Below are 115,343 nucleotides of genomic sequence, written 5' to 3'. Positions count from 1 at the left end.
GGGCGAAAACCTTGAAATCCCATCCTTTGGAGAAAAAGATTTCTGATCTGCCTAAAATTTTCGATAATCGTGACAAAAACGTGAAAATAGGAGAAATAGAGAGATTGAACATCAAGAAAGCGCTACCTGATATGAAAAGGGTTTTCTTTATGCATTATTTTGGCATCCTTGACGTTTTACAAGAATTCCTGCGCGAGAGTATGATTACATCTGTTTCAACCACAACCGAATAGTTGATCCGCTTAATTTCCGTCAAGGAAAGCGGGGGAACCAACAATCGGCAGCCGATGTGAGAGTCGGAGCCGGTTATGGGGTGAATCCTGTATGGATGCGTCAAATGTGCATCTGTGCGGGTAGGGCGACTCTCACCGCCCGAATCCGACAGCTAACCTCGTAAGCGTATGTAGAGAGGATGAGTGCAATGTGACCGTTAGCGAGCCACAGAGGTAATCCTTTGTGGTTTTTTGCTGTGCTTTTATAAGCAAAACGCTTGTAAGGCAGCGTCTGGTGACGTGACACAGCCACAGATGGCTGTGCCCGAAAATGACGATAGGTCATGATCCTTTCGGAGATTTTCGTTGCCTCCTTGTTGTTGTACTAGAGCAGGAGGAGATAAGAGATATGGCGGATCAGATAGAATATGTGCTGGTATGCGCACCGACAAAAGCCGGAGAGCATTTTATCAAGATTTTAAAATTTAGAGGCATCCCTGTAGCAGGGTTGACGAACAATCAGGAGGAGAAGGAGCGTTTAGAGGAACTGGGAGTTGAGAACACTATTCTTGTAGATACCCGTCACCAGAAAACGTGGTTTCGTCCATCTTTTCCAGTAAGCCGTGTCTATCTGTTCGAGAGCAGCTTTACGCTGTGCTGCCGTTACATCCAGATGTGCCGGGCCTGGACCACACAGCCCATCTTTGTCATCACATCCTCCTTGAATCCCAGATTGGTCTATAAAAGACTGGGTGCAAGTTATGTCATCTATTCCCATAGCGGGGATGCCGTTTTTTTGGCGGATAAATCATCCCGTGATCAGGGATAAACAAAGGGGCTGGAAACAATGCTGGACCTGTATATGATTGCTGCGCTGGCCGTTACGTACGGCTTATTCTATGGATTTGTACAATGGTGTTCGAATGTAGCCCGGGATGCAGGGGGGCATGAGCGGTGATTGTGATTATTGCTGTGACTTTGCTGCTGTTCATCTATCTGGTATATGCGCTGATTCACCCGGAGAAATTTTAGCTACATCTAACGCTAGGAATGGGAACAGAAATAGAAGTCTTGCTAAGGAGGGACATTCATGGGCACTCTGCAAATGGTCGTAGTTATCTTAATCCTGCTGCTTCTGGTGAAGCCAGTGGGCACCTATGTGTATCATGTATTTTCGGGTGAGCCGAATCGCACAGACCGATGGTTTGGTCGTACAGAGAATGGCATCTACCGCCTGATAGGGCTGAAGCAGCGCGAAGGGATGTCCTGGAAGAAATACGCGCTAAGCTTCATTTTAACGAATATCGTGCTGGTAGCCTTTAGTTATATCATTCTGCGAGTGCAGCGGGGACTGCCGCTTAATCCAAATGGGATAGGAGATATGGAGCAGACGCTCACGTTCAACACGGTAATCAGTTTTATGACAAATACGAATCTTCAGCATTACAGCGGAGAGACTGGTTTGTCCTATTTCTCGCAAATGGCTGTGATTACGATGATGATGTTCACCTCTGCTGCCAGCGGCTTCTCCGTGGCGATAGCGTTTGTCAGAGGAATCACCGGGCGGGAATCGTTGGGGAATTTTTTTGAAGACTTTGTAAAAGCACATGTGCGGATCTTTCTGCCGCTGGCATTATTGGTAACGCTGATTCTGGTGGGCTTGCATGTGCCGCAGACACTGAAGCCTACGCTTGACGTCACAACACTTGAGGGCCAGACGCAACACATTGCGATAGGGCCTGTGGCTTCACTGGAATCGATCAAACATCTCGGAACAAACGGTGGCGGGTTCTTCGGGGCCAACTCGGCGCATCCGTTCGAGAATCCAAGTCCGCTTACGAATGTGCTGGAGATTCTTTCGATGTGGATGCTGCCCGCAGCGCTTCCGTACACGTACGGCATGTTTGCCAAAAACAAACGCCAGGGCTGGGTGATTTTCACCGCGATGATGACGCTCTTCGTGCTGCTGCTGGGGCTGAACTATTATGCGGAAACCCGTGGGAATCCGGCGATCAACGCCTTGGGCATCGAATCCTCACAGGGCAGCATGGAAGGCAAAGAAGTTCGCTTCGGGATTCCACAGTCCTCCCTGTTCACAACGGTAACAACCGCGGCGACCACAGGCAGTGTGAACAATATGCATGACACGCTGACACCGCTTGGTGAGATTACGCCGCTGGCGCTTATGATGCTGAACAATGTGTTTGGCGGTAAGGGTGTAGGGCTGATTAATATGCTGATGTATGCGATTATGGGTGTTTTCCTGTGCGGACTCATGGTCGGCAGAACCCCGGAATTCCTTGGAAGGAAGATCGAAGCCAGGGAGATGAAGCTGATCGCCATTGCGATCCTGATTCACCCGCTCATTATCCTGGTACCGACCGCGGGGGCCTTCCTGACAGAGCTCGGCAAAGGTTCAATTACCAATCCGGGCTTTCACGGGATGACTCAAGTGTTATATGAATATGTCTCCTCGGCCGCCAATAACGGCTCCGGCTTTGAGGGACTGGCGGATAATACCTCCTTCTGGAATATAACGACCGGGATCGTCATGCTGCTGGGCCGATACGTCTCCGTTATCGCTATGCTGGCGGTTGCCGGGTCCTTGCTCCGCAAGAACACCGTGCCGGAGACTACCGGAACCTTCCGTACAGACAACGGCTTATTCACCGGTATTCTGATCGGTACTGTTCTGATCATCGGTGCGCTGACCTTTTTGCCAGTCATTGTGCTGGGGCCGGTTGCCGAGTACTTGACTTTGCGGTAAGCAGTGGCTGTTCATGGCAAGCTTTGCTTAAGCAAAGCTTAGAAAGAGAGGGCGAACAAGATGAGTACTGCGAAAAGAAAAAAGCTGCTGACCGGACCGATACTCCTCAGCGCTGTGAAAGATAGTTTTGTGAAGCTGAACCCGGTGACTCTGCTGAAAAATCCGGTAATGTTCGTAGTCGAGATTGGTACCATCATCGTTCTGCTTATGGTGCTGGCACCCGGATACTTTCATGCTGAGCAGTCGATAGGTTTTAACATTACGGTATTCTGTATTTTGCTCTTTACCGTTCTGTTCGCTAATTTTGCCGAAGCGCTTGCCGAGGGTCGCGGGAAGGCCCAGGCCGATTCGCTGAAGAAGACCAAACAGGATATTACAGCTAATAAACTGGTCGGAACGGCAATAAAGACCGTTTCTTCCTCTGAGCTGCGTAAAGGCGATATCGTGGTCGTCAGCCAAGGGGAACTGATCCCGGGTGACGGTGAGGTGATTGAGGGATTGGCTTCAGTGGATGAATCGGCCATTACCGGCGAGTCGGCACCGGTTATCAAGGAAGCAGGCGGCGATTTTGGCTCCGTTACCGGGGGCACCCGGGTCGTCAGTGATGAGATCAAGGTACGGATTACGAGTGATCCCGGCGAATCATTCCTGGACCGTATGATCTCCCTTGTAGAAGGGGCCAAACGTCAGAAAACGCCGAACGAGATTGCGCTGAACACTCTCTTAATCAGTCTGACGATTATCTTTCTAATCGTTGTTGTTACCCTGCGGCCGATTGCCGGATACTTGGGCATTGCGCTCGATATTCCGGTCATGATTGCCCTGCTGGTCTGTCTGATCCCGACAACCATCGGCGGGCTGCTCTCGGCGATCGGTATTGCGGGTATGGACCGGGTCACCCAGTTCAACGTGCTGGCTATGTCAGGGAAAGCAGTTGAGGCTGCCGGGGATATCAATACGATGATTCTGGATAAAACCGGAACCATTACCTTCGGGAACCGGATGGCAAGTGAATTTGTGCCGGTGGGTCAAGAAACCGAATCGGATCTAACGGCGTGGGCTGCGATCAGTTCCCTGAAGGATGAGACACCTGAGGGGCGGTCCGTGATTGAACTCGCCAAGAAGCTGGAACGCAGCTATGACAGCAGCCTCGGGGACGGCGGTGAATTTGTGGAATTCAAGGCAGAGACCCGGATGAGTGGTATCGACCTTCGTGACGGACGCAGTGTGCGCAAGGGAGCCGTTGATTCCGTGAAAAAATGGGTATTGTCGAAGGGTGGGCAGATTCCGGGTGATCTGGACAGCCGCTCCGATGATATAGCCCGCCTGGGGGGCACTCCCCTTGCGGTTGCCGTAGACAACCGCATCTATGGACTCATCTACCTGAAGGACACTGTTAAGCCTGGCATGAAGGAACGGTTCGAAGAGCTACGGCAGATGGGGATTAAGACAATTATGTGTACTGGCGATAATCCGCTGACCGCTGCCACCATTGCCCGTGAAGCCGGCGTGGATGATTTTATTGCCGAGAGCACACCGGAGGACAAAATTGAGGTGATTCGCCGTGAACAGGCACAAGGAAAACTGGTGGCTATGACTGGTGATGGAACAAATGATGCGCCCGCACTGGCTCAGGCAGACGTCGGGCTGGCGATGAACAGCGGTACCACAGCAGCCAAGGAAGCGGCCAATATGGTTGATCTGGACTCCGATCCTTCCAAAATCATTGAGGTGGTCGCGATTGGGAAGCAATTGCTGATGACACGCGGGGCGTTGACGACGTTCAGTATCGCGAACGATATCGCCAAGTATTTTGCCATTATTCCGGCGATGTTCACCCTGGCAATCCCGGAGATGGAGGTCCTTAATGTTATGGGACTTGGCTCGCCAAGCTCGGCCATTATCTCTGCACTGATCTTCAATGCGATCATCATTCCGCTGTTGATTCCTCTTGCTATGCGGGGGGTGTCGTACAAACCAATGAGCTCGTCCCGACTACTCGGCCGCAACCTGTTTATCTACGGCTTCGGTGGCGTGGTTGTACCGTTCGTAGGTATTAAGCTGATTGATATGGTTGTAAGTATATGGATCTGACGGCTGATTAAATCAGGAAAAGGGTGAGGATGTCATGAAAAACTCTAATTTCTTTATCATTGTACGGCTTGCTCTGGTATTCATTGTTCTATGCGGGGTAGTTTATCCGCTGGCTACGACAGCTATTGCCCAGGTGCTCATGCCTTCTCAAGCTAACGGCAGTCTGATTAAAAATGAAGCTGGAGCTGTTGTTGGCTCGGAGCTGATCGGTCAGAACTTTACAGACCCGCGTCTGTTCCACAGCCGGGTGTCGAGCATCGAGTATAAAGCGGAGGCTTCCGGCTCGAACAACTACGGACCCTCCAACCCGGATATGCTAAAGCGTACGAAGGATTTCATCGCACAGTGGCAGAAAGACAACCCCGATGTCGCCCTGAACAAGCTGCCCGTGGATTTGGTCACCAACTCGGGATCAGGGCTTGATCCCCACATCTCCCCGGCTGCGGCGGCTGTACAGATTCCGCGAATTAGCAAGCTGACGGGAATTCCGGCGGCGGAGCTGGAGCAGCTCGTATCTGCGCATACACAAGGGCGTGATTTGGGGTTGTTCGGCGAAGAACGTGTGAATGTGCTCGAGCTGAATTTGGATGTGCAGAAAGTGATGAAGCCATAGAGTGAAGTCAGAAGTCAGCATCCCTGCCCGAGGTCTGTAATTGGGCAGGGATGCCTGTGCTATGCAAGGGAGAGGATCTGCATGGGAACATTCCGGAGAAAAACACCGGAGGAGCTGCTGTTGTCCTTATATGAGCTGCATCGCGGCCGTCTGAAGATTTATATCGGCCCGGCAAGCGGGTCGGGCAAGACGTATCAGATGCTGCGCGAAGGGCAGATGCTTAAAGCGCAGGGGATTGATGTGGTGACCTGCGCGGTCTCCACCCATCAAAGCCCGGAGACGCTGGATCAGCTCCGCGATCTGGAGCGGATTCCCAGCATCCATTGGCACAAGAAGGGGATAGAGAAGAAAGATCTGGACATGGAAGCCATCTTGCAGCGTAACCCGGAGGTTGTGCTCACGGACGGCGCGGCACACCGGAATCGGGAGGGAGCCGAGCGGGCAGGGCGGCTGGAGGATATCCAGTTCCTGCTGAGCCATGGCATCAGTGTCATCACTACAGTGAATGTCTATGAAGTGGAGGGAGCTGCAGAGCTGGCCCGGCAATGGACGGGGATGAAGGTGGAACATTTTGTTCCGGTGAATGTACTTGCTCTGGCCGATGAGCTGGTACTTGTGGATGTGACCCCAGAGAAGATTCTCCAGCGCTTGTCCGAGGGCCATCTGGGCGGAGAAGCCAGCACTCGCCTGTTTAATAAGGGCAATCTGGGCAAGCTGCGGGAGCTGGCCCTCCGTCTTGTAGCTGAGGATGTGAATCACTCCTTGGAGAAGCATAGGGAGGAGCAGGGCCTTCAGGGCGGAGCCGGCATCGCTGAAAAAGTATTGGTTTCCGCACAGTACTACTGGAATGGCTCGATTCATATCCGCCGCGGGCAGCAGATTGCCAAGCGTCTGAATGCAGAACTGGAAGTGGTGTCGTTCTGGAAGGAGGGGCTTACTATGCCCTCCAACGCAGCCACCTTTAAGCGTTCGTTATGGAAGCTGACCGATAAAATTGGTGCTTCCATCAAGGAGATTCCCTTCCGCTCGAGGAGAGAGATTCCTCTTCTTCTAGTGCAGTATGCGACAAAGAACAAGGTTACCCGAATCGTCATGGGCCACTCCAAACAAACAGCGTGGCAGGATTTTTGGAAAGGCTCGATCGCGAGCACGCTGTTGAAGCAGATCCGCAATGTGGATGTGTTCTTTGTGGCAGATCGTGCGGAAGTGGAGGGGCAGCGGGTGCTTCCGACCCGGCAGATCCGCAGCGGAGAACAGGAGGCGCATGCTTACCACAGATTGAGCAATCAGGAAGTGATGGAGAAAATCGAGGATTTTCGGCGCGGTACCTTCAAGGTGTACATTGGCGCGGCCCCGGGTGTAGGGAAGACCTACAAAATGCTGCGCGAGGGAAATGACCTTTTAAAGAGAGGAATCGATGTTGTTATCGGGCTGCTGGAAACCCATGGCCGTAAGGAAACACTGGCACAAGTCGCCGATCTGGATACTATCCCCCGTCTGCAGATGGATTACCGGGGAACGGTGCTGGAGGAAATGGACACGGAGGCGATCATCCGGCGTAACCCTGAGGTGGTGCTGGTTGATGAACTGGCACATACCAATGTGCCGGGCAGCAAGCATAGAAAGCGTTATATGGATGTTCTGGAATTGCTGAATGCAGGGATTTCGGTCATTTCGACCGTAAATGTACAGCATCTGGAGAGCCTGAATGATTCTATTGAGCAAATCACGGGTGTCCGGGTAAGGGAGACAGTGCCCGATAGCATTCTTCAACAGGCCAGTGAAGTAGAGCTGATTGATGTGACGCCCGGAACGCTGCAAGAGCGGATGAAGGAGGGCAAGATTTATGATATGGCCAAGGTGGATCAGGCGCTGGGGAATTTCTTCAAAATTGGCAACCTGATCGCCCTTCGTGAACTGGCCCTGCGGGAGATTGCCGACGATGTTGATGAACGTCTGGAGGCTTGGGAGCGTGACGGATCGCTGCGGGGGCCTTGGCGGCGCAAGGAAGCTATTTATGTCTGCATTACCCTGGGACATCAGGCCGAGCGGCTCATCCGCCGTGGCTTCCGAATTGCTTATAGGCTTAAGGCTTGCTGGTACGTTACGTATGTTCAGGAATTCAAGCAGGGGAGTGAGGCTCAGGAGGAGCGCATCCGTAAACTCAAGGAATTGACGGAAAGTCTCGGGGGTATTTTCAAAATAATACCGGGTACGGCGCGTGGCCGCGTGGCGGCTCTGCTGCTAGAGAGGTCGCAGGCTCTTCAAAGCACACAGATCATCATCGGGCAATCAAGCCGTTCATGGTTTCGCAAATGGATGCGGGGTGATGTGACCAAGCAAATCCTGCGTTCCGCCCGGCATGTCGATGTTCTGGTTGCGGCCGATTACAGGCCCGAAACTTCGCCTCCGGTAAAATAAAAAGGGGATCTCTGCAGCCTGATGGCTTGAGAGATCCCCTTTTGTATAAAGTACATAATGCTTAATGTATTAAATTATTTAGCAGCTGATTCAATCAGCGATTTAAGTTCCTCGTGGTTGAACCCTTTGACTGCGTGTGTACCGGATACGGTCACTGGAATGCCCATGAAGCCCAATTTCTCAACTTCTTCTTGATAAGTAGCGCTGGTCATGATGTCTCTTACTTCAAAGGGAACGCCTTGTTCAGTAAGGAATTGCTTGACCAGGTTGCAGTCGCTGCAGCCCGATGTGGAATAGACAATCACTTGTTCGCTCATTGGTTTACAGCCTCTTTGATAGCGTCTTTAGTGATCTTCCAATGGGAGGTATTCCAGCGGACCTCGCTGTCTTCAAGAAGGAAGAGCTGTGGCGATTCATGTTTAATGCCAAAATCTTCAGCAATTTGATTGGAGACCGGGCGATCTTCAATGACATGAACGATGGCTGCTGTAGTGTCCGAGTCTTTAAGGAAGGCTTGGAACTCTTCATGCGCTTTGGCGCTGATCGGGCAGGTTGTGCTGTGTTTGAAGAGCAGCTTCTTGCCTGGCTGCCCAACATATTGTTGTAGATCATCCAGTGTATGCAGTTGTTGAATAGACAAATGGATCACCTTCCTGTACGTTTTTTTATTTAAATTTAAGGCATTATCAGGGCGATTGGCAACCTGTAATCATGATTGTAACATAGTTAAAAATTAAAGCAAAAAAATTATTATCCGTGTTTATAATGGCTGCTCCGGCGGATGGTCCGGCAGGTATTGAAAAATCTATTTTCGCATGCTAAGGTGAGGGGGTTAATGAAATAATTACCATTCGACGGGAGTGACCAAAGCAATGAATAAGGTTGCTTGTATTACCGGTGCGGACCGGGGACTTGGACTGTTTCTTACCCGCTGGCTGCTGGAGAATCAGTATCAGGTATTTGCCGGTCAATACTTGGAAGATTCTAATTTTTTGAAAGCGCTTAAGGATCAATACCCCAATCAATTGAATCTGGTTCCGCTTGATATTGGGGACACTGACAGCGTCAAGAGAGCGGCAAGAATGATCGCCAGCAGAACTAGACATGTTGATATCATCATTAATAATGCAGGGATTATTCAATCCTCCGATTATGCTTCGATACTGGTGGATATGGACATTGAAGCGATGCAGCGTATCTATAATGTCAATACACTTGGATCGCTAAGAGTCAGTAACGCACTGATGGGGCTTCTGCTCCAGAGCGAGCAGAAGTTAATTGTCAACATCTCGTCGGAGGCTGGCAGTGTTAGCCGCAATAAGCGCACTAACATGTATGGTTACTGTATGTCCAAGTCGGCGCTCAATATGCAGTCCTCGCTGCTGCACAATCATCTGAAGGAGCTGGGCGGACAGGTGATGATCTTCCATCCAGGCTGGCTCCAGACCTACATGGGTGGGAAGATCGATGAGAATGCGACTACAACGCCAGAAGAGTCGGCCTACAAAATTATGGCGCTGGTACAGAATCATAAGCAGTATTTGAGCGAAGAGCCTGCGTATCTGGATCTGGATGGCCAACCTTGGCCTTGGTAGGCTGTAGTGAAGAGGTAAATATTCTAACTTAAGGATGTGTACAAATGACTACAATAAAAGCACTAGCCCTGGGCAGCTACTCCAATGTAAAGTATCACCCGTTCAAGGATGTAGATCGTGAATTTGAAGATATCTTCAGAGGTGAGGTGGAGGTGCATTGCACCGAGGACCTAGATTCTCTGAATCCCGAGACGCTGGCTGGCTATGAACTTATCATTTCCTATACCGAATTCTCGGATCAGCCGCTTTCTCCACAGCAAACTGCGGCTCTGATTTCTTTTGTCGCCGGAGGAGGCGGACTCCTTGTTGTACATAACGGAATCTCCATGCAGCGTACGCAGGAGCTTGGCACGGTGCTGGGCGGATATTTCACCCACCATCCAGAATATACGACGCTCCAAATCGAATTCCCGCAGCCGGATCATCCGATTGTGCAGGGCATCGAGGCATTCGCTATTGACGATGAGCCGTATTATTTTGAAATGCAGCCGCATTTCAAGACAACGGTGCTGGCGCAGTATCTCCATGAAGGAGCTACGAGAGAAGCGGCTTGGTGTCATGGATTCGGTCAAGGGCGCGTGGTCTATCTCATGCCTGGACATCATCTGCCATCCTTCTCGGTAGAGCCGTTCCGCCAATTGATCCTGCGGAGCGGATTATGGGCTGCGGCCCGGCTATAGTTATCCTACGGTTATAAGATAGTATGACCCTGGAAAGAGTCCAGCTGTGGAATCCCCGCAGACTGGACTCTTTTTGTATGTGTGCATGAATAATCCTGCTTTGGTGAAAATATGGCTACAGCTCTTAAGCAGGAGGCGGTAATGATGTGGAGCGTGATCACGGGGTGGTTCCCCGGCTGGAGCGTCATGTTCCAGGGACTTATTCTTCTGATTGTCCCCATAGTTATCACACTGACAGTGGATTGGATCAGAACATTTGAGGGGAAAGTCAGCAAACGGGGCCAGAAAGCTAAAGCCGCCTTAAACAAGGATGGTGGAGCAACTTCTTTAAAAGGCACAAAAGGTGCAGAAGGTACGAAGTCGAACAAAACTACATTCATTGCAGGAAAAGATGACAGTGGTGGATCTGGAAATAATGATGAACAAGAGAATCCAGACCAATCCTATACAGGCAATGTTGACAAGGACCTTCGGTTATTCAAGGAGATCAGCAGCGATATGGCGGATGTAAATATCAGAGAGCTACGTATCGGAGCTCTACAGATCAAGGCTGTGCTGCTGTTCGTGGATGGCTTGACGGACAAGGACAGCATGGACCGCAACATCCTGAGGCCATTGATGAATGCGGTTCTACCCTTTGAAGGGATGACCGAGGCACCAGAAGCGGAGGAACTGAAACGGATTATTGTTGAGCGAATCATTCATGTCTCGGAGATTGAGTACACTATTGATCCGGTAAAATCACTGAAAAAGGTACTGTTTGGTTCTGCTGTGCTGATGGTGGACGGCATGAAGGAATTGTTCGTGCTGGGCACGCCCAAAGGCAGAACAAGAGGCGGGGAAGAGCCGGTATCTGAAGCGCTACTGCGCGGTTCGCGTATTGGCTTTAATGAGACGCTCAGTGATAATACGGCCATGCTGAGAAGGCATGGGCAGAACACGGAACTGGCAATGATTTCTTTTACCGTAGGCAAAAGAGTGGAGAAGGAGCTTGTTCTCACCTATATCCGGGATATAGCCAATGAGGCACTGGTGGAGGAGATCAAACGCAGGCTGCTCACGATAGATATTGATGATGTACAAGAGTCCGGTTTTGTAGAGCAACTGATCGAGGATGACTTTCTTAGTCCCTTTCAACAGATTCAGAATACCGAACGACCTGACCGTGTAATGGCTGCCATGCTGGAGGGAAGAGCTGCGATCTTGCTGGATGGGACCCCATTTGCCTTGATTATGCCGGTGACGTTCGGGATGCTGCTGCAATCGCCCGAAGATTATTTTGACCGCTGGATGGCAGGGTCTCTGCTACGGACATTGCGGTTCTTCGCGGCATTAGTCTCTTTGTTTGCCCCGGCTTTGTATATATCCTTTCTTTCTTTTCATCCCGGTCTAATTCCGACCAAGCTGGTGATATCTATCATCAGTTCCCGTCAGGGCGTCCCCTTTCCCTCGTTAATTGAGGCGCTGATTATGGAGGTATCCATTGAAATCCTAAGGGAGGCGGGTCTGCGGCTGCCCAAGCCGATTGGCCCGGCAATGGGGATCGTCGGCGGTCTGATCATCGGTCAGGCTGCGGTAGAGGCGGGAATTGTCAGCCCTATTCTCGTAATCGTCGTTGCAGTTACAGCCATCTCTTCCTTCGCCATGCCGATGTACAGTGCGGGTATCACTCTGCGGTTGCTGCGCTTCGTGGCGATGTTCTTCGCAGCGGTGTTCGGGATGTACGGTGTTATCATGTTCTTTCTGCTACTGAGCAGTCATTTAATCAGGCTGAAGAGCTTTGGGGTACCTTATTTGGGGTTGATGGTGCCGTCTCATCTAAGGGACTGGAAGGATTTTATTATCAGGCTGCCTCTGCATCTGCTTAAGCGCCGCCCTGCACTATTGAAGCCGAAAGACCCGATCCGGAAAGGCTAAGCAAGCTTAATCAAAGCAACGGAGGTGAAAGGCTTAAATATGGAAACGAGGGACCGGATAACAACGACCGAGTTAATCATTATTGTGGTGAACTATGTACTTGCAGCAGGTGTGTTTACCCTTCCTCGGACCACTGTTGAGCGGGCAGGAACCCCTGATGTCTGGATTTCTGTAATCCTTGGAGGGCTACTCTCCATGATTACAGGACTGATCATTGCCAGACTCAGCCAGCGCTTCCCTGGGCAGACCATTTATCAATACAGTGGGAAGATTATCGGTCGTCCGCTGGCAATCCTGCTGGGAGTGGTGCTCATTGGTTACTTTGTATGTATTGGCAGCTATGAGATGCGTAATGTGCAGGAAGTGACTGTCTTTATTCTGCTGGAAGGAACACCTGGTTGGGCTATTGCCGGTATCTTCATGTGGGTCGCCCTTTATCTATGCAGGGGAGGGATCAATGCGATCTCTCGCATGTGCCGATTGATGATTCCCATTACCTGGACCGTGTTTTTTGGCGTGAGTCTGCTCAGTCTGCAGGTCTTCGATATCAACAATTTGCGCCCTGTACTGGGGCAGGGCATGAGTCCGGTTTGGCGGTCTATTAAGCCAACGGCCCTGACCTTTACCTCTGGGGAAGCCCTACTCTTTCTGGTTGCTTTTATGGATAAGCCGAAAAAGACGATGAAGGTAGTTGTTTCTGCTACACTAATCGCTATGGTTTTTTACATTGTGGCAGTTGTACTTTGTATCGGAGCCTTTTCTGTAGATGGTGTGGTTACCCGGACATGGCCTTTCATTGACCTTATCCGCAGCTTTGAAGTGAACTATCTGGTGTTCGAGCGTTTCGAATCCTTATGGCTGACCATCTGGATTATGCAGATTTTTTGCACCTTCTGCATTGCCTTCTATGGAGCAGCACTCGGGTTGTCACAATTGACGAAGATCCCTCTGAACCACTGTTTATTTGCCCTGCTTCCCGTTATATATATCGTGACAGAAATTCCTCGTAGTCTGAATGGGCTATTTGCCTTTGGTGCAGGGATTGGCAACTGGTCATTCTTTCTGTTCGGGGTGCTGCCGCTGCCGCTATTAATCATTGCACGTCTTAGGGGGGCACGCTCATGAAGCATTTGTTGAAGCAAGGCAGTAGTCTGAGTCTGCTGATCGTTGCTTGTCTGCTGCTCTCTTCCTGTTGGAGTAGCTCGCCGATTGAGGATGTTAACCTGGAAGCTGGAGTCGCTCTGGATGTCGCGGAAGAAACGGAGACTGAGCAGGATCTTGCGCAGAAAGGCGGAGAATACCCGAAGCGAAATAAAGTTTCCTGTACCTATCAATTTCTCATTCCTCAAGGTGCTATCGGTTCCAAGAAGGAGGGAGCCCAGTCCAAAAACTACTATAATGCTACGCAGACTGGCGATTCTATCTTTGAGGCAGTACGTGAGCTCTCTCTGCGATCCAATCGCCTTCCCATCGGCCATCATTTGAAGACCATTGTCATTGGAGAAGAGCTTGCACGGACAACGAAGCTCTCCGAACTCATTGAATTCTTCAGCAGAGATAACGATATTCGGCCAAGTGTGCTGCTGTTCATCAGTAAAGGCAAGGCGCGAGAGGTCTTTCGCGATTCGCTCCCGGGTCAGACCCCTGCTTTTGTGCTGAATGGAACCTTCAATAACCGGAGGAGGATCACAAGGATATGGGAGCCTGTATCGATGGCGAAGGTGGTAGGTCCGCTGCACGGTCATACCAGCTTTGCCCTGCAAAATGTGGTTGTATCGGGCAAGGAAACCAAGTTTTCGGGAGTAGCGGTTATCAAGGGATCTACCGGAAAGCTCGGCGGTTTCCTGGACGAAGCGGAACTGGATGGATTGGTCTGGCTAACAGGAAAAGGGGAGGGCGGTTCCGTCAAAACCTACAGTTCTGACAATAACAAGCTCGTCACGTATGAGATTACAGGGATGGACAGCAAGATCAAGGCCAGCGTAAATGGAGACAAGATCGCCTTCCACGTCCTCATAGAATCGAAAGGCAGAATTGCCGAGGCTTACTTTGCCGGCGGAGAGAGGCTGGTGGGTGGAACCATACGGAAGGCGAGAGAGACACTGGAGAAGAAGGTGCAGGATATGGTCAAGACCACTGTGCGCAAAATGCAGCATGAACTCCAGGCAGATGTTGCCGGATTCGGTAAGAGTCTGCAGATTCAGCATCCGTCCGTATGGAACAAAGTGAAGACGAACTGGGATACGGTCTTCAGTAGTGTGCCGATTACTTATGAGGTAAAGCTGAATATTGAAGATTATGGGGCCTCAAGCACAACATCGGATTAGGAGGTCTCTTTTCAAAAAAATAGATTGACCCTCACACTGATGTGAGGGTTTATACTATGTGTAGACCATTTCTCATGAACCCGGGGAGAATGCCATGAAAATAGGTGAGCTTGCACGCCAGACGGGCGTTAGTGTCCGTTCATTACGTTATTATGAAAGTCAGGGCTTAATTGCACCGGTCCGTCAGGCCAACGGTTACCGGGAATATTCGCCGCTTGCTATAGAGACTGTGGAGAGCATCAAGTTGTATTTGAATCTTGGATTGTCCACGGAGGAGATCGCCGGTTTCCTGAATTGTGTACTGAAGAACAAAGAGTCCTTCTGTGTGGAAGTGATGCCGGTGTACCAAAGTAAACTGGAAGAGATTGAAAAGCAGATCCTGCAATTGAACCAGATCAAGCTGAATCTGGAACAGCGGATATCTTCGATTTTAGAAGAACAGCAAGATCAGGATATCCTTATAGATAAGGAATATGGGAGGGATTAAATATGGCTATTCTCGATGTAGAGCAAGCTGATAGTCTGCGGTCAAAACTGAGCGGTGAGGGCATAGTTCTAGTAGATTATGGAGCGCCCTGGTGCCCACCTTGCAAGGTTTTGCTACCATTGCTGGAGGAACTGGACGGAGAGTATGGGGAAGAGGTAACCATCGCCAAGGTCAATTGTGATCATCTGCCGGAGCTGGCTTCGGAAGCTAGCGTGATGGGGCTGCCGACGGTAATTGTCTACAAGGACGGTCAGCCGATGGAAAAGCTGGTCGGCCTTCAGCCGAAAGCTGTCTACCAAGGCGTGTTGAATAAATATAGCGGTGCGAAAGCAAATCATTAAACTAAGTTAGAGGCGTGAAGGACAGGATGATAGTCTGTCTTTCACGCCTTTTTTGAAATCCAGGTAATACGTTTATTTGCTGCTATCCCCGACAGGAAGCACACGATTATGCTGCAATGCCTCCAGCACCTCTGCCTGCAGTTCAGCCGTGAAAGCCTCCCAAGTTTTTTTACCAACATCAAGTTTTTTTCGGCCAATCGTATTCAAGGTCTGTAACCAGATCCGCTTATCGTTGATCTCCCCCAGCTGTGCCTGAACGTCTTTATAGATGCCCTCATCGGCCTGAAACTTCGGGTCCAGTGTAAAAGCTGCCGCTCCGGCTGTATACCGCAGTTCCTTAGCAGCAATCCGCAGCTTGTGGAGTGTCTCGAAAGCCTCTTCTGATGGAGAAGACAGGTCTTTGAAAAGGCCTTTACAGGCTTGTTTCCTCTGCTCAAAAGCTACCTCCAGCTCACGCATCACCACATTGGCATCTCTTCTTGCGACCATGCTCTCTAATTGCGTGCTCAGGAAAACCGCCCATCGCTCGTCCAGGGCAGAATTGGCCAGCTTCGGCAGATCCTGGGTCAGTTGTTCACGGTACTTTTTCCGCATGTGTTTTTGATGCTTGATGACAGCTGTTAGCAGTTTGACCGTCTTGGGCTTGCCATCGGCCTCGGCCTGCTGTCTTCTTTCCTTGAACGACTGGATTAGCACATCGGCATCCCGGACCTTACCTAGCCGTTTCTGGGCTTTTTTGAATATAGGGTACAGGCCAGAAGAATGCTCCGGATCAAGTATGGCTAACAGAGTCAGCAGCTTGCGACAGTTCACTCTGGCCTGATGGATATCCTCGTCATCAAATTTGCGGAGCGCTTCCTTGCTATAATCTTGAAAGTTGAAATACAGCAGATTCAGCGCGTGCTCCCATTGCTCTGTTTGGCTTGCCGGCCTGCCCTTACGAGCCTGTTCGGCTGTCATGCGGCACCACTCCTGAAGGTTATTAGTTGTTTGATATAGTATTACCCAAAAGTCAACATAATTAGATTCCTAAGGTTGAGTCAGATTCAGGGATTTGTGATTTAAACTTGATGGTTAAGGATAGCGTGATTGAAGGCTCTTTTCAAGCTTCGCGAGGGCAGGCAAATGGGTTACAATGAGATTATGATTACGGCAGGATATAGCAGCATATAACTGCGCTCGGGGGTTATTCATGAACAGGATACCATTGGATGAGAAAAATGAAGGGGAAGGAAGCCCGCTTCCACCGGTTATGGGTCTGTTTGAGCATTTGCTCGAAGAAGAAAATAACGGAGGAGGCGGGTATCCGGTCTCCGCGCTAAGTGGCGATTTGTTGCTCCCGTTCGCCTTTGAAGAGATGTTATGCCGGGATGTGGGCGCGGGTCTGGTTCTTCCCTCTCTGCATCTCTGGAGCCATACCGGCGGGGTAGCTCTGGGGCTACGGGACAGCAAGCTGCCTGGGGCTGTTAGGACAATGGACAAGCTGGAGAGCCGTGGCATCCGCACGGCTGTCCGGCATTCTGGCGGCGCGGCTGTACCATTGGACGCCGGAATTGTGAACGTGTCCCTGATCCTGCCCAAAAGCCACGGCAAGCAGGACTTTCATGACGATTTCCGGCTACTGGCGGCAATAATTACGGAAGCCGTAGCCGTAAGTCATCCTGAGGCAGCGACACAGATTGTGGCGAAGGAGGTCGTAGGCTCCTATTGTCCGGGGGATTTCGACCTCTCCATTGGCGGCCGCAAATTCTGCGGGATTGCCCAGCGCAGACAGAGTCAGGCCTACTTCGTGCATGCCTTTGTCGTAGTCTCCGGCTCGGGACAGGAGCGAGGCGAACTAATTCGCAGCTTCTATGAGGACGCAGCCGCAGGGGAGCACGGATTATCTTATCCGCAGGTGCGCCCGGAGACCATCGCCGGGCTGGGTGAGCTGGGCGGACCAACGACCACCGCGGCTTTCTGTAGCGGGATCAGAGAGGCCTTGGCTCGCAGGGCGACAGAGCTAATCCCTTCCGGCAGGCTAGAGCGGGAGACGGGATATAAGCTGGAATACAGCGACCAGCGTGTTAAAGATACCGCACAAATGCTGCGGGAACGTTATTCTCAGTTGTAGATATGATAAATTACAGAGTACACAGGAAGGGCGTTACGGAGGATTGGTTAGAAACCAGTGCTCGTAACGCCCTTCCTGTATGTATGCAACATGGGTTGCTTTAGAATTTAGACGTATAGATCAGGCCGTCTGTCCGAGAACACCGGGATCTGCGCCCGTACCTCACGCACCTTCTGCCAGTCAATCACACCGCTGACGATCTCCTCACCTTCAGCAGCTTCGCAGACGACCTCACCCCAAGGATCAATGATCATGGAATGTCCTGCAAAGGTATTCGCCGGATCACTTCCGGCCCGGTTGCAGGCAACGACGTAACATTGGTTCTCGATTGCGCGGCTGATCAGCAGCGCTCGCCAGTGGGACAGGCGCGGCAACGGCCATTCGGCGCTGATGAAGAGTATCTCGGCGCCTTGCACGGTGTGGGCGCGAATCCATTCGGGGAAGCGAATATCGTAGCAGATCAGTCCGGCACAGGATGCTCCGTCCAAGGTGAACAAGCCCTTGGCTTCCCCCGGCTGAAGATAGAGATGCTCATCCATCAGCCGGAACAGATGGAGTTTGCTGTATTCCCCCGCCAGCTCTCCCTGACGGTTAAAAATGAACATACTATTGGTTACACCGCCGCCGGGATGTCTGTTAGCCACAGAACCCGCCACAATATTAATGCTGTATTGCTTGGCAAGTGCGGATATGAATGCCTTGGTAATGCGTCCCTCCGGATCGGCGATTTCTCCAAGCCGGGTCAGGTCATATCCTGTCGTCCATAGCTCGGGGAGAATCAGGCAGTCAGGCCTGTCCGCCGCAGCCTCCCGGATTTTACGTTCTGCCGCAGCATAATTAGCCTCTGGATTACCAAATGCTATATCGAGTTGAATAAGGGCTATCTTCATTCACAGATCCTCCTCCTTAGTTCAAGACTATAGAATTCCCTGTCGATAAAAGCAACCCTATTTTTGGTGTGTGATCTTATTAGTTGACAGGTCAATGAATTATGAGTAATATAATTATCGTCTGATTGATTGTGCACAATTCAATGGAATGGGGAGGTATATTTTGCCTGAACAATACCCCGAGGAAGAGCAGATTTTCGAGCTGCTGCAAAGCCTCAGCAAAGCTATTAGTCCAAAGTTTGAGCGGTTGGTGAACATTAGTCCGACCCGGCTTCGCCTTCTTCATGAGTTGTACGATGGCGATGAGATTAGCCAGTCTTTCCTGCAAAAGGAAGTGGATATAGATGGGGCCGCTGTTACCCGCCACCTGAAAGGGCTGGAGGAGTGCGGCATGATTACTAGGCGCAACAATCCTGAAGATAACAGGGTTACCCTGGTGTCCCTCACAGAGGCAGGACGGGGGAGAATTGCCTCGTTATGCGAAGAAAAGAAGAATTTTATCAGTAACTTATTCAGCAGCATCACACCGGAGGAGCGAACCGCACTTATCGATATGCTGACCCGGATGCAGCAGAATATTAAGCAACTGTAGATCACATCCTATATCAATCAAAGGAGATTCATCACATGAACAATACACAACTTAACGATTTTAAAGCCATTATCACTGGCCGCCGCTCTATTCGCAAGTATGATCCTTCGGTCAAAATCAGCAAGGAAGAGATGACGCAAATTTTGACCGAAGCGACGCTTGCACCATCCTCAGTCAATTTGCAGCCTTGGCGTTTTCTTGTCATTGAGAGTGAAGAAGGCAAAGCCACTCTGGCACCTCTGGCTAAATTCAACCAATCCCAGGTAGAGACTTCGGCAGCTGTGATTGCCGTCTTTGGGGATTTGAATAACTTTGATTACGCGGAGGAGATTTTCAGCGCTGCCGTGGAGCGTGGCTTCATGCCAGCAGAAGTAAAAGAAAGACAAATGGGTGTCCTGAGTAACTATTTCCCAACGCTGCCCCGTGAAGTTAAAAAAGATACCGTGCTGATTGATGGCGGACTCGTGTCCATGCAATTGATGCTGGTGGCACATGCACATGGCTATGACACCAATCCTATCGGTGGTTATGAGAAAGACAAAATTGCTGAAGCTTTCGGACTTGATAAAGAACGTTATGTTCCAGTTATGCTGATCTCTATCGGTAAAGCTGCGGATGCAGGTTATGCTTCGGTTCGTCTGCCTATTGAAAAAGTTGCCCAGTGGAAATAAGAAGGAGCTGACAGAAGATGATTATTATTCATGCTGTTTTTCATGTGAAGCCTGAGCGCCGCGAGCAGTTCCTGACAGAGGTTAAGCCTCTGATTGCCTCTTCACAGACAGAAGAAGGCAACCTCGCCTACGAGTTGTACGAGCAGTCCGGACAGGATAATGTATTCATCATGGTGGAAACCTGGCGCGATGCCGAGGCCGTAGCAGCCCATAATGCCAGCAGTCATTTCACAGGATTTGCCGGTCAGGCTGGCGAATTCCTGTCCGCACCGCTGGATGTTAAGGTCTACAACGCGGAGCAGGTCAGATAAAAGATTACGAATCAAGGGGTGTCCCATGCTGCCATTGCGGGGACATCCCTTTTCTATACCAAGAATCCCCTTCGTTCCAAGGCTCATGTATAATAATGTTGAATACTTATACGGATGGAGATTATGAAATGAGAATAACAGTGGCCCGGAACGGGCTCAGGAAGAATGAAATTTTCTTCACTTCAGCATACGGAGAAGGCCGGGGGATTTGGCATGGTGCACATGCATCACCGCTGGAAGAGATCGACGTGGAGTTCGAGCTGACCCAGCTTTTCATGCGATGGGTGGATATCGTTCCTGCCGACAAGGGGGAGTCTGGGATTGCCATGGATGGGGACAGGGTTGTCTTTACCGGTGTTCTGGAGGATATCGACGAGGACGGAACGGGCTATCTGCGGCTTGGTGAGAGTGTACTCATGTTCGAGAGTCTGGGCGAACCGATGGCCTTGGGGATCTTTGTTAGTATTTCAGTGAAAGAACCGGGCATTTATCCGATTGTTGTTTAGCTGAAAGAGGGAGATAGAATAAACCACATTTCGGGGCCGGTAGTTTATGACACGATAAGGCTATGCTATGATAGCATTAGATTTCAGAAGTAATGCTATTCGAGGAGAAAATGTCTATGAACTACGAAATTCAGCAATTTAAGACGGAGTTTTTCAAGGCGCTGGCCCATCCGATGCGTATCCGCATTCTGGAGCTTCTGAGTGAAGGCGAGAAGAATGTGAACGAATTGCAAGCCATTCTGGGTTCGGAAGGTTCTGCTGTATCCCAGCAGCTAGCCGTTCTGCGTGCGAAGAATGTAGTCGTCAGTGTGAAGGAAGGCACCTCCGTGATTTACTCTCTTCGTGACCCTCTGATTAAGGATCTTTTGGCTGTAGCGAGGCAAATTTTCGATAACCATCTGGTCAATGCGATCTCCCTTCTGGAAGGCATGCGCGGTGAATAGCAGTGTAATAAATGAACATGATATCTGCGGTGACGATCATAACAAAAGGACTGTTTCAAGCCACTGTGGCCTCGGGAGCAGTCCTTTTTGGCATAGACTACCCCGTGCCAAATCTGTACAATGTAGGGTAATTGAACATTCGATCTAGAAGATAAGGAGATTGTGCCTTATGAAGGAACTGAATTATTCAAAAGTATTCTTGCTGTTGGCAGGCCTGTCAGTGGCTACACTTGGGGTATACCGTGTGGTATCGCTTCAGACCGACTCGTTCTATGCTTTTCTGATCTGGAATCTGTTCCTGGCCTGGATTCCCTTTCTGTTCTCAATGGCTGCCCATGAGCTGGATAAGCGGAGGATCGGGGGAATATTGCTGCTTCCGCTGGGAGTGGCCTGGCTGCTGTTTTTCCCGAATGCGCCTTATTTGATGACTGATCTTGTACACTTGACGGCCCAGAAGGGAAGATATATTGTCCACGGAGTGATTCAGAACCGGTATTGGTATGATATGGTCATGCTGCTGCTGTTCACCTGGAGTGGCTGGCTGACAGGCTTCTTCTCACTATATCAATTCCAGGCGGTAATCTACCGCAAAAGCAATTTGCTGATGTCCTGGATATTCGTTCTCGCGGCCTGTGTGCTGGGCGGATACGGAGTTCTGCTTGGCAGGGTGTACCGGCTCAACAGCTGGGATGTGCTTACCGACAGGCACCAGCTTTATCAACTCGTGCTCGATAGCCTGAACCGACAATCGGTCTTTTTCAGTCTGTTCATAGCGCTGGTGCTACTGGTGATTTATGCGACAATGTATTGTTTGCTGAATGTGCTAGGGAATGGGGCAGGACAGCAGCGTTCCAGAGGCCGGGGTTAATTCTGAATCTCCACAGGCTGGTATTGAAACTGCTCAAGGTTGATGACACCTTTAATGTCGAACAGGATTCCTTCATCCTCCAGATAAAGTCGCTGCATCGTCCCAGCCTCATCTTCGGTGAGGGCAATCATGCCCTTGGCATTAACCACTCGGTGCCAGGGTAGCTTATATTTGCGGCTCATGGAATGGAGGATGCGGACGACCTGTCTCGCAGCTCTAGGGCTGCCAGCAGCGCGGGCTACCCCTCCATAGGTCATGACCTTGCCCTCAGGGATGGACTGTATAACTTCTATGACCTGTTTGGTGAATGGTGTCATTATCAAAACTCCTCCAATGAAATAATACATAATTAATATTTATTATATCTTATTAGATCATATTGCTATGGTCGAGGGGTCGCTGCGGCGGCTTTTTTTTGTGGAAATCCGGGTTTGGCTGTTCTATGAAAGTATAATTTTGGTGCATAGGATAAAGAGCCTCAGGGGATAATTTCAACAAAAGCACTGACAGGAGTGACTGGCGTGAAGAGCTCGAAATCCGATGACAACCGTAACTCAGCGTTGCCCCATTCTTCGACTACTGCTGTGTCCGAACAGGAACTAGGCCAGTCGCTCGACGAGACATTGGCTCGGCTGCGGCAGATATTCAGCAATGACGGAACCCTCCGTATCAGAGTGATGGAGAACAAGCAATTTGGAAGAGTCCGATTCGGACTTGTATATATTGACGGTATGATTGACCGTGAACTGATTCAGGATGGAATTATCAGACCCGTAACAGAAGCGCTTTTTACTGGGGCTGAGCATTATAGTCCGGAGCATCTGATGGAGAATATCCGAACACAGGTTATACAGATCAGTGATGTAGTTGTTGCATTGAAGCTGGATGAGCTAATTAGTGCAATTGTAGCAGGCAAGACGCTTTTTCTGTTGGATGGTTGTGCAGGCGCACTTAATATTAACGCTCAAGGGTGGGAGACCCGGGCGATTACCGAGCCGCTGACGGAGAAGGGGGTAAGGGGGCCGCGGGAAGGCTTTACAGAGTCGCTGCTGGTGAACCTGACACTGATTCGAAGAAGGGTGCAGAATGCGGATTTGAAATTTATATTTTGTGAGATCGGAACACGCTCCAAAACACAGACCTGTCTCTGCTATATGGAAAGTCTGGCTTCGCCAGATATTCTTAAGGAGCTTCAAGAGAGGCTTGCCCGTGTAGAGATTGACCATATCCTGGACACAGGCTATCTCGCAGAGTTAATCAGGGATGAGCCGTATTCTCCATTCGAGATGCTTGGCAGCACCGAACGCCCGGATGCCGTAGTCAGCAAAATTATGGAGGGACGGTTCGCGATAATGATAGAGGGCAGCCCGTTCGCCCTGACCCTGCCCTATGTGTTTGTAGAGAACTTTCAGGCAAGTGAGGATTATTATCTCAATTATTATTTTACCTCGTTTAACCGGATTCTGCGGATATTGGGTGCTTTTATGTCTATCAGTATCCCGGCAGTGTATGTAGCTTTGGTTACGTTCAGTCAGGAGATGCTGCCCACACAATTGCTCCTTAGTATTGCCACTGCACGATTGTCCGTTCCTTTTCCCAGCATTGTTGAGGCGCTGATTATGTTGACGATATTCGAGATTCTGCGCGAGGCAGGAGCCAGAATTCCCACATCCATTGGACAGGCAGTCAGCATTGTAGGAGCGCTGGTACTGGGTCAGGCAGCGGTAGATGCCCGAATTGTGAGTGCACCGATGGTTATTGTAGTGGGTCTGACCGGCATAACGACACTATTGAATCCCAGGCTCACCGGGCCGCTAATCGTGGTCAGAGTAGTGCTGCTGCTGATGTCCTTTTTTCTGGGGATATACGGTTATTTCTTCGGGTTACTTGGTCTTGTGATCCACCTAATGAGCATGCGTTCCTTCGGAGTGTCCTATATGCTCGGGGTAGGCTCGATCCGGGCGCAAGACATTAAAGATACCATTATTCGGGCGCCGTGGTGGGATATGTACCTGCGTCCGGCTATGATCGGGGCACGTAATATGCGCAGAAAGCCAATGGACAAAAAAGGAAAGAGGTCATGATCAGACTTGGACGTGTGCTATTTATTCTGCTGTCGCTCTTGCCTCTTCTCAGTCTCTTCGGCTGCTGGAACTACAAGGAAGTGGATGACATGTCTATCGTTGCGGGCGTGGCTCTGGACAAGGATGAGAAGAGCGGAAAACTGCTGCTTACAGTAGAGATGGTGGACACAAAGGGCGGACTTCAACAGACACAGGCAGGTTTCAAAATTCTTACGCTTGCCGGAGATACGATGTTCGACATTGTCAGGAATATGATCAGCATGACTGGTAAAAAGCTGTTCTGGAGCCATGCCAAGGTCATTATTCTCAGTGAGGAGATTGCCCGGGAAGGGATGGTCAAGGTGATTGACTGGTACAGCAGAGATACGGGAACAAGGTCTGATGTATACATATTCGTCTCGAAAGAGAAGACAGCCCGGGAAATTTTGATGATGAATAGTACCTCGGAATCGATCATGTCGTTCGAGCTTGCGCAGATGATGCTGGATGAGCGAAACAGCAGTACAGCTCCAGTAGTTGAAATTTGGGACTTCATCGACAAGTTGGAGTCCTCCGGGAAAAGTGCGATGGCACCGCTCATCTATGTTCACAGGGCGGATGGGCGGGAAAATGAGCGAGTCAGCGGAACAGCTGTGTTTTCCAAGGACAAGATGGTAGGCATGCTTAGTGGAACGGAGAGCAAATACATGCTGTTTGCCCAGGACAAGGTGAAGGGTGGTGTTCTCCCGGTAGATGCCGGTGATGGACATCCGGTTTACTCTCTTGAGATTCAGTCCAGCAGAACGAAGGTCCGCCCCTCCTGGATTCATGACAAACTGCAGATACAGGTCGATATGGAGACCCAAATGAATTTGGATGAAGTGATGACTTCAAATGGATTCACCCATTTTGACGCCAAGAAAGCTATTGAAGAACGTGCGGAGGAGATCCTGCAGGAGAACATTACGAATCTAATTCACAAAGTTCAGAAAGAATATCATGCCGATGTGTTTGGTTTCGGGGAGAAAATCCATGAGAATATGCCTTCCACCTGGAAAAAGATAAATAAGGATTGGAGCAATGAATTCAGTAAGCTTGCGGTCGTTGTCCGGTCTCAGGTTACCATCAACAGCAGCGCCAAAACTACAAGATCTATAAAGATAGGGGATTAATATGGGGGCCTTTGTTGTATTAGCGTATGCGGTTATTGTGCTACTCGATCCATATGGACTCTTGAAGCGGGGGATGAAACGTGATTTCTATGTGTGCTCTGCCTTATGTCTGGTATCCTTCTGCATTGCGTTTGCGCTGTCCATGCACTGGAAGGTTCCTAGTCCTTCCCCTGTGATTGTGAACTTGGTCAGTCATTTTTATTAATTGAATTGCCGGGAAAAAGGAGGGGGGCGATAGGTATGAATAAAGAGATTTTGCCGTCAGGACAGTCTATCAGTATCGCGGTTCTGTTTATTATCGGCAGCTCATTATTTATGGGGGTGACGGGGAGATCGGGTAACAGTGCCTGGATTTCCCTGTTGATCGCTATGAGCCTATCAGTCCCTCTAATGTTTGTGTATGCAAGGCTCCATGTTCTTTTTCCGGGTAAGAATCTGTTCGACATGCTGATTGCCATGTTTGGCGGCATTGCCGGGCGAATTATTTCCTGTACATATATATGGTATGCTCTGCATTTGGGAGCGCTGGTGCTGCGGAATTTTGGCGAATTCAGTGAGACGGTGGCCCTGACAGAAACTCCGATGATTGCACCGATGCTCTGTATCGGACTACTGTGCGTCTGGACGGTTTATTCGGGGATTGAGGTGTTGGGACGAAGTGCCAAGTTTCTGCTGCTATTTACAATTATGATCCTTTTACTTCTGCAAATTCTGGCCATACCTAAATTCGAATATCACCATCTGAAGCCTGTCCTTGATTCGGGTTGGAGTCCAATCCTGGCTGATGCTATGGGCCTGTTCACGTTTCCGTTCGGTGAGATTGTGATTTTTCTCGGTGTATTGCGGGCACTGCCGGGAAAGGGTTCGGCGAAAAAAGTGTTTTTCAGCGGACTGCTCATGGGCGGAGGAGTTATCATGGTGGTCATCTTCCGTAATCTTCTGATACTGGGTCCGGATATTTTATCCAGCCTGTATTTTCCGGCTTACGTGGCGGTCAGCCGAATTAATGTGGGTGATTTCCTGACCCGGATCGAGGGCTCCTCAGCGATTCTCTTTGTCACGGCGCTGTATATCAAAGTGAGTCTGTGCCTTTATGTAGCCAGTATAGGCGTTGCCAAAGTGTTCAAGCTGAAGAGCTATCGGTCTGTTGTGCTGCAATTGGGACTTCTTATGGTCTATCTGGCTGATTTCATCTATCAGGATATTATGCAGATGCAGAATTTTGCCTACCATACTTATAAAATATACGCGCTCCCGTTTCAGGTTTTCTTTCCCCTTCTATTATGGATTGTTGCTGAGATCGTCGCCAGTAAAGTCAAGCAGAACGAATCAGCACCATAGTAAAAGAACTCAGCATAGGAGTAGTAAGGAAGGTGAATAGCGACCACAGGATCACCGCACTTCCTTTGGTTTTGACGAATCGCAAATAGTGAACAACAGTATAGAGAGCATTAACTTTGGTCATGTTCGATTGAAAAAGAGGAGGCTTTTTTCGCATTTCCAATGTTTATGTAAAATAGCTATACTTATAGACAAGTATGATGTGAAAGATTTCTATACAGTGGAAAGGAGTCTTTATATATTGAATACATATATTCTTATCTATGACAGCTACGTGCAGTTTGAGATTGTGCTGGCTGCTTATTTTATGAGAATGCAAGGTGAGGTCTACACGTTAGGTCTTGGGTCTTCACCAGTGAATTCCTGCGAGGGCTTCTCCGTGAATCCGGCAAAGACGCTTCAAGAGGTAAACGTCCAAGATATTGATCTTCTGATTATCCCTGGTGGCGAGACAGAGGAGATTGTCAAAGAGGAAACCTTACTTAAACTGCTCCGTGATCTGGACGCGGCCGGGAAGGCCATTGGCGGCATTTGCGGTGGTGTATCGGTACTCAAGGCCGCAGGCATTTTGAACAACAGGTCATTTGTTACGAATGCTGGTGTGGAAGAGGAAAACTCTGGAGCGACTTCGGGAGCGAATGTAATGGTAGATCGGAATATAGTGACAGCCCTGCCTAATGGATATGTGGATTTTGCCCTTGAACTGGGTAAGCTCATGAACATCTACAAGGATAAGGCGGATTATCAGGAGACGATAGATTTCTTCAAATATTTCAAAACCGTGTGAGCGTATTGCTGACAGGAGGGAGCGTCATCTATGAGTGTTAACAGCGTTGTAATGCCCTCATATTGGGGCAGGGAGGTACGGCACAAGCATATTACGCGAGGGTCTAAGGTACTGGCGGTTATTTTTCCCGGCAAAAATTATTCGGCAGAACGCCCGCTGCTGGAATATGCCGCCAAGGTAGCTGCGGAGTATAACTGTGACATCCTTCAGCTCGAATATGGCTATCAGAGCGCCAGAGTAGAGATGAAGCGAGAGGATATTGGCATCATTGTTGAAGAGTGTACGAATGCCATCACCTCTGTGCCTAAGTATGAGAAGATATTGTTCATCAGCAAAAGTATTGGTACGGTCATTGCCGGCAAAACCGCCGCTACTCTGAAGGCCAGCCAACAGATTGAGCATCTGTATCTAACCCCGATCCCGGATGCACTGCCATTAATTGAACAAAGCCGGGGGAGTGTGATCTACGGCAGCGCCGATCCATTGTTCAGTGAGCCACATTCCCGTGAACTGGCCGGACTGCGTAATATTAAGGTATACCGGATTGACGATGCCAATCACTCTCTGGAAGTTGGGAACGTCAAAGAGTCATTGGCCATACTTATTGTCATTATTAATATGTATCATGAATTTTTCCAGCGTTGTCTAAAGCAGTAATCCATAGTCACGTGCTGAACCATTCGGAAATGGGGGAAACGGCATGAAGGGAAAGCTGGTTGGAGAGGGCAGAACAGCGGAGATTTGGGAGTATGGGGATCGTAAGGTGCTGAAATTGTACCGGGAAGGGATTCCGGCAGATCAGGTAACGAGGGAATATAGTATCAGCGTGTACGCACATACCCAAGGGATTCGGACTCCACAGCCCATAGAGCTGGCAGAGGTCGAGGGGCGGAGCGGCATTGTGTTTCAGCAGATTGAGGGTTCGTCAGTATTGACCTTACTTGGCAAAAGTCCATGGAAGGTTGGTCAATATGCCCGCAAGCTGGCAAAGCTGCATTATGATCTACATACGCTAGATGCAGGTGAAGACCTCGGAGTGCAAAAGGAGAGGCTGAAGTGGAGCATACACGAAGCACCCCTGCTAAATGAATCGGAGAAACAAGCCATTCTCTCCTATCTGGATACTCTTCCGGTGGGCGGCAAGCTGTGTCATGGCGATTTTCACCCGGATAATATACTGATGGATGGGCAGGTATGGATTATCGATTGGATGACCGGTCTTGCTGGAGATCCAGCCGGAGATGCTGCAAGGTCTGTTGTCATGTTCAGCATGGGGGTAGTGCCTGAGGGGACACCCGCCATTGCCAAATTAGTGATCGGCTTTATTAGAAAACGCCTGACAAAGGATTATTTACGGGAATATCTGAAGCTCTCGGGGCAAACTAGAGAAGAGATCGAGCGCTGGATTCTTCCAGTCGCCGCAGCTCGGTTAACAGAGTGGCTTCCAGCGGCTGAGAAAGAGCAATTGGTCCGGGAGATTCGTAAACGTCTGGCAACGCTCACCGCTGGTTAACTTCAAATTCAGTAAGGAAGTGTACGAGATGCCAACCTATATCGCGTTGCTTCGGGGGATTAATGTCGGGGGTAACAAAATCATTAAGATGCAGGATTTGAAGGCGATGTTCCAATCCCTAGGCTATGAGAATGTCAGGACGTATATTCAGAGCGGCAACGTTGTTTTCGAGAGCAGCGAAACGTCATATAGTGCAGTGGGCGAAGCGATTGAGCAGCAGATCGGGAAAGTATTCGGCTTTGAGGGTCCCGTCATTATACGGACACAGGAGGAATTGGAGCGGGTTATCACAGATAATCCGTTTGACCTGAGCGAGCCGGAGGACTTCAAGCGGCTGTACGTTTCTTTTTTGGCAGCGGAGCCTTCCGCGGAGGCGCTGGAGAAGCTGCTTCCTTATGAAGATGGCCCAGACAAAATCCGTTTTATCGGCAGGGAGATGTACACATTGTATGAGATCAGTGTGAGCAAGTCGGCGCTTTTTAAAGTCCCTGTGGATAAAATCCTTGGCATGCCTATCACGGAGCGCAACTGGAATACAGTCAACAAGCTGGCTGCTCTGTGTAGGGCTTGAGCTGTTTTAAATAGAATTTCAAGAAAAATTGTTCCTCTCTCTGAGTATGAATCATTAACATTGATCGTGGATCCAAATTGAATGTTAGCCAAGGAAAATACTATGTAGAGCGCATTTAAATTAACAAACATAGCCAAGAAAAAAGAAGGTTTACATAAGAAGTGTAATTAACGGCATTTTCGTACCTTAAATCCTCTTTAGCTAAGGGTTCGGGGAGATTAAGTGCAATATTGCACCTTAAATCTTCCAGAATACCCCGTCTGGCGTGCTTTTTCGGAAAATAAGATACAATAATGCCCTTATTTCCTTGTTTTACCCAAATAAAAGAAAAATAAGGTACAAAAATGCCGTTAGTTAGGGAGGTGCCCCCTCTTTTTCATTGTTAAGACGATCGAAGGTGAAGGGGATACACTGCTTCTAGTGGTTGAAATTTGTTGACAGTATATGTTCTGGTACTAGCTTACCTATGGAAAGCTTTCAGGCGGACGTTTTGGGCCTTATTGTGCTGGGATCGTTCAAACGAAGTTTGCGACAGTTCTTATGGAAAGCTTTCAGGCGAGCGCTTTGTGCCTACAGTTCCAAATTTACCTCTTCGCTAATCTTCGCTTTTTGTTAATTTCTTTTGCTTGGCTTATAGAGGAATAAAAATATTAGAAGGAAGCTCCGCTCGCCCGGAAAAGGGCAGGGGGCTTTTTGCGTTGTGCTATTGCAGCGACTGAAACGGCTGAAACGGCTGCAACCATTGTAACTATTGTAGTCATTGCAGTGTGTAGCCAATGTAGTTGTTCAGATAGTTGCCACCGTTGCAACGTCCCTGAAAATGTTATTCAGCAAACATTCAGCGGGCACTCATTGTCCATTAAGGTACGGATGCGATACTACATCTGCGGAACATGGATCATCGAAACGAAGTAGCGGCATACCGCAAAATAAGTTCAAGAGAGATGGGAGTGTGGGGGACGTATGTCAACGATCAAAAAGCAGGGACCGGATCTTATTTTACCTTTTATTCTGCTCCTTGCAGCATTTCTGTATGGCTATGGCATTTGGAATGACCACTATGTTAATACCTATTACACAACAGCTGTAGGGAGTATGCTGCAGAGCTTTCATAATTTCTTTTTTGCTTCCCTGGATTCGGCAGGTTCGGTAACGGTGGATAAGCCGCCGGTAACGTTCTGGATTCAGAGCCTCTTTGCCCTGATTTTCGGGCTACATGGCTGGAGTGTGATTTTACCGCAGGCGCTGGCTGGAGTGGGTTCAGTTTTGCTAGTATATCTGCTGGTTAAACCAACCTACGGTAGAAGCGCTGCACGCATTGCCGCACTGGTGATGGCTTCGACTCCGGTAGCTGCGGCGGTTAGCCGCACGAATAACATTGATGCGATGCTGGTATTCACGTTGCTGCTGGCAGTCTGGTTTCTTTTTAGAGGGACTAAGAGTAATCGTATAGGCAGTCTGCTTGCCGGCTTCGCACTAATTGGAGTCGGGTTCAATGAAAAGATGCTGCAGGCTTACATGGTGCTTCCGGCATTCTACCTGTTTTATCTCCTGGCAGCCAAGGTGGACTGGAAGCGAAAAACAGCTGTACTGGCAGCAAGCACAGCAGTCATGCTGGTAGTTTCATTGTCATGGGCGGTAGTTGTCGACTCTATACCGGCGGATAAGCGTCCCTTTATAGGAAGCAGTGGCACCAATTCTGTGCTCAATCTGGCTTTTGGGTATAACGGAGTCTCACGGTTAACGGGAGACCGCAGCACGGGTGCCGAGTTTGGCGGTGGTGGCATGTCTAATATGAACGGGATGCCTGCATGGAATGGCGAAGCGCCGGATGGGGGCAATGGTAACGCGTCCGGGGTGGACGGCGGTAACGGCAACGCGTCCGGGATGGGCGGAGGAAATAGCAACACGTCCGGGATAGATGGCGGCAGATCCGGGATGGGAGGAATGGCTGGAAGGGGCACAAATGGCGCCCGAGGCATGGGCGGCAGAAGCAGCGGCATGGCTGCGGGCACTGGTGCTGCGGACGGTCAGCAAGGCGTAGTCAACGACGGGCAAGGAGCGGGGCAGGGAGGACGGCAAGACGCAGTAAACGACGGGCAAGGAGCAGGACAGGGAGGACAGCCAGGCGGAGGTTCTACCGGTGGCCAGATGAACGGAGGGGTACAGGGATTTCCTCCGGGGAATGGCATGAACCCCGATGGGCGACAACGGGACTGGGGCCAGGGAGGTCAAGGGGGATTCGGCGGTGCTGGTGGAATGTTCCACACAGGTACACCCGGACCGCTGCGGCTCTTCCAGTCCGACCTGTCTGGTCAGGCTAGCTGGCTGCTGCCACTCGTAGCTTTTGCTTGCATCGGGCTGTTCGCCAGTCTGCGCAGAAGAAACTTCACGCAGAAGCATAAAGAGGCAATATTCTGGTTGGCATGGCTGGTTCCGGTAATGGGCTTTTTTAGCATCGCCGGGTTCTTCCACCAGTATTATCTAATCATGATGGCTCCACCGATTGCCGCGCTGGCTGGTGCAGGCTGGATACAGCTGTGGAGTCAGTATCGTGAGCGCTCCGGCTGGCGTTCCTGGCTGCTCCCCGCAGCCATATTGGCCACGGTGGTCTTGCAGTGGTATATTCTTCACCCTTACAACAGTACTATCGGCAGCGGATGGTCCATCGGGATTTTGGCTGCGGGCATTGCAGCGACCCTGCTGCTCGTTATTTTCAAGGGTAAAGAGCAATCATTCGTGCATGTAACGGCGGTTGCCGGGCTGCTGGTGTTATTGATCGGCCCCCTCTACTGGGCGGTAACGCCGATTGCCTATGGTTCCAACAGTATGACCCCGGCTGCGGGACCTGACAGCAACACTGGCCCGGGCGGCGGTCTGCGCATGAATACTGGTCTCAATGCCAGTGGCAACGATCCAAATGCACTAGGCGGCGGGGCTAACTTTGGTGGCAGTACGGGCAGCTTTGGTGGTGGCACTGGTAACTTCGGTGGAGGTGCAGGCAACTTTGCTGGCGGTAGGGGCGGCTTCGGCGGGCGCGGCAGCGAAGGGGTTAACGAAGCTCTACTGATTTATCTGGAGGAGCATAATTCCGGCGAACAATACTTGTTCGCAGCCATGGATTATGGGACTGCCGGACCTTATATCATCGACAACAATGCGTCCGTAGTGATTCTTAACGGATTTAATGCTTCTGACCAGGTATACACGCCTGACTCTCTGAAAGCATTGGTGGAGAGTGGAAAAGTGAAATATTTCCTCATTTCCGGCGGTGGAATGGGCGGTGGTCGCGGTGGAAACAGTGAACTGACAGCCTGGATTACCGAGAATGGAACCGAAATTCCGGCGGCGGATTGGCAGGGAGCAGGTACAACTGCCAACAGCGGCACCCTATATGAGGTTACTTTGAAATAACGGATGACTTTGACCGTAACAAGCAAGCACGCTGCGGCCCGAGAGGTGCCGGGCGTGCTTGATCATTCCCTTTAAAGGAGGTAGCGACCATGAGTACAACCATACGCTATTCCATTATCATACCGATGTTCAACGAGGAGGCAGTCATTCAGGAGACATACCGGCGGATCAAAAAAGTAATGGGCACAACAGGCGAGCCGTACGAGCTTCTTTTCGTCAATGACGGCAGCACCGACCATTGCGCAGAGATGATCGAGGAGTATAGCTACTGGGATGAGAGTGTCCGCTTGATCGACCTGTCCCGTAACTTCGGGCATCAGGTGGCGATCACGGCAGGCATGGATTATGCCCAAGGCGATGCGATTGTCATTATTGACGCCGATCTTCAAGACCCGCCTGAGCTGATTCTGGAAATGATAGAAGAGTGGAAAGTAGGCTTTGAAGTGGTATATGCCAAACGGGTGAAGCGACGCGGGGAATCGTTGTTCAAAAAATGGACGGCAAGCCTCTTTTACCGGGTACTGCGCTATTCCACGGATATATCAATCCCGGTAGATACGGGCGATTTCCGCCTTATCGACCGTAAAGTTTGTGACCAGCTAAAGCGCCTGCCTGAGAAAAACCGCTTTGTACGCGGGCTCGTCAGCTGGGTTGGTTTTCGGCAAAAAGCCATTGAATATGAACGCGACGAACGCCTTGCTGGTGAGACCAAATATCCGCTGAAGCGCATGATCAAACTTTCTCTGGACGGTATCACATCTTTCTCGTACAAGCCGCTGAAGCTAGCAGGGTATCTTGGCGGGGTACTGTCAGCTGCTGGTTTTCTCTACCTGATGTATGTGCTGTATCTGGCTATTTTCACGGATTCTGTGGTAAAAGGCTGGGCATCGATGATCGGCATCACCCTGACGTTCAACGGATTCGTGCTGGTCATGCTCGGCATTCTCGGAGAGTATGTCGGCCGCATTTACGACGAGACTAAAGGACGTCCGCTGTATATCGTGCAAGAAGTATACGGAGGCCAGCCGCAGGTGGTTCCGGAGAAGCGCAAGATTCAGCTGAACAAATAACGGTCAAGAAGGATAGCAGTAAGTAAAGAAGTGAAGAAAGAAGGAAGTGCGTGAGGAAGGGACCAAGAAAGCAAGTATGGGACTAAGGAAGGAAGCGAGTAGTGAAGCGGGTAAGGAAGTATATGTATGTAAGTATTTATGCAGAAAAGCTTCGCCCGGGGTGTTGGATTAGAAGAGCTTTGTTGCTCTTTGTTCGTTTTACTAAAATAGGAGATGCCTTTGCAGCGAATGTTTGCGCTGCGAGCATCTCCGTTTCAGTAACAGGATTTTCTCCAGTTAATCCGGAGGAAAATCCTGTTTTTTATTATTTAGCTGGAAATTCTCCCGTTAATCATCTGTAATTTAGCAGATATAACCTCTTAAGGCCATAATAACTGGAGAAATTCCGGTTATTGCAGTGAGCTTTCGGGTATGAGGTGGAATTAGCGGGAGAAAATCCAGTTATAGGCGGTGAATCAGACTAAACCTTGAGTGCAGCCAGTCACTAGTCAGTCTCAAGCAGTACTCAACCGGTCTTCAGTAGTCTCAAACGAGTCTCAAGCAGTACTCAACCGGTCTTCAGTAGTCTCAAACGAGTCTCAAGCAGTACTCAACCGGTCTTCAGTAGTCTCAAACGAGTCTCAAGCGAGTCTCAAACGAGTCTCAAACGAGTCTCAAACGAGTCTCAAACGAGTCCCTAGCCAGTCTTCGACCGGTCTCCAACTGCCCCCCAACCGTAAAAACAGTTTGTTTATAACAGTTTTTGAAACGCAACGTTGTCAAACCGATCTCCTTGCACAAGCCATTTGCCATCCACAAGCAATAAAGTCAAAATCCCTTCTAACGGAACCCGCACACTCTCCTTATTCTCTTGGTCCAATAAGACAAGGTCAGCCGTATACTTTAAATCGGTCCAATCATCCGTCTGATCTAATACTGTGAATTTAAGATTCTCTGATGTAACCGAGGCCTGATGGGTATGAGCTACACTTACGGGTAAGGTTGTATAGCGGGTAGCAATTGCTTTTTCAGAAAAGTTTTCTGTAAAAAAGGGCTTCATTTCCTCATTCCGCTTTTCAATGGATTCGATAGAGAGCAGGTTATCTGAGGCTGCTACGTTGTATTCTTTATTTTTGTAGGTTTCAGCAGCTTGAATCGCTGCATTTTCCGCTTTATTGGTATTGCATCCCGTGATTAAGATAGTTGCCAGCGCTGTTGAACATAATATCCATAGAAGCTTCTTCATACTGTGAATTCACCTCTCTTATGAATAACCTTTAGTGCTAACCCCTGCCTAATCACCCCGAACCTTCAGCGCAGTAAAACAGCTCCGAGAGCATATGCTAAGTTTGACGAAGCCTAAACGCCTTGAACCCTCAAAGCAGTAAAACTACATCGAAGCATGTGCCTATATTTACAAATCCTAGCTGTGTGTAAAATATACCGGTGGCTCCCAGCTCTTTCTATAACCTTGCCCAGGCAACAAAAATAGCAAGCTCCGGCGTATCTCCGTTACTTGCTATTATAACTTGAATAGTCACTATTTGGCTATTCCTTCCAGACAAGGGAGGGATATCTTGAAGACTGTTTCTACACCAGGAATGCTGGTGACGCTGATGTCCCCGCCGTGGGCCTCGACGATCGACTTCGAGATCGACAGGCCCAGCCCGGACCCTCCGTATTTGCGGGTCCGGGAGGAATCGCTGCGGTAGAAGCGGTCAAAGACGCGGGGCAGATGCTCTGCAGTGATGCCGGAGCCATTGTCGCTCACGGTCAGCTCCGCCCGCGGCCCCCGGGCGTGCAGCGCGATGCGGATGGCGCCCTCCTGGTCATCCGTGTGCTGCACTGCATTGTGGAACAGGTTCAGAATCACCTGTTTGATTTTGTCGGCATCATAGAGACCATGGATGCCGTAGGCAATATCGAAGCTGATCCGGCGGTTCCCGGCCAGCAGCAACAGACCTGGCGTCATCTCTTTCAGAATGCCGCCGAGCTCAAGATCGGCCAGGCGCAGCTGCGGTGCGCCGTCCATACGGGCCAACAGCAGCAGGTCCTCCACCAGCTTGTTGATCCGCTTCGATTCGCCGTGCATGCTGTTAAGGGCGCTGTATAGCTGCTCGCTGTTGTCGGCAGCACCGCGAAGCAGGACCTCCAGAAAGCCGTGGATGGAGGTCAAGGGAGTCCGCAGCTCATGAGACGCGTCAGCGGCGAAGCGCCGCATCTGCTCTTTGGCTTCCCGCTCGTTGCGGAAAGAGACCTCCAGACGCTCAAGCATCGCGTTGAACGATTGGGACAGCTTGTCGATCTCCATCTGTCCTTGAAACACCGGGAACCGCACATCCAGGTTGCCGGCATCAATACGCTGGGCGGCGTCCCCCATATTGGACAGGGGGACGAGCGTCTTTCGCAGCGCAGGCAGATACAAGAACAAGCCGGCGAGCAGGGCTGCCAGGGACAAGGCAGCGAAGATGAGCAGCTGCTGGAGGATGATATCCTTCAGCGGACCGGTTTCCACTGTCATTTGCAGCAGCAGCCTTGAATTTCCCGGCCTGCCCAGATTCATGAAGACAGCAAGCTGCTCGCTGCCGTCTTCGGCGGTGATCAGCTTATATTTACCTGTGGCCCGATCGGGTGTCCGCTTCATCAGTTCCTGATATTCTTCATTGGTTAATCTGGGAGCAGCCGTCGTAGACAGCGTATCTTGCTGAAAATCCTTGAAGGTGCCATCCGAGCTGTAAATGGCAAGGGTCGCGTGAGCGTCCAGCAATAGTGGCCGTCCTGTACCGTTGCGGAAGTTGCCGGGCACTATGCTTCCGGCCGGATTATCGAAGCGGCTACCGTTCCCGCCGCTGCCTAGATTCTCATTAGGTTTGCTTGTACCTGCATCATCCCTCAAGGAATAATTTAAGAAGTTAAAGAAGAACTCACGAGGAACAGACCGCAGTTGAGCTTCCATAGCCTCTGCTCTGTTCGTATAGGTGAAGTTGCGCATAAGGATATATTGCAATATACCAATGAGCAGCAGCAGCATGGACAGGATCAGCAGCGAGATGGACAACAACTGTTTGCGGAGGGAGCGGGGAGCAAAACGATCCCATACCGTGCGAAGTCTATTTCGTCTACTCGCCGTCACTCCAATGTTGCCCTCCTTACGCGATGGCCCGGTCATTCCAGATCCACCCGGTAGCCGGCACCGCGCAGAGTCCGGATAATACGATGTTCTTTATCGCCCAGCTTTTCGCGCAGGGAACGGATATACACCTCTACGATATTTTCCTCTCCGCCGAAATCATAGCCCCATACCTTGTCCAGAATCATGGGTTTGCTAAGAACGAGACCATGGTTCATTACAAGATACTGGAGCAGCTCATATTCGGTGGGCGACAGCTCCAGCACCTCGCCGCGGAAACGGATTTCCTTGCCTCTCCCGTCAATGCGGAAGGAACCGAGGCGTACCTCGCCCAGCAGACCGGGGAACTGGTTGCGCAGCCGGGCTTGTATTCTTGCCAGCAGCTCTTCAAAGCTGAACGGCTTAATCATATAGTCGTCTGCACCAATTGACAGACCTTTGACCCGGTCATCGACCTCGTCTTTGGCGGTCAGCATAATCACTGCGATATCGTTCTCTTCTGAACGGAGATAATGACACACTTCGAAACCGTCCATTCCTGGCATCATGACATCCAAAATGGCGACATGCGGCTTGAAATCGGCGGCCTCGGCAATAGCGGTCAGCCCGTCGGGAGCCGTTCTTACTTCAAAACCTTCATTGACCAAACCCAGTTCCAGAAACTGCAGAATATGCGGCTCATCATCAACAAGCAGCAGCCTGACGCCTTGGGTAGCTTTCATTCCGATCCCTCCAAAGTTCTGATACCCTATTATGCCACAACTTTTTGAACGTTTGCTGAAGATCGGCATGCACTGCTGTGCCCTGGAAAAACGACTTTCTTCAACATGCTGCGCAGTGGTTAATCAATAGGATAAGAGATTCATGTGCTTAATAGGCAATAGGGTTATATTTTCTTATTTTTCATTCCTGTGAGAAAGGGTTTTGACGGCGGCTAGCGAACAATTTACAATAAGAATAACTTACCCGGTATGGAGAGCCCTCTCCAGTCAAGGTAGGTCATTAGAACGACCCCGTTTCCCCGTTTGTAACCTTGTCTAAGTTTCCTATCTCAACTCATTTCTTTGCGTTTCACTTCTTTCTGGAATTTTGATTTCAGGCGTCATTCTATCCATTCCACTTCTTAATCACTCAACCTTATTTACTGCAGAAGCTTTGATACCCATAAGTCAAGGGAGGCTCTTCCATGAAGAAAAAAGAAATGGTAGCCATGCTATTGGCAGGAGGCCAAGGGAAAAGGTTGAAGGGATTGACCAAATCACTTGCCAAGCCAGCTGTTTATTTTGGGGGGACCTATCGCATTATTGATTTTCCTTTGAGTAACTGCTCCAATTCGGGGATTGACACGGTGGGGGTACTCACGCAATATGAACCGCTTGTACTGCACTCATACATTGGCGTAGGCAGTGACTGGGATTTGAACCGCAAGAACGGTGGGGTATTCGTGCTGCCGCCGCATGAGCGGGAGAACGGAAGCAGTTGGTACAGGGGAACGGCGGATGCGATTTACCGCAATCTCAAATTTGTGGATCAATTTGACCCGGAACACGTGCTGATTCTCTCGGGTGACCATATTTATAAAATGGACTACAACGCTATGCTTCAATATCACAAGGAGCGGGGGGCCGATTGCACGATCTCGGTGATCGACGTTCCGCTGGAGGAAGCCAGCCGTTTTGGCATACTTAACACGGAGGATGACTTTAAGATTTACGAGTTTGAGGAAAAGCCTGCGAAGCCCAAAAGCACACTTGCTTCAATGGGCGTATATATTTTCAAATGGGAAGTGCTTCGGCGGCATCTGCTGGAGGATGGGGAGAACGCTGATTCCTCTCATGATTTCGGCAAGGATATCATCCCACTGATGCTGGCGGACGGCCAGTCGCTCTACGCGTATCCGTTTGAAGGCTACTGGCGGGATGTGGGCACAGTGACCAGTCTCTGGGAAGCAAACATGGACCTGCTCAGCGACGAGCCGCCGCTCAATCTCAATGATCCCGGCTGGCGCATCTTTACCCGTAATCCGAACCAACCTGCCCAATATGTAGCTCCCGGAGCTAACGTCTCCGGCAGCATTATTAACGAGGGCTGCATCGTCTCCGGTGAGGTTAAGCACTCGGTGCTCTTTTACGGCGTGGAGATCGGTGAGGGCAGTCTAATCACGGATTCGGTGATCATGCCCAAGGTCAAAATCGGCAAGAATGTACGGATACACAAGGCAATCATCAGCGAGAACACGGTGATTGAGGATTATATGGAGATTGGCACCCAGCGGGAGAATGAGGAAGAAATTCTGCTGGTCGACGATAGAAGCAAAAAGCGTATTTCCGTTGCAGCCAAAACCATATAACCATGTAGAGGACGGTGGAATCCGATGAAGCAACTGATGGGTGTAATCAATTTGGATCATGAACTCGACAAGCTGAATGAGCTAACCTATTTCCGCTGCGGCGCAGCCGTGCCTTTTGCCAGCCGTTACCGCCTGATTGACTTTGTGCTCTCCAATATGATGCGTGCAGATCTGGAGAGTGTGGGGCTATTCGTCCGCCGTAAATACCGGTCGCTGATGGACCATCTGGGAGACGGGAAGTCATGGGATATGAACCGCAAGCATGGCGGACTGTTTATTTTGCCTCCGGACTGGAACGACCCGACCGACACCTCACAAGGAGACCTCCAGCACTACCACAACAATCTCGATTTCTTCAAGCGGGCTTCCGCCAAATACATCGTGTTCTCGGGCAGCCAGCACGTCAATACGATCGACCTTCAGGATCTCTATCGCTATCACCTCGACAAGGGCGCCGATGTTACGCTCGTCTATAAGAAAATCGAGCATCTCCAGCCGGAGCATGATCTGTGCCGGCGCATCGAATGCGATGAAGATCAACAGGTCACCGAAATTCACCACGAGAAGGACCACCCCAACCTCTATCTTGATATTTTTATTATGGAAAAAGAACTGTTTCTGGAGAAGGTCGAATACTGCATCGCCCATGGGGAGAGTTATTTCTTCCGGGATGTCATCCAGAAGCAGCGCCACAAGCTCAAAATTGCCGCCTATGAATACCATGGTTATCATGCTGTTATCAATTCTTTGGAGAGCTATTATAAGAACAGCCTGGAATTGCTCCGGCAGGACAATTACTTCAGCCTGTTTCGGGAGAATCCGGTGCAGACGAAGATCAAATATGAAGCGCCAACCCGTTATCTGGAGAGCGCGAATGTCAGCAACTCGCTGGTGGCCAACGGCTGCATTATCGGCGGCACGGTGGAGAATAGCATTATTTTCCGCGGAGTACAGGTCCGAAAGGGTGCAAGGATTATCAACTCGGTCATTATGCAGAAATGTGTGATTGAAGAGGATGCTGTCATCGAGAATGTCATTATGGATAAGGACGTCCATCTCAGCAGGGAACGCATCCTTGTCGGAGATCATAAACGTCCATTCGTCATCGCCAAGAGCAGCAAGATTTAGCAGGAGGAACCCGGGTAATCCGGTTGTTGTCTGTCGGTTGTTTTACTAAAAAAGCATTGTTAGGAGGAACCATCTGTTGTTTAACGATAAAGAAACCTTCAAACAAGTGTTCCGCGAGAGACTCATCGGAAATTTGGGTAAACCGCTCGCAGAAGCTTCGAACGCCGATGTCTACAATATTTTGGGAAGCATGATCCGCGAACGCGCTGGAAGTAACTGGGCAGATACGAACCAGAAGTACAAGGCTGATAAGGATAAGCAGGTATACTATTTTTCAATGGAGTTTCTGATCGGCAGGCTTCTCGGCAATAACCTGTTGAATATGGGTGTGCTGGAGCTTGTGCGTGAGGGACTGACTGATCTTGGCTTTACCCTTCAGGATGTTGAAGAGGAGGAAGCGGATGCGGGACTCGGCAATGGCGGTCTCGGGCGTCTGGCGGCTTGCTTCCTGGACTCGCTGGCTTCCTTGCAATATGCGGGACATGGGTGCGGGATACGATACAAATACGGTCTGTTCGAGCAGAAGATTGTTGACGGGTATCAGGTGGAGCTGCCTGATTACTGGCTGCAGAAGGATAACGTATGGGAAGTACGCCGTGAAGACAAGGCCGTGGAGGTGCGTTTCTGGGGACGGGTGGAGACGGATGCCAAGGATGGAGAATTGGTCTTTACGCATAAAGATTACGAGGCTGTGCGGGCGGTGCCTTACGACATTCCCATTATTGGGGCTGATCACAGGCATGTGAACACGCTGCGTAACTGGAGCGCGGAGTCGATTACGCAGCCGTCCCGGACGCTTGGCGTGTTGGGCGGTACAGATTATCACAAATATTTGGAATACAAACGATCCGTTGAATCCATCTCGGAGTTCCTCTACCCGGATGATACAGAGTATGAAGGCAAGCTGCTGCGGCTGAAGCAGCAATACTTCCTGTGCAGCGCAGGGCTGCAAAGTATTTTGCGAACCTTCGGGAAGCTGGGTCTGTCCTATGAGGAGCTGCCGAATAAAGTAGCCCTGCATATAAACGATACACATCCTACGCTGGTAATCCCTGAGCTGATGCGGATTCTGATGGATGAGAAGGGATTTGGCTGGGATCAGGCGTGGGATATCACGACCCGGATGGTTTCTTATACGAACCATACCATTCTGAGCGAGGCATTGGAGAAGTGGCCGCTGCAGATGGTAAAAGAATTGCTGCCGCGTATCTTCCTCATTATTGAGGAGATCAATGCCCGCTTCTGTGGTGAGCTGATGAGCCGTTATCCTGGCGATCAGGACCGCATCGCGCAGATGGCGATTATTCATGACGATCAAGTGCGGATGGCGCATCTGGCGATTGTCGCCAGCCACAGTGTGAACGGAGTGGCGGCGCTGCACACGGATATTTTGAAAAAGCGTGAGATGCGGCTGTTCAACGAGATGTACCCGCATCGTTTTAACAATAAGACGAACGGAATTACTCACCGGCGTTGGCTGCTGCACGCTAATCCTGAATTGGCTGGCTTGATCAATGACTCCATCGGCACCCGTTGGAAGCATCATCCGCAAGAGATGATCGGGCTGATCAAATACTGTGAGGATGCGTCTTTTCAGGAGCAAATCGCTGGTATCAAACGCCGCAACAAGCTCCGGCTGGCTGAATATATCAATAGCAAGCATGGGGTATGGGTAGATCCAGATTCCATCTTTGACGTTCAGGTCAAGCGGCTGCATGCCTATAAACGTCAACTGCTGAATATCTTGCATATCATCCATCTCTACAATCAGATCAAAGATAATCCGTCGATGGATATGGTGCCGCGTACCTTCATCTTCGGGGCCAAGGCTGCGCCTAGCTATCATCTGGCGAAGCGGATCATCAAGCTCATTAATACCGTGGCCGATGTCGTCAACAATGATCCTGATATCAAAGGCAAGGTGAAGATTTTCTTCCTGGAAAATTACTCGGTTTCCCTGGCTGAGAAGATCATTCCCGCTGCGGATGTCAGCGAGCAGATTTCTACAGCAAGTAAAGAAGCGTCCGGCACCGGCAACATGAAATTCATGATGAATGGTGCGTTAACGATCGGTACGATGGACGGGGCCAACGTGGAGATGCATGAAATGGTGGGCGACAACAACATGTTCCTGTTCGGCCTGCGGGCGGAGCAGGTGCTCGATTATTACCAGCATGGCGGTTATAACGCCCGGGATGTCTATAACGGTGACGGCAGGGTCAAAGAGGTGCTGGACCAGTTGATTACACCAGGGCCAATCTGTAGTCACACTCAGGAATTTGAGACTATCTATCACTCGCTGCTGGATAACAATGATGAGTTCTTCGTGCTCAAGGATTTTGCCAGTTATGTCGAGACCCAGGTCGAGATTGATCTCGCTTACCGCAATCGTAAGGAGTGGATCAAGAAATCGATTATCAACATCGGTCATTCCGGCAAATTCTCCAGTGATAATACCATTAGCCGTTATGCGTCCGAGATTTGGAACATCCACCCTGTGCTGCTCTAGTGGCAATAGATAAATACACAAAAGAACGGCTGCGCCTCTCACTATAGAGAGGGCAGCCGTTCTTGTTGTGTTTTTAATGAGACGATAGAACTTAGATAGCTTCCACGATAATCGCTGCGAAGCGTTCCAGAAAACGGCGCTCTTCGTCGTCAAAACGATCCTTGAGCGGACTGTCGATATCCAGAACGCCGAGCAGTTCCCCACCTCTGATCAGTGGAACCACAATCTCGCTGTTAGAAGCGGCGTCACAGGCGATATGCCCTGGGAAGGTATGGACATCGTCCACGACCAGTGTGCGGCGCTCTGTTGCAGCTGTACCGCATACCCCGCGGCCCAGTGGAATACGGATGCAGGCGGGCAAGCCCTGGAAGGGTCCCAATACCAGCTCGTTGCCATCGAATAAGTAGAAACCGGCCCAATTCGTGTCCGGCAGAGCGTGTTTAAGCAGTGCTGAGGCATTGGCCAGATTGGCCATTGCGCTCGGTTCGTCCTTGATGAGTGCCACGAGCTGAGTCAGAACCGTCTCGAATCGCTCGTTGCGTGTTCCATCATAAGGCATAGCCTGAAACATAAAGTATCACCTTCCTGTACCTTTGAGTCAGTATAATTCCTTAACTGTATCTACCAACATAGTACAGCCCGGAAGGTACGTCAAGCCTTAAGCGGATGAAGCATGAAAACTTGATCAATCCGGTATCCATGGACTGGAAAGTGGCAGGTCAATGTTTCCGCTGGCAGACCTAAGGGTAATGCATTAATAAATACCGAAGGCTCATGGCCGGAAGGAGTGGAATATGCGCGCCGATGTACAGAACTTGTTCATAGGAATTCACATGCTCTATTTTGCACATGAGAAGGATCTAACGATTGCGGGGATGCAGCCTGAACTGGAGAAACTAGGGTACCGGGTGGCTGAACGCGAAGTGAAGCAGGAACTGGAAAGGCTGACCCAGGAGAATTTCCTGACCGCCCATGATGATGCCTACAGCCTCACGGGCACAGGCATTGAAGAATTCAAGGCTATACAGGACAAGCTGGGGGTTCTCTGCACGGAAGTGCTTAAGCCGGTCAAGGCGGCAGGGACTACAGGGTAATCTGTAAAGATAAATAAACATAAGCGTCTATAGTCGGGCATTAGTTGCAGCCCGATTACAGACGCTGTTTTTGTGTGCAGAACAGCATTTTCATGGATATGCCCTCTCTTCTGCAAGAGAAGTCTGCAAATTGATGTATAATAAGTAAAGTTGAGGAGGCGAGAGCGTGGAGTCACACAATGAGGATATGCCTGAGCTTGTGGGAACCCGAGTGAGGCTGCGGGCGTTATCGATGGATGACGCGGCTGCACTGCATATCATCTGGAGTGATCACAGTGTTGCCCGCTGGCTGGGGGCTCCACCGCTGGTCTCCGTGGAGGAGACTCAGGAACTGGTGGCGCTCCTTCTGCAAATGGCGCTGGAGGAAGAGAGCAAGCGCTGGAGCATCGTGTTGCCCGGCGGACAGCTTATCGGTAGCTGCGGCTTCAATTACTGGCAATTTGACGGTGCGTACCGCGGTGAGATCGGCTGTGAACTGGCGCCTGCCTTTTGGGGACAAGGTTATATGACAGAAGCGCTAAAGCTGCTGCTGGATTACGGGTTCGGGCAGATGGGGCTGAACCGGATTGAGGCACTGTGTCATCCGGTCAACACAAGAGCTGCACGTCTGATGTCTTCGCTTGGCTTCGAACGCGAGGGCCTGCTGCGGCAGTACCGTCATACCCCCTCAGGTTATGAAGATTCCGTTCTGTACGCCTTGCTCCGTCAAGACTTTCGGAGAGATTACTTAGAGAGAGAAGGTTCGGATTAAATTGAGCAACATGGGAGAGAAAGAACGCCGGCTTATTTTGATTGGTGTCCTGCTGGCTACCTTTTTGGCTGCGATTGAGGGTACTGTAACTGGCCCGGCCGGTCCGGCGATCGTCGGTGATTTTCAGGGCATTCAATGGCTGAGCTGGATATTCACTGCTTATCTGCTGGCTATGGCCGTCAGCACGCCAATCTTCGGCAAAATCAGCGACCTGTTCGGCCGCAAGCCTGTCTTTATCGGCGGTACCGCGGTCTTTTTGCTGGGCTCGTTGTTATGCGGGATTTCGCAAAGTATGGAACAACTGATTGTGTTCAGGGCCATTCAGGGGATTGGCGCTGGGGCGCTGATTCCGATGACCTTTACGATTATGGGCGATATCTACAACCTTGAAGAGCGAGCCAAGAAACAAGGACTACTAAGTTCTGTCTGGGGGATATCCTCGTTGATTGGCCCGCTCCTTGGCGGGTATGTCGTCGATTATTTAAGCTGGCGCTGGGTATTTGTATTCAATCTGCCCTTTGGCCTGCTATCTATTGTATTCATCGCGCGTTATCTGAAGGAAGGAAAAGTGCGCCGGAAAGCACATATTGATGTCGCAGGCGTGCTGCTGTTTGCCGCCGGGATGAGTGCGCTGCTCTTTGGGCTTACTGTCGGCGGTCAAAATCTGCCTTGGTCTTCGCCGCTGCTGCTCTCCATCTTAGGGGCATCTATAATCCTGCTATTTGTGTTCGTCATGGTAGAACGACGTGTGGCTGAGCCGATGCTTCCGCTGGAGCTATTCCGGATTCGGAACATTTCCGTATCCACAGTGGCTAATGTACTGGTCAGTATGCTTATTATCGGGCTCTCTACGTATATCCCGCTTTGGGTACAGGGTGTGAAGGGCCAAAGTGCAACGATTTCCGGGGTAGTGCTGGCACCTTTGTCCGTGGCCTGGGTATTTGGTTCTTTCGCAGGCGGTCGAATGATTCTCCGCGCGGGTGCCCGCCGGGCAGGTCTCATCGGCACCTTTTTCATAGCTGCAGGCGTAGTTGGGTTAATCTTCCTTGCGGGGCATTCATCGCAGGCACTGCTATTAATTCTGATGACGGTAGCCGGGGTTGGTTTCGGCTTTGCTTCGATCGTGTTCACTATCATTGCCCAGTCCTCAGTAGGGCATGAACAGCGCGGAGCTTCTACAGCCTTGAACACCTTTACCCGTTCGTTGGGTCAGACGGTCGGTGTGGCGATTTTTGGTTCATGGCTTAATTTGAAGATTAACGGCCTGCTGTCGAAACAGCCGGGTGGGGAGAACGCCGGGGGCGATATTAACCAATTACTGAACCCTCATGGCGGGAGCTCCCTATCAGGAGAAGCCTGGACTACTCTCCGTGGCGCACTTGAAGGTGGTCTTCACTCACTGTTTATCGTGATGGCCGTGATTTCCGTCTTATCCTTGATCTTCAGCTTTGGGCTCCGCAGCGGGGTGCCTTCTGCTTCAGAGGAAGGTCTGTCTTTGAAGAAGGCGTAAGGTGTAAAACGTGAAGTTTGTCTAGGTAACTTGTTTGAGATAGACCGTACTAAGCGTGAAGTTGCCGAGGAGGAAGGTTTCAACGTCATTACGGTGATGTTAAACTCTATGTAGAACGCATTCCCACAGTGTAATTAAGGGCATTTTTGTACCCTAAATCTTACCCAACAAAGGGTTAATGAAAGATAAGTGCAATATTGCACCTTAAATCTGCCACAATGGGCCTTTCAGCGTACTTTTTTCGAAATTAAGCTACAATAATGCTCTTATTTTCTCTTTTTACCTATATTTCAAAAAAATAAGGTACAAAAATGCACTTAGTTAGGGAGTTGGACCATTTTTTCGTTGTTAAGAAGAGTGGTTAAGTGGATGGCCATTAGCGCCCTAAAGCCCTAACTTCACCACGATCACACTTGGTCTTCTGTACTTTAAAAATAGCTTCATTTCGATACCTTCAAAAACTAACTTCGTTCTGTACCCTTAAAAACTAACTTTAGAGCTTGGCAAAAGGCTCTCATCCTTCGCAAACGGTGGAAGGATGAGAGCCTTTTGTTCTGTACTCGGAGGTACATTTTATTTAGTACACTTTGACGAGAATCCCATCGTGGCCGAGTGCAGCTATACTGCTCAATTCCCTTACTTGCGAGGGAGTGGAGACAGTTTCTCAGCCTGTAGGCCCATCTTCTTGAGCAGCACAATCATCTGCTCCTTCTCTTCGTCGCTCAGCCCGCTGAACGCAAGATGCAGTCTCTCCGAATACTTCGGATACATCTCGTTCATCAGGCGTTCGCCTTCCGCCGTTAACTCGGCAAAGATCACCCGCCGGTCACTTGGGCAAGGCTTGCGCTGCAGATAGCCACGCTCCTCTAGCTTGTCGATGACGTAGGTGACGTTGCCGCTTTGCAGCAGAAGCTTGGCCCCGATCTGCTGGATTGGCTGCGGCCCTTTATAGTACAGAACTTCCATAACAGCGAAGGCTGTCGGATTGAAGCCTTCGATCTTGCTACCAGTAACGGCGTGCTCGTTGATGCTCTTGAAAGACTTGGCGAATACCCGGTACAAATGCAGTGTTAATTGAGTATCACGTTCATAAGATTGTATCATGTCTCTCCACCCTCTATAAGTTAATCGTGTGAACGCGTCGCACGGTTCGATGTCAATGCCTGTATTGCTAGGGTCACCTGTGCAGCGATCCTGAGATAACTTTACAATACGTTAAAGAAACGCAGAAGAACATGTGATTTGTCACAATGAGCACACTTTTAATTATTAAAAATCAAACAATTTTTTGAACCGGTCCATTTTCGCTTCTTTTTCCGCAATGAAGCAAAGATTTTTTGGTTGTTCTGCAGGCATCGGACGGTATAATGGAGGGGATATACGGAAGTTTCACTTGTGACACACTTGAGTCATCAGCTTGGCTTGCGGGCAGAAAAAGGGAGTGTTGTCTTGCTTCGTTCAAACCGAACCTATTTCAATTTCCGGTCGCTGCGGGGACGGCTGGCCTTCGTGCTGGTACTGGCGGCCATCTTTCCGATTGTCGTCATTGGTTTTATTTCTTACCGCTGGATTTACACCGTACAGACGCAGAAGATCGATCAGGATTTGCAGAATAGCGTGATATGGCAAAAAGAAGAGCTGGAACGGAAAATCGAGGAAATGGAACGGGTATCCCAGCTCCTCGACATAGAGGGCGGTATTGGCCGTGATGTCGTACGCTTTTTGGATAGCACGGCCCCTTATGAACGTTCTACGCTATATAGGAATATCTCATCGTCCATGGCCAATGTAAACTTCTCTAATCCCAATCTGGGTGCCATGTTCTTCTATTCTCCGGATTCCAGTCAGAAAGTGATGTTTCCGAATTCACCTGATCTTGCCGGATTTGAACCAGAGCGCTTAAAGTTGTTGTTTCAGCAGCGTAATTTCTCCTATTATGGGCCTGACCGCACGCTTACCCGAACGGATAACAATCTTGTATTTTCATTGATGCGAAAGCTGGAGAATTCTCCGAGGCCGCCGCTCTATGTATACATTGAGATTAAGGTGGTCGGCTTCAGCGATCAATTTGCCGATACCTCTGGCCGTTCTCCGGGGGATCATCTCTATTACACACTGATGAATGACAGCGGCGAATTGTTATTCAGCAACTTGCCGGAAGCCTCATCAGCGGCCATTAACGGGGCGCATCCGCTGCCCGCTGGCTATAAAGCTTTTGAAGCGAAGGGACAACATGGGTGGAAGCTGTATCAGTTCGTGCCTATGAAGGATTACAAGCATGAAATCAACAAATGGATTTCGCAGTTTATTCTGTTCTCGCTTTTGTCGCTTTTGTTTGGGGTGTCTCTGGCTTGGGGCGTCTGGCGCATGGTCTATCGGCCGCTACGTATGGTAAATCATGAGATTTTGAATTTCAGGCAGCAGCGCGTTGCTGAGCCTCCTACCGATACCGGGCTGGTTGAATTTAACCATATTCTTTACAATATTACAGAGATGCGAAACCGCATACATGAGCTGATTACAGACGTAGAGGAAAAAGAGAAACGGCGCGGCAAGCTCGAGGTGGAGAAATTGCTGGTGCAGATCAACCCGCATTTTTTGCATAACACCTTGAATACGATTCAATGGCTAGCCCGTATGCAGGGTCAGACCAACATAGCGCAGCTAGTGACGATTTTTACAAGAGTGCTGCATTATAATCTCGGCAAACAGAATATTATAGTCGAATTAAGGGCGGAAATTGCCGCCTTGAAAGATTATATTGAATTGCAAAATATACGCTATGACCATATATTTAACGTGGACATTCAAGTTCCGGATGAGCTTCTGGACATACAGGTGCCGAGATTTATTCTGCAACCCCTTGTTGAAAACGCTCTATATCATGCTTTTAATCAAGATGAGGGTGAGATTACCGTGCTTGCTGTGCTGGAAAATTCGGATACGCTTATGATTGAGGTGTGCGATAACGGCTCCGGGATACCGGCGGCGAAGCTGACGGAGATGTTAAGTGAAGAACGAATTGATCAAGGGTCCGGCTTAGGGATCGGTCTGCGATATGTACGTAAAATGCTTGAGGTTTACTACGGTGATTCTGCAGAATGGATTGTGGAAAGTCATCCTGATGCGGGGACCTCTATTGTAATGAAGCTGCCTACTGTGATCAGGGAGGAGAGGGTACAGAATGATTGAAGCTCTCATAGTCGATGATGAAGGTCTGGTCCGTAAAGGCTTGCGGGTTATGCTTCCCTGGGAGCAGCATGGCATTCGAATTGTCGGGGAAGCAGCCAGTGCCGAGAAGGCTTTGGAGTTCATGCACACCCATTCTATTCGCCTGCTGGTAACGGATATTACGATGCCGGGGATGTCGGGACTTGAACTCATCGAACATCTGAATGAGATCCATTCGCCAGTCAAGGCGGTTATTCTAACCTGCCACCAGGATTTTAATTATATTCAGCAAGCACTCCGCCTCGGCGCTATCGATTATATTGTCAAAACACAGCTGGAGGATCAAGACCTGAATGCTCTGCTAGGCCGGATTGCTGCTGCTGTCAATCAGGCAGAGGTGGAACCAGCGGCTTCAGGAGCAGCGCCTGAGATGACGACGGCGATGTTGGATCAAGAAATGCACAAACTTGCATGGGTGTTTCCAGATGAGGAATTTGAGCGTCTAATGGATTTCATGCAAGCGAAGAATAATGGACTTGACCTGCAGACGGTGATCGGGAATTGGTATGATTTTGTCCATCAGGCATTCCCCCGATTTGAAAAGAACGATCTTTTACCGGAGAGTGGTTCAGGTAACCGCAACGTATCCCGGTTAGTGATCCAGCGCCAACGCTTGCAAAAGTGGCTGCGGGCTTCCGGCTACAATGAGGAGGTTCTGGTATCGATTATCCGTGCCATCAGTCTGATCCTGGAAGACCGGGAGGAACCGCTGAAGCAGTCCGGTCTGGCCAGAGAAGTGAACTTAAGCCAGAGCTATTTTAGTATATCCTTTAAAGAAGTCATGCGGATGTCATTCACGTCCTATATGCAATGGGTCAGTATTGAGCGAGCCAAGCAACTGCTCCGTTACACGAACCAGCCTATTTACTGGATTGCTGAACAATGCGGGTTTACGGATCAGCGGTACTTCAGCCGGATTTTTAAAGACGCGACAGGGATGCTGCCCAGTGAGTTCAAACAAACATCTACTTCGTAAACTTATTATTTCAGCCTATATTTTGCACATCCCATCAAAACCATGGTCTCTTACGTGGTTTTTTTCTTTTTTTAGGTGGATGATTTTTAGGAGGAATGTGTAGCGTTTATTGCACAAAAAATTCATACAAGTCGAGAATGATAACCTGTCACTCATTTTTGTAAACGCTTGCTATAATCACAGTGTACTTATCATAAACAAAAAGGGGATGTCCGTGTGGGGAAAGCAAAACTGCTTGTAACCGGAATTACAGTGATGGCATTAATGTTCGGGGCTACGGCATGTGCGGGCAATAATAACGAAGCCAAAAGCATTAACAATGCGCCCGAAGAGTCAAAGCCGCAAGCCGGGAATATGGATCCAATGGGTAAATATGATCCTGCTATTACCGTTACAGCTGTCCGCGCAATCTCGGATGGCATGACCTTTAGTGAAGGGGAGTCGCTTCAGAACAACGTTTGGAGCCGTGCCTATGAAAAGGAACTGGGGATCAAAATCAACTATGACTGGACAACGCCGACAGCCCAATATGATCAAAAGCTGAATATCGCCATCGCATCAGACCAGCTGCCCGATATTATGAAAGTGAATGCGGCCCAGCTAAAGCGCCTGGTAGAAGATGAACAAATAGAAGAATTGACTTCATTCTATTCCAGTACCGCTTCTGAATTTACCCAGAAGATTCTCTCGGAGGACGGAGGCAATGCGCTGAAATCAGCTACCTTCCAAGATAAGCTGTATGCCCTTCCGATGATGGGTTCAGGTCTTGGTCAAGCTGATGTGCTGTGGATTCGGGCCGATTGGCTGAAGAATCTTGGACTCGATGTACCGAAGACGATGGACGATCTGATGTCTGTGGCGAAAGCCTTCACATTTAACGATCCTGATCAGAACGGTAAGCAGGATACGTACGGGCTTGGACTTAACAAGGATATCGCTGATAAGGATGCCGGGGCTTATTATGCCGCAGCAGAAGGATTCTTTAACGGGTACGGTGCTTATCCGAATATTTGGGTCGACAAGGATGGAGAGCTTGCTTACGGCAGCATTCAGCCGGAGATCAAGACCGCACTGGCAGCCCTTCAGAGCATGTACAAGGATGGCTTGCTCGATAAGGAGTTCGGCACCAAGGATCCTAGCAAAGTGAATCAGGATGCCGTGGCAGGCAAGGTCGGCATGCTGTACGGTTACTTCTGGAATACAGGAGCCGGTTGGCTTCAGGATAGCAAAATCGCCGATCCGAAAGCGGATTGGATTGCTGTACCGCTTCCGTCTGTGACGGGGGAGCCGGCGAAAGCACAGGTGCCTTTTGCGATTAATTCGTACTACGTCGTGAAGAAGGGTGCGGAGCATCCGGAAGTTGCGGTCAAACTGTTGAATCTGGCACTGGAGAAACTATGGGGTGAAACTGCAGAGCCGGATGTCTACAACACGGATGCCGAGAAAGGGACTGCATTGTTCAACTATGCCCTGTTATACGGAGAAGCCCCGCGCAAGAATCTGGATGCCTATCTAAATGTCACTGACGCCTTGAAGACCAAGGATCCTTCCAAGCTGAATCCGGAGGAGAAGGGATATTACGATAGCTCGGTTAAGGCGCTTGACGGTGACAACAATTACTTTGGTGTTCTGAATATGTATGGTGAGAAGGGCTCGCTCTCTGTACTCGAAGGTTATTCGAAGAATAACACGCTGCAAAACGATCTGTTCTTCGGCGCACCTACGGACGGAATGACTGAGCATAACGCTACCCTGCAAAAGCAGCAGCTCGAAACCTTCACGCAAATTGTCATGGGTGGAGACCTCAATCAATTTGACCGCTTTGCGGAGAACTGGAAGGCTCTTGGCGGCAGCGCCATTACAAAAGAGGTGAATGAATGGAACAAGTCGCGGTAGGAAAAACCGGGAAACCGCAAGTACCGAGCTCTAAATTACGTAGGTCCAACTGGCGAGAGCTACCCTATCATCTGATGATTCTCCCAGGATTTCTGCTGGTGTTCATTTACAGCTATATTCCGATGGCCGGGATTATGATGGCTTTTCAACGCTATCGTCCGGCCAAAGGGATTCTTCATTCGCCTTGGGTGGGCTGGAGCAACTTTGAATACATGCTGAATATTCCTGGCATTTATCAGGTGCTATGGAACACGGTATTTATCGCGTTAATGAAGATTATTGCGGGAATCTTGGTACCGGTAGTGGTAACGCTACTGCTGAACGAGGTGAGGGTCCGCTGGTTTCAGCGGGGCATTCAGACGATCATCTATTTCCCTCACTTTCTGAGCTGGATCATTCTGAGCGGTATTCTGATTGATATTTTGTCGCCTTCAACAGGAGTAATCAACAGCCTGCTTAGCTTCTTTCACATCAAGCCTGTGTTCTTTCTGGGCGATGTAAAATGGTTCCCGTACACCATGGTGCTGACGGATACCTGGAAGGAATTCGGTTATGGAACGATCGTATTCCTTGCGGCACTGACGGGGATTAATCCGGCTTTATACGAAGCCGCCTCGATAGATGGGGCTGGCCGCTGGAAGCAGACGCTTTATGTGACGCTACCTGGTATGCTCCCGATCATTATTCTGATGACTGTGCTGAGCCTTGGCAACGTGCTGAATGCGGGGTTTGACCAAATCTTCAATCTGTACAGCGCCCAAGTGTACCCTAGCGGAGACATCATTGATACGCTGGTGTTCAGAATCGGGATGCAGGATGCCAATTATGGTGTCGCTACTGCAGTGGGACTGTTCAAATCCGTTGTGTCACTGATCATGATAGGAGCCTCCTATCTGCTGGCCTATCGCTTTGCCGGGTACAAGATTTTTTAAAGAAGGAGGAGACCTGTGAATAGACATAATAGCCCTGGACGGCGCGTCTTTCTCATTCTGAATTACACTTTTCTGATTCTGCTTGGGCTGGCTTGTCTGCTGCCGCTAATTAATGTGCTGGCGATTTCGTTCAGTTCAAGCACGGCGGTAAATGCCGGAAAGGTCAGTCTGTGGCCGGTGGAGTTCAATCTAGATTCGTATCGGTTTGTGGTCGGGAAGCCGGAATTCGTAGAGTCCTTTCTGGTTTCGGTGAAAAGAGTGCTGGTCGGCGTCCCGGTCAATATGGTGCTGACCATACTCGTCGCCTACCCGTTGTCCAAGGAGCGCGGCACATTCCGCTTCCGCAATTATTACGTATGGTATTTCATTATTACGATGCTGTTCAGCGGGGGATTGATTCCCTGGTATATGACGATTCGGGCGACAGGTATCCTGGATACGTTCTGGGCACTTATATTGCCTGCGGCAGTGCCAATTTTCAACGTCATACTACTGCTCAACTTTTTCAAGAACATCCCGCCGGAGATTGAAGAAGCCGCGCGGATTGACGGTAGTGGAGTGTGGCAGTCGCTTTGGAGAATAGCTGTGCCATTATCAGCTCCGGCGATTGCAACATTAACCCTATTTTGCATCGTAACACATTGGAACTCCTGGTTCGACGGTCTGATCCTCATGAACAATCCTGCACATTATCCGCTGCAGACGTATCTGCAGACCATTATCGTCAATCGGGATATGAGCCTGATTAATGTGGCTGATTTGACCCAATGGGCAGCCATTTCAGACCGGACCTCGCGGGCGGCCCAAGTATTTGTAGCGATGTTGCCTGTCATGCTCGTCTATCCTTTCCTGCAGAAATATTTCAGCCAGGGCATTGTGATGGGAAGCGTGAAGGGGTAACGAAGCAGTGAACTAAGTTTTCCCTTATAAAAATCAGATTTTACTCAAATTTATAAACAGAAAGTAGAGGAAGACCTCATGACCAAAATTGCCTTCATTGGTGCAGGAAGCACTATTTTTAGCAAAAATGTACTGGGTGACTGTATGACTACGCCGGCTCTAGCTGATGCGGAAATTGCCTTGCATGATATTGACCATGAGAAGCTGTTCAATTCCGAGAAAATGCTGAAGAACCTCAGCCGCAATCTGGGCGGACGCGCTCAAGTGACTGCTTATACAGACCGTAGAGAAGCGCTGCGGGGGGCCGACTATGTCATTAATGCAATTTCTGTCGGGCAGTATGAGCCTACGATTAAGAGTGATTTTGAGATTCCGCATAAATATGGACTGAAGCAGACCGTTGCGGATACGCTTGGGGTGGGTGGAATTCTTCGCGGTCTGCGGGCTGCATACGCTATGCTGGAATTCACACGGGATATGGAGGAGCTGTGTCCGAACGCCTGGTTCCTTAACTATACGAACCCAATGGCTATCGTAACGGGAGCGGTACTGCGTGGTTCGAAGATCAAGAGTGTAGGATTGTGCCACAGTGTACAGGTGTGTGCCAAAGAACTGCTGGAAGGACTGGACCTGCCTACGGACAATGTCCGCTACCGGATTGCAGGGATCAACCACCAAGCCTGGCTGCTGGAAATCACGCGTAATGGTGAGGATATGTATCCCGAGATTCGCCGCCGTGCCGCAGAACGTCCAGCCCCGCATGATGATATGGTACGTTATGAGATCATGAAATCCTTCGGTTTCTATGTGACAGAATCCAGCATGCACAGTGCGGAATACATGCCATACTTTATCAAGAGCGGCCAGCCGGAGCTGCTTGAGCAGTACAACATCACGACAGACTGGTACCTGACTTGGGGCGACAGCAAGGCTGAATATTGGCAGGAGGTCATGGACTCCCTCGTCAATAACCCGGATGTATCGCATTCACGGACTCATGAGTACGCTTCTTATATTATCGAGGCTATGGAGACCGATGTGTCGTTTAAAATCGCCGGTAATGTACTCAACACTGGAGGCCTGATCGGCAATCTTCCTCAGGATGCGGTTGTAGAGGTGCCTTGCCTGGTGGATAGCCAAGGCGTCACTCCTTGCAAAGTAGAGGATTTGCCGCCGCAATGCGCTGGCCTCAACCGGACCAATGTCAATATGCAATTGCTGGCCGTTGAAGCGATCTTGACCCGCAAACGCGAACATATTTACCACGCGGCGATGCTTGACCCGCATACTGCCGCCGAGCTCTCGCTGGATCAGATTCGGTCGCTGATCGATGAAATGCTGGAAGCGAGCGCAGAATTCCTTCCGGAATTCATATAGAAAGCAATCCTGCGTCAAGCTGGGATTAATTATTGAAGTGAAGGGCCTTCTTCTGCAGATGTTCTGCGGGGGAAGGCTTTTTTACTTATTCATGAAACGTTAAATGGAAATTTCCGTAAGTCTAAGATGATGGGAATAAAAGTTAAGGAATGGCAGGGGAACTATGAACCTAAAACTAGAATTGAAAACAATAATGGAGAATTACCGGGTGTCAGAGCATTACAACTATATGCTAATTTCGGAACTGATGCTGGAGAACATAGGCTCGGCAGACAGTGAATTAAGGGATACGTTGATTTACTCTACCTTCTAACGATGGATATTGCAGAATACCTTTACGCCAGTTCAGCTTCGTACTCTGCTTTACAGTGCCTGGGATGAACAGCATATGTTTTACAAGATTGGTGAGACAGGAACAGATTCTGTGTTTACACGTTCTTTTTCTGTATTATTACTTCCTTTAATTTTGACGGCCAACCGGACCTCATCCTTCCTGACTACAACTGAAATCAAAACGATCCAAGAGAAGCTGGTCCAATTTCTAAATGATGAAAAAGATTACCGGGGTTATGTAGCAGGCAAGGGCTGGGCTCATGCGGTAGCTCATGCTGCTGATGCCATAGAAGAAATCTCTCAGCAAGTCTTATCTACCGATGATATGATTGCATTACTAGTTTCTATCCGAAATGTGGTATGTACCAAGGCTACAGTCTTCACGAATATGGAGGAGGAGCGTCTGACTTCTGCGGTTGTGACTCTTGTGGAACATCAAGAGCTGGAAGGGGCTGTGTTCGAGGAGTGGTTGACCGGTTTCCTGCAATGGGATAGAACGAAAGAACTGCAGGAAGAGTATAAGATCATCTTTAATGTTAAAAATTTTTTCGCCGCGCTTTATTTCCGTTTGGAAGGGTGTTCCTCTCCAATCTTTGCTGAAGCGGTCAGACGGGTCAGACAAGAGCTTATGAAGCCATATGTTTAAGAAATGAACTTTAGTTGCAGAGGGATTTAGGATTTCAATAACCTAAATGTAGGAGATGGGCAGGATGGAAGAGATCGGGGCTGCACAGGTAAGGGAAACGAAGGACATTACAGAGACAGACGACATTGTATTGGACGTTGACATCGTAAAGGCAGGTTATGAGGCAGGCGATCCCCGGATCTTCGATATTTCCTTTCAGGTCCGGCGTGGGCAGCTACTGGGTCTGATTGGGCCGAACGGGGCGGGTAAAAGTACAACTATCAAGACACTGCTCGGCCTGTTGAAGCATGCCAAGTCCAAGGTTGAGATCGGCGGAGCGAACAAATCGTATGCCTACGTGCCGGAGCAGCCGGTTTTCTATGAGGATCTGACACTGTGGGAGCATCTGGATTTGGCTGCTGCTGCCTACGGACTGGAATACGGGCAGTTTCAGGAGACGGCGGAAAGACTGCTAAAGCAGTTCGGCATGGAGCCTGTGCGCAATGACTTGCCGGCGGGATTCTCTAAGGGGATGAAGCAGAAAATGATGCTAATGCTCGGATTCCTGGTGCAGCCGGACATTTATATCGTGGACGAGCCGTTCATCGGGCTGGACCCAAGGGCTACGAAAGACTTTCTGCGGCTACTGGAAGCGGAGCGGGTACGCGGGGCGGGAGTATTAATGTCTACGCATGTCCTGGATACTGCGGAGAAAATCTGCGATGATTTCGTGCTGATCTCCGGCGGTAAAATAGCAGCAACCGGAACACTGGAGGATATCCGCGCTCAGGCCGGATTACCGGAGGCGTCGTTGTTTGATTGCTTCGACGAATTGGCATGAGTGGGCAAAGTCGTTCCGCCTACGCTTTCCCGACGGCACAGCGGATCTTCCGCAGAAGGCTGCTCTCGCATTGGCGGGAGCAATGGACGATTATTCGTACCGCTGCTGATTGGACGGTACTGCTCTATATCATTATTCCCGGCCTCTTACTTGGAGGGCGGATCTATTACGGGTATTGGGTCGAGCCTCTTCCCGCTTGGAGTACAGCAATGCCCTATCTATTCGTTCCTGCGCTACTGGCGATATTGATTAGCAAGGGAGGCTTGCTGCTGTTTCTGCAGGAGGGCGATCTGCTATTTCTTCGTCAGCGTCAGCGTTGGGTCAACGCCATAATGTGGCGCGGCCTGTTGTATAGTCTAGGTGTGACCACACTGAAGATAGGGGCAGTTTATCTGGGCATGCTGCCCTTTATCATACGCAGTTATCATGTGCCTGTATCAGCAGCTGTTGTACTACTGATCCTGACGGTAGTCACGAGTTGGTGCGTCAAGCTGCTGGGACATCTGGTCAGTGTACAGCGACAAGGGTGGCGGAAATGGCTGTGGCAGATTCCGGCTATTGTCATTCCCTGCGGATTCTACCTTCGGATGGCTATTCTGTGGTACGACAGTCCAGGTCTCCTGCTGACGGTTGCCGGAGTTTTTGCGGCTGCCACGACTACAGCCATCCAGCGGCGCTTCCTGTTGCGTGGCACGTTCATGAACGATGTGCGCGAGGATTACAAGCAGCGTATGAATATAGCGAGCTTGCTGCTGCGCGGTGTGGTGGATAAGCCGCGCCCGACCCGGCACAAGCCGTGGATCTTCCGCAGGTCTCAGCCGCTGCTGCGATCAAAGCAGGCTGAGAGCCGCTTCGCAGCCGCTGCGGTTAAAGCACTGGTACGGAATCCGGCGCATATGAAGCTGTACCTGTCGTTCGCCGGGGTAACAGGAGTGGCCATATTTATCGTCCCCTCTATTCTGAAGTGGCTGGTATTTATCGTGCTGAATTCGCTGATGGCCTATTGGCTGCATTCCTTCTGGTCTTTATTTTCGGGTGATGATTTTGTAGGGATATTACCCTTTACCAAGGAGCAGAAGAATGGAGCCGGTGCAAAGGCAGTTCCTATTCTGCTCATTCCATTTTCCGTATTCTGTGCGGGTGTGATCTGCTTGCAGCTCTATGCGTGGTGGGGGCTGCTGCTATTCATCCCTGTTGGCTGCCTGGGCGGTATCATGATTGCAAGAATATTCAGCACCTTTCGACTCAGTTCGTGAGAAGGAATGGACGCTAGAACATAACTGAGATGCTAAAGCATTAGTAAGAGCAGAAGCATTAGCAAAAAGCAGAAACAGAGTGAAAGTAGAGCAACTGCAAATCAAAAAGCTCGTAAAATAAAACCAGCGTAACGGATATTGCTCCGTTACGCTGGTTTTGTGGTAGCAGCCCTATAATTTAGGTTCTACAGTTTAAGCTTGATAGTTTAGGCTCTCTAGTCCATGTCCTTATTATCACCATAGAGGTGCTGCTTGTAGCTCTACTTGTGGTCGGCCAGCTTTAGTTATTGCGGGCCTCAGCGGCATGCTTCCCGGCTGTATAGCCCGTTGAGAACGCAGCAGTAATATTATAGCCGCCTGTATAACCGTGGATATCCAGTACTTCGCCGCAGAAGAACAAGCCCGGCATTACCCGGGATTCCATCGTTTTGGGTTCAATCTCCTTCAGATTGACGCCGCCTCCGGTCACGAAGGCTTCCTCTATGGAACGGGTGCCATGTACCAAGATTGGCATCCTTTTCAGGAGGGAGGCCAATGACAGCAGGCCATTCTTAGGCAGGCTGTGGCCGGTAATATCCCCATCCAGTCCCGCTTTGGACAGCAGCAGCGGAATCATGCGCTCAGGCAGTAATCCCTTAAGGGAATTGCGGATCGCTTTTTTCGGCTCTTGTTCCAGCTTGTCCTGAATCTGAGATTCCAGTTCCTGCGGGTGAAGATCCGGGAACAGATCGATGGACAATTCCACCGCATCCACCCCGAATTTGTTCTTCACCTGGCGCAGAAACTGGCTGCAGCGCAGGGCAATGGGTCCGGACAGACCAAAATGGGTGAAGATCATATCCCCGCGATGGGCGATAACCTTCTTCCCTTTGGGATTCCAGACCGTCAGGTTTACATCACGCAGGGACAAGCCCTGTAGGTCACCGGATTTGATCCATTCCTCCCGTGAGAGGATCGGCACCTCTGTCGGGAACAGCTCCGTAATGGTGTGTCCGGCTGCTATAGCCCAGGGATATCCGTCCCCGGTGGAACCTGTCTGGGGTACGGACTTACCGCCGGTAGCGACGATCACAGCTGAAGAATGATGTACTGCGCCGGACATCAGTCGGACGCCTTTAACCGTCCCGTTCTCATATAGCACCTCACGAACCGGGCTGTCGGTCAGGATCTGTACACCGAGGCTCTTGACCTTGCTGATTAGTGCCGAGACAACGCTTGAAGCTTTATCGGAAACGGGGAACATTCGCCCGTTGTCTTCTTCTTTTAAAGGGATGCCAAGGCCTTCAAAGAAAGCGATGATATCCCGGTTGTTAAAATGGTCGAAGGCGCTGTACAGAAAACGTCCGTTACCCGGAATATGGGCGATCAGATCAGCGTTCTCCTTAATATTGGTCACGTTGCAGCGTCCACCGCCTGAAATACCAAGCTTTCGGCCCAGTTTGGAGCCTTTATCAACCAGCAGGACGGATGCTCCGTGCTCGGCTGCAGCCACGCTGGCCATCAGCCCGGAAGAGCCGCCACCAATCACTATTACATCGTAGTTAAGCATGAATTTACTCCTTTACATGTCAAAGCAGAGGTTGTGTCTACCGTTCTTCTATCGGCATCATACCATTTTCGACTCTGATGTCACAGTCCTGACATCATTTGTCGATTTACAATTGTCAGAAAAGCGCGGGTATGCTTTAATCTAAGGGTGAAGGATTATTTGTCCAACTTGGGGAGTGATTTCAATTACTGGTGCGGTTAAGGATATTTTATTGCAAATATCGGCTGCGAGCTCCTTTTTGTTTCTCTTTCAATGGTGGCTGGATCAGAACCATTGCAAACGCAGGAACAGCAAATTGGATAACCAGTCCTTTTTGATGATAGCATGTGCGCTGAGTGTTACGCTATGCTCGTTAATGTCCACGTCCTTATTCGGAATTACCTATCTCAATCTAGGAATTTTACCAGCCTTTATTGGCATATTATACGGCAGCTTCCGTTCAGGATTTTGTCTGTCCCTCTTATTTCTCTTCTGCAACATTCTCTTCTCCAAGACGGAAGGTCTGAGTACGCTATTGCTGAATTCGTCTGTATTGCTCTACCCGTTGCTGTTTGGTATGTCCAACCGTTTTAAGAAGGGGACGGCCGTAGAGAAAATCGGCCTGCTCTGGATGGTGCTGCTCCCAAGCATGCTATTCGTGGCACTAGTACCGATTTTGGGCGGACAAGACAAATATGAGCGGCACTTTGGCAATTCAGGAGATGCTATGGAAGCGCTTATTCTTACCCTATATGTGTTTATTGCCATCGTTCTGGGGGCGGTATTCATTTATTTTGTAGAAGTGACTTGGGGGAGGGTTCATCTCAAAGAACGAATGAAGGATTTCACCGAAAAGTTTCAGTGGGAGTCGGAGAAGCTTCAGCAGATTACCGACATCATGCCGCTCAGCATTATGTCGCTGGATGAGAATGGAGCGATCACGGGGATCAACGATTATATGCTGGAACTGATCCGCAGCCATTATCCTAATGTCACTAAAGTCGATATTATGTCGCAACCTGTCTGTCGTTTGTTCAGGGAGGATGTAGACGAAGAGATTTTCACACGCATGCGTGCCAGCATCAGGACCAAAGAGCGTTCCAGTGAGAAAGTCATTCATAAAGCAAAGGTGTATCACATATTCATAGCCCCACTCCCTCCCCGGATGCCGGGACTGTCCGGCGGATCCCTGCTGATCGTCCAGGATTTGACCGAGGAAGAGAAAATGCGGAGTGAACTGGACAATGTAGAACGGCTTACCCTGGTAGGTCAAATGGCAGCGGGCATCACCCATGAAATCCGCAATCCCATGGCAGTGGTGCGTGGTTTTCTCCAGCTTATGAGGGAGAAGAGCGGACCAGATCTAGAATCCTATTATCATATCGTGATGGAGGAGTTGGACCGTGCTAACAGTATCATCAATGACTTTCTGTCGCTTGCCCAGAGTCGTATTTCGCACAAGGAGAATGTCCTCTTGCATGAAATTATTGATGATCTCAGTCCCTTGCTATGGGCAGATGCCAATCTGCGTGGGCAAAGCGTTGAAGTGAAGCTGAGTTCCTCACTGCCTTCGCTGGATCTGAATGTCCGGGAGATCAAGCAATTGATCCTCAACCTTGGCCGTAACGGGATGGAGGCCATGGGTCCCAAGGGGGTATTGACACTGGAAACGCGAACCGTGAAGGATCATGTGGAACTGATCATACGAGATACAGGGAGTGGGATTTCGGAAAGCCAGCGGGAGCAGCTGTTTGTTCCGTTTTTTACGACAAAAAGTCAGGGGACAGGTCTTGGGCTGTCGCTGTGCCTTAGCATTGTCGAGCGGCATAACGGCACGATTGCCGTCGATTCGGAGGAAGGCAAGGGAACAGTGTTTACGATATCCTTTCCTGCTGTGCACGCAGAGATGTCGGAGTATGTGATTGCAGAGACCAAGGAAGTATCTGCAAGATGAAGAGTGCCGAAGGGCCTTGTTCATCCCTTGCTTTCACAGAGTATGGATGTATAATAAAGTTAGTAAGTGCTGTTGTGATATTGTCTGACAAGCAGCTAAAGTGCAAAGGAGAGTGCTGAGAAATGTCCATGTCTTTTAGCCAATATATGAGAGATTCAATCCAGCCTATGCGTGACGATCTGACAGGCATCGGATTCGAGGAGCTGTTGACCCCAGAAGCGGTAGAAGCTGCGCTTCCAAATGCCAAGGGTACAGCGCTTGTAGTTGTTAATTCCGTATGCGGATGCGCTGCTGGCCAATGCCGTCCGGGCGTAGCCCAAGCGTTGCAAAATGAGATTGTGCCGGATCACCTGTTCACAGTATTCGCCGGTCAGGAGAAGGAAGCTACAGCCAAAGCGCGTGAGTATTTCGCTCCATATGCGCCGTCTTCGCCTTCCATCGCACTGATGAAGGATGGAGAACTGGTTCACTTCATCGAGCGTCACTCTGTTGAAGACCGTTCCGCAGCTGAAATTGCTGCTGAATTGAAGGAAGTATTCAACCGTCTCTGCCAATAAAATCATAGCTATTCCATATAATCTCGCTGCGCCGGATATTCCGGCTGCATGCGGGATTTTTCAAAATAGAAATACATACTTTCGGGCTTGATGTTCCCTCCATGTTTGGGACAGAATAGGTTTGGAAGTGTTCAGATCCCATTATTATGGTGATATGATGATGATGGAATCATTTCAGACTGATGAAACGGGGTGTAGTTTGTGAGTTTGCAGGAAGAGATTATCGCCGACCTCGGTGTCAAACCAACAATTGATGCAGAGGCAGAGGTTCAGAAGCGAGTCGATTTTCTAAAAAAATACGTACTTCAAGCAGGCGCCAAAGGGCTGCTAATCGCCATTAGTGGCGGAGTAGACAGCGCGGTGGCCGCGGGTCTGTGCAAACGGGCAACGGACGAGCTGTCGGAGCAGGAAGGCAAAGAGTATGTGACTCTTGGTGTATTCCAGCCTTACGGGGAACAGGAAGATATTGACCACAGTTATGCTGTAGCCAAGGCTTTTGACTTGAAGCATACAGTAGAGACTAATATCGAGGAAGCCGTGAACGAAATCGCTCTTGAAGTGGAGCATGGCATGAAGGCACTTGGTGATCACCGTCATATGACCCATCAGGGTAAGGGGAACGTGAAGGCCAGAACACGGATGGTGATGCAATACGCACTTTCTTTTGAGAAGAATCTGCTTGTAGTTGGCACGGATCATGCTTCCGAGGCGATTACCGGGTTCTATACCAAATGGGGTGACGGGGCTGTCGATATTACACCTCTCTCTACCCTGAACAAACGTCAGGTGCGGCAAGTGGCCAGCTATATCGGTGTGCCAGAAGAAGTAGTCACTAAAGCGCCTACGGCCGGACTTTGGCCTGGACAGACGGACGAGACGGAGCTTGGCATTAGCTATGATGATAACAGCGATTATCTGGAAGGCAAGCAGGTTCGTCCTGAAGTCGCAGAGAAGCTGGAGAGCTACTACCGTAGAACAGCGCACAAGCGTAATGTCATTCCGGGTATTTAATAAAGCAAAAGCATACCTGATCTCGGGAACCGCCGCGGGCATCTCTGTGAAACAGTGCAGAGTCCGCGGCGGTTCTTGGCGTTTTGTGGTTGGAGCTGGGAGCGTACAGCATAAAGGGGCAACTGCGATCCATCCGGCAGAGCAAGGGGAAGCGATAGTTATTTTCCAGGCAGGTTAGCAAGTGTACGGTCGATAAAAGCTTCAGAGACCGCAATAGCCTGCTCCAGTTGTGGGGTGGTTCCTGCAAAAGGATGTACGGTTCCAAAGGTATGATTTCCTTCCGGAATTTGTACCCAGTCGATATCCGGACGGATCTCGGTCAACTCTGCTGAACCGCGCCGCAAATGCTCGCCATCACGTGTGCCCTGAATCAAGACAGTGGGAAAAGTAGCTTCCTTCATCCGCTTCAGGATATGATACCGCTCTTCGTGCTGCTTGAGATCTTCCAGAAGCACTGCATCCAGTGGCATTTGCTGGCCTGTGCGGCCATTAAGGATATAAGCCCGGCCTTGCTGTAGCATATCTCGTTTCTGATCCGGCGAGTACAAATGCTCAGGATGGGTCACACCATTCCAGGAGATGACACCTGTGATTCCTTCCGGATGATCCAACGCGTATAACAGTGCGTCTGCCCCGCCCCGGCTATGTCCCAGGAGAAAGACGGGAAGGCTGCCCAAATCAGGGTGCTGGTTCAGATAAGAGAGTAGAATCTCCATGTCTTTGAGCTCGCGGCTGAAGGTGTTGCGCGCAAATTTATCGAGCTCGGTAAAATTGTGCAAATCTTCTCCAATCCCTGAATGTGAGAAGTTGAAGGTGACGACTTCATGCTCGCGGCTGAGTGCATTGGCGAGATAGGGGAACATTCCCCAATCCTTGAACCCTTTGTAACCGTGAATAATGATAACGAGGCTCTTCGGTGTGTCGTGGGCAGGAAAGCGAGAGCAACGGAGCAGGGCATCATTTCCGGCTGGAATTTCGAAGCTGCGATTCATAGGGCGGTCCCTCTTTTCTATACAGAGTGGCGTTTATCGTAAGGCGGTTATAGTCAATGGACAGGTGCAGAATAGACTTCCGCCCGATTTTCTTTTAAGATACAGAAGGGTTTAGTATAGGCAGTAAAATTAGGTTCACTTCTATTATATCGGTATATGTTCAACAAAGGTTCTACAAGAAGTTCTTACCATTAATAATACCATTAAATGAAGCAATCGGGGATACACGTCTACAAGGAGCGTGAAATATTGATATACGGTATCGGACATGATCTTCTGGAGATTGAGCGAATCACGGCAATGATGCAAAAGGGTATAGGTGCGAAGTTGTTACAGCGGATCTTGACGGAGAAGGAGCGGCTTCTGGCGAAGGGGCGGGGCGGCAAGGCTGGGGAATTTGCAGCCGGTCGCTTCGCAGCCAAGGAAGCTGTCGTTAAGGCTCTGGGTTGCGGAATCGGCAGTCAGGTGGGTTTTCAGGATATCGAGATCCTGCCGGACGGGCTGGGCAAGCCGGTGGTTACACTATCTGCGGAGGCCTGGGCAAGACTAGCCTTGCCGGAAGGCACGGGCTACACTATACATCTGACGATCACCCATACCCGTGAATTAGCCTCGGCTTTTGCGGTAGTGGAGTCTCCATAAGAGGACTATGAATACACAAGAATAAGGGGAATAGAAGATGATACAGCAAGAGCAACAACAGCAGGAGGCTAAGGTGTTTTTCAGCCGCCATTTGCTGGAGTGGTATCAGAGGGAAAAACGGGATCTGCCGTGGCGTCGTCACCGCAATCCGTATTATATCTGGATTTCTGAGATCATGCTGCAGCAGACGCGGGTCGATACGGTGATTCCTTATTTCCACCGTTTTATTGAACGGTTTCCGACGGTGGAATCGCTAGCCGATGCGCCCGAAGAAGATGTGCTGAAATGCTGGGAAGGGCTCGGTTATTATTCCCGTGCCCGCAATATCCAGCATGCGGCCAAGCAGGTGAAAGAGCTTTATGGTGGACAGGTGCCAGACGACCGCGATGCGGTGTTCGGACTGAAGGGTGTGGGCCCTTATACAGCAGGGGCTATTCTCAGTATTGCCTTTAACCGGCCGGAGCCGGCTGTCGACGGCAATGTTATGCGTGTATTGTCCCGTTATTTCCTGATTCGGGATGATATTGCCAAAGGACCCACTCGGGTGAAAATGGAGGGACTGGTCAGAGAGCTGATTCCGGAAGGAGAAGCCTCTAGCTTCAACCAGGCGCTCATGGAGCTGGGCGCACTGGTCTGCACCCCGAAATCCCCGCGCTGCCTTACCTGCCCGGTGATGGAACATTGCGCCGGGCGTCTCGCGGGCTGCGAGACCGAGCTGCCCGTGAAGACCAAGGCCAAGCCGCCGCGCCCGGAAGAGCGGCTGGCGGCTCTGGTGGAGGGCCGCGGTGCCCACGCGGGCCGGGTGCTCATCCGGCAGCGGCCATCCAGCGGGCTTCTCGCCCGCATGTGGGAGCTGCCGCACTGGCCTGCGCCGCCTGCGGAGGGCGGCGCACCCCGCACGCCGCTGCCGGAGGCCGCGGCGCAGGACCGGCTGCGCCGGTCCCTGCAGTCGGCCGGGATCTCTGCCCGGCCGGAAGGGCACTGGATGGCTGCGGAACATGTGTTCAGCCATATCGTCTGGACCCTGCAGGTGTACCGCTGCAGGGAGGAAGAGGCCCTGCCGCTCGCCGCAGAGGGCAGGGCGGTGTACGGCGCCGCAGCTGCAGCAGCCGCTGCGGGTGGTGCGCTGCTGCCGGAGGGCAGCGCACCTGTGGAGCCGTTTGACGACGGCGGCGATCCCGCCGACCGGGGGGCAGTCCGCTGGATCAACCGTGCGGACATGGCCAATTATGCTTTTCCGAATGTGTTCCTGAAGCTGCTGAACAGCTATTTTGATGAGCAGGAGCAGGCTGGGCAAGAGTAGTATTAGGCAGGACATAAAGATGCTCGACTTTGCTTGACCGAGTAGGGTCGAGCAGTTTAGTCCTTCAGTTGCGGACAGCCCGCTCCGTCCCAACTTGGCCGTCTATTTACTCAACACTCAAGGCAACAGACCTGCCATTCGCAGCCTGTTGCCATGAACGTGTTCGCGGATAGCAGAGTACTAATTACCGAATATCAACACAAAGAAGGTATCTCCCTGGCCCTGAAGCCGTAGGAGATACCTTCTTTGTTGTTTTTATAGTAGAAAGCGGATGCTGCCGTTCAAAAGGCAGCGAAGTCAAAGCGTCTTACTTAGCGCTTTCGTAGCGTTTGCCGACTTCTTCCCAGTTTACTACGTTCCAGAACGCTTTGATGTAATCTGGGCGTTTGTTTTGGTAGTTCAGGTAGTAAGCATGCTCCCATACATCCAGACCAAGGATTGGAGTTGCACCTTCGCTGATCGGGTTGTCTTGGTTAGGCGTACTTGTAACTGCCAGCTTGCCGTCTTTTACAACAAGCCAAGCCCAGCCGCTGCCGAAGCGGGTAGTTGCTGCTGCTGCGAAATCTTCTTTGAACTTGTCGAAACCGCCAAGCTCGCTGTCGATTGCGGAAGCTAGTGCGCCAGTTGGTGCGCCGCCGCCGTTTGGTCCGATAACTTCCCAGAACAAAGTATGGTTAGCATGTCCGCCGCCATTGTTGCGAACAGCAGTACGGATGCCTTCAGGAATAGCGTTCAGGTCGGTCAGAAGCTCTTCGATGCTTTTGCCTTCCAGTTCAGGTGCCTTTTCCAGTGCGGCGTTCAGGTTCGTCACATAAGTGTTATGGTGCCGGTCGTGGTGAATCTCCATCGTCAAAGCGTCGATGTGTGGTTCGAGTGCGTTGTTCGCGTAAGGAAGTGCCGGTAATTGAAATGCCATGGAAAAATCCCTCCTGATATTAGTTGTTTTTTTATAGGTTATCCCAATATAACCTATGGGGATATGTACCCGTCTAACTACTATCATTAAACAGCATCTGGAACAATAATGCAATACTAAATAAACAAAAATGTTTACAAAGTATCCGCGTTTGAACATCCCATTTTTCAATTGTAAACGCTGTGTCAAAGGAATAGGATTCCGCAGTGATGCGCTCTTTATTCATGATTTATTTCCTTAATAAAGAAGTAATGTAAACTAATACTTTGTAAACGCTTCAAATCAAGCGCTTTCAAAAGAAAAGTGATGATATAGCGAGAAATATGTGCTTTAATAGATTTAAAAGCAGGTATTCCTCGGTTTTTGTTGCTTTTTTCGTCTCCACACTGTTATGGGAACTCCTTCTTTTTGTAAAATCATAAGCCATAGAAAAGGGAGATTTTAAAGAATGCACGTTCGTTCCTTTCAATTAAGCGACGTAAGCCCAGTAACTGAACTGCTGCAGACCGCGCTATCGGATGAGTGTTTTGAGAACACCATTGAGCCTTTCTCCAGACAGCTTTCATGGGATTCCGATCTCATTGTAGTTGCTGAAGACGAAGGAGAGATTGTGGGCGCTCTTATTGGCACGATCGAGAAGAATCACGGCTGTTATTTCCGTATAGCTGTACATCCCGATTATCGCCGTAGAGGAGTCGGCAGAAGTTTGGTAACGGCTATGGAGCACCGGTTTCAGGCACGCAAAGTCAGCGGTATTTTTGTAGCTGTAGACGAGCATAATTCGTTTGCGTTGCCATTGTATGAAGCTATGGGCTATGGTGAGAATCAAATCTTCAAATCCGTACGGAAGCTGAGTATTGTCGGTTAATCGGCTTGATTTCGGCTACTACGTAAGCGGAAACATTTTCCTAGAATAGAGAACGATAGTTGTTTCATTATACTGAAGCATATCTTCGAGGGTCCTTTGCAAAGGACTGGGAGATATGCTTTTCTATTGTTATAATGGTCTGAAGGCGCGAATGATTACGAATGTTGCCGGACCCTGGTACCAAGGACTTTGTCGATAATTGGGGACAGCAGCTCCCTTTTTAAAAATAGATCAAAGGAGGATGCGGATATGCACAAAATGCCGGAAACCTCATATGCCCCACCGCCCTCCAAGTGGGAAGAGCTTAAGGCAGAGATCAAGGAGGCCGCGTCATCACTTGGAATTGACGATGTGGGGTTCACCACCGCAGAGCCTTTTCTCTACTTGAAAAATATACTTCAGCAGCACCGGGAGAAGGGTTTCGAGTCCGGGTTCGAAGAGCCTGATCTCGATAAAAGAACGATTCCGGCCCTGCAATCCGGCGATAAGCCGGAATCGATTATTTCCATTTCAGTTGCGTATCCTTCTAAAATGGAGAATCCGCCAAAGTCGGAGCCAGGTGCCCGCCGGGGCATTCTGGCCCGCGCCTCTTGGGGACAAGATTACCACCATGTGCTGCGAGAAGCGCTGGCGAATCTCGAAGAGTTCATCCGCGAGCGGGTACCGGATGCTGTGATGGACAGCATGGTCGATACCGGTGTGCTGGTGGATCGCGCGGTGGCGGAGCGCGCCGGAATCGGCTTCAGCGGGAAAAACTGCTCGATTATCTCGCCGAAGTGGGGATCGTGGATTTTTCTTGGAGAGATGGTCACGAATATTCCATTCCCTCCAGATGAACCGGTACAGGAAGGGTGCGGGGAATGCACAAAATGTATTGATGCTTGTCCTACTGGAGCGCTTGTTGGCCCTGGTCAGCTCAACGCACAGGCCTGCATTTCTTTTCTGACACAAACCAAGGGCTTCCTGAGCGATGACTACATGACCAAGATTGGAAACCGGCTGTACGGCTGTGATACGTGCCAGATCGTCTGTCCGAAAAACCGCGGCAAGAACTGGAACCACCGTCCGCAGCTCCAGCCCGATCCTGAGGTCGTTAAACCGCTGCTCATGCCGATTCTGGATCTCAGCAACAGAGAGTTCAAGGAGAAATTCGGCAGTAGCTCAGCGGCGTGGCGGGGCAAGAAGCCGATGCAGCGCAACGCGATCATCGCGCTCGGGAACTTCAAGGAGACCGCAGCTGTTCCTAAGCTGTGTGAGATTCTGCTGCGGGAGCCGCGGCCGGAGATGCGCGGAACCGCCGCCTGGGCGCTGTCGCGCATTGGCGGGGAAGAGGCGCTGGCGGCTGTGAATCAGGCGCTGGAGACTGAGCAGCATGAGACGGTGCTTGAGATGCTGGGCCGGGCCCGGGAGAAGTTGCAGAGCGGGCAGGAGCAGCGCGAATAATGAGACGGAAATATGAATTTTTCCAATTGCTGTCCACTTGTTGAAATGCTATGATATACTCGCGTGCCTAGTGGCGTAGACAAAAGCAATAGAGGTGGACTTGGGATGAGTGTTGCATTACCAATTATTACGTTAGTCGTAGGTCTGATCGGTGGATTCTTCATCGGTGTATACTATCTGCGCAGACAAATGACAACGATGCAGAATGATCCGGAAATGTTGCAAAAGGTAGCCAAACAAATGGGGTACAATCTGAACAGCAAGCAAATGCAGCGGGCTCAGCAGATGATGAAGGGCAATAACCCGCAGGCGGGACGTCCTGCTCCTGGCAGAGGCGGAAATCGCAAGGGCAGATAACCGTAGTCCGGTATAGATAGATTTTCGCGCGGGTGCGGAAGGGAGAGGTTGTGCATGGGGGGCATCAAGGACTACGTAAACAGCAATGTATCGAAACACCGTGAGCAAATAGAGTATCACGTTGAAAAAATATTGGAATTAATCGGGGAAGATACGGCCCGTGAGGGTTTGCTGGAAACCCCGGCGCGTGTTACACGGATGTATGAGGAGATCTTCGGCGGATACTCAGTGGATCCCCGTGAGGCGCTCGGCGTTAGCTTTGACGAGTCACATGAAGAGCTCGTCATCGTCAAAGATATCGTCTACTACAGCCAGTGTGAGCATCACATGGCCCCTTTCTTCGGTAAAGTGCATATCGGATATGTGCCGAGCGGGAGAATAGCAGGACTTAGCAAGCTGGCCCGGCTCGTTGAAGCCGTCAGCCGCCGCTTGCAGGTGCAGGAACGCATTACAGCACAGATCGCGGACATTATGACCGAGGTGCTAAATCCCCACGGCGTGATGGTCGTGGTGGAGGGTGAACACTTGTGCATGTGTGCCCGCGGCGTGAAGAAGCCGGGAAGCAAGACGGTAACGATGGCAACACGGGGAACCTTCCGTGAGGATGCCGCAGCCCGTGCTGAGTTTCTGGCTTTGATCAAGGAATAATACAGCAAAAAAGGACCTACCAGCCATTTTGATGGCAGGCAGGTCCTTTTTTGATCGCTGGCGTGCCTAGAGGTACGTACTATCTAGGTGGTGAAGGTGGTGTCAGTGGATGCCAAGGTAGCAGTAGGGGGCTTAAAGGCACGCATTTTCTTGCTATATACTATGAACTTGAAAATCTAACGTGTTGCTGGGGCGGTTTGGGCTTTTGGGGCTGCTGAGCTATCTTGCGTAATCCTCCGTAGCCGATCATTTATAATTCAGTGATAGAGATGCATTAACTTCTAAGAAATTGAGGAGTAACAGCAACCGCAGTCCAATAGTGATTCCGTCAGTAGCGGCGAGCGAACGCGGAGCAGCCTAAACCAGGGGGCTTGCCTCCCCGAGCCGTCATTCAAGGTTATGCGGGGTATGAATAGCGGGAAAATATACCGTTAATTATTTGATTTCGCCTTTTTTCCCATTCATAACTGGAATTTCTCCCGTTAAAAACCTCTTTTTATTCATAACACCCTAATTATGAGGGGATTAACAGGAGTTTTTCCAGTTATCTTTAGAAAAGAAGGGGATTGAATCAAAATAACAGGAGCTATCCCTGTTATTCCTATACCCTGTAGTAGGCTCCAAATCTTGGTGCATAACTTATTTTACGCCATCGGTGAGAGTGAAGCTTCATGTTAAGAAATCTAGCAGATTTGAATTGAACATGGATATCTCGCTCTCCAAAACAGTTTAGGACGCAACCACCTTTATTTCTTAATAAGGCTTCCAAGCCAGCTTGCTAGCGGCATTGTAGCGCTCGGATACGTAAGGCCAGTTCACCACGTTCCACCAATCCTTGATATAGTCGTCACGCTTATTTTGGTGCTTCAGATAGTATGCATGCTCCCATACGTCCAGAGCGAGCAGCGGAATGACATCCCATTGGGACAGGTTTTGGTGCTTCTCAGCGGTTAAAATCTCCAGTCTGTGGCTACGCGGACTCCATACCAGAATCGCCCATCCACCACCTTCTACCTTGTTCGCTGCTTCACTGAACTGCTGCTTGAAGCTGTCGTAGCTACCAAAGCTTTGTTCAATGGCATCCAGTAATGGTCCGGTTGGACGCCCGCCGCCCTGTGGAGACATTTCGTTCCAAAAGATGGTGTGCAGGTAGTGTCCGGCCCCGTTAAAGGCAAGCTCCCGTTCCCAATGCTTCACCAAGTCGAAATTACCGCTTTTGCGGGCTTCAGCTAGCTTGATTTCGGCATTGTTCAGGCCATCCACGTAGCTTTGATGGTGCTTGTCGTGGTGAATGCGCATCGTTTTCTCATCAATATAGGGCTCCAGTGCGTTGTATGCATAAGGGAGGGGAGGCAGACGGTGGCCGCCAATCGGAACAGCAGATAGTTCGCGGGACTCTTGTAGCAAATACGGATGATCTTGTTCTGCAAAATAGCTTTGTTCCGCTGAATAATGCTGCTGTGTTGACCGTTCCACCGAATCTGGCGAGCCGTTCAGCGCATATCCGCTTTGTTCTGCAGCGTAGTTATTTTCGGCTGAATAATGCTGCTGTGTTGACCGTTCCACCGAATCTGGCGAGCCGTTCAGCGTATATCCGCTTTGTCCTGCTATATAGTCACTTTCCGCTGAAAAAGCCTGCTCTCTTGGCCATTCGTTCGCGTCTGCTGAGTCGTTCAACGCATATCCACTTTGTTCTGCTGTATAGTCACTTTCCGCCACATAATCCTGTTCTGCAGATCGCTCCTCCGGATCTGCCAAGCCGCTCAGCGAATACTCGCGCATCAGTCCCCCTAGCTGCCCTGGGGTATTCAATGTCTGCAGGACCGCCAGGAAGTATTCCGATTCGCGGATGATATGCAGCAGGACGATGGTTGCCAGCGGCACGGCTTTGATTGCAGCACTGCCCTCCATGATGGCATATAGCTGTCTTATAAATTCGGTAGATTGTGCGCTGGCCACACGCAGTAGCTGTTCAGTCTCGTTGATTAGGGCCCATTGATCCCCATGAGCCGGGGCAGAAAGAGCAGACTCAAGCAGATGTCTAGCAGCTTCCTCAGTAGCACCGAAGACGACAGCCCATTCATCCAGCAGTTTCACATAGGGCTGTTCCAGCTTGGGAACGATGGCCTTGATAACCTCGGTATGCTCCTTCTCCTGAGTCTTCCAAAATACGATTTCTTCCAGAATGCGTACTGGCAGCATCGGTCCGTATACATATAGCATTACCTGTTCAAACCTCCCGTGATATGACTTCACAAATACATTTATATGAGCAGAACAGGTGGCTTATGAGCTTGGTGAGGCGGCAAAAATATTAAGGAAGCAAACAGGGGATTTTAGAAAATGGGTTAGAAAAAGCTTAAAGAACAGTCTAGAGAAGAGCGGATAACAGAGTCTTAGAGAAGAACTTAGAGAAGAACTTAGAGAAGAACATAGAGGAGAAGGTAGAGGAATGGTTAGAGACAGGTGGTCTGAATTAATGTAAATTAATCTGAACTAATTTGAACTGATTTGAATTGATCTACTTTTCTTGAACCTCAGAATTTGAGTATCCTTTAAAATGGTGGTTCTATAATAATACGAGTGATTTATGGCTAGCCTCACAGAAAAGAAAAGTCTCCTACCGGTGCATTTCTGCATATCCGGAAGGAGACTTGTGTGCAATTATAGATGAATTACAGAAAATTTATATCATGACTAAAATATACTATGAAATATTAATGCTATGAAGCAGACACCTGCTTAATGCTGGAAATAATCTGATCTATGATAGTGACTAAGGTTTTACTGCGGTGGACTGCTCGATTTCCTTCGTTTCTGCCAGCTGTACATTACCCAGGAATGCAGAGACCCGGCGCAAATATTCGCGCGGATGCTCCCGGAATAACAGTTCATGATGGCTGCCCTCTACAATCCAGGATTCAGAGTAAGGGTTGCTCTGGTTCGCTGCAAGCTCCTCGGCAATTGGATACGGTGCCTTGTCATCCTTGGTTCCGTGCAGGAACAGGATCGGGAATGGATAATCCTCTGATTTTACCTTGGCGTATGGAATCTGATTCAGCCCAGTTCCGTTAAGCAACGGGAACAGCAGCTCCATAATTTCCAGAGAGGGCTGACGAGGTAGATCGATGTTCTGTTTGATATTATGGTACAGCGTGTCCGGTTCCAGCAGGAAGGTGCTGTCGAGAATCATGGCATCGACATCCTTCGTGACCAGTCCAGCCTGAAGCGCGGTTCCAGCACCCATGGAGAAGCCCCAGACGACAATCTGCTGTGCGCCTTTCTCCTTAGCGAACTGGATGGCACCTAGCAGCTGCTGGGATTCTTTTTTGCCACCTGTAGCGATATCCTTATTGATCTGTGAAGCAAAACCATAATCGAACATCACGACATTAAAATTCAGGCGATGGGCGTAATGCGCAAGATCATACATCGGTACCCAGGATTCCTCGCGATTAGCGCCATATCCATGGCTAAATACGATAGTCTTCGTAGATCCTTCAGCGGGAATGTACCAGCCTTGCATAGTGCGACTGCCGTCCAATGCCGGGAAGGTCACATCCTCATACTTGAGACCCTTGGCAATTGAAGGGTTGGAATAGAGGGGGGCAACTGTTGGATTGGACAACACCCAGGCAATATAGCCATGCAGAGAGATGAAGCAGAACACGAAAAAGAAGAATACCGAAAGCAGCAATGCTACAATGATATGCTTGAAGCGAATCATGCCCAGGGACAATGGCGGCGGCGTATCAGGCTTGCGTTCTATAGGTTGGCGGGAGACCGGCGTGCCGGTGCGAGTTGTAGCCAAATCCATGATGGTCACCCTCCTAATCTTTTTGACAGATACAAGTGTGAAAAGTCTTACGTATTAGCGTCTTTCTACTTATATATATCGTATGATCATGACTTATCAAAGTCAATGAAATCAACGGTTTTGTAATGCAACTGTAAAGTGGAGCCCAGCCTTTTCCGTGTGCCGAATGTGCTGGATTTCCGCAGGGATTTGCTCTAAGATAGAATTGATTATATTTAATAATGTAACCGAGTTTCATTTGATGAAACAAAAGGGGAGATCAGGGTGGAGGACCGCAAACTGACGGTACGCGCTGTAGAACGGGCGCTTGATATATTGTTGTGTTTCACGAAGGACAACGAGCTCGGGTTGACGGAGATTGCCGGGCAGATTGGTCTACATAAAAGTACGGTGCATCGGCTGTTAACAACGTTGGAGGAAAAAGGCTTCCTGACTCGCAATGCGGCGACGGAGAAGTACCGTCTAGGCATTCGAGTCTGGGAGCTGTCGACACATCTGCCAGCTTACGATGAGTCGGCAGCTCTGTTGCTGCCGGCTATGGAGCGGTTGCGAGACCGGCTGGGCGAGACCGTCAGCTTGTACCTGCGCGATGGACTGGAGCGTGTGCGCATTCAGGCTGTACAAAGCCAGCAGGCTATCCGCCGGGTGGCGCAGATTGGTGCTCGACTGCCTCTGTCGGTCGGAGCTTCCAGTAAGGTGCTGGCGGCTTATGCGCCGCCGGAGGTGCTGCAGTCGTTGCTGGAGGGCCCCGGCTGGCCCGACTATGTGGAGCGCGATGCCTATAAGCATCAGCTCCAGGACATTATGAAGCTGGGCTACGCGACGAGCTTCGAGGAGCGCGAGCCTGGCGCGGCGGCCGTAGCCGTGCCAGTGGTGGGACGCAGCGGCACTGTCGTAGCCGCGCTGTCCGTGTCCGGGCCAGTCAGCCGTCTCTCCCAGGAGACGCTGCTGGCGTATGCCGCCGTCCTCCATGAGACGGCGGCTGAGATGGGCTTGATGCTGCCGTAAGCACGGCGGCAGCATCAAGCCCTGCGCTGCTAGCCGCGCCCTCGGAGGCGGCTGGCAGCGTGAAGCTGGCACGCTGCCCGTATAGGCACGGCCAGCACTTCAAGTTCGGCCAGCCTTGTTGCACCGCGGCAGGGCATGAAAAGGTTGTTCCAAGTGTTTTGGAACAACCTTTTTTCTCTCTTATGAGCAACTACCTTCGGCTTGGAAAACAGAAAGCAGAAAGCAGAAAGCAGAAAGTATACAAGCCGAACAAAAGAAATTAACCAAAAACGAAGATAAGCGAACGGGGAAGTTTGGAACTGTAGGAGCAAAGCGTTCGCCCTGAAAGCTTTCCATAGGAAAGCCAGCACCGGAACATAGACTGTTGACAGATTTCAACCACAAGAATTGGTGAATTTCCCCTTTACCAATCATCTAACATTGAAAAAGAGGGGCCATCTCCCCAACTAACAGCATTTTTGTACCTTATTTTTCTTTAATATAGGGAAATAAAGCAAATAAGGGCATTATTGTATCTTATTTTCGGGAAAAGCACGCTGAGCAGGGTATTCTGGAAGATTTAAGGTACAATATTGCACTTAATCTCCACTAACCCTTAGCTACAGAGGATTTAAGGTACAAAAATGCCGTTAATTACACTGCGATCCTTTTTATATGTGTTCTTAATTAAGTTCAGAAATGTCGTTATTTTCGAACCACGAGCTACAGTCCACTAACCATGATCCATGAATTACGGAACCACGAGCTACGGTCCACTAGCCACAATCCACGAACTATGGAATCACATAAGCACATAATCACGGAGCCACGAGCACGGTCCACTAACCAAGATCCATTAACTACGAACGACGGAGCCCCACCCCCAACCCCACCCAACCCCCATCTCTTTACGTCCAACCATGCAAAAAAAGGATGCCCTCAGCGCCTATGGCACTGAGGGCATCCTCTTGTTAAAATTTCAGGTTATTCAACCGGAAGGGCGTTATCTGGAGTTGTAGCATCGGCCAGCATCTGGCGGAGTACAGTTTGCAGAATACCGCCATTGCGGTAGTAGTCGATATCAACGGTACTGTCGAGACGTGCGATGACAGGGAACTCGAAGTGGGTTCCGTCTTCGCGGGTAGCCGTGACGGTCAATTCTTGGCTAGGCAGCACATTGTTGTCTAGACCGTTAATGTTGAAGGTCTCGCGTCCGGTCAGGCCTAGGCTGCTCCAGCTATGGCCTTCTTTGAATTGCAGTGGCAGAACGCCCATGCCGACCAGGTTGCTGCGGTGAATCCGCTCAAAGCTCTCGGCGATGACGGCTTTGACGCCCAGGAGCAGGGTTCCTTTAGCGGCCCAGTCGCGGGAGCTGCCTGTGCCGTACTCTTTTCCGGCGATAACAACGAGATTCTGTCCTGCGGACTGATACAGCATGGAAGCGTCATAGATAGACATGACTTCTTCGCTTGGAAGGAAGGTGGTTACCCCGCCCTCTGTGCCCGGAGCCACAGCGTTACGGATACGAATGTTGGCGAAGGTACCGCGCATCATCACTTCATGGTTACCACGGCGTGAGCCGTAGGAGTTGAAGTCTGCACGCTCTACGCCGTGATCGCGCAGATACTCGCCTGCTGGACCGTTCGTAGAGATGTTACCTGCTGGAGAGATATGGTCTGTTGTAACAGAGTCACCCAGCAGCGCCAGTACACGTGCGTTGTTAATATTATCGATATCACCAAGGCCATCGGCCAGATTCTCGAAGAATGGCGGGTTCTGGATGTAGGTGGAGTTGTCGTCCCACTCATACAGTTCGCCTTCAGGAACTGGAATTGAATTCCAACGTTCATTCGCGGTAAATACATTTTCGTATTTACGACGGAACATTTCCGGGCTCAAGGAGAGGCCGATCGCTTCTTTGATTTCCGCGGAAGTAGGCCAGATATCCTTCAGGAAAACAGGCTCGCCTTGTGGATCATATCCGAGCGGCTCATTCTGCAGATCAATGTCAACAGTACCTGCCAGCGCGTAAGCAACAACCAGCGGCGGGGAAGCCAGATAGTTGGCTTTGACCTGCGCATGGACACGGCCTTCAAAGTTCCGGTTACCCGAAATTACAGCAGCTACCGTCATGTCGTTGTCGTTAATCGCTTCGCTGACTTCATCTGGCAGCGGGCCAGAGTTACCGATACAAGTAGCACAGCCATATCCAGCTACGTAGAAGCCGAGAGATTCCAGCGGTTTCAGCAGATCTGCTTTCTCCAGGTACTCTGTAACTACCAGTGAGCCTGGGGTCAAGCTGCTCTTAACGTATCCCGGCTTAGTCAGACCGCGTTCTACAGCTTTCTTCGCCAAGAGTCCGGCACCCAGCATAACGCTTGGGTTGGAGGTGTTCGTACAGCTCGTGATTGCTGCAATTACAACTGCACCGGTGCGCAGCTTGCTAGTCGAGCCGTTCTTGTGCTCTATTTCAACAACTTGATTGATTTTCTCGTCGCTGAGGCCATATCCACCCTTATTTACAGGTGTGCGGATAATGCCTTCAAAGCTTTCTTTCATATTCGTAAGTTCCACACGGTCCTGCGGACGTTTTGGTCCCGCCAAGCTTGGTACAACCGAAGCCAGATCCAATTCGATAACATCGCTGAACTGCGGGTCTGGTGTTTCTGCGGTGCGGAACATGCCTTGTGCTTTGTAGTAGGATTCTACCAGTGACACCAGGTCGTCAGGACGGCCGGTGCTGCGGAGGTAAGCCAGAGTCTCTTCATCGACAGGGAAGAAACCGATCGTTGCGCCATACTCAGGAGCCATGTTAGCTACCGTAGCACGGTCTGCGAGACTGATGTTTGCCAGGCCAGGGCCGTAGAATTCTACGAATTTGCCGACTACGCCTTTTTTACGCAGCATCTCAGTTACGGTCAAAGCCAGGTCAGTAGCAGTAGCGCCTTCTACGAGGCTACCGGTAAGCTTAAAGCCCACAACATCTGGTGTAACAAAATAAAGCGGTTGGCCCAGCATACCTGCTTCGGCCTCGATACCGCCGACGCCCCAGCCGACTACGCCAAGACCATTGATCATGGTAGTGTGGGAGTCTGTTCCTACAAGAGAGTCCGGATAAACTACGGTTTCGCCATCTTGGGTCTTCGTAGCGGCGACAGAAGCCAGATACTCCAGATTCACCTGGTGGACAATACCCGTTGCAGGCGGAACCGCACGGAAATTGTTGAAGGCTGTCTGTGCCCAGCGCAGGAAGCGATAGCGCTCTTCATTACGCTCGAATTCAACGTTCATATTGTATTCCAGGGCATCGGACGTACCGAAGGCATCGACCATGACAGAGTGGTCAATAACCAGGTCTACCGGTACGAGCGGATTGATCTTCTTAGGATCGCCGCCGGCTTTTTTAACTGTATCCCGCATGGCTGCCAGGTCTACGACTACCGGCACACCGGTGAAGTCCTGCAGTACGATCCGAGCAGGGATAAAAGGAATTTCTTTGTTTCGGTCAATACCGCCAGCCCAGCCGGCCAGCTGCTTTACATGCTCTTCCGTGATCGCCCGTCCATCGAATTGACGAACTGCAGCCTCAAGCAATACTTTGATGGAAAAGGGCAGGGAGGAAATGGCGCCCAGTCCTTGTTGTTCAAGGGAATTAAGGTCGTAGTAGCGATACGTTTTGCCACCCGACTCCAGGGTACGGGCTAGCGAAAAATGATCCTTGCTTGGCATAAATGCGCCTCCTTGTTTCATCTGTTGAAACTCCATTTCATATATTGCATCTTCTTTAAGTATAACGTTTACAAGGAGGGGAGTAAAGTTTTTTTTGCTCCTTTTTGATGGGAATACCGCCCGTTTTCTCCACCCTGTAATCATGTCCAAAATGGATTGCATCTGTATAGCAGCGCACTTTCCTTCATATACATAGGACAGCAGCTAAACAGGGGAGAAGGGGCGGGAGTAGAATGGAGCAGGATTGGAAACGAAGTCTGTATGAATATGTGGATCAATTGAACAAAGACAGGGTGGAACCGGGGGTCGTGCCGCGTTTTTCTGTGGTGAGAGATCCGCGCTTTCGGATACAGCAGGGAGAGCGCTCCCGCAGGCTGGGGGAGTGGTATGCCAGCAGAGGCATCACGCCGCTGCGTGGAGAGACGGGAGTCAAGACATTAAATGTTGTACATCAATCTCCTAGTGAGGTTATTGCAGAGGTAGTTCTGCATCGTGCGCTTTATTATGAAAAGGGCGGAATGAGGCATCGTGAAGATGCAGTAGAATCGGAACGCTTGATTTTTGTTCAGGGCGGGAGCTGGGAAATTGCCGCAGTGGAGCGGAGAATTCCAGAGAGGAGTGCCAAACGCTACATTGAACCTGAAGCGGACGGGAGAGTCTCCAAATGGGGAGAGGTTCTGCCTGCCCCACAGCCCTCGCAGCCGCTTCTGAACAAGAATATATTAGGGGGAAATTCCGGCTCCAAAGAGATCCGTTACAACCGCGAGGCAGCTGTAGCATACGCCGATCGTTGGTGGAAAGAAGGGAACCCGGAATACACCAACTTCGAAGTGGATTGCACCAATTATGTCTCCCAATGTCTCTTTGCAGGGGGAGCGCCTTTCAACTATACTGGTAAAAGAGAAACGGGCTGGTGGTACAAAGGTTACAATGGAAGCCAGGAGTGGTGGAGCTTCAGCTGGGCTGTGTCGGACAGCCTGCAACGTTATTTGAGTGCCAGCCGCAGCAGCGGTCTGCGTGCTGAAGCAGTAGAGCGGGCAGAGCAGCTTCAGCCGGGAGATGTCATCTTCTACGATTGGGATGGCGACGGCCATTACCAGCACAGCACGTTCGTCACCGCGCTTGATGCAGGCGGCATGCCGCTGGTAAATGCACGTACGGTCAGCAGCCGCCACAGATATTGGGATTATCGCGATTCCTATGCGTGGACCGACAAGACGGCCTACCGTTTTTTTCATATTAATGACTATTTATAATTCGGAAAGAGGTTATTGGAGTATGGGGAACGCAAAATTGACCGTAGGTCTGGTATACGGCGGCAAATCTGGTGAGCATGAGGTGTCGCTGCAGACGGCTTTTGCAGTCATGAATGCTTTTGATTACGATAAATACGAGATTCTGCCTTTTTATATTACGAAGCAGGGATTGTGGAAGGTGGGCGAGACGCTGACAGCGCCATTCGCACAGATTGAGCAGCTTAAGCTTGCTGAGGCGTCTTCTGATTCAGGAACTGCGATGAATGCCATATTCAGCGGTCTTTCCAGTGAGGTGTCAGCGGTTGATGTGATGTTCCCGATGCTGCACGGCACTTATGGAGAAGATGGTACCATTCAAGGCTTGTTCGAAATTGCGAACATTCCTTATATCGGGGCTGGAGTTTTGGCCTCGGCGGCGGGTATGGATAAGGTCGTAATGAAGAAGCTGTTCGCTGAAGCCGGACTGGATCAGTGTGAGTACTGCTACTTTAACGCTAGCTCGTGGAAACACAGAAGTCATGAGCTGATCGTGAATGTGGAGGATAAACTTGGCTACCCTGTGTTCGTTAAGCCGGCCAACCTGGGGTCCAGCGTGGGCATTTCCAAAGCAGAAGACCAAGAAAGTCTGGTTAAGGCTGTCGAGTATGCTTTCCGATATGATACGAAGGTCATTATTGAAGAATTCGTGGATGCACGTGAGCTCGAGGTTGGTGTGCTGGGTAACGAAGAGCCTGAAGCCTCCGTTCCGGGTGAAATTGTTTCCTCTGGTGAATATTATGATTACGCGGCCAAATACATTGACGGCAAGTCACAAATGCTGATTCCGGCTCCGGTTGAACCCGATATTGCAGACCGGCTAAGAGAATCGGCGCTGGTGGCTTTCAAGGCTATTGAAGGAAGTGGCATTACGCGGGCGGACTTCTTCGTGCGCAGATCTGACGGCAAAATTATGATTAATGAAGTGAACACGATGCCAGGCTTCACTCCTTACAGTATGTATCCACTACTGTGGCGTGAGACTGGCGTATCCTATAGAGCGTTGCTGGACCGTATGATCGAGCTGGCGCTGGAACGCTACAATTTCAAGCAAAACCTGAAATACGACAACGAATAATACACTATGACAAGGCGTCAGGCGGGATCATCCCGGCCAGAGAGGAGAGAGAAGGATGGGCTTTCAATCAGAGTTCAATTCGGTATGCAAATTCAAAAGCGAACAGGAATTGTATGAGCTGCTGGAGTACGGCCGCACTAAGATGGTAAAGCAAGGATTTCGCGTCTATCCGACCGGGCAAAAGGTCATCGCCTACACTCCAGAGAATGTTGCTGTAGCGATCGTCAAAATTTCAGCGTCCATCGCCGAGATCAATTTTCAGGGACATGAGGTAACAGCAGTGGAGATGGATCTCATCCGCAAACTGAATGAGGAAGAATCAAGGGTGCAGACTGCTCTAGCTTATGAGATGTTTTTCGGGGAAGAGAAATGATTGTAAGGTTTGGTTATGTGGCGATGTCTACGGTTATTCCCGATTGTTCACCTTCCAAGACGATGACGATGGCTTCATTCAAAAAGCTGGAAGATCGCGAAGCGGCACTTGCCCGCTTGGAGAGCCTCACTCGAACGAATTTGCACAACACGTTGCGTCTGCTGAAACATAACACTGGCTCCGATATCAAAGTATACCGGATGACCTCGAAGCTGGTCCCGCTGGCAACGCATCCCGATCTCCAGGACTGGAAGCCGCTGGCGGCGCTCGCGGATGATTTCGCTGAAGTGGGCGATTATGTGAAAAGACACGGCATGAGGGTATCGTTTCACCCCGATCATTTCACGGTACTCAGTACGCCGCGGCCAGAGGTGCTGGTGAATTCCATCCGGGATCTCCAGCATCATACTGATATGCTGCGTGCGATGGGGCTGCCGGCAACGGCCAAGAACAACATCCACATCGGCGGAGCCTATGGGGACAAGCCTACGTCGGCAGCGCGGTTTGAAGATCATTTCCGGGAGCTTCCCTTGGAACTACAAGAACGTGTCACGCTGGAGAATGACGACAAGACCTTCAATGCCCCGGAGACACTGGCAGTCTGCCAGCATCTCGGACTTCCGATGGTGCTGGATATTCATCATCAGTGGGTGAACAATGAAGGGGAACTTCCGTGGGAGCTGTGGCCTGAAATTCTGAAGACGTGGCAGACACCACTTGCTTTGAAGGATGTACTTCCAGGGGAGCATTTGCCGCCAAAAATTCATGTGTCGAGTCCTCGCAGCCCCTCTGATCCCCGCAGTCATGCCGACGGGGTAGAGCCTGTGCCACTGCTGGCTTTCCTGCAGCGAATTGCAGAGGATACGCCTGCCGTAGATGTGATGATTGAGGCCAAGCTGAAGGACGGTGCGCTTTTTGGACTGATGGAAGCAATGAAGGAAGCCGCGAAGGCTGACCATAGAATAACTGTATTAGACGGGGCCAGCGTTAATATTGAACCATAAACAGTGATAAACCGCGTGATATAGCCGGAACAGAGGCCTGCCCATGACTTGATAAGTCTCCGGAAATAGGGTACGTTGGATAAAACCAAATGCCCGGGAAATCCCTTGCCGTTATCTGTATTTTTTTGCAAGGGCTCCGGCCCGGAAATGACGATTATGTTCAAGAAAGCGGAGTGAAATGATGAACCCTATAAATCCTAATAGCCGAAATGAACGGGAACCCTATGTCGTAACCAGCAAGGGACACACGGCCGTAGCCATTAATGCTGCCGCTAAGGCAGGGGAATGGATCAAAAGCAGACAGGGTCAGGTAAAAGAGCTTGGCACCAAAACCTCTGCGCAGGATCTGGTTACAGAAGTGGATAAGGGCGTAGAGCAGATGATCCGCAGGCTGATCCTGACTCATTATCCTGACCATGCCATCCTTGGCGAGGAAGGGGTAGAGCCGGGTGCCGCCGCCGCAGCTGCCGCTCTTGAAGAAGCGCGTGAGCATGAATATTTGTGGATTGTGGATCCAGTGGACGGAACCACTAACTTTGTCCACGGCTTTCCTTTTTACTGTGTGTCGATTGCACTCGTCGTTCGGGGAGAATTGACCGTTGGTGTTATTTATGATCCGACCCGTGATGAAATGTTTGTCGCTGAAAAAGGTAAGGGTGCATATATACACGGTATTCGTGCTTCTGTTTCGACGGAAAATGAACTGGCCGGCAGCTTGCTAGCCATGGGCTTCCCGCCGGATCGAGAGTTTGCGCAGCCAGCGAACATGGCCGGTCTGCAGCAGCTGCTGCCGCAGATCAGGGGCATACGCGCCGGTGGCTCAGCGGCGCTGCATCTTGCCTACGTGGCAGCTGGCAGAGTCGACGCTTACTGGGAAGTGGGGCTTAACCCTTGGGATTGTGCGGCCGGTGTTCTGCTTGTATTGGAATCTGGTGGCAAGGTCACAGATACTCGTGGAAGTGCTTATGATATTGGCACCCGCCATGTTGTGGCGAGCAATGGCCGTATTCATGATGCGCTGATTGCTTCGCTGAAAGCTGGGGAAGCTACAGGATATCAGCCATAGGGAGGAATCCATTATGACCATGAGCGGCAACGATGATTTGGAACGCAAGCTGAGTGAGCTGCTGGAAGATGGCGAGATGGAGCAGACCGACCGCTCTGCTAAGGAGCTTCGGCAAATCTCGCCCAAGTATGAGATTCGTATCCAGACGACACTGGACCCCATCGTGGAGGAGACAAGGCGTTATCGCAAGATCGGCCAAGAATTGGATGACCGTTATGATAAGTATATGGAGCGTGCTGGAGAGCCATCTGGTCCAGCGAATGACTCCGCTAAAAGTGAGAGTCCAAATTCCGATAAGGAACAGCAATAGAATAGCTATCTTCTTACAAAAGAGCGGTTCTTCGTTTAACGGAGGACCGCTCTTTTGCATGGGTATCCGGGATGGTAGAATAGAGTCAGAACGAAATGGGGAGGAATACGATGCTGAAAGTTTGGAAGAAGATAACAGCGGCTAGTATGAGCAGTCTACTGCTGTTATCGCTATGGATAGGTGTCCCCGGGTCAGTGCAAGCTGCAGGAGAGGCAGCTGCAGCGCAAGGAAAAGGACCGGAGACCTTCCGCATCGTGGCACTGGGAGATTCCATAACGGCTGGATATGAGCCGGGAATGACAGACCTGAACGCGAAGCCTTATGGATATGCGGAGAGATTGCTGGAGCAGGGCTGGTACCATGGCCGGAGCGAGCTCGCCAATTACGGAATCCTCGGATTGACTACTTCGGGCTTGAGTCACTATACAGAGGCGCTCAAAACCGGAACGGCCACTACACCGGATGCAATTCAGCAAGGTCTTCCTGATCCCAGAATCGCTGCCTTCGCAGCGGAGATCCCGCAAGCGGCCAAGGAACTCGCGGCAGCGAATCTTATCACGATTACAATCGGCGGGAATGACTTAAGCAGCTTGTTCTTGAAGGTCAAAGATCTGACAGATGCGGACTTTGAGACACAGCTCGATCAGAAGCTGGCTGATTATAGTGCTAATCTGAAGGTCATTCTGGAGAATATCCGGGTGGTCAATCCGGGGGCCAAGATTCTACTTGCTGATCAATATCAGCCAGCGCCCAAGATTGCCGTTGGCCAGTCTTACACAAAGCTGATGAATGCAGCAGATCGCCTCACATCTGCCGCTGAGGCTGTGGCAGGTACATTCAGCCAAGGCAGCGCACCGGTGTTGGTCGCTCATGTTGCCGAGCAATTTGCCGGAGCAGAGTTCTCATTAACCTATATTATCAGTGGCAAGACACCGGATTTTCACCCGACACAGCTAGGATATGAGAAGATCGCTACAGTGTTCGCAGAACTGCAGTGGGGTGCATACCGCACACCAACGGCAGTCGCTACGGCTGCGACAGTTGCTCCTATGAATATTGTTGTGAAGGGTGTGGAATTGAATACTCCCAACAAGCCTATACTTAAGAACGGTCAGAACTTCCTGGCGCTGAAGGATATTCTGAATGCTGTAGGCGCATCCGGCAAATGGGATAATAAAACATCAAGTGCAACGATTCAATACGGTGACAGAACGGTTGTCGTTACGATTGGAGCGAAGACGATTAAGGTTAACGGTCAGGATGTAGCAATTGATACCCCTGCTTTTCTGCAGAAGGTTGGCAAGGAAGACAAAACCTATCTTCCACTGGGCGCGTTAGCTACTGGACTTGGATTTGACGTGAATTACAGCAGCAAGCTGCGGACGGCTTTCATAAATCCGTAAGGATGCATACAGTACTTATATATATAAATCAAACCCGTAAGGCAAAGGTGGATGAAATTGTTGTCTAATTCAAAATTTACTGCTGACTATATCATTCGGATGGACGATATTGTTCGGGAAGGAGATCCGGTACTTCGTGAGGTGACCCAGCCGGTGGAGATTCCCTTACAGGAAGCTGATCGTGAGGCGCTGCAATGTATGATGCAGTTCCTGAAGAACAGCCAGAATCCAGAACTTGCGGCTAAATACAAACTGCGTCCTGGTGTGGGGCTTTCAGCCAATCAGATTGGATTGTCCAAGCGGATGTTCGTCATGCTTGCCACTGATGAGAAAGGGCGCATGGTTGAGCAGACCTGGGTGAATCCCAAGATCATCAGCCACTCCATGGCGATGGTGTATTTGCCCGAGAGTGAGGGCTGCTTGTCGGTAGATCGTCCAGTACATGGCTTTGTACCGAGATATGAGTCTGTGAAGGTCAAGGGTTATGATGCCAGCGGCAAAGAGATCGTTGTTCGCTACAAAGGTTATCACGCAATCGTCATTCAGCATGAGATAGATCATCTGGATGGCCTCATGTTCTATGACCGGATTAACAAAGAGAACCCGTTCAAGCTTCCGCAGGGTGTGGAGATCCACAGTTTGTATGAGTAGGTGACATGCAGGCTTCTTTTTGACAAAAACGCGTAAAAAGAATGGCTTTCGTCCTCTCTTTCAGGGGTTGAAGGCCATTTTTTGAGGTGAATAATATTCCAAATGTTGGGTGTTTATATGTTATACTGTCATTATTACAACTGAGACGAGGAGGCTGTAATAATGGGAACAATGGGCTGGGGTGAATTTCGGACGATTCCGAGTCATTATAATGAGGAAGTTAGAGCAATAGATGAGCACATTCTGGGACTGGTGCAACAGCGGAGGGAATTCGCTGGGGGGAAGAGAGCCGTACCGGCTCCCGAGCAGATGCAAGTCTTCGCCAAGCAGTTCGGACTGGAATTGGAGCAGGTTGCGATGATTCTGAGCGGGTTGAATGATAGGGTACAGCCCATCTTCTGGCCGGAAGAGGAAGAAGTGGTGGGTGTGCTGCCAATTTTGCAAAAAACATCACAAGATCACTGTGATTATAGCTTGACCCATGCAATGCAGTATGAAAGCTATAGCGTTGTTACGGTTGAGATTAAATATCGTCAAAAAGAGTCCGGAAATGTGCAGCTCCAGCCTAACCTGACCTTGGCTATTATCGGTGAGCGGGAGTATACAGTACAAAGACATGGAAGTAGAGGTGGCGGGACCCATGCCCAGCTCCAGTTTGTAGTCATCCCTGCGCTGCCGAAGGAATTGAACGGGATTGAGTTCTCATTGGTGCCGGAGGCTATGTTTTTGGAAAATAAAATCAAGGAAATCAATTTGAACCGTCAGGTGGATTTTTATCCCTCCGTCTAATCAACCTGGAGGATGATAAGGTAGCAGACGGGCTGGGGAATGTAAGGTACTATTTGATCCGAAAAAGCCGCTGGGGAACGATATGTCCCCAGCGGCTTTTGATGATATAACTGTGAGCTTCACAAATTGATTCAGCTTTTTACAGGTCACCCGCCGCCATGGCGGCAAAGGAGGCCTCAGCAGCTTCCAGGGTGGCAGCGATATCGTCATCGGTATGCGCGGTGGTCAGGAACCACGCCTCATACTTGGACGGTGCCAGATTGATGCCACGGTTCAGCATGTGCCGGAAGAAGCTGGCGAACATTTCTCCGTCCGTATCCTGTGCCTCTTCGTAATCAGTGACCTGGTGATTGCAAAAATGAGTAGAGAATGCTCCGCGGATACGGTTGATCGTCAGTGGAATACCATGACGGTCTGCCGAGGCCTGAAGCCCTTCGGTCAGAGTAATTGCAAGACGCTCCATTTCTTCATAGACGCCTTCTGCGCTTAACACCTCAAGACAGGCAATACCGGCAGAGATGGAAGCCGGATTCCCCGCCATCGTCCCTGCTTGGTAAGCAGGACCGAGTGGAGCTACCTGCTCCATGACATGCTTGCGCCCACCGTAAGCACCGATCGGCAGGCCGCCGCCGATGATTTTGCCGAGCGCCGTCAAGTCAGGTGTGATGTCTTCATGGTTATCGAGACCGGCATAGGTTTGAGTGGAGCCGTAATGGAAGCGGAAAGCCGTGATTACCTCATCGTAGATGACAAGCGAGCCATTGTCACGAGCCTGCTTGCACAGTCCTTCCAGGAAGCCTGGCTTCGGCATTACCATACCGAAATTGCCGACAATCGGTTCGACCATAACAGCGGCCACATCGTCGCCCCAGGTGGCAAGTGCCTCGCGCAGTCCGTCCAGGTCATTGAACGGAACGGTAATGACTTCTTGCGCCAGACTGACGGGAATGCCGGCACTGTCTGGGATACCTAGTGTGGAAGGACCGGAACCGGCGGCAACGAGCACCAGATCGGAATGGCCGTGATAGCAGCCGGCGAACTTGATGATCTTATTGCGCTTCGTATAGGCGCGAGCCACGCGAATCGTGGTCATGACGGCTTCGGTGCCGGAATTGACGAACCGCACTTTGTCCATCGAAGGGATGGCGTCCTTAAGCATTTTAGCAAGCTTGATTTCCAGATGGGTTGGTGTGCCGTAAAGGATGCCGTTCTCGGCAGCTTGAGTGATGGCTGCTGTAATGTGAGGATGGGCATGTCCGGTGATAATAGGACCGTAAGCAGCCAGATAATCTATGTAGCGGTTATTGTCCTCATCCCAGAAATACGCGCCGCTGGCCCGCTTCATGAATACAGGGGCACCTCCGCCGACGGCTTTGAAGGAACGGGAGGGACTATTGACGCCTCCTACGATATGCTGAAGGGCTTCCTGATAAAGTTGCTCTGATGTGGAACGGTTCATGAATAATCATCCTTTCGTCTTCCATAGGCAAGGGAACGGGCGAGCAGCGTTTATGTCCGCTGTTCGCCCGTCTGTGATCATGCCTTGGGGGTTATTGTATAGTCTTCCGTGCCCATTATGGAACTATGGGGTTGCGGGAGCACTGCTACTCGTGCCAGCCTCCGGTGAAGGAGAGGGCTCAGGACCATTCAGTGTATCCTGTACAAATTTCTTGAGCTTGCTAGTGCTGCTGATTCCAATGACGGCCGATCCATTACTGGTCTCATCTTCCTTGAGCAGGTTCATCGGCGGGATTTGCTCACTGCCGCCAATACTGCTATCGTAGCCTACACTCGCCAGCTTCGCCATGTCGGTCAGTGTCAGATTGGTGTCGATATACGGACTAACATCTGACAGGATGGAAGGTAGCTTGAAGAGTGTGGTGGTGCTTTTCAGTTTGTCGGCTACGACCTTCAGGAAGGCACGCTGACGTTCCGTCCGGGTGAAATCGGAGGTGGCATCATGACGGAAGCGGACATACTGCAGGGCCATATTGCCGTCCAGATGCTGGAACCCCTTTTTGAGATCGATATCGTATTCGGGTCCGTCGGCAATCGTCTTGTAGACCATATCCTTCTCCACGTCGTAATCCACGCCGCCTACCGCATCTACCAGCTTGATAAAGCCCTGGAAGTCTGTATAGACATAATATTGAATCGGGATGCCCAGCAGATCGCCCACTGTCTGCATTGCCGTGTTGGGTCCATAAATAATCGCTGCATTGATACGCTGCTTACCGTGATCCGGAATAGCTACATACGTATCGCGGAGAATAGAGAAGACAGTGATCTTCTTCTTCAACGGATCAAGAGAAGCCACAAGCATCGTGTCCGAACGGGGGACTTCGCCTTTCTTCACCCCACGGGCATCCACACCCATGAGCAGAATATTAACAGGCTCCGTGCCCTCCCATTTAGGAGGCTCAGGCGTGTCGGTATCAACCGTCTCCACATTTTGGAAAGGTGAATTGTCGCCATCTTTTTGGAGATTGCCAAGTTCATTGGCGATGGAGGTGAAGTAATATACAACAACGCCGATGATTAGAAGAAGTATTATAGCCAGAGTCCAAATCAGTGGTTTCTTAGTTTTACCGGCCTTTGCGTGCCGTTTCCTTCTTGGTGGCATTTCTCGTTCTTCCTTTCGCATTCACATTCTCTACATTATAATTTCTTTTGGGAATACGCGCAATTTCGGAATAATTATCCTAATAAAATGAAGGTGTGAAAAAACATGAATAATACTGGAATAGAAGTGGGACAAGCCGCCCCTGATTTTACGTTGCCATCCTCCAATGGGGAGCAGGTTCGTCTGAGCCAATACTTGGGACATAAGGTTATTTTATATTTTTACCCGAAAAATATGACAACCGCCTGTACGCAGGAAGCGTGCGACTTTAGGGACGCTCATGAAGAGATTGCTGCCAAGGGGGCAGTGGTCCTGGGAATCAGTACTGATAGCTTAACCTCGCATACTAAATTTATTGCCAAGTACGGTTTGCCTTTTTTGTTGCTCTCGGACGAGGAGCATACCGTAAGTGAGCTTTATGGCGTGTGGCAGCTGAAAAAAATGTACGGCAAGGAATATATGGGCATCGTCCGTTCGACCTTTCTGATTGACGAGAATGGAATCGTTGTAGAGGCGTGGAATAAGGTCCGGGTTAAAGGGCATGTGGAAGCAACTGTGAAGCAGCTTGGCTAGAGATGTAAATTGGATTATTTTACATGCAAGTGTCGTGCTCTTTTAATTTAAAAATGAATATTAGTTTGGTCGTCCGTGTGAAGTGGGCGGCTTTTTCTTGTAGACAAACATCCATTTCAGAAAATTTCAGCAAGTAGTTGACGGGAAAATACGTAAAGAGTAGAATAGTTCGCATGCGAAGTATTTAATTTTAAAGGTATTGGAGGGGAAGGCTGTGGAGGAGAACGAGCAGCGACGGCAGCTGGATGAGATTATTTCTTCCTTTCGCCGGATCAGTCATGCTTTTCAGCAGCTGCTTTGGAAAGACGCGGAAGAACTAGATATTACGCCTACCCAACTGATGGTCTTGCGTAAGATCTCTGCACATCCTTCTATTGGAATCACTGAGCTTGCAGAGCTGTTGCATCTCGGAAATAGTGCGGCCAGTGGAGTTGTGGACCGGATGGTGAAGGCTGGATTGCTGACGCGTGAGCGGTCTGAGAGTGATCGGCGGATCTTCCAGTTGACACTGACTGACAAGGGCAGTGAGATTATGGAGAAAAGCAAAGCCTCACTGAGAAGATATCTGTTGCCGCTAGCAGACATCCCTACCGAGGATGCAGGTGAGCTGCTACGCATACACGGTGAAATCGTGCAAATATTAGAACAAGGGAGAGACAAAAAGAAATTATGAGTACAATAACTGCTAATGCTACGGCAGGCAAAGCTATTCGCAGAGGTCCGATTATCGCGGCGCTCTTGATCGGAGCATTCGTTGCGTTGCTCAATCAAACGCTGATGAATGTGGCGCTGCCGAAGATTATGGAGGACTTGAACATTCTGGCCAATACGGCCCAGTGGCTGACAACCGGCTTCATGCTGGTTAACGGTGTACTGGTACCAGTCAGCGCGTATCTGGTGGAGAAGTTTACGACCCGCCAGCTGTTTATTACGGCAATGGTTCTTTTTTCAATAGGTACGCTGGTGTGCGGTGTCGGCACCGGCTTTGAGATGATATTGGTCGGCAGACTGATTCAGGCTGTCGGTGCAGGGATTCTGATGCCGCTGATGAACATTGTGTTCCTGCGCATCTTCCCGATTGAGGAACGCGGCAAGGCGATGGGCTTAATGGCGGTAGCGATGATTTTTGCACCGGCTGTCGGTCCTACACTGTCTGGTTGGGTTGTGCAGAACTACTCTTGGCGGGTGCTGTTCTTTATTGTCTTGCCGCTGGCTATTTTCTCCACGCTGCTGGGTGCGAAGACGATGCAGAATGTTGGGAAGGTCACTTCTCCTTCGCTGGATAAATTAGGCGTCATTCTGTCCACACTCGGCTTCGGCGGTTTACTCTACGGCTTTAGTGACGCGGGAACAGACGGCTGGGGCAGCACCACGGTTATCGTGTGCCTCATTCTGGGTGCAGTTTCCCTGGTGTTGTTTGTATGGCGTCAACTGAAGATCGACAAGCCGCTACTGGAGTTTCGAATTTTCCGCTATAACATGTTTACACTAACTACCATCATCAATATTATCATTACAATGGCGATGTACTCCGGTATGATTCTGCTGCCGATTTATCTCCAGACGATTCGCGGCTTTACGCCGATGGAATCCGGGCTGCTGCTGCTGCCGGGTGCGATTCTGATGGGAATCATGTCGCCGATTACGGGGATTATTTTCGATAAGATCGGTGCCAGATGGCTTGCGGTTATTGGTCTGATTATTACTACAATCACGACTTGGGAATTCGGCCATCTTACAGATTCCACCTCATACACATACCTTATTCTGACGTATACCGCGCGGATGTTCGGGATGTCTATGCTGATGATGCCGATTGTCACTGCGGGTCTGAATCAGCTTCCGCAGCGTCTTAACTCTCATGGGTCTGCGATGTCTAACACCCTGCGTACGATCGGCGGCGCGATGGGAATAGCTGTGTTCGTCAGCTTGATGACTAATCGCACCAAGAGCACAATTACCGACGCTTTGGTTAGCGGAGCGGTTTCCAAGACAGACAAAGCCGCCATGTTGAAGCTGTCGCAGGAAGCAACCATTAACGGTATTAACCATGCCTTTATTGTGGCTACCTGGGTGACTGTTGCTGCATTGGTACTGTCATTCTTCATCAAGAAAACCTCGCCGCAGGCAGATTTTCTGAAGACAGAAGTCGAAGCTGAGGCCAAGTAACAGGCTTCTTGAATGCATTAAAGAAAGGGCTGTTCTCACCGGATTGGTGGGAGCAGCCCTTTTAGTGTATCAATCCTGCTTAGCATACTTTGCGGCGATTTCTGTTGCGAGCTTTCCGAGTTTCTGCCGAATGGACTCTGGTTCAAGTACCTCGACAGACGTGCCGAAAGCAAGCAGGAAGCCATAGAACCAGCTGTCCTCGGGATAGTGGATCGTTACGAAGTACCCTCCGTTGCCGTCAGGCTGCAGCTCGGCAGCATCAAAGCGATCCTCTGCCAAATGCCTGCCTTCGGCAGCAAAATGCAGTACGCATGGGACAGGGCTGCCCTCTCTCTGCCAATCCCCTCCCCAAGGTAGTCCCTCCAAGGGAAGGTCCTCTCTTGTATAGGTCCGCGTCTCCTTCACCAGTGACTTCATCCGCAGCAGCTTGAAGAGGCGGAAGTCCTGCCGCAACCCGCAAATGCCGTATAAATACCAGGCCTGTCCCTTCAGTACCAAGGTGTAAGGCTCGACAGAGCGCAGCGTGATGTGACCTTCCGCATCCGCATATTCAAACGAGACAGCTACGCCTTCTTCCAGAGCTTCTTTAAGGAGCGTCAAGCGTTCTTCCAAAGGCCCATTTAGCCCGCGTGGTGAAAAATCCACGATGAGCTGGGTGGTCTTGCTGCGGAAGGCAGCTGATTGAGATGGAGGAATTACGCTGCTGATTTTCTCCATGAGCAAAGTATGTTCAGTCCCTCCGGAGGAGGAAACGCCTTGCAGCGCAGTGAAAATATCAGCCAGTTCCTGATCGGTCAACACGTTGCGGTCAAGGCGGTAACCTTCCATTAGACTGATCCCACCGCCTGCTCCTTGAGTAGTAAGAACCGGAATGCCGGCTGCATTAATCGTGTCAATATCACGGTAAATGGTGCGTACAGACACTTCGAACATGTCGGCAAGCTCTTTAGCTTGAATATGGCGCCGATTAATCAGCAGGATGACGATAGAGAGTAAACGGTCTATTTTCATTAGAAATCTCACTTTCAAGAGGTAATCGTGCAAATGCGTTTTTTTCATTTTAACAAAATAAAACGGTTAAACCTATTGCGTGATGTCTTTGTATTAGATTAATATCTAATTAGATATTAATCTAATTATAGAGATGAGGAAGCATCATGAACTCAGAATCTGGTGGTGCCGTTTTGAAATACCACCGCGGTTATACCCGATTATTCATCACAGGAATTATTAATGGAATTGGTGACCGCTTCAGTCAGGTGGCGATGCTGTCGCTTGTGCTGCATCTGACGGGATCGGGGCTGGCAGTGGGGATATCACTTGGGGTAAGGGTGTTGCCTTTTCTGCTGCTGGCTCCGCTTGGGGGCATGCTCGGCGGAAGATTGCCACGCAAAATGATCATGATTGCTACGGATTTGCTGCGGGTACCTGTGGCATTGGCCTTCTTATGGGTAGACGGTCCGGACAAAATTTGGGTAATCTACGCCGCGAGCTTCCTGTTGGCTGCGGGAGAGGCCATTTATAGTCCGATTCGCAAATCGTCCATTCCGCTGCTGGTGAACCGGGAACGCCTGCTGGCTGTCAACGGGATGGAGCAATTGATGATGGGCATAGTGCTGATACTGGGTGCTTTTGCCGGTGGTGTCGTTTCGTTATGGTTCGGTCCTCAGTGGGCATTCATTCTGAATGCTGTATCCTTTCTGCTTGCTGCGCTAATGCTTGCCGGTATTCATTTTCCGCAAGGCTATGGCAGTAGCTCGGACGGGAAACAGGCTCAAGCTCAAGAAGAAGCTCAAGAACATTCCCAAGAACACGACCAGGCTCAAGAACATGGCGAAGCCCAAGCTTCTACGAGATCAACCCCATTTTCACCGTCGGCACGCAACATATGGGGGCTAGTGGCTGGTAGCGTAGTCTTGCAAATTATTTTTGCTTTTGAACTGCTCGTACCACTAGTCAATGGGTTGGATAATGTACTGATCAGCGTATACGCGGTGCAGGAATTTGGGGCTGGAGATTTGGGAGTAGGTGCTTTTTATGGTGCACTCGGTATCGGGCTTAGCCTTAGCTTTTTGGCTGGACGTTTGCTGAATAAGAGGCTGCTCCTGGGAGCGCTGGGTGGATTACTGCTGGAAGGTATGCTCTTGATTACAATCAGCTTTAGTGAGAGTTTCGTGGCTGTGTTTGGGCTGTACATTATACTTGCCTTCACAGGAGGCATCGGCAGTGCCTGTTTCGATACTTTATTGATGAGGGAAACGCCTGTAATCTACCAGCCGATCATTTTCGGATGGCTCACGGCCGTGAGCAGTACACTCCTGGGCCTGTCCATGTTTGGTGCGGGACTTGTCCTCGAGGCCATGAGGCCAAGGCAGCTTGGATTATGGGGCGGAGTGGGCTTCGTATGTATTGCACTGATCTTGTCTGTGTATGCCAAAATTCGTATGAACAAGAGAAAGGACGGTTCAATCACCGTCCCTTGGAAGTCTCTTTGATTTTAGTCTCAAGTTTAAGTTTGGCTCTGCGCCGGAGCAGGAAGGCTGCGATTCCCTTGCGATAACGGTACATGAGTATCAGGACAACTAAGCCTGCAATGCCAGAGATAATCCAGATTGCATATAGCTCGAAGATATGGAATACGCCCATCCACTGTGGCCCGAAGACTCGGCCGATGCCAAGGAACAGCACGACCCAGAACAAAGCGCCGCTGTAGGCATACAAGGCGAATTTACGGAAGGGCAGGCCGATAATTCCGGCGAAATATCCGGTAAAGTGACGTACACCAGGGATGAAATAACCGATTGAGATCAGGACGCTTCCGTATTTTTCGAACCAGCGCTGCGTCTTCTCCAGCTTGGTTTCTGAGAACAGAAACCATTTGCCATATCGCTGAATGAAGGGGAGTCCGGCTTTGAGTCCGATGAAGTAGGTAATGGTCATACCGACCGTAGTTCCTAGAAAAGCGATTAAGACTAGCAAAGTAAAATCCAGTCTGCCCGTATAGGAGAGAAATCCGGCGAAGGCCATCGTGGTCTCCCCTGGAAAGGGCAGCGCGACGAATTCCAGCAAAAGTCCGAAGAACAGTACACTGTATCCGTAGTTGGCGAATAATTCCTGAATCCATTCCAGTACTTCCATAAGGTATTCACTCTCCAAAGGCGAAAAAGCCGTATTCTAATTGAAAGCTTGTCTTCATACAATCTACTAACGGCTTTGAGAGCCAATAGAATGCTGGAGGTAGAAAAGATGAAGGGTAACAATAATACAAACGGCCGCCGGATAATGTTCCGCGGATTGCTCATTATGGCCATGGCATTGCTGGTGACATCAGGCTGGGGAACAGATACGTATTCCGGGTCCGGGTCGGCAAGACCCCTTCCACTACAGGCAACAAATGCGGATGCCTCTTCTTCTCAGCATAATCCTCTGGCAGCTCCGGTGCAAGCGGACCCGGTTACTCCCGCTGTCCCGGCTGTTTTGGCAGCAACACCTATTGAAAATTCGACGCTAAATGCGGTTCCGATACAACATCTAGAGCTACCCACAACAGTGGCAGAGACGGCTGTAGTTCAACAAGTGGCAGCCACAGCAACCAAAGCAGCTAAAACGGTCTACCTTACGTTTGACGATGGTCCGAGCAAAATCACGCGGGAGGTCCTCGATATTTTGCAAAAACAGGGGGTTAAGGCAACCTTCTTTGTGCTCGGAAACGCTGCAAAAAGCCACCCCGAGCTGATTAATGCCATCTGGGAGCAGGGGCATGCCATCGGCAATCATTCTTATGATCATGATTACCATAATCTATATAGCGGATTCACCGCATTCTGGAACCAAATTAAACAGACAGAGAATATTATCCGTGAAATTACAGGTGAACGTCCCCGGCTTGTTCGCGCCCCGGGCGGAACGTCTGGTCATTTTGATGATACCTATTTCCAATTGTTGAATCAAGCGGGTTATCTTGTCATGGACTGGACGGTAGACAGCGGTGATTCCCGGAGAAAAGGTGTACCAGCAGCTGAAATCCTGCGGGAATCTACCAAAGACTTAACGTCTTCCGAGGTTGTACTGCTGCTGCATGATGGCGGGGGACACGGGGAAAGTGCCAAGGCACTGCCCCAGATTATTGCTCGCTACAAGGCAGCAGGCTATACCTTTAAGGTTCTGGACGATAGTGTCAAGCCCGTGCAGTTCAGGGTATCAGCCAAGGCAGCGGGCTTGGACCGGCTGAAGCCGTCCAATGCTTGGATCGCTTCCAATATCCTGCCGAATGTCGCACTTTTCCAGCCGGGCAGAACACTCGCACTAGAGGTAGGGCTGCTGGAGACCAAATTGAATCCGGGTGAATATAGAATCATTAATGGACAATATATGGTGCCGCTGCGGGCTGTGGTGGAACGGCTTGGTGGACAGGTGAGGTGGGATCAGACAAGTCGCAGTGGTCAGGTGATCTGGAACAGCAGGACCGTGACAGCAGATGTATCTGGAGGGGAGCTGCTTGTCAGTCTTCCAGGAGGTGCTCAGGAGAAACGGGCTGCCAGGGTGGAGATCATCGGCGGCGCCATCTGGGTGCCACTGAGAGAATTGCTGGAGACAGCTGGCCACCCTCTGGAGGCAATCAGTGCTACTTCGGAGGAACGCCGGGTAAAAGCTGCCTGACACGGCAGTATCCTGTTCCTGCTTGAGCCGGCAAAAAGGATGAAAATAATAGTCTGAGGGGATCTTTTCCTGGAAAGAATAGATATTAACACGCTCTTGCCCGAGGTTCGCATCACAGGCCTAGGGGCTATAGAGCAAGTCTATGTCCGAAGGAAGGGTATCCCATTGTCCTCTTCATCTCAACAAGAAAGTCATGGAAAAGAAGGCTCACAGCCGATCTCAAGGGCGGTAACGCTCAGAAATCGTAGTAGTGCTCTAGGAGAATGGCTGCGAATGCTGACAGCAGGAGGCATAATTGGTGTCCTCTACGCCTGGCGTGGAGGGCAAGCGCTGCTCTTCCTCTTGTGCGTAGTCGTTCTTCTCTTGCTGGGCGGGTTAGTACTGCAACTCTTCGGGCCTCGCCGGATCAAAGTAGAGCGAACGGTTACGACAACCCGTCCTGTTGCGGGAGATACACTCCGGGTGCAAGTTCAGGTCAGTTTCACCTCACGGATTCCACTCCCTTGGATGATCATATCCGATGATTGGGGGAGTGTCAGCCATCAAGAACTGCTATTTCCTGGATTTCGCCGTTCCTTCTCGTATACCTATAAGTTGAACGAGTTGCCCCGAGGAGTTCACCGGTTGCGGGCCTGCAGAGCGGTGTGGGGGGATCTGCCAGGGTGGTTTACGGGCAGCGGCAAGCCTGTAGGGGAGGCCACTTTCAAGGTGTCACCTGCTCCATTATATTTCCGCTGGTCGGCGCCGGAAGGCGGGGTGCTTCCGGATCAGATCAGATCCGCGAAGTGGAATCGTGGCAGCAATGAGGAGGCTGTCGATATCCGTCAATATGCGCCGGGAGACCCGCTGAACCGGATACACTGGAAGAACAGTGCGCGTCGTGGTGTTCTGCAGAGCAGGGTGCCGGAACAGGAACGTGGGCGCATGACTTGTGTTGTGCTGGACAATTGTGCCGTGAGCTATGAGGTTCCTTATGGTGCACTTGGAGCACGAGGACGGAGGGGCGAGAGACCTTCCGGCTTTGAGCAAGCGGTGTCAGCGGCAACGGGACAATTGCTCTCTGCTGAACACTCCGGAGCGTATGTGCAGTTGTTTACCGGAGGTTGGCCCGAAGGGCTGGCGCGTCATGAGGGGCTAGGAAAGCTGCCAGTTCGGGTGTTGGACATGCTTACTGAGATTGCCCCGGACGGTGGACGAAGCTTGCCGGAGCTGCTCGAGGATGCCGCTCGTAGCTGGATTCCGGGAATGTCTGTTGCAGTGATTACCGGACAGCTTAACGAGGATTCGGCCAAGGCTATTGCACGTTATCTCGTGCAGGGTATCAAGATGGATCTCTATTATGTATGGGATCTGCCTGCTCCTCAGAGAGGCAGCGCCGGTCGTGAGAAGTCTTCCACTGCGGGAAGCATTTCAGACAGTCTGCGCCGTCTCGGTGCCACATTATATTGCCTGGACGGTGCGCTGCCTGTTTATGGACACGGGGAGGTGGAATTCCATGAATCAGCCGGAAAACCAACCATATGGTAACAAAAAATCCGGTGCGATCCGGCACAGTTACGGGGGCGGATTAGGAGCGCATAGAACGGAGCCCCCCCTCACTGGGCGGGAGGCTTTCGGGAAGCCCCAGGCTTACGATGTTCAGACGGCCGGGACTTTAACCGGAGCGGAATCAGGGCCCCACATAATAGAGAACAGCCAGGTCGGAATGCAGGGGGAAGTCCCTCTCGGGTACCGCCTACTGTTCTCTTTGCCTGTTTTAGGCCTGTTTGTCCTGTGGCTTTCTCCACTGTACCGGGTCTCAACTACTCCTGAAACGGCCAGCCTGATGACAACTCTGATGTTAACGGCGGCTGTGCTTATTTTCTGGGGCATGCTTCAGCTACCTGGTTGGCTTCTTTTGACGCTACAGTTTGCGAGTATTGCTTTGGCCTGGGCGTATCTGGCTGGTGGGGAAGAGGGGACCGGCTGGTTGGCAGAATACCCGGCAGAACTGTTAAGGGATCTCGTTATGCTTTTATCAGGACATGTTGCGGATTTGGGCAATGCCAGCAGATTGCTGATTCTAGCCGCAGGCTGGGGGATGCTGGTCTCGTCTGTGCAGCATTTGGCAATACATAGGGGGAGTTCCTCGCTTTTTAGCATGGTATCCATGGCTTATTTATTGTTGCTGGATATTGCCTTTAGCATCGAGACGACCGTTGAGGTGATGCTGGCCGCAGGATTGATTTTATGGATGCGAGGGATGGGCGGGCTGTTTCGTTTACGGGAAAGAAATACCCACATGAGGATTCCTTATGGTCGTTGGGGCAGTACAGCTTTTGTCGTAGCTATTGTTCTGATGATAGGCGCTTGGTGCGGGGAACAGCTTTACGGCTCACGCTCCGTGAATCAGATCCCACTGCATTCTGCCTTCAGCAAGTTAAATGACTGGGCTGCCGGGCATATGAAGGAAAGTATAGAAGCCATGGGTAGGGGAACTACGGGTTACAGTTTGAGTTCTGCTGAATTGGGAGCCCCGTTAACACCCGGTACAGAGCCGGTCTTTACGGCTTTCAGCGATGAGCGGACTTATTGGCGCGGCGAGAGTTTGGCTTACTATGACGGCCGCCGCTGGATCAGAGAGGCGGACTCTTTTACTCCGCTAAATCTTTCCGGTTTTCCGCAGCCTCCTTCGGAAACTGATTCGGGGCTGACTGGCCGTAAGACACTGCGGCAGCAGATTCTATTGGCTGCGCCATCCCCGGGCGGGCTTCCGGTATTCAGCGCAGGGTTTATTGCCGACATGGAGTCCGGGGAACTGGAGGACGGAAGTCGTCTGGGCTATATTCTTGTCAATAAGGAAGGAGACAGCTTTCGTCTGCCGGATGAGGCAGGCAACGCCCGGGTCACCGGCTACACGGTTCTCTCTATATTACCCGAATCCAATCACGCTGTTCTGCGTAACGTGCAGCGTGCTGACCCTGAAGAGATTCGCAGCAAATATTTAGAACTGCCATCCCAGATGCCGGCCCGGGTGGCCTCTTTAGCAGCCGAGCTTACGGCCGCCGCTGGAAGCCGCTATGATGCTGCTGTGGCGGTAAGGGATTATCTGCAGAGTCATTATCCCTATACTCTGGATACGAAGCTCCCGCCGTCCGGGAGTGACTTCGTAGATGACTTCCTGTTCCAGGCAAAGCGCGGTTATTGTGTTCATTTTGCAACGGCCATGACCGTCCTGCTTCGCAGTGCCGATATCCCGGCCCGTTTCGTGCAAGGCTATGGGCCTGGCCAACTGGTGACAGGTCCCGGGCCGCAGCGGTATGCCGTTACTGAGGGCGATGCCCATGCCTGGGTCGAAGTATACTTTCCAGGCGTCGGCTGGGTCCCCTTCGACCCTACGCCGGGTGGCGCGGGTGCTGGCACCGCGCAGCCTGCCGTTCCGGCGGCTTCCTTGGCGCCGCCGGCCGGGTCCGGCCTCTCCGCTGCTCAGCACGCGGAGAACTTGCCCGCCCAGCCGCTGCCGGGCGGGCCGGTACCCGCGCCGCTCCAGCTCGCGGCGCTGGCGCTTCCCGCCGCCGCGTGGCACTGGCGGCGGAGCCTGGCCCTGCTGTGGGCTTCGCGCAGCAGGGCTGTGGGCCGGGAGAGGCAGCTTCGCGCAGCCTCTCTGGCCTGGCACGGGCTGGCGGCGCGGTATGGGCCGCCGCCGCCCGGGGTCACGGGCAGGGAGTACGCAGACTCCCTGCCGATCGCAGATGCCGGACTGCGCGCAGCGGTCCGGCGGTTCGTACGCCAGTGGGAGACCCTGGCGTACAGCGGGTGCGGCGGGTCATCAGCTTCCCGCCGCACTCCCCCGGCGGCTTCTTCCGCCCCGTCATCAGCCGCCAATGAAGGTGAAGCCTTTCTGCGGGAATGCCTCAGGATCACCTTCCGGCTGACATAAACCGTCTGCAGGAAGTGGAAGGTCAGGCATTGATACACTTGCAAGAAGCGGTGCCCCTTGAAAAAGGAAGCGCAACCGCATCATTTATGTTGCCGCCTTCATCGATCCTGACAGCAATCGACATGACAAAATCCAGCCAAATCCATGCCCTCCTTTCCTTGACGGTGCGAATTAACCATGAGTATAATGAATCCAATAATCAAGGGAGGCACGTAATGAACAAGCCAAATGAAATCATCGTTGTTCTCGATTTCGGAGGACAATACAACCAACTTATCGCGCGCAGAATCAGAGATTTGGGAGTATATAGTGAGCTTCTGCCTTACAATACACCAGTGGAGAAGATCAAGGCGTTATCGCCGAAGGGGATCATTTTCTCTGGTGGACCGAGCAGCGTATATGCTGAAGATGCACCGCATGTAGATCCGGCGATTTATGACTTGGGACTGCCAATTTTCGGCATTTGTTACGGAATGCAGCTGATGGCCCAGCAGCTTGACGGTAAGGTTGAACGTTCCGCTAAACGCGAATACGGTAAAGCCGATGTTGATTTTGTAGAAGGTGCTCAGCTTGTTAAAGGGTTGGACAACCGTCAGACTGTATGGATGAGCCACGGAGACCATGTAGTGGAGCTTCCGTCAGGCTTCAAGCTTGATGCAGGTACCGAAAGCGCGCCGATTGCGGCTATGAGCAATGCCGAGCGCCAGTTCTTTGCGGTACAGTTCCATCCTGAGGTTCGTCACTCCGAGCATGGTAACGAAATGATCTCGAACTTCCTGTATGAAGTGTGTGGCTGCGAAGGCAACTGGACGATGGAATCGTTTATTGAAGAAGCCATTCAAGACATCCGGGATCAAGTAGGGGACAAAAAAGTACTTTGCGCCCTTAGTGGCGGTGTTGATTCTTCCGTAGTGGCGATGCTTATTCACCGTGCTATCGGGGATCAGCTGACCTGTATGTTTATTGATCACGGTCTCTTGCGCAAAGGTGAAGCCGAGAGCGTTATGGAGATGTTCGTCGGTAAATTCGATATTCATGTGGTGAAGATCGATGCCAAAGAGCGTTTCATGAGCAAGCTGGCTGGTGTGGATGATCCTGAGCAAAAGCGTAAAATCATCGGCAACGAATTCATTTACTGTTTCGATGAAGAATCGGCCAAGCTGGGCGACTTCTCCTTCCTTGCACAAGGTACGTTGTATACGGATATTGTGGAGAGCGGAACGGCAACAGCGCAAACCATCAAATCGCACCATAATGTAGGCGGCCTACCGGAAGACATGAAATTCAGCTTGATCGAACCGCTTAACACCCTGTTCAAGGACGAAGTCCGCAAGCTGGGCGAAGAGCTGGGCATGCCAAGTGCTCTCGTATGGCGTCAGCCGTTCCCGGGCCCGGGTCTTGCTATCCGTGTGCTGGGCGAAGTGACAGAGGAGAAACTGAAGATCGTTCAAGACTCCGACTACATTCTGCGTGAGGAAATTATCAAAGCCGGTCTCGACCGCGAAATTTGGCAGTACTTCACTGCATTACCGAACATGAAGAGTGTTGGCGTTATGGGTGATGCTCGTACGTATTCCTATACCGTAGGTATTCGTGCAGTAACCTCCATTGATGGCATGACCGCAGACTGGGCACGTATCCCTTGGGATATTCTTGAGAAAATCTCCGTCCGTATTGTCAACGAAGTAGAGAACGTAAACCGTATCGTTTATGACATTACTTCGAAACCACCTGCAACGATTGAGTGGGAATAGGTCAACAGCAACAATAGATTGAATAAAATACTCTCTTTTATCTGCGTTGTTTAGCAAATAGAAGGGAGTATTTTTTATGACGAGAATCAAAGAGTTAATTGAGGATTTCAAACTTAATCCAGAAATTTTGGGTAGGGAAAAGAAGTGCGTTGATCTTCGTATATTTCGCTTGTATAGGTGGGAAAGGTTTGCGGATAAAGGGTTAGGTGTCACCGAAGCTGAGGAAGTGAAGCAGCTTCAAATCAAGAAATACATACAGAAACGCCAGTGTGTCGGAAAAGAAGTCAACAGAACGATCAATAACAACATTGCTACGTTAAAAGTGTTTTTTCAATACTTGGTGAGCGAAGATTTTTTAGAATGATTAGCTCTTCTCTTGCCGATTGCATAAAGAATAAGTAACCCTAGCAAGCCAAGTAAAGTAGTTATTATGTCTCTTACAGAAGGAACTTCATGGATCACAATGAAAAAGGTAATTACGAATACAATTAACGCTACTGGAAAAATTCTAGCTAAAATAGATTTCTTTTTAAATCCAAAACCTATTTGTAATGAGCCAATTAAGAGAGTAAGTAAGATAATCAGTATTGTCTTCATAGAGAAAAATCTCCCGACTATATTTTATTTAGCCATTTTAATCTATAATATAACACTCTTTAAGGATTACAAAATTTAACATTTTTCGATGTCTATACTAGAATATTTTTAAACTGTTTAAATAGTAATACGTGGGTTGGACATCATAGATTATTTACACGTGACGTCCTGTATTGGATAACCGAATCGTGTTAAATGCGATGATTGGGGTTGCACGTTCAGGTGTTCTATGATCGGCGAAGGAACTGATAGATGGTCTTTTTTTTGTGCGTTATAGAGTGTAAAGATTCATTGTTAACGTGCAGCCTAGTGGTAGTAGCGCTATGTTTAACAAGCTTTTCTTGCTGATTCCCATATGAAATTGACGGGAAATGTCGTTTTTACGAACAATACAAAAAAAATACTGTTTATTGTTCGTTTTTGTCATTGACAAGGGATGTCATATCCCCCTAAAATGATAAAGCACAACAACATCATTTACTCGTATAATTCCGGGAATTGGCCCGGAAGTCTCTACAGGTCACCGTAATGACCTGGCTACGATTAAGAAGAGAACAATCTCCTGTTGGTCTTCGCCCTTAGATTGGCGATATGCAGGAACCTACTCTTTTTTATCTGGCCGGTGTCTATCAGACTCCGGCTTTTTGTTGCTGTCAGACACAACATACCTTAGGGGGAGAACAATTTGAATCGCTTTTTCAAGTTGAAAGAGAATGGCACTACCGTTCGTACAGAGATTATGGCCGGCTTGACTACGTTTATGGCAATGGCTTATATCCTGTCCGTAAATCCCAACATACTGACCGCTTTTGGCCAGATCGACATGGGATGGTATTCTGTATTTTTGGCTACAGCGATAGCCGCAGGTGTTTTCACTATTGCCATGGGGTTGTTCATTAACTTCCCGGTTGCATTAGCACCTGGTATGGGACTCAATGCTTATTTCGCATCGGTTATCCTGTCATCCGCCACATCGGATCATCCATTCACTTGGCAGATGGGTCTTACCGCCGTATTCATTTCCGGTTTGATCTTTATCCTGCTAACGGTAACCAAGGTACGTCAGATCTTGTTGACAGCTATTCCTGACAGCCTGAAGCATGCAATCACCGTCGGTATCGGCTTGTTTATTACCATTATCGGCCTTAAGAACAGCGGAATCATGACGATCGGCGTAGAAGCCGTAAACGACATTGCCGCTCATAAGTTCACAGATGTCCTTTCTTTTGAAACAGTTATCCATCTGGGCAGCCTGGAGAATACCAATGTCCAGCTTGCAATTATCGGCCTGCTGCTGATCGCAATCCTGATGGTACTAAATGTTCGCGGCGCGATCCTGTTCGGTATTCTAGGTACTACTGCAGTGGGAATTCTGATGGGTGCAGTGGATTTCAGTCCTCTGTCCAACCCGCAAACACCATGGGTTCCTGATTTCACTCAATTGAACTTCATGGAATTTGACTGGGATGGCATTCTGCATACCGGTATCATTTCCGCCATTGCGACATTCACTTTCGTAGAGTTGTTTGATACTTTTGGTACACTTGTAGGTACGGCTCAACGTGCTGGCATTATGGACAACCCTGAAGAAGGTAAGAAGCGTGTAGGTAAGGCAATGTTCGTAGATGCGGTGGCAGTAGCTGGTGGTGCCATGGTCGGAACTTCCACAACTACGGCTTATGTAGAGAGTGCTGCCGGGGTTGCTGAAGGTGGTCGTACAGGTCTTACCGCGGTAACTACAGGCGTCTGCTTCCTGTTGGCACTGTTCCTTGCTCCTGTGGCTGCGCTTATCCCTGGTTCTGCTACAGCTGCGGCTCTAATAGTTGTAGGTGTGCTGATGGCGCAATCGCTTCGTAATATTGACTTCCAGGACATGGTCGTTGCGATTCCTGCGTTCCTGACTTTTGTTATCATGCCTTTCACTTACAATATCGCTAACGGTATTTCCTTCGGTATCGTTACTTATGTCATTCTTGCTTCTGTCTCAAACTTGGCTGGCAAAAAGAAATACGACATTCACTGGATGATGTGGGTACTCGCGATCCTGATTATTCTCCGTTATGCATTAATGGGTAGTCAGGGCTAAAGCCCGTATCCGAGAAATCCATCCTGCGGCCCCTTCAATGTTGAAGGGGCCGTTTTTTTGTGGGTTTTGCGTATCGGACTTTCCATCATCCAATATTTAGATTATATTGTTGAAGAGGTGATAAATGTTGTCCAGCAGTCTAAATCGGGTATTTAACTATTGCAAGAACAACCCTTGGCTCGTACTAATGTTCCTGCTGGGAGCGATGATCCGGATAGTGTATATTGGTTCCATTCCGCCAGGACTGAATCAGGACGAAGCGTCGATCGGTTATGACGCCTACGCTATACTTCATTATGGTATCGACAGAAACGGAATCCACCTGCCAATCCACCTGATCGCCTGGGGCAGCGGGCAAAATGCTTTGTATGCCTACTTATCCATGCCATTTATCTGGTTATTCGGATTATCACCGGTAACGGTGCGGATGGCGAGTCTGCTTATGGGGCTAGTGGGTATGGTTGTATTCTATCTTTTGTCCAAAAGACTCTTCTCCTCCCAGGTAGCCGGTCTTGCCGCCATGTTCTTTATCGCTATTAATCCATGGCATATCATGATGTCGAGGTGGGCGCTGGAATCGAATCTGTTTCCTACGTTGATTCTGATCGCTGTGTACTGCTTGCTTCGATCTTTCGAAGCTCCGAAATGGTCCTATGCGTTTACAGTTGTGCTATCGTTATCGCTTTATGCCTATGGGACTGCCTATTTTTTTGTTCCGATCTTTGCTTTGGGAACTGTAATTCTTCTATTGTATAGAAAAGTGTTGAAGCTACGGACCATTCTATGGAATGGTGTACTGTTTATCCTGCTGGCTTTGCCGATTCTATCCTTTATAATGATCAATCGTTATCAACTACAGGGCTTTTCTACCCCGTTCTTTTCCATCCCAAGATTAACTACACCGCGAGTGGAGCAGGTCTCCTCGGTCTTCGGCGGGCAAATGCTCGACACAGCCTGGAGCAATCTCCGTGAATTTTTCAAGATAATGCTCAGTGGAAGTGATGGTCTGCCGTGGAATTCCATATCACCTTACGGTTACGCCTATTCTCTTGGATTGCCCTTTGTCCTGGTAGGACTTATTGTTATAATAAGGTCTTTACGGAACCGGGATTGTTACGGCACAGGCCAGTCGGTGATCTTGCTCTGGTTCGTGACAGCTATTCTGATGGCTGCTATTACGAGTGTGAACATTAACCGGATTAATGTTATTTTCTATCCTGTAATTCTGCTGATTGTTGCCGGCTTCTTGTGGCTTGGCCGAAAGATTAAGGGAGCGGGCCTGGTTGCAGCGGGTGGATTCGCCCTGTTTTTTGTTTTGTTTGGTATGGCGTACTTCCGTGATTTTCCAGAGAAGATCGGCCCTAACTTTTATGAGTCTATCGGAGAGGCCATCCAGTATGCTTCTGAGGAGACTGAAGGGAATATCTATGTTACCGATAAGGTCAACATGCCCTATATCTATGTACTCTTTTATGAAACTATCAATCCTCATGATTTTCAGAAAACCGTCAGTTATGCCAATCCAGGCGCTCCCTTTCAGCTAGTAAGCTCATTTGGGCGTTACAGGTTTGGGGGTCCGGCGATCGTTCCGGGTGAGCGGGCGGCATATATCTTCTGGAATGGTGATCCTCTCCCCGCCGGGAGTGAAGGATACGAGATTAAGAGATTCAAGAACTACACTGTAGTTGTTGACCGCGAAGGAATTTCACCTGTGAACCCTCAGGATACTGAAGGCGAAGATAGCCGTCATGAACTGATGAACGGAGGATTCGAGGAAGGGGCGTTGCATTGGACTTTTACAGCCGGGACAGGAATCGGGACCAATAATCCGTATCAAGGAAGTTCTTTGGCCTATCTTGATCCGGGTACAGAAAAGACCGTTGCCCAATTGATTTCCCCGCAGAATTCCGGGGAGTACAAGATCTCGGCAATGATTAGCGCAGGTGGGGGAGGCGGAAAGTTTGGCGTACGGGTTAACGGCGCTATCCTTACTGAAACCGAACTCACCGAAGGTGCAAGTTATCATCAGATTGAACTTCCCGCAGTGAGCCTGCTAGAGGGCGAACAGGCGGAGATTTATTTTACCGGCGGAAACGGCTGGATTAACATTGATGAGGTGAGGATGGAACAATGATGATCAAGAATACACGTGCAGCCGCAATACTCATTGTCATATGCGTACTCTTCATGCTTCCGGTGACAAGCGTGTTTGCGGAGGGCAACCTGCTGCAGAATCCGGGTTTTGAGGATGGGGATGACAGCGCTCCGTCCGGCTGGACAGAAGACGCATGGATTCCGGGGAAGGATGCCGGCTATGTGTCCGTGCAATCGTCCGAGGTCCATTCTGGCAGTAAAGCAGCTGTAATCGAGAATTTGCAGCCGAACCATTTGAAATGGATTCAGACAGTTCAAGTAGAGCCGGATCACTTGTATAAAATTTCTGGCTGGGTCAAAGTGGTGAACGCAGCAAGCGGAGGGTTTGGCGCCGGTGTGTTCATAGTTGGAGTAGGAGGTGGTTATCCAGGTGTCATGGAGACTGCCGGAGAATGGAAGTATATAGAGTTCATCGGCAAGACAGGTCCAAATCAGAAGGAACTCGGCGTGGGTGCCAGTCTTGGCGGTTATGCCAGTCTGACCCAGGGCAAGGCTTACTTCGATGATTTGGCTGTGGAACCGCTAGATGCTGCTCCTGAAGGCAGCAATATTATCTCGCTGGATAACAGTTCGGCACCTCAAGGAGGAGACAGCAAGCCTGCGGAAACACCGCACAAAATCTCTCCGGCAAAGTTGCTGCTGATTTCAGCGCTGTTCAGCGCCTTTTTCGCAGTGCTTTGTAACCGGGTCTTCCGTAACAACAAACTAATGAAGCAACCGGAGAATGTATACAGCCGGTGGTTATATATTTCGATTGGTGTAGCGTTGATTCTGCGGGTCTGGATCGGACTGACTGCGCAGGGTTACCAGAATGATATGAATACCTTTATTGCCTGGGGTCAGCGAATGCTGGATTTGGGGCCTGGCAGATTTTATGAGGAAGGGTATTTCGCTGATTACCCACCAGGATATTTGTACATATTGTATGTGCTGAGCGCGATCCGCGGGATATTTGGATTGGCACATGGCTCCGGTGGAGAGAATCTGTTGTTCAAGCTGCCGGCGATCATTTCGGATCTGGTGCTTGGTGGACTGATTTATCGGGCGGCCAGACAAAAACTCGGCTCCGGGATCGCACTTGGTCTTTCGCTACTGTTCTTGTTTAATCCAGCGGTTCTTATCAATTCCGCTGCTTGGGGACAGGCGGATTCCTTTTTCCTTATCTTCCTCCTGCTTAGCATTCAAGGAGCAGCGAACAAGTCGCTGGTACGGGCGGCCATCTGGTTTGCCATTGCCACACTTGTTAAACCACAGGCGCTTATCTTTACACCGGTGCTGTTGTTTGCCTTTTATCACCAGCGGGCCTGGAAACAACTTGCGCTCGGCGCAGTATATGGACTCGGAATCTTCGGTGTGCTGGCAGCGCCATTCTTCTGGAACAATGGTGGTCTAAGCGGACTAATTAATCTTTATAAAGCTACATTATCTTCTTATCCGTACTCAACCGTTAATGCCTTTAATCTCTATGCGCTAACGGGTCCGATGTGGTCGGCCTTGGATCAAACCTGGCTGGGAATCTCGTACAGAGGTTGGGGATTCGTCTTTATTCTGGTCGCCGTAGCTTTGGCGATGTTCTATTCATTCCAAAAGGATCGTAAGGATTTATCCAGATCATTCTTTATTGGCATGGTATTGATTGTTACTGTCTTTGTATTGGGTACAAAAATGCATGAGCGCTATATGTACCCTGCACTGATACTTACCGTATTCGCTTATATTCAAAGCAAGGACCGGCGATTCCTGACGTTGTTCCTGGGGTTCAGTTTGACCCAATATGTGAACGTCGGCTATACGCTGGCCCACCTGAATGCAGGCAACAACCCGGAAGCGGATGGCATCGTTATAGTGACGGCGATCACCAATTTGGCCTTGTTACTATACATGCTATATATTGGGTACGATGTATATGGAAAGAGCCGCGTGAAGAACCTGCTCCCTTTGCGCTCTGAGGAGGAGCATCGTTCGGAAGATCTGGGCTTAGTACAGAACATTCGGGTTCTCAAGGATAAAGCAGGGAACTCCCGATTCAAGCTGAAGCTTAGCCGTAAGGACTGGACCTGGATGCTTGTCATTACTGCCGTATATGCAGCAGTTGCCTTGTTCCATCTGGGATCTACGAAGGCACCGGAGACTTTATGGGAACCGGCGGCTAGCGGAGAGAGCTTCTATGTGGATCTTGGACAGAGCAGGCAGCTTGAGCGTGTGAATGTCTTCGGAGGCGTTGGGACGGGCAAGTTCAAGCTGGAATTCAGTGAGTCACCTGAAGCCTGGGGCAGCCCGCTCGAAGTCAATGAGGATGTCGGCAATGTATTCATCTGGAAAAGCCAGCCACTGAGTGTGGCAGCAAGATATGTGAAGCTTACCGTAGTCTCGCCGGGATTCACCTTGAATGAGATGGCCTTCTACGAGCAGAACGGAGGCAGAACACCGCTTCCGATTGCCAGCGTTACACCTGATGGGGGAACCGCCAAGCGGGGAGCACCCGGCAATCTGTTCGATGAGCAGTCGCTGATTCCGGAGTATTCCAACTTCATGAACAGCACCTATTTTGATGAGATTTATCATGCGCGGACCGCGTATGAGCATTACCACGGCATCGTGCCGTACGAGAACACACATCCCCCGCTGGGCAAGCTGCTGATTGGCATTGGGATGGAGTTGTTCGGTGTTAATCCATTCGGCTGGCGGATCATCGGAACGCTGTTTGGAATTGCCATGTTGCCGCTGATTTATATGATGGCGCTGCGCTTGTTCAAGCAGACCCGTTATGCGGCGCTTGCAGCAGGATTGTTCGCTTTGGACTTTATGCATTTTACGCAGACAAGAATTTCTACTATTGATGTGTATGGCGTATTCTTCATTATGTTAATGTTCTATTTCATGCAGCGTTACTTCACTTTGAACTTCTATAAGGTACCACTCGGCAAAACGCTGATTCCACTGTTCTGGTCCGGCTTTTTCTTCGGGATCGGCGTGGCTTCCAAGTGGATTGTGCTGTACGGCGGGGCCGGTCTGGCCGTTATGCTGGCATTGGCACTGGTTGACCGCTACCGTGAATACCGGGCCGCCAAGCGAGTGCTGGCCGAAGGCCGCTTGAGTGATCAAACATTGGCCGTTGCTTGTCGTGGAGCGGTGAACTCCTTTTGGAAGAATACCATTATAACGCTTGCCAGCTGCATTGGATTTTTCGTTATTATACCCGCGGTTATTTATGGTCTGTCCTTTGTTCCCGCTTTGTCGCCATCGGCGAACGGCTTTACTTTGACGGGTCTGATTGATGCCCAGAAGAATATGTACAACTATCACAGTCAACTCGTTGCGACACATCCCTTTGCATCCTCCTGGTGGGAATGGCCATTCATGAAAAGACCCGTCTGGTTCTTTAGCGGCGGAGAAGGATTGCCAGCCGGGCAGGTCAGCAGCATCGTAACCATGGGTAATCCGCTTATTTGGTGGACAGGAATCTTTGCCATGATAGGTTCGCTGTGGCTGACAATTAAGCGCAAAGACAAAAATCTGTTCATGATCTGGATCGCGTTCTTTTCTCAGTATGTGCCTTGGATGCTCGTACCGCGCGAAACATTCTTATACCATTATTTTGCCATGGTACCGTTTATGATTCTTGCTATTGTATATGTAATGAAGCTTATTGATAGCAGATATCCGAACGCGCGGTACATTCGCTATATTTATGTTGGCGTGGCTGCGTTGCTCTTTATTGCTTTCTATCCAGTGCTTTCGGGTATGCAGGTCAATGGAAGTTATGTCACAAGTGTTCTGCGCTGGTTCCCGTCTTGGGTTTTCTAAGATTTATGATTTCAGGGCTTGTGCTGCCACAGGCCCTATATAAAATTTACTAGGAGGAACAAAGGTGAAGGCCAGATACAGTGTAGTAGTGCCTATGTACAATGAGGAGGAAGTCATCAGCCATACCTATGATCGGTTGAAGCAAGTGATGGACAGATGTGGCGATTCCTATGAATTGATCTTTGTTAATGATGGCAGCCGCGACCGGACCGTAGAGATTATGCAGGAGATCAGTAACCGCGATGAACGAGTCAAGCTGGTAGATTTCTCGCGAAACTTCGGGCATCAGATTGCGATTACAGCGGGTATGGATTATTCCTCAGGGGATGCGGTGGTGGTTATTGACGCCGATCTTCAGGACCCGCCGGAAGTTATTTTGCAGATGATAGAGAAGTGGAAGGAAGGCTATGAGGTTGTCTACGGGAAGCGGTTGAAGCGGCATGGAGAGACTCTTTTCAAAAAAGTGACCGCGAAGCTCTTCTATCGGCTGCTCAGCAGTATGACGAGTGTGGAGATTCCCACGGATACCGGAGACTTCCGCTTGATAGACCGTAAGGTGTGCGATGTACTGCGGGGCTTGAAGGAGAAGAACCGTTATGTCAGAGGGCTGGTAAGTTGGGTCGGCTTCCGGCAGACCATGGTGGAGTATGTGCGTGAGGAGCGTTTTGCAGGGGAAACGAAATATCCGCTGAAGAAGATGATCCGTTTTGCCTTGGATGGGATTACTTCCTTCTCGCACAAGCCGCTTAAAATTGCTTCCTACGTTGGATTCTTCATCTCGTTTTTCAGTTTTCTGTATTTATTCTTCGTATTATTTCAAAAGGTCTTTACCTCCTGGACCGTTCCAGGCTGGACCTCCATTGTTGGCGTCAATCTGTTGTTCAACGGAATCGTATTGATGCTGCTGGGCGTCATCGGGGAATACATCGGCCGAATCTATGACGAGTCCAAAGACAGACCGCTCTACATTGTGCGTGAGACGAGAGGCTACCCTGAGGAGGAGCTGAAGGAGAGTCGGAAGGATAAAACTTATGTCCGATAATAACCGTCGGGTCGCGTTCATTCAATTCCTGAAGTTCAACGCGGTGGGACTACTTAATACCCTCATCGATTTTGCAGTCTTTACTCTGCTCCATTCCCTTGGGGTGATGTATGGGCTGGCGCAAGTGTTCTCCTACAGTGCAGGCACCGCTAACAGCTTTATCCTCAATAAAAAAGTGACCTTTCGGGACAGTAACCGCAGCGGCAATAATGGCTTTGACCGGATACAACTGCTGAAGTTCATCATCCTGAATCTAACTGTACTTGGGATCTCTCTATTACTGATGCAAGTGCTGACGGATCGGTTCGGCGTGCAGGTACTTCTGTCCAAGGTGCTGGTAACCTTCGTCACTGTAGTTATTAATTTTTTCGGAAGTCGCAAATGGGTGTTCTAGGAATGTAAAATACGGGGGTGAAGATCATGCGTAAGTTCTCTTATCTCATCATTCTTGCAGGAATTCTTGTCATGTTGTACCCGAAAGCGAATGAATGGTACGAAAACCGGCAGGAGCAGAAGCTGCTGGAAGAGGCGGAACATGGCTACAGTAATCTGGTCCCGGTCTCTGCCGATAACGATCTCAAAAGCAAATATGCTCAGGTAACGCAGTTGCTTGCAGAAGAGTCTGCCGCCGAGGAGCAAGAGCCCCAAACGGAAGCACCTGCACAAGCAGAGCCTGAACCTGAGGTTGGCGGGAAAGTAATTGCTTTAATTGAGATCGATAAGATCGATTTGAAACTGCCTATCCTTGAGGGAGCTACTAAGACTAATATGAAGCATGCGGCGGCCCATATGAAGGAGACGACTCCTATTGGCGAGGTCGGTAATGCAGCAATTGCAGCTCATAGAGCGAGAACTACGGGAAGGCTGTTTAACAGGTTGAACGAAGTTGCCATTGGCGACACCATCACAGTGAAGACTAATGCAGAGGAATTGGACTACAAGGTCTATGATATCTCTGTAGTAGACCCTACGGATGTATCGGTGTTGAACGGGAATAACAAGGATAAAATACTGACGTTGATCACCTGTGACCCGCTAGTAAACCCTACGCACCGTCTTATTGTTCATGCCAAGTTGCCCCAGACGGCAAAAAAATAATGATTTTTAAGAGATTAGTGTTATCTTTTCAATAAATTAGGGTAAATCTATTGATTTAGGCTTTGAATATATAAATGAATATGCTAGAATTAACTTAGAAAGCTAAACACGATAACGGCAAACCTATCGAAAGGTAGGGACGCAAAGCTAAAGGGCCTTCCCGTAAGGATGGCAGCCAGCTACCGAATGCAGAGGCTTTTTTTGTTGTCTTTCCATGGTCAATCTAGTAGTTCTCTAGTAGATGCGAGGATAGATAAAGCTTATACGATAACGGCAAACCTATCGAAAGGTAGGGACGCAAAGCTAAAGGGCCTTCCCGTAAGGATGGCAGCCAGCTACCGAAAGGGGTTTTATCCATGAAAAAGTTTTATTTTGCATTAATGGCCCTGTTTGTAATGGTCACCTCTGTTAATGTCACTTCAGCAAGCGCTGCAAGTGCAGACGCGAAGTGGTTGGATACTTCGAAGCTAAGTCAAGGCGTGGTGGGAATCCAATATGATGTTCCGAAGGATAAACGCATCAAGGTCATGATTACTAAGGACAACAATAGCTACACTTACAATCTTTATTCCTCCCAGCAAGTCGAATCTTTCCCGCTTCAACAAGGCAATGGCTCTTATAAAGTATCTGTTTTGGAGAATACAACCGGCAACAAATATAAATCGCTCTACTCTGAAACTTTGGATCTGTCGCTTAACGACACTAGCGCTGTATACTTGGGTTCCGTTCAAAACGTGAAATGGAATTCTTCCGATATTGCTATTCTTAAAGCCAAACAGCTTACAGAAGGCAAAACAACCGTGCAAGGAAAAGTACAAGCTATTCATGATTACATCGTTGCCAATGTGAAATATGATTACTCGTTGGCTAATAGTGTGACTACCGACTACATTCCTAATATCAATAATACACTGACCAGTAAAAAGGGCATCTGCTACGATTACGCTTCTCTGTTTGCTGCAATGTCTCGTAGTGTAGGGGTTCCTACTAAACTGGTTATGGGGAATACTAGTTATGTTGCTCAATACCATGCTTGGAATGAAGTGCTGATTGATGGTAAATGGGTGACGATCGATACAACTGTAGATGCCGGACTGGGCAAAAGCGCTCAGAATGATCTGATCAAAAGTTCTAGTAAATACACTGCAGCTAAATTCTATTAAAATGCATAGAACGTACTAAACAACCTGCTTAATTATTAAGCAGGTTGTTTTTTTTTATATTAAGGGTTGCTTTTTTGTTGAAAGATAGGGTATTATGTAAAAGCGTTGTTGAGCAGAGAAAAGTGCTGTGAAATGATTGAAAAAAGAATTTCAAAAAAAGTACTTGCGCTTCTGAAAATAACGTGTTATATTATAAGAGTTGCTGCTGAGACATTAAGTAGACAACGAGAACAGCTTGATCTTTGAAAACTGAACAACGAGTGAGTATCGAATTCACGAAAGTGAATTCAAAATGAGAATTTTTAATTCTCGTCAGATGTTTCAAAATGAGCAATCGCTCTTTCTAAATACCAATTTGGAGAGTTTGATCCTGGCTCAGGACGA

The 115,343-nt window shown here is 50.0% G+C and carries 103 protein-coding genes, 1 pseudogene and 4 riboswitches (1 of these 108 running past the window's edge); of the genes and pseudogenes, 83 read left to right on the top strand and 21 right to left on the bottom strand.

Features of this window, described 5'->3' with window-relative positions; translation table 11 throughout:
- From ACFRAM_RS23175 to ACFRAM_RS23145, 7 genes are all read left to right on the top strand, one after another.
- A protein-coding gene (locus ACFRAM_RS23175; RefSeq protein WP_379468515.1) for a hypothetical protein crosses the window boundary here: on the top strand, positions 1-233 show its 3' portion. 67 nt of this gene lie to the left of the window's left edge; 233 of the gene's 300 nt are visible here — the last part of the coding sequence; its start codon lies off the left edge, out of view; it ends in the stop codon at positions 231-233.
- Positions 230-416, top strand: a riboswitch (cyclic di-AMP (ydaO/yuaA leader). (Overlaps the previous gene by 4 nt.)
- A gap of 205 nt (positions 417-621) precedes the next feature.
- On the top strand, positions 622-1,041 hold the full coding sequence (locus tag ACFRAM_RS23170; protein ID WP_379468513.1) for a hypothetical protein: 420 nt from the start codon (positions 622-624) through the stop codon (positions 1,039-1,041).
- Positions 1,042-1,166: 125 nt separating this feature from the next.
- Entirely contained in the window at positions 1,167-1,244 is a 78-nt protein-coding gene (gene kdpF, locus ACFRAM_RS23165; RefSeq protein WP_379468604.1) for a K(+)-transporting ATPase subunit F, read from the top strand.
- Between the two features lie 58 nt (positions 1,245-1,302).
- Positions 1,303-2,979: a potassium-transporting ATPase subunit KdpA gene (gene kdpA, locus ACFRAM_RS23160; RefSeq protein WP_379468511.1), complete on the top strand. Its 1,677-nt coding sequence runs from the start codon at positions 1,303-1,305 to the stop codon at positions 2,977-2,979.
- A gap of 60 nt (positions 2,980-3,039) precedes the next feature.
- The gene (gene kdpB / locus ACFRAM_RS23155; protein WP_379468508.1) at positions 3,040-5,073 is read left to right on the top strand and encodes a potassium-transporting ATPase subunit KdpB; all 2,034 of its coding nucleotides are present in this window, start codon (positions 3,040-3,042) and stop codon (positions 5,071-5,073) included.
- 34 nt (positions 5,074-5,107) lie between these two features.
- Positions 5,108-5,686: a potassium-transporting ATPase subunit KdpC gene (kdpC, locus tag ACFRAM_RS23150; RefSeq protein WP_379468506.1), complete on the top strand. Its 579-nt coding sequence runs from the start codon at positions 5,108-5,110 to the stop codon at positions 5,684-5,686.
- Between the two features lie 81 nt (positions 5,687-5,767).
- On the top strand, positions 5,768-8,107 hold the full coding sequence (locus ACFRAM_RS23145; protein WP_379468504.1) for a histidine kinase: 2,340 nt from the start codon (positions 5,768-5,770) through the stop codon (positions 8,105-8,107).
- A 74-nt stretch (positions 8,108-8,181) separates the two neighbouring features.
- Here the strand turns inward: ACFRAM_RS23145 and ACFRAM_RS23140 are convergent, their stop codons facing one another.
- Both ACFRAM_RS23140 and ytxJ read right to left on the bottom strand, forming a co-directional pair.
- Positions 8,182-8,424: a glutaredoxin family protein gene (locus ACFRAM_RS23140; RefSeq protein WP_175372202.1), complete on the bottom strand. Its 243-nt coding sequence runs from the start codon at positions 8,422-8,424 to the stop codon at positions 8,182-8,184.
- Positions 8,421-8,747: a bacillithiol system redox-active protein YtxJ gene (gene ytxJ / locus ACFRAM_RS23135; protein WP_175372201.1), complete on the bottom strand. Its 327-nt coding sequence runs from the start codon at positions 8,745-8,747 to the stop codon at positions 8,421-8,423. Before ytxJ ends, ACFRAM_RS23140 begins: the two co-directional genes overlap by 4 nt.
- A gap of 232 nt (positions 8,748-8,979) precedes the next feature.
- On the opposite strand from ytxJ, the gene ACFRAM_RS23130 reads away from it, so the two are divergent.
- The 7 genes from ACFRAM_RS23130 to ACFRAM_RS23100 all read left to right on the top strand — a co-directional run bounded on the left by ACFRAM_RS23130 (position 8,980) and on the right by ACFRAM_RS23100 (position 15,454).
- Positions 8,980-9,702: an SDR family NAD(P)-dependent oxidoreductase gene (locus ACFRAM_RS23130; RefSeq protein ID WP_379468501.1), complete on the top strand. Its 723-nt coding sequence runs from the start codon at positions 8,980-8,982 to the stop codon at positions 9,700-9,702.
- A 44-nt stretch (positions 9,703-9,746) separates the two neighbouring features.
- Positions 9,747-10,382 (top strand): ThuA domain-containing protein, encoded by a 636-nt coding sequence (locus ACFRAM_RS23125; protein WP_217622394.1) that lies wholly within the window; start codon positions 9,747-9,749, stop codon positions 10,380-10,382.
- A gap of 144 nt (positions 10,383-10,526) precedes the next feature.
- The gene (locus tag ACFRAM_RS23120; RefSeq protein ID WP_175372266.1) at positions 10,527-12,299 is read left to right on the top strand and encodes a spore germination protein; all 1,773 of its coding nucleotides are present in this window, start codon (positions 10,527-10,529) and stop codon (positions 12,297-12,299) included.
- A 39-nt stretch (positions 12,300-12,338) separates the two neighbouring features.
- On the top strand, positions 12,339-13,424 hold the full coding sequence (locus tag ACFRAM_RS23115) for a GerAB/ArcD/ProY family transporter (protein ID WP_175372199.1): 1,086 nt from the start codon (positions 12,339-12,341) through the stop codon (positions 13,422-13,424).
- Positions 13,421-14,626, top strand: coding sequence for a Ger(x)C family spore germination protein (locus ACFRAM_RS23110; protein WP_379468496.1), 1,206 nt, complete (start codon positions 13,421-13,423; stop codon positions 14,624-14,626). Before ACFRAM_RS23115 ends, ACFRAM_RS23110 begins: the two co-directional genes overlap by 4 nt.
- Before the next feature lie 94 nt (positions 14,627-14,720).
- Entirely contained in the window at positions 14,721-15,113 is a 393-nt protein-coding gene (locus tag ACFRAM_RS23105) for a MerR family transcriptional regulator (protein ID WP_379468493.1), read from the top strand.
- Positions 15,114-15,115: 2 nt separating this feature from the next.
- Positions 15,116-15,454, top strand: coding sequence for a thioredoxin family protein (locus ACFRAM_RS23100; RefSeq protein ID WP_379468491.1), 339 nt, complete (start codon positions 15,116-15,118; stop codon positions 15,452-15,454).
- A gap of 72 nt (positions 15,455-15,526) precedes the next feature.
- Here ACFRAM_RS23100 and ACFRAM_RS23095 read toward each other — a convergent pair whose 3' ends face one another.
- Positions 15,527-16,414 (bottom strand): CHAD domain-containing protein, encoded by an 888-nt coding sequence (locus ACFRAM_RS23095; RefSeq protein ID WP_379468489.1) that lies wholly within the window; start codon positions 16,412-16,414, stop codon positions 15,527-15,529.
- A 232-nt stretch (positions 16,415-16,646) separates the two neighbouring features.
- Here ACFRAM_RS23095 and ACFRAM_RS23090 point away from each other — a divergent pair, with 232 nt between their 5' ends.
- Positions 16,647-17,567 carry a lipoate--protein ligase family protein gene (locus tag ACFRAM_RS23090; protein WP_379468487.1) on the top strand — a complete coding sequence of 307 codons (921 nt, stop codon included), beginning with the start codon at positions 16,647-16,649 and terminating at the stop codon, positions 17,565-17,567.
- Positions 17,568-17,674: 107 nt separating this feature from the next.
- On the opposite strand, the gene ACFRAM_RS23085 is transcribed toward ACFRAM_RS23090, so the two are convergent.
- Positions 17,675-18,457, bottom strand: a complete 783-nt coding sequence (locus tag ACFRAM_RS23085; RefSeq protein ID WP_379468485.1) for a carbon-nitrogen family hydrolase — start codon at positions 18,455-18,457, stop codon at positions 17,675-17,677.
- A 148-nt stretch (positions 18,458-18,605) separates the two neighbouring features.
- Here ACFRAM_RS23085 and ACFRAM_RS23080 point away from each other — a divergent pair, with 148 nt between their 5' ends.
- The 6 genes from ACFRAM_RS23080 to ACFRAM_RS23055 all read left to right on the top strand — a co-directional run bounded on the left by ACFRAM_RS23080 (position 18,606) and on the right by ACFRAM_RS23055 (position 21,848).
- Complete coding sequence (locus ACFRAM_RS23080) at positions 18,606-19,049, top strand: MarR family winged helix-turn-helix transcriptional regulator (protein WP_175372192.1); 444 nt, start codon at positions 18,606-18,608, stop codon at positions 19,047-19,049.
- Positions 19,050-19,084: 35 nt separating this feature from the next.
- Positions 19,085-19,720, top strand: a complete 636-nt coding sequence (locus ACFRAM_RS23075; RefSeq protein ID WP_379468482.1) for a nitroreductase family protein — start codon at positions 19,085-19,087, stop codon at positions 19,718-19,720.
- Positions 19,721-19,737: 17 nt separating this feature from the next.
- Positions 19,738-20,031 carry a putative quinol monooxygenase gene (locus ACFRAM_RS23070; RefSeq protein ID WP_379468480.1) on the top strand — a complete coding sequence of 98 codons (294 nt, stop codon included), beginning with the start codon at positions 19,738-19,740 and terminating at the stop codon, positions 20,029-20,031.
- Between the two features lie 128 nt (positions 20,032-20,159).
- A complete protein-coding gene (locus tag ACFRAM_RS23065; RefSeq protein ID WP_379468478.1) occupies positions 20,160-20,537 on the top strand; it encodes a hypothetical protein in 378 nt (125 codons plus the stop codon).
- 116 nt (positions 20,538-20,653) lie between these two features.
- A complete protein-coding gene (locus ACFRAM_RS23060; protein ID WP_175372188.1) occupies positions 20,654-20,980 on the top strand; it encodes an ArsR/SmtB family transcription factor in 327 nt (108 codons plus the stop codon).
- A gap of 169 nt (positions 20,981-21,149) precedes the next feature.
- Positions 21,150-21,848, top strand: coding sequence for a DUF1361 domain-containing protein (locus ACFRAM_RS23055; RefSeq protein ID WP_379468464.1), 699 nt, complete (start codon positions 21,150-21,152; stop codon positions 21,846-21,848).
- Here ACFRAM_RS23055 and ACFRAM_RS23050 read toward each other — a convergent pair.
- Positions 21,845-22,165 (bottom strand): MGMT family protein, encoded by a 321-nt coding sequence (locus ACFRAM_RS23050; RefSeq protein WP_379468462.1) that lies wholly within the window; start codon positions 22,163-22,165, stop codon positions 21,845-21,847. The two genes, ACFRAM_RS23055 and ACFRAM_RS23050, sit on opposite strands and share 4 nt — an antisense overlap.
- Before the next feature lie 204 nt (positions 22,166-22,369).
- On the opposite strand from ACFRAM_RS23050, the gene ACFRAM_RS23045 reads away from it, so the two are divergent.
- The 11 genes from ACFRAM_RS23045 to ACFRAM_RS22995 all read left to right on the top strand — a co-directional run bounded on the left by ACFRAM_RS23045 (position 22,370) and on the right by ACFRAM_RS22995 (position 34,120).
- On the top strand, positions 22,370-23,932 hold the full coding sequence (locus tag ACFRAM_RS23045) for a spore germination protein (protein ID WP_217622393.1): 1,563 nt from the start codon (positions 22,370-22,372) through the stop codon (positions 23,930-23,932).
- Positions 23,929-25,083, top strand: a complete 1,155-nt coding sequence (locus ACFRAM_RS23040) for a Ger(x)C family spore germination protein (protein WP_379468458.1) — start codon at positions 23,929-23,931, stop codon at positions 25,081-25,083. The genes ACFRAM_RS23045 and ACFRAM_RS23040 overlap by 4 nt, the downstream gene beginning before the upstream one ends.
- 1 nt (position 25,084) lies before the next feature.
- On the top strand, positions 25,085-25,288 hold the full coding sequence (locus tag ACFRAM_RS23035) for a hypothetical protein (protein ID WP_175372183.1): 204 nt from the start codon (positions 25,085-25,087) through the stop codon (positions 25,286-25,288).
- Positions 25,289-25,323: 35 nt separating this feature from the next.
- Positions 25,324-26,424, top strand: a complete 1,101-nt coding sequence (locus ACFRAM_RS23030; protein WP_379468456.1) for a GerAB/ArcD/ProY family transporter — start codon at positions 25,324-25,326, stop codon at positions 26,422-26,424.
- A 241-nt stretch (positions 26,425-26,665) separates the two neighbouring features.
- Positions 26,666-27,211 carry a DJ-1/PfpI family protein gene (locus tag ACFRAM_RS23025; protein ID WP_379468454.1) on the top strand — a complete coding sequence of 182 codons (546 nt, stop codon included), beginning with the start codon at positions 26,666-26,668 and terminating at the stop codon, positions 27,209-27,211.
- 30 nt (positions 27,212-27,241) lie between these two features.
- Complete coding sequence (locus ACFRAM_RS23020; protein ID WP_175372180.1) at positions 27,242-27,868, top strand: alpha/beta hydrolase; 627 nt, start codon at positions 27,242-27,244, stop codon at positions 27,866-27,868.
- 43 nt (positions 27,869-27,911) lie between these two features.
- Positions 27,912-28,724: a phosphotransferase family protein gene (locus ACFRAM_RS23015; RefSeq protein ID WP_379468453.1), complete on the top strand. Its 813-nt coding sequence runs from the start codon at positions 27,912-27,914 to the stop codon at positions 28,722-28,724.
- Between the two features lie 28 nt (positions 28,725-28,752).
- Positions 28,753-29,295 (top strand): DUF1697 domain-containing protein, encoded by a 543-nt coding sequence (locus tag ACFRAM_RS23010; protein ID WP_379468452.1) that lies wholly within the window; start codon positions 28,753-28,755, stop codon positions 29,293-29,295.
- 963 nt (positions 29,296-30,258) lie between these two features.
- On the top strand, positions 30,259-32,709 hold the full coding sequence (locus ACFRAM_RS23005) for a glycosyltransferase family 39 protein (protein WP_379468450.1): 2,451 nt from the start codon (positions 30,259-30,261) through the stop codon (positions 32,707-32,709).
- Between the two features lie 89 nt (positions 32,710-32,798).
- Positions 32,799-33,779: a glycosyltransferase family 2 protein gene (locus ACFRAM_RS23000; protein ID WP_379468448.1), complete on the top strand. Its 981-nt coding sequence runs from the start codon at positions 32,799-32,801 to the stop codon at positions 33,777-33,779.
- A 101-nt stretch (positions 33,780-33,880) separates the two neighbouring features.
- The gene (locus tag ACFRAM_RS22995; protein WP_379468446.1) at positions 33,881-34,120 is read left to right on the top strand and encodes a hypothetical protein; all 240 of its coding nucleotides are present in this window, start codon (positions 33,881-33,883) and stop codon (positions 34,118-34,120) included.
- 389 nt (positions 34,121-34,509) lie between these two features.
- On the opposite strand, the gene ACFRAM_RS22990 is transcribed toward ACFRAM_RS22995, so the two are convergent.
- From ACFRAM_RS22990 to ACFRAM_RS22980, 3 genes are all read right to left on the bottom strand, one after another.
- The gene (locus ACFRAM_RS22990) at positions 34,510-35,004 is read right to left on the bottom strand and encodes a hypothetical protein (RefSeq protein ID WP_379468444.1); all 495 of its coding nucleotides are present in this window, start codon (positions 35,002-35,004) and stop codon (positions 34,510-34,512) included.
- Between the two features lie 294 nt (positions 35,005-35,298).
- Positions 35,299-36,927 (bottom strand): sensor histidine kinase, encoded by a 1,629-nt coding sequence (locus ACFRAM_RS22985; RefSeq protein ID WP_379468442.1) that lies wholly within the window; start codon positions 36,925-36,927, stop codon positions 35,299-35,301.
- Positions 36,924-37,610, bottom strand: coding sequence for a response regulator transcription factor (locus tag ACFRAM_RS22980; protein ID WP_379468440.1), 687 nt, complete (start codon positions 37,608-37,610; stop codon positions 36,924-36,926). Before ACFRAM_RS22980 ends, ACFRAM_RS22985 begins: the two co-directional genes overlap by 4 nt.
- Positions 37,611-38,074: 464 nt before the next feature.
- Here ACFRAM_RS22980 and ACFRAM_RS22975 point away from each other — a divergent pair, with 464 nt between their 5' ends.
- The 3 genes from ACFRAM_RS22975 to ACFRAM_RS22965 all read left to right on the top strand — a co-directional run bounded on the left by ACFRAM_RS22975 (position 38,075) and on the right by ACFRAM_RS22965 (position 42,875).
- Complete coding sequence (locus tag ACFRAM_RS22975; RefSeq protein ID WP_379468438.1) at positions 38,075-39,238, top strand: glucose-1-phosphate adenylyltransferase; 1,164 nt, start codon at positions 38,075-38,077, stop codon at positions 39,236-39,238.
- A 24-nt stretch (positions 39,239-39,262) separates the two neighbouring features.
- Positions 39,263-40,366 (top strand): glucose-1-phosphate adenylyltransferase subunit GlgD, encoded by a 1,104-nt coding sequence (glgD, locus tag ACFRAM_RS22970; protein WP_066374518.1) that lies wholly within the window; start codon positions 39,263-39,265, stop codon positions 40,364-40,366.
- Positions 40,367-40,442: 76 nt separating this feature from the next.
- Positions 40,443-42,875 (top strand): glycogen/starch/alpha-glucan phosphorylase, encoded by a 2,433-nt coding sequence (locus ACFRAM_RS22965; protein ID WP_379468436.1) that lies wholly within the window; start codon positions 40,443-40,445, stop codon positions 42,873-42,875.
- Between the two features lie 91 nt (positions 42,876-42,966).
- Here the strand turns inward: ACFRAM_RS22965 and ACFRAM_RS22960 are convergent, their stop codons facing one another.
- The gene (locus ACFRAM_RS22960) at positions 42,967-43,446 is read right to left on the bottom strand and encodes a GAF domain-containing protein (protein ID WP_379468434.1); all 480 of its coding nucleotides are present in this window, start codon (positions 43,444-43,446) and stop codon (positions 42,967-42,969) included.
- Between the two features lie 223 nt (positions 43,447-43,669).
- On the opposite strand from ACFRAM_RS22960, the gene ACFRAM_RS22955 reads away from it, so the two are divergent.
- The 3 genes from ACFRAM_RS22955 to ACFRAM_RS22945 all read left to right on the top strand — a co-directional run bounded on the left by ACFRAM_RS22955 (position 43,670) and on the right by ACFRAM_RS22945 (position 46,230).
- Entirely contained in the window at positions 43,670-43,969 is a 300-nt protein-coding gene (locus ACFRAM_RS22955; RefSeq protein WP_175372167.1) for a hypothetical protein, read from the top strand.
- Between the two features lie 166 nt (positions 43,970-44,135).
- A complete protein-coding gene (locus ACFRAM_RS22950; RefSeq protein WP_379468431.1) occupies positions 44,136-44,720 on the top strand; it encodes a GNAT family N-acetyltransferase in 585 nt (194 codons plus the stop codon).
- Between the two features lie 10 nt (positions 44,721-44,730).
- Positions 44,731-46,230 (top strand): MDR family MFS transporter, encoded by a 1,500-nt coding sequence (locus ACFRAM_RS22945; RefSeq protein WP_379468602.1) that lies wholly within the window; start codon positions 44,731-44,733, stop codon positions 46,228-46,230.
- Positions 46,231-46,866: 636 nt separating this feature from the next.
- Here ACFRAM_RS22945 and ACFRAM_RS22940 read toward each other — a convergent pair.
- Entirely contained in the window at positions 46,867-47,334 is a 468-nt protein-coding gene (locus ACFRAM_RS22940) for a MarR family winged helix-turn-helix transcriptional regulator (protein WP_066374506.1), read from the bottom strand.
- 291 nt (positions 47,335-47,625) lie between these two features.
- Here ACFRAM_RS22940 and ACFRAM_RS22935 point away from each other — a divergent pair, with 291 nt between their 5' ends.
- The 10 genes from ACFRAM_RS22935 to ACFRAM_RS22890 all read left to right on the top strand — a co-directional run bounded on the left by ACFRAM_RS22935 (position 47,626) and on the right by ACFRAM_RS22890 (position 58,597).
- The gene (locus ACFRAM_RS22935; protein WP_379468429.1) at positions 47,626-49,422 is read left to right on the top strand and encodes a cache domain-containing sensor histidine kinase; all 1,797 of its coding nucleotides are present in this window, start codon (positions 47,626-47,628) and stop codon (positions 49,420-49,422) included.
- Positions 49,415-50,437: a response regulator gene (locus ACFRAM_RS22930; protein ID WP_379468427.1), complete on the top strand. Its 1,023-nt coding sequence runs from the start codon at positions 49,415-49,417 to the stop codon at positions 50,435-50,437. Before ACFRAM_RS22935 ends, ACFRAM_RS22930 begins: the two co-directional genes overlap by 8 nt.
- 216 nt (positions 50,438-50,653) lie before the next feature.
- Positions 50,654-52,333 carry an extracellular solute-binding protein gene (locus ACFRAM_RS22925; protein ID WP_379468425.1) on the top strand — a complete coding sequence of 560 codons (1,680 nt, stop codon included), beginning with the start codon at positions 50,654-50,656 and terminating at the stop codon, positions 52,331-52,333.
- On the top strand, positions 52,315-53,265 hold the full coding sequence (locus ACFRAM_RS22920) for an ABC transporter permease (protein WP_379468423.1): 951 nt from the start codon (positions 52,315-52,317) through the stop codon (positions 53,263-53,265). Before ACFRAM_RS22925 ends, ACFRAM_RS22920 begins: the two co-directional genes overlap by 19 nt.
- Before the next feature lie 15 nt (positions 53,266-53,280).
- Positions 53,281-54,165 carry a carbohydrate ABC transporter permease gene (locus ACFRAM_RS22915; RefSeq protein ID WP_379468421.1) on the top strand — a complete coding sequence of 295 codons (885 nt, stop codon included), beginning with the start codon at positions 53,281-53,283 and terminating at the stop codon, positions 54,163-54,165.
- A gap of 78 nt (positions 54,166-54,243) precedes the next feature.
- On the top strand, positions 54,244-55,542 hold the full coding sequence (gene melA / locus ACFRAM_RS22910; RefSeq protein ID WP_379468419.1) for an alpha-glucosidase/alpha-galactosidase: 1,299 nt from the start codon (positions 54,244-54,246) through the stop codon (positions 55,540-55,542).
- Positions 55,543-55,705: 163 nt separating this feature from the next.
- Positions 55,706-55,855 carry a hypothetical protein gene (locus ACFRAM_RS22905; RefSeq protein WP_379468417.1) on the top strand — a complete coding sequence of 50 codons (150 nt, stop codon included), beginning with the start codon at positions 55,706-55,708 and terminating at the stop codon, positions 55,853-55,855.
- Between the two features lie 75 nt (positions 55,856-55,930).
- A complete protein-coding gene (locus tag ACFRAM_RS22900) occupies positions 55,931-56,521 on the top strand; it encodes a DUF2785 domain-containing protein (protein ID WP_379468415.1) in 591 nt (196 codons plus the stop codon).
- 64 nt (positions 56,522-56,585) lie between these two features.
- The gene (locus tag ACFRAM_RS22895) at positions 56,586-57,341 is read left to right on the top strand and encodes an ABC transporter ATP-binding protein (RefSeq protein ID WP_379468413.1); all 756 of its coding nucleotides are present in this window, start codon (positions 56,586-56,588) and stop codon (positions 57,339-57,341) included.
- Positions 57,320-58,597 carry an ABC transporter permease gene (locus ACFRAM_RS22890; RefSeq protein WP_379468411.1) on the top strand — a complete coding sequence of 426 codons (1,278 nt, stop codon included), beginning with the start codon at positions 57,320-57,322 and terminating at the stop codon, positions 58,595-58,597. Before ACFRAM_RS22895 ends, ACFRAM_RS22890 begins: the two co-directional genes overlap by 22 nt.
- A gap of 280 nt (positions 58,598-58,877) precedes the next feature.
- Here ACFRAM_RS22890 and ACFRAM_RS22885 read toward each other — a convergent pair whose 3' ends face one another.
- Complete coding sequence (locus tag ACFRAM_RS22885; RefSeq protein WP_379468409.1) at positions 58,878-60,146, bottom strand: BaiN/RdsA family NAD(P)/FAD-dependent oxidoreductase; 1,269 nt, start codon at positions 60,144-60,146, stop codon at positions 58,878-58,880.
- 175 nt (positions 60,147-60,321) lie between these two features.
- On the opposite strand from ACFRAM_RS22885, the gene ACFRAM_RS22880 reads away from it, so the two are divergent.
- The 3 genes from ACFRAM_RS22880 (at position 60,322) to nadE (ending at position 63,647) form a co-directional block, all read left to right on the top strand.
- Positions 60,322-62,079, top strand: a complete 1,758-nt coding sequence (locus ACFRAM_RS22880; protein WP_379468407.1) for a two-component system sensor histidine kinase NtrB — start codon at positions 60,322-60,324, stop codon at positions 62,077-62,079.
- Between the two features lie 122 nt (positions 62,080-62,201).
- Positions 62,202-62,636 carry a BrxA/BrxB family bacilliredoxin gene (locus ACFRAM_RS22875; RefSeq protein WP_066374486.1) on the top strand — a complete coding sequence of 145 codons (435 nt, stop codon included), beginning with the start codon at positions 62,202-62,204 and terminating at the stop codon, positions 62,634-62,636.
- A gap of 201 nt (positions 62,637-62,837) precedes the next feature.
- Positions 62,838-63,647, top strand: coding sequence for an ammonia-dependent NAD(+) synthetase (gene nadE, locus ACFRAM_RS22870; protein WP_175372156.1), 810 nt, complete (start codon positions 62,838-62,840; stop codon positions 63,645-63,647).
- Between the two features lie 158 nt (positions 63,648-63,805).
- Here the strand turns inward: nadE and ACFRAM_RS22865 are convergent, their stop codons facing one another.
- Complete coding sequence (locus ACFRAM_RS22865; protein ID WP_379468404.1) at positions 63,806-64,639, bottom strand: alpha/beta fold hydrolase; 834 nt, start codon at positions 64,637-64,639, stop codon at positions 63,806-63,808.
- A gap of 249 nt (positions 64,640-64,888) precedes the next feature.
- Between ACFRAM_RS22865 and acpS the strand changes: the two genes are divergently transcribed.
- Both acpS and mutY read left to right on the top strand, forming a co-directional pair.
- Positions 64,889-65,281 (top strand): holo-ACP synthase, encoded by a 393-nt coding sequence (acpS, locus tag ACFRAM_RS22860; RefSeq protein WP_379468402.1) that lies wholly within the window; start codon positions 64,889-64,891, stop codon positions 65,279-65,281.
- A gap of 37 nt (positions 65,282-65,318) precedes the next feature.
- The gene (mutY, locus tag ACFRAM_RS22855; protein WP_379468400.1) at positions 65,319-66,584 is read left to right on the top strand and encodes an A/G-specific adenine glycosylase; all 1,266 of its coding nucleotides are present in this window, start codon (positions 65,319-65,321) and stop codon (positions 66,582-66,584) included.
- Positions 66,585-66,891: 307 nt separating this feature from the next.
- Here mutY and ACFRAM_RS22850 read toward each other — a convergent pair whose 3' ends face one another.
- On the bottom strand, positions 66,892-67,500 hold the full coding sequence (locus ACFRAM_RS22850; protein WP_175372152.1) for a superoxide dismutase: 609 nt from the start codon (positions 67,498-67,500) through the stop codon (positions 66,892-66,894).
- Between the two features lie 448 nt (positions 67,501-67,948).
- Here ACFRAM_RS22850 and ACFRAM_RS22845 point away from each other — a divergent pair, with 448 nt between their 5' ends.
- The 4 genes and pseudogenes from ACFRAM_RS22845 to folE all read left to right on the top strand — a co-directional run bounded on the left by ACFRAM_RS22845 (position 67,949) and on the right by folE (position 70,816).
- The gene (locus tag ACFRAM_RS22845) at positions 67,949-68,368 is read left to right on the top strand and encodes a GNAT family N-acetyltransferase (protein ID WP_066374477.1); all 420 of its coding nucleotides are present in this window, start codon (positions 67,949-67,951) and stop codon (positions 68,366-68,368) included.
- 258 nt (positions 68,369-68,626) lie between these two features.
- A pseudogene (gene queG, locus ACFRAM_RS22840) lies at positions 68,627-69,796 on the top strand (tRNA epoxyqueuosine(34) reductase QueG); the annotation flags it as partial.
- Between the two features lie 120 nt (positions 69,797-69,916).
- On the top strand, positions 69,917-70,168 hold the full coding sequence (locus ACFRAM_RS22835; protein ID WP_379468397.1) for a YneF family protein: 252 nt from the start codon (positions 69,917-69,919) through the stop codon (positions 70,166-70,168).
- Positions 70,169-70,222: 54 nt separating this feature from the next.
- The gene (gene folE, locus ACFRAM_RS22830; protein WP_066374474.1) at positions 70,223-70,816 is read left to right on the top strand and encodes a GTP cyclohydrolase I FolE; all 594 of its coding nucleotides are present in this window, start codon (positions 70,223-70,225) and stop codon (positions 70,814-70,816) included.
- A gap of 753 nt (positions 70,817-71,569) precedes the next feature.
- Here folE and ACFRAM_RS22825 read toward each other — a convergent pair.
- The gene (locus ACFRAM_RS22825; RefSeq protein WP_379468395.1) at positions 71,570-73,039 is read right to left on the bottom strand and encodes a Fe-Mn family superoxide dismutase; all 1,470 of its coding nucleotides are present in this window, start codon (positions 73,037-73,039) and stop codon (positions 71,570-71,572) included.
- 553 nt (positions 73,040-73,592) lie between these two features.
- On the bottom strand, positions 73,593-74,633 hold the full coding sequence (locus ACFRAM_RS22820; protein WP_379468393.1) for an alpha/beta hydrolase: 1,041 nt from the start codon (positions 74,631-74,633) through the stop codon (positions 73,593-73,595).
- Between the two features lie 264 nt (positions 74,634-74,897).
- Here ACFRAM_RS22820 and ACFRAM_RS22815 point away from each other — a divergent pair, with 264 nt between their 5' ends.
- The gene (locus tag ACFRAM_RS22815; protein WP_379468391.1) at positions 74,898-75,641 is read left to right on the top strand and encodes an IclR family transcriptional regulator; all 744 of its coding nucleotides are present in this window, start codon (positions 74,898-74,900) and stop codon (positions 75,639-75,641) included.
- 963 nt (positions 75,642-76,604) lie between these two features.
- Here ACFRAM_RS22815 and acnA read toward each other — a convergent pair.
- The gene (gene acnA / locus ACFRAM_RS22810) at positions 76,605-79,349 is read right to left on the bottom strand and encodes an aconitate hydratase AcnA (protein WP_379468388.1); all 2,745 of its coding nucleotides are present in this window, start codon (positions 79,347-79,349) and stop codon (positions 76,605-76,607) included.
- 233 nt (positions 79,350-79,582) lie between these two features.
- Between acnA and ACFRAM_RS22805 the strand changes: the two genes are divergently transcribed.
- The 9 genes from ACFRAM_RS22805 (at position 79,583) to ACFRAM_RS22765 (ending at position 87,315) form a co-directional block, all read left to right on the top strand.
- Positions 79,583-80,605: an amidase domain-containing protein gene (locus ACFRAM_RS22805; RefSeq protein WP_379468386.1), complete on the top strand. Its 1,023-nt coding sequence runs from the start codon at positions 79,583-79,585 to the stop codon at positions 80,603-80,605.
- A gap of 22 nt (positions 80,606-80,627) precedes the next feature.
- Positions 80,628-81,719 (top strand): D-alanine--D-alanine ligase, encoded by a 1,092-nt coding sequence (locus tag ACFRAM_RS22800; RefSeq protein WP_175372146.1) that lies wholly within the window; start codon positions 80,628-80,630, stop codon positions 81,717-81,719.
- Positions 81,720-81,774: 55 nt separating this feature from the next.
- Positions 81,775-82,092: a hypothetical protein gene (locus ACFRAM_RS22795; RefSeq protein WP_175372145.1), complete on the top strand. Its 318-nt coding sequence runs from the start codon at positions 81,775-81,777 to the stop codon at positions 82,090-82,092.
- Complete coding sequence (uvsE, locus tag ACFRAM_RS22790) at positions 82,089-83,096, top strand: UV DNA damage repair endonuclease UvsE (protein ID WP_379468378.1); 1,008 nt, start codon at positions 82,089-82,091, stop codon at positions 83,094-83,096. The genes ACFRAM_RS22795 and uvsE overlap by 4 nt, the downstream gene beginning before the upstream one ends.
- Before the next feature lie 181 nt (positions 83,097-83,277).
- On the top strand, positions 83,278-84,162 hold the full coding sequence (locus tag ACFRAM_RS22785; protein ID WP_175372261.1) for an inositol monophosphatase family protein: 885 nt from the start codon (positions 83,278-83,280) through the stop codon (positions 84,160-84,162).
- Positions 84,163-84,181: 19 nt separating this feature from the next.
- A complete protein-coding gene (locus tag ACFRAM_RS22780; RefSeq protein ID WP_379468600.1) occupies positions 84,182-84,472 on the top strand; it encodes a hypothetical protein in 291 nt (96 codons plus the stop codon).
- A gap of 110 nt (positions 84,473-84,582) precedes the next feature.
- Positions 84,583-85,875 carry a stalk domain-containing protein gene (locus ACFRAM_RS22775; RefSeq protein ID WP_379468376.1) on the top strand — a complete coding sequence of 431 codons (1,293 nt, stop codon included), beginning with the start codon at positions 84,583-84,585 and terminating at the stop codon, positions 85,873-85,875.
- A gap of 99 nt (positions 85,876-85,974) precedes the next feature.
- Entirely contained in the window at positions 85,975-86,526 is a 552-nt protein-coding gene (def, locus tag ACFRAM_RS22770) for a peptide deformylase (RefSeq protein ID WP_379468598.1), read from the top strand.
- A 162-nt stretch (positions 86,527-86,688) separates the two neighbouring features.
- Positions 86,689-87,315 carry a hypothetical protein gene (locus ACFRAM_RS22765; protein WP_379468374.1) on the top strand — a complete coding sequence of 209 codons (627 nt, stop codon included), beginning with the start codon at positions 86,689-86,691 and terminating at the stop codon, positions 87,313-87,315.
- A gap of 139 nt (positions 87,316-87,454) precedes the next feature.
- On the opposite strand, the gene ACFRAM_RS22760 is transcribed toward ACFRAM_RS22765, so the two are convergent.
- Both ACFRAM_RS22760 and ACFRAM_RS22755 read right to left on the bottom strand, forming a co-directional pair.
- On the bottom strand, positions 87,455-88,774 hold the full coding sequence (locus tag ACFRAM_RS22760; RefSeq protein ID WP_379468372.1) for a glutamate-1-semialdehyde 2,1-aminomutase: 1,320 nt from the start codon (positions 88,772-88,774) through the stop codon (positions 87,455-87,457).
- 123 nt (positions 88,775-88,897) lie between these two features.
- On the bottom strand, positions 88,898-89,938 hold the full coding sequence (locus tag ACFRAM_RS22755; protein WP_379468371.1) for an LCP family protein: 1,041 nt from the start codon (positions 89,936-89,938) through the stop codon (positions 88,898-88,900).
- A 105-nt stretch (positions 89,939-90,043) separates the two neighbouring features.
- On the opposite strand from ACFRAM_RS22755, the gene bcp reads away from it, so the two are divergent.
- From bcp to ACFRAM_RS22740, 3 genes are all read left to right on the top strand, one after another.
- The gene (gene bcp / locus ACFRAM_RS22750; protein ID WP_379468370.1) at positions 90,044-90,511 is read left to right on the top strand and encodes a thioredoxin-dependent thiol peroxidase; all 468 of its coding nucleotides are present in this window, start codon (positions 90,044-90,046) and stop codon (positions 90,509-90,511) included.
- 214 nt (positions 90,512-90,725) lie between these two features.
- On the top strand, positions 90,726-91,184 hold the full coding sequence (locus tag ACFRAM_RS22745) for a MarR family winged helix-turn-helix transcriptional regulator (protein ID WP_066374450.1): 459 nt from the start codon (positions 90,726-90,728) through the stop codon (positions 91,182-91,184).
- Positions 91,181-92,680, top strand: coding sequence for a DHA2 family efflux MFS transporter permease subunit (locus ACFRAM_RS22740; RefSeq protein ID WP_379468368.1), 1,500 nt, complete (start codon positions 91,181-91,183; stop codon positions 92,678-92,680). The genes ACFRAM_RS22745 and ACFRAM_RS22740 overlap by 4 nt, the downstream gene beginning before the upstream one ends.
- A 69-nt stretch (positions 92,681-92,749) precedes the next feature.
- Here ACFRAM_RS22740 and ACFRAM_RS22735 read toward each other — a convergent pair whose 3' ends face one another.
- The gene (locus ACFRAM_RS22735) at positions 92,750-93,691 is read right to left on the bottom strand and encodes a helix-turn-helix transcriptional regulator (RefSeq protein ID WP_379468366.1); all 942 of its coding nucleotides are present in this window, start codon (positions 93,689-93,691) and stop codon (positions 92,750-92,752) included.
- A gap of 146 nt (positions 93,692-93,837) precedes the next feature.
- Between ACFRAM_RS22735 and ACFRAM_RS22730 the strand changes: the two genes are divergently transcribed.
- Positions 93,838-95,175 carry an MFS transporter gene (locus ACFRAM_RS22730; protein ID WP_379468364.1) on the top strand — a complete coding sequence of 446 codons (1,338 nt, stop codon included), beginning with the start codon at positions 93,838-93,840 and terminating at the stop codon, positions 95,173-95,175.
- On the opposite strand, the gene ACFRAM_RS22725 is transcribed toward ACFRAM_RS22730, so the two are convergent.
- Positions 95,150-95,818, bottom strand: coding sequence for a DedA family protein (locus ACFRAM_RS22725; RefSeq protein ID WP_379468362.1), 669 nt, complete (start codon positions 95,816-95,818; stop codon positions 95,150-95,152). The two genes, ACFRAM_RS22730 and ACFRAM_RS22725, sit on opposite strands and share 26 nt — an antisense overlap.
- Positions 95,819-95,926: 108 nt before the next feature.
- Between ACFRAM_RS22725 and ACFRAM_RS22720 the strand changes: the two genes are divergently transcribed.
- The 5 genes from ACFRAM_RS22720 to ACFRAM_RS22700 all read left to right on the top strand — a co-directional run bounded on the left by ACFRAM_RS22720 (position 95,927) and on the right by ACFRAM_RS22700 (position 103,376).
- Positions 95,927-97,339 carry a polysaccharide deacetylase family protein gene (locus ACFRAM_RS22720; RefSeq protein WP_379468360.1) on the top strand — a complete coding sequence of 471 codons (1,413 nt, stop codon included), beginning with the start codon at positions 95,927-95,929 and terminating at the stop codon, positions 97,337-97,339.
- A gap of 273 nt (positions 97,340-97,612) precedes the next feature.
- Positions 97,613-98,866, top strand: coding sequence for a DUF58 domain-containing protein (locus ACFRAM_RS22715; protein WP_379468358.1), 1,254 nt, complete (start codon positions 97,613-97,615; stop codon positions 98,864-98,866).
- On the top strand, positions 98,835-101,258 hold the full coding sequence (locus tag ACFRAM_RS22710; protein WP_379468356.1) for a transglutaminase TgpA family protein: 2,424 nt from the start codon (positions 98,835-98,837) through the stop codon (positions 101,256-101,258). Before ACFRAM_RS22715 ends, ACFRAM_RS22710 begins: the two co-directional genes overlap by 32 nt.
- A 215-nt stretch (positions 101,259-101,473) precedes the next feature.
- Positions 101,474-103,012, top strand: coding sequence for a glutamine-hydrolyzing GMP synthase (guaA, locus tag ACFRAM_RS22705; RefSeq protein WP_379468354.1), 1,539 nt, complete (start codon positions 101,474-101,476; stop codon positions 103,010-103,012).
- A 76-nt stretch (positions 103,013-103,088) separates the two neighbouring features.
- Positions 103,089-103,376, top strand: coding sequence for a site-specific integrase (locus tag ACFRAM_RS22700; protein ID WP_379468352.1), 288 nt, complete (start codon positions 103,089-103,091; stop codon positions 103,374-103,376).
- On the opposite strand, the gene ACFRAM_RS22695 is transcribed toward ACFRAM_RS22700, so the two are convergent.
- The gene (locus ACFRAM_RS22695) at positions 103,343-103,609 is read right to left on the bottom strand and encodes a hypothetical protein (protein WP_379468350.1); all 267 of its coding nucleotides are present in this window, start codon (positions 103,607-103,609) and stop codon (positions 103,343-103,345) included. The genes ACFRAM_RS22700 and ACFRAM_RS22695 overlap by 34 nt on opposite strands.
- Before the next feature lie 461 nt (positions 103,610-104,070).
- Positions 104,071-104,169, top strand: a riboswitch (purine riboswitch).
- A 125-nt stretch (positions 104,170-104,294) separates the two neighbouring features.
- Here ACFRAM_RS22695 and ACFRAM_RS22690 point away from each other — a divergent pair.
- From ACFRAM_RS22690 to ACFRAM_RS22660, 7 genes are all read left to right on the top strand, one after another.
- Positions 104,295-105,695: an NCS2 family permease gene (locus ACFRAM_RS22690; protein WP_175372130.1), complete on the top strand. Its 1,401-nt coding sequence runs from the start codon at positions 104,295-104,297 to the stop codon at positions 105,693-105,695.
- Positions 105,696-105,819: 124 nt separating this feature from the next.
- Positions 105,820-107,829, top strand: coding sequence for a glycosyltransferase family 39 protein (locus tag ACFRAM_RS22685; RefSeq protein ID WP_379468347.1), 2,010 nt, complete (start codon positions 105,820-105,822; stop codon positions 107,827-107,829).
- Positions 107,826-111,656: a glycosyltransferase family 39 protein gene (locus ACFRAM_RS22680; RefSeq protein ID WP_379468345.1), complete on the top strand. Its 3,831-nt coding sequence runs from the start codon at positions 107,826-107,828 to the stop codon at positions 111,654-111,656. Before ACFRAM_RS22685 ends, ACFRAM_RS22680 begins: the two co-directional genes overlap by 4 nt.
- Positions 111,657-111,720: 64 nt before the next feature.
- Complete coding sequence (locus ACFRAM_RS22675) at positions 111,721-112,698, top strand: glycosyltransferase family 2 protein (protein WP_379468343.1); 978 nt, start codon at positions 111,721-111,723, stop codon at positions 112,696-112,698.
- The gene (locus ACFRAM_RS22670) at positions 112,688-113,092 is read left to right on the top strand and encodes a GtrA family protein (protein WP_379468341.1); all 405 of its coding nucleotides are present in this window, start codon (positions 112,688-112,690) and stop codon (positions 113,090-113,092) included. Before ACFRAM_RS22675 ends, ACFRAM_RS22670 begins: the two co-directional genes overlap by 11 nt.
- A 26-nt stretch (positions 113,093-113,118) precedes the next feature.
- The gene (locus ACFRAM_RS22665) at positions 113,119-113,796 is read left to right on the top strand and encodes a class D sortase (protein WP_379468339.1); all 678 of its coding nucleotides are present in this window, start codon (positions 113,119-113,121) and stop codon (positions 113,794-113,796) included.
- 106 nt (positions 113,797-113,902) lie between these two features.
- Positions 113,903-113,983: riboswitch (cyclic di-GMP riboswitch) on the top strand.
- 75 nt (positions 113,984-114,058) lie between these two features.
- Positions 114,059-114,139, top strand: a riboswitch (cyclic di-GMP riboswitch).
- 13 nt (positions 114,140-114,152) lie between these two features.
- Positions 114,153-114,959 (top strand): transglutaminase domain-containing protein, encoded by an 807-nt coding sequence (locus tag ACFRAM_RS22660; RefSeq protein ID WP_379468337.1) that lies wholly within the window; start codon positions 114,153-114,155, stop codon positions 114,957-114,959.
- The last annotated feature ends 384 nt before the right edge of the window (positions 114,960-115,343 follow it).

Source organism: Paenibacillus sp. NPDC056722, assembly GCF_042790635.1.
GTDB classification, from domain to species: Bacteria; Bacillota; Bacilli; order Paenibacillales; family Paenibacillaceae; genus Paenibacillus_AQ; species Paenibacillus_AQ agri.
This window is presented reverse-complemented; position numbering and strand designations above follow the sequence as displayed.

Excerpts from the sequence above, each read along its gene's own strand:
- ACFRAM_RS23105 (WP_379468493.1), top strand. The coding sequence starts at position 14,721 with ATGAAAATAGGTGAGCTTGCACGCCAGACGGGCGTTAGTGTCCGTTCA.
- guaA (WP_379468354.1), top strand. The coding sequence starts at position 101,474 with ATGAACAAGCCAAATGAAATCATCGTTGTTCTCGATTTCGGAGGACAA.
- ACFRAM_RS22775 (WP_379468376.1), top strand. The coding sequence starts at position 84,583 with ATGCTGAAAGTTTGGAAGAAGATAACAGCGGCTAGTATGAGCAGTCTA.
- ACFRAM_RS22990 (WP_379468444.1), bottom strand. The coding sequence starts at position 35,004 with ATGAAGAAGCTTCTATGGATATTATGTTCAACAGCGCTGGCAACTATC.
- ACFRAM_RS22760 (WP_379468372.1), bottom strand. The coding sequence starts at position 88,774 with ATGAACCGTTCCACATCAGAGCAACTTTATCAGGAAGCCCTTCAGCAT.
- ACFRAM_RS22735 (WP_379468366.1), bottom strand. The coding sequence starts at position 93,691 with ATGAAAATAGACCGTTTACTCTCTATCGTCATCCTGCTGATTAATCGG.
- ACFRAM_RS22805 (WP_379468386.1), top strand. The coding sequence starts at position 79,583 with ATGGAGCAGGATTGGAAACGAAGTCTGTATGAATATGTGGATCAATTG.
- ACFRAM_RS23140 (WP_175372202.1), bottom strand. The coding sequence starts at position 8,424 with ATGAGCGAACAAGTGATTGTCTATTCCACATCGGGCTGCAGCGACTGC.
- ACFRAM_RS22755 (WP_379468371.1), bottom strand. The coding sequence starts at position 89,938 with ATGCCACCAAGAAGGAAACGGCACGCAAAGGCCGGTAAAACTAAGAAA.
- ACFRAM_RS23040 (WP_379468458.1), top strand. The coding sequence starts at position 23,929 with ATGATCAGACTTGGACGTGTGCTATTTATTCTGCTGTCGCTCTTGCCT.
- ACFRAM_RS22845 (WP_066374477.1), top strand. The coding sequence starts at position 67,949 with ATGCACGTTCGTTCCTTTCAATTAAGCGACGTAAGCCCAGTAACTGAA.
- ACFRAM_RS22885 (WP_379468409.1), bottom strand. The coding sequence starts at position 60,146 with ATGCTTAACTACGATGTAATAGTGATTGGTGGCGGCTCTTCCGGGCTG.
- ACFRAM_RS22835 (WP_379468397.1), top strand. The coding sequence starts at position 69,917 with ATGAGTGTTGCATTACCAATTATTACGTTAGTCGTAGGTCTGATCGGT.
- mutY (WP_379468400.1), top strand. The coding sequence starts at position 65,319 with ATGATACAGCAAGAGCAACAACAGCAGGAGGCTAAGGTGTTTTTCAGC.
- ACFRAM_RS22900 (WP_379468415.1), top strand. The coding sequence starts at position 55,931 with ATGTTTTACAAGATTGGTGAGACAGGAACAGATTCTGTGTTTACACGT.
- uvsE (WP_379468378.1), top strand. The coding sequence starts at position 82,089 with ATGATTGTAAGGTTTGGTTATGTGGCGATGTCTACGGTTATTCCCGAT.
- ACFRAM_RS23075 (WP_379468482.1), top strand. The coding sequence starts at position 19,085 with ATGAACAATACACAACTTAACGATTTTAAAGCCATTATCACTGGCCGC.
- ACFRAM_RS23110 (WP_379468496.1), top strand. The coding sequence starts at position 13,421 with ATGAAGCATTTGTTGAAGCAAGGCAGTAGTCTGAGTCTGCTGATCGTT.
- bcp (WP_379468370.1), top strand. The coding sequence starts at position 90,044 with ATGAATAATACTGGAATAGAAGTGGGACAAGCCGCCCCTGATTTTACG.
- ACFRAM_RS22685 (WP_379468347.1), top strand. The coding sequence starts at position 105,820 with ATGTTGTCCAGCAGTCTAAATCGGGTATTTAACTATTGCAAGAACAAC.
- ACFRAM_RS23145 (WP_379468504.1), top strand. The coding sequence starts at position 5,768 with ATGGGAACATTCCGGAGAAAAACACCGGAGGAGCTGCTGTTGTCCTTA.
- ACFRAM_RS22700 (WP_379468352.1), top strand. The coding sequence starts at position 103,089 with ATGACGAGAATCAAAGAGTTAATTGAGGATTTCAAACTTAATCCAGAA.
- ACFRAM_RS22710 (WP_379468356.1), top strand. The coding sequence starts at position 98,835 with ATGAATCAGCCGGAAAACCAACCATATGGTAACAAAAAATCCGGTGCG.
- ACFRAM_RS23100 (WP_379468491.1), top strand. The coding sequence starts at position 15,116 with ATGGCTATTCTCGATGTAGAGCAAGCTGATAGTCTGCGGTCAAAACTG.
- ACFRAM_RS23050 (WP_379468462.1), bottom strand. The coding sequence starts at position 22,165 with ATGACACCATTCACCAAACAGGTCATAGAAGTTATACAGTCCATCCCT.
- ACFRAM_RS23070 (WP_379468480.1), top strand. The coding sequence starts at position 19,738 with ATGATTATTATTCATGCTGTTTTTCATGTGAAGCCTGAGCGCCGCGAG.
- ACFRAM_RS22975 (WP_379468438.1), top strand. The coding sequence starts at position 38,075 with ATGAAGAAAAAAGAAATGGTAGCCATGCTATTGGCAGGAGGCCAAGGG.
- ACFRAM_RS23020 (WP_175372180.1), top strand. The coding sequence starts at position 27,242 with ATGAGTGTTAACAGCGTTGTAATGCCCTCATATTGGGGCAGGGAGGTA.
- ACFRAM_RS23170 (WP_379468513.1), top strand. The coding sequence starts at position 622 with ATGGCGGATCAGATAGAATATGTGCTGGTATGCGCACCGACAAAAGCC.
- ACFRAM_RS22875 (WP_066374486.1), top strand. The coding sequence starts at position 62,202 with ATGTCCATGTCTTTTAGCCAATATATGAGAGATTCAATCCAGCCTATG.
- ACFRAM_RS22680 (WP_379468345.1), top strand. The coding sequence starts at position 107,826 with ATGATGATCAAGAATACACGTGCAGCCGCAATACTCATTGTCATATGC.
- ACFRAM_RS22695 (WP_379468350.1), bottom strand. The coding sequence starts at position 103,609 with ATGAAGACAATACTGATTATCTTACTTACTCTCTTAATTGGCTCATTA.
- ACFRAM_RS22765 (WP_379468374.1), top strand. The coding sequence starts at position 86,689 with ATGGGAACAATGGGCTGGGGTGAATTTCGGACGATTCCGAGTCATTAT.
- ACFRAM_RS22865 (WP_379468404.1), bottom strand. The coding sequence starts at position 64,639 with ATGAATCGCAGCTTCGAAATTCCAGCCGGAAATGATGCCCTGCTCCGT.
- kdpA (WP_379468511.1), top strand. The coding sequence starts at position 1,303 with ATGGGCACTCTGCAAATGGTCGTAGTTATCTTAATCCTGCTGCTTCTG.
- ACFRAM_RS23055 (WP_379468464.1), top strand. The coding sequence starts at position 21,150 with ATGAAGGAACTGAATTATTCAAAAGTATTCTTGCTGTTGGCAGGCCTG.
- ACFRAM_RS23095 (WP_379468489.1), bottom strand. The coding sequence starts at position 16,414 with ATGACAGCCGAACAGGCTCGTAAGGGCAGGCCGGCAAGCCAAACAGAG.
- ACFRAM_RS23115 (WP_175372199.1), top strand. The coding sequence starts at position 12,339 with ATGGAAACGAGGGACCGGATAACAACGACCGAGTTAATCATTATTGTG.
- ACFRAM_RS23000 (WP_379468448.1), top strand. The coding sequence starts at position 32,799 with ATGAGTACAACCATACGCTATTCCATTATCATACCGATGTTCAACGAG.
- ACFRAM_RS22850 (WP_175372152.1), bottom strand. The coding sequence starts at position 67,500 with ATGGCATTTCAATTACCGGCACTTCCTTACGCGAACAACGCACTCGAA.
- glgD (WP_066374518.1), top strand. The coding sequence starts at position 39,263 with ATGAAGCAACTGATGGGTGTAATCAATTTGGATCATGAACTCGACAAG.
- acnA (WP_379468388.1), bottom strand. The coding sequence starts at position 79,349 with ATGCCAAGCAAGGATCATTTTTCGCTAGCCCGTACCCTGGAGTCGGGT.
- ACFRAM_RS22960 (WP_379468434.1), bottom strand. The coding sequence starts at position 43,446 with ATGTTTCAGGCTATGCCTTATGATGGAACACGCAACGAGCGATTCGAG.
- ACFRAM_RS23080 (WP_175372192.1), top strand. The coding sequence starts at position 18,606 with ATGGGGAGGTATATTTTGCCTGAACAATACCCCGAGGAAGAGCAGATT.
- ACFRAM_RS23085 (WP_379468485.1), bottom strand. The coding sequence starts at position 18,457 with ATGAAGATAGCCCTTATTCAACTCGATATAGCATTTGGTAATCCAGAG.
- folE (WP_066374474.1), top strand. The coding sequence starts at position 70,223 with ATGGGGGGCATCAAGGACTACGTAAACAGCAATGTATCGAAACACCGT.
- ACFRAM_RS23090 (WP_379468487.1), top strand. The coding sequence starts at position 16,647 with ATGAACAGGATACCATTGGATGAGAAAAATGAAGGGGAAGGAAGCCCG.
- ACFRAM_RS23035 (WP_175372183.1), top strand. The coding sequence starts at position 25,085 with ATGGGGGCCTTTGTTGTATTAGCGTATGCGGTTATTGTGCTACTCGAT.
- ACFRAM_RS22720 (WP_379468360.1), top strand. The coding sequence starts at position 95,927 with ATGAAGGGTAACAATAATACAAACGGCCGCCGGATAATGTTCCGCGGA.
- ACFRAM_RS22895 (WP_379468413.1), top strand. The coding sequence starts at position 56,586 with ATGGAAGAGATCGGGGCTGCACAGGTAAGGGAAACGAAGGACATTACA.
- ACFRAM_RS23060 (WP_175372188.1), top strand. The coding sequence starts at position 20,654 with ATGAACTACGAAATTCAGCAATTTAAGACGGAGTTTTTCAAGGCGCTG.
- ACFRAM_RS23065 (WP_379468478.1), top strand. The coding sequence starts at position 20,160 with ATGAGAATAACAGTGGCCCGGAACGGGCTCAGGAAGAATGAAATTTTC.
- ACFRAM_RS23010 (WP_379468452.1), top strand. The coding sequence starts at position 28,753 with ATGCCAACCTATATCGCGTTGCTTCGGGGGATTAATGTCGGGGGTAAC.
- melA (WP_379468419.1), top strand. The coding sequence starts at position 54,244 with ATGACCAAAATTGCCTTCATTGGTGCAGGAAGCACTATTTTTAGCAAA.
- ACFRAM_RS23130 (WP_379468501.1), top strand. The coding sequence starts at position 8,980 with ATGAATAAGGTTGCTTGTATTACCGGTGCGGACCGGGGACTTGGACTG.
- ACFRAM_RS22725 (WP_379468362.1), bottom strand. The coding sequence starts at position 95,818 with ATGGAAGTACTGGAATGGATTCAGGAATTATTCGCCAACTACGGATAC.
- kdpB (WP_379468508.1), top strand. The coding sequence starts at position 3,040 with ATGAGTACTGCGAAAAGAAAAAAGCTGCTGACCGGACCGATACTCCTC.
- kdpC (WP_379468506.1), top strand. The coding sequence starts at position 5,108 with ATGAAAAACTCTAATTTCTTTATCATTGTACGGCTTGCTCTGGTATTC.
- ACFRAM_RS22795 (WP_175372145.1), top strand. The coding sequence starts at position 81,775 with ATGGGCTTTCAATCAGAGTTCAATTCGGTATGCAAATTCAAAAGCGAA.
- ACFRAM_RS22905 (WP_379468417.1), top strand. The coding sequence starts at position 55,706 with ATGAACCTAAAACTAGAATTGAAAACAATAATGGAGAATTACCGGGTG.
- ACFRAM_RS22955 (WP_175372167.1), top strand. The coding sequence starts at position 43,670 with ATGCGCGCCGATGTACAGAACTTGTTCATAGGAATTCACATGCTCTAT.
- ACFRAM_RS22665 (WP_379468339.1), top strand. The coding sequence starts at position 113,119 with ATGCGTAAGTTCTCTTATCTCATCATTCTTGCAGGAATTCTTGTCATG.
- ACFRAM_RS23030 (WP_379468456.1), top strand. The coding sequence starts at position 25,324 with ATGAATAAAGAGATTTTGCCGTCAGGACAGTCTATCAGTATCGCGGTT.
- ACFRAM_RS23120 (WP_175372266.1), top strand. The coding sequence starts at position 10,527 with ATGTGGAGCGTGATCACGGGGTGGTTCCCCGGCTGGAGCGTCATGTTC.
- ACFRAM_RS22660 (WP_379468337.1), top strand. The coding sequence starts at position 114,153 with ATGAAAAAGTTTTATTTTGCATTAATGGCCCTGTTTGTAATGGTCACC.
- ACFRAM_RS22920 (WP_379468423.1), top strand. The coding sequence starts at position 52,315 with ATGGAACAAGTCGCGGTAGGAAAAACCGGGAAACCGCAAGTACCGAGC.
- ACFRAM_RS22945 (WP_379468602.1), top strand. The coding sequence starts at position 44,731 with ATGGGAGAGAAAGAACGCCGGCTTATTTTGATTGGTGTCCTGCTGGCT.
- ACFRAM_RS22800 (WP_175372146.1), top strand. The coding sequence starts at position 80,628 with ATGGGGAACGCAAAATTGACCGTAGGTCTGGTATACGGCGGCAAATCT.
- ACFRAM_RS23125 (WP_217622394.1), top strand. The coding sequence starts at position 9,747 with ATGACTACAATAAAAGCACTAGCCCTGGGCAGCTACTCCAATGTAAAG.
- ACFRAM_RS22820 (WP_379468393.1), bottom strand. The coding sequence starts at position 74,633 with ATGGATTTGGCTACAACTCGCACCGGCACGCCGGTCTCCCGCCAACCT.
- ACFRAM_RS22980 (WP_379468440.1), bottom strand. The coding sequence starts at position 37,610 with ATGAAAGCTACCCAAGGCGTCAGGCTGCTGCTTGTTGATGATGAGCCG.
- ACFRAM_RS22670 (WP_379468341.1), top strand. The coding sequence starts at position 112,688 with ATGTCCGATAATAACCGTCGGGTCGCGTTCATTCAATTCCTGAAGTTC.
- def (WP_379468598.1), top strand. The coding sequence starts at position 85,975 with ATGGACGATATTGTTCGGGAAGGAGATCCGGTACTTCGTGAGGTGACC.
- ACFRAM_RS22930 (WP_379468427.1), top strand. The coding sequence starts at position 49,415 with ATGATTGAAGCTCTCATAGTCGATGATGAAGGTCTGGTCCGTAAAGGC.
- ACFRAM_RS22825 (WP_379468395.1), bottom strand. The coding sequence starts at position 73,039 with ATGCTATATGTATACGGACCGATGCTGCCAGTACGCATTCTGGAAGAA.
- ACFRAM_RS22780 (WP_379468600.1), top strand. The coding sequence starts at position 84,182 with ATGAGCGGCAACGATGATTTGGAACGCAAGCTGAGTGAGCTGCTGGAA.
- ACFRAM_RS22940 (WP_066374506.1), bottom strand. The coding sequence starts at position 47,334 with ATGATACAATCTTATGAACGTGATACTCAATTAACACTGCATTTGTAC.
- ACFRAM_RS22715 (WP_379468358.1), top strand. The coding sequence starts at position 97,613 with ATGCTGACAGCAGGAGGCATAATTGGTGTCCTCTACGCCTGGCGTGGA.
- ACFRAM_RS22730 (WP_379468364.1), top strand. The coding sequence starts at position 93,838 with ATGAACTCAGAATCTGGTGGTGCCGTTTTGAAATACCACCGCGGTTAT.
- ACFRAM_RS22740 (WP_379468368.1), top strand. The coding sequence starts at position 91,181 with ATGAGTACAATAACTGCTAATGCTACGGCAGGCAAAGCTATTCGCAGA.
- ACFRAM_RS23005 (WP_379468450.1), top strand. The coding sequence starts at position 30,259 with ATGTCAACGATCAAAAAGCAGGGACCGGATCTTATTTTACCTTTTATT.
- ACFRAM_RS22985 (WP_379468442.1), bottom strand. The coding sequence starts at position 36,927 with ATGACCGGGCCATCGCGTAAGGAGGGCAACATTGGAGTGACGGCGAGT.
- ACFRAM_RS22785 (WP_175372261.1), top strand. The coding sequence starts at position 83,278 with ATGAACCCTATAAATCCTAATAGCCGAAATGAACGGGAACCCTATGTC.
- ACFRAM_RS23015 (WP_379468453.1), top strand. The coding sequence starts at position 27,912 with ATGAAGGGAAAGCTGGTTGGAGAGGGCAGAACAGCGGAGATTTGGGAG.